At 39.2% G+C, this 115,343-nt stretch carries 113 protein-coding genes, 4 tRNA genes and 1 riboswitch (1 of these 118 cut by a window edge); of the genes, 63 read left to right on the forward strand and 54 right to left on the reverse strand.

Annotated features, from left to right (window positions below; translation table 11 throughout):
* The 19 genes from HS960_RS02590 to HS960_RS02680 form a co-directional block, all read left to right on the forward strand.
* On the forward strand, nt 1-235 hold the 3' portion of the coding sequence (locus HS960_RS02590) for a hydrogenase maturation nickel metallochaperone HypA/HybF (RefSeq protein ID WP_088162260.1). The gene continues 110 nt to the left of window position 1, outside the view; the window shows 235 of its 345 coding nt (coding positions 111-345); its start codon lies off the left edge, out of view; its stop codon occupies nt 233-235.
* Between the two features lie 12 nt (nt 236-247).
* A complete protein-coding gene (gene hypB, locus HS960_RS02595; protein WP_159727670.1) occupies nt 248-976 on the forward strand; it encodes a hydrogenase nickel incorporation protein HypB in 729 nt (242 codons plus the stop codon).
* Between the two features lie 130 nt (nt 977-1,106).
* A complete protein-coding gene (locus HS960_RS02600) occupies nt 1,107-1,664 on the forward strand; it encodes an urease accessory protein UreE (RefSeq protein ID WP_182331189.1) in 558 nt (185 codons plus the stop codon).
* Complete coding sequence (locus HS960_RS02605; RefSeq protein ID WP_182331190.1) at nt 1,665-2,666, forward strand: ABC transporter substrate-binding protein; 1,002 nt, start codon at nt 1,665-1,667, stop codon at nt 2,664-2,666.
* On the forward strand, nt 2,663-3,679 hold the full coding sequence (locus HS960_RS02610) for a FecCD family ABC transporter permease (protein ID WP_182331191.1): 1,017 nt from the start codon (nt 2,663-2,665) through the stop codon (nt 3,677-3,679). Before HS960_RS02605 ends, HS960_RS02610 begins: the two co-directional genes overlap by 4 nt.
* Nucleotides 3,676-4,518, forward strand: coding sequence for an ABC transporter ATP-binding protein (locus HS960_RS02615; RefSeq protein ID WP_182331192.1), 843 nt, complete (start codon nt 3,676-3,678; stop codon nt 4,516-4,518). The genes HS960_RS02610 and HS960_RS02615 overlap by 4 nt, the downstream gene beginning before the upstream one ends.
* Before the next feature lie 95 nt (nt 4,519-4,613).
* Nucleotides 4,614-5,207: a GNAT family N-acetyltransferase gene (locus HS960_RS02620; RefSeq protein WP_228280184.1), complete on the forward strand. Its 594-nt coding sequence runs from the start codon at nt 4,614-4,616 to the stop codon at nt 5,205-5,207.
* Between the two features lie 41 nt (nt 5,208-5,248).
* Entirely contained in the window at nt 5,249-7,687 is a 2,439-nt protein-coding gene (locus tag HS960_RS02625; protein ID WP_202883744.1) for a TonB-dependent receptor, read from the forward strand.
* Between the two features lie 186 nt (nt 7,688-7,873).
* Nucleotides 7,874-8,224 (forward strand): hypothetical protein, encoded by a 351-nt coding sequence (locus HS960_RS02630; RefSeq protein WP_159727663.1) that lies wholly within the window; start codon nt 7,874-7,876, stop codon nt 8,222-8,224.
* 175 nt (nt 8,225-8,399) lie between these two features.
* The gene (ureA, locus tag HS960_RS02635; protein WP_182331193.1) at nt 8,400-8,702 is read left to right on the forward strand and encodes an urease subunit gamma; all 303 of its coding nucleotides are present in this window, start codon (nt 8,400-8,402) and stop codon (nt 8,700-8,702) included.
* A 17-nt stretch (nt 8,703-8,719) separates the two neighbouring features.
* On the forward strand, nt 8,720-9,094 hold the full coding sequence (gene ureB, locus HS960_RS02640) for an urease subunit beta (protein WP_153845819.1): 375 nt from the start codon (nt 8,720-8,722) through the stop codon (nt 9,092-9,094).
* Nucleotides 9,091-10,812 (forward strand): urease subunit alpha, encoded by a 1,722-nt coding sequence (ureC, locus tag HS960_RS02645; protein ID WP_070567879.1) that lies wholly within the window; start codon nt 9,091-9,093, stop codon nt 10,810-10,812. The genes ureB and ureC overlap by 4 nt, the downstream gene beginning before the upstream one ends.
* 158 nt (nt 10,813-10,970) lie before the next feature.
* The gene (locus HS960_RS02650; protein WP_182331194.1) at nt 10,971-11,558 is read left to right on the forward strand and encodes a hypothetical protein; all 588 of its coding nucleotides are present in this window, start codon (nt 10,971-10,973) and stop codon (nt 11,556-11,558) included.
* A gap of 3 nt (nt 11,559-11,561) precedes the next feature.
* Nucleotides 11,562-12,104, forward strand: a complete 543-nt coding sequence (locus HS960_RS02655; RefSeq protein WP_182331195.1) for an urease accessory protein UreE — start codon at nt 11,562-11,564, stop codon at nt 12,102-12,104.
* A 169-nt stretch (nt 12,105-12,273) separates the two neighbouring features.
* Entirely contained in the window at nt 12,274-12,963 is a 690-nt protein-coding gene (locus HS960_RS02660) for an urease accessory protein UreF (protein WP_153845822.1), read from the forward strand.
* A 12-nt stretch (nt 12,964-12,975) separates the two neighbouring features.
* Nucleotides 12,976-13,614 (forward strand): urease accessory protein UreG, encoded by a 639-nt coding sequence (gene ureG / locus HS960_RS02665; RefSeq protein WP_112376090.1) that lies wholly within the window; start codon nt 12,976-12,978, stop codon nt 13,612-13,614.
* A gap of 2 nt (nt 13,615-13,616) precedes the next feature.
* Complete coding sequence (locus HS960_RS02670; protein ID WP_075993435.1) at nt 13,617-14,414, forward strand: urease accessory protein UreD; 798 nt, start codon at nt 13,617-13,619, stop codon at nt 14,412-14,414.
* 10 nt (nt 14,415-14,424) lie between these two features.
* A complete protein-coding gene (locus tag HS960_RS02675; RefSeq protein ID WP_153845823.1) occupies nt 14,425-15,315 on the forward strand; it encodes an urea transporter in 891 nt (296 codons plus the stop codon).
* Nucleotides 15,316-15,342: 27 nt separating this feature from the next.
* Nucleotides 15,343-16,149 (forward strand): DUF2490 domain-containing protein, encoded by an 807-nt coding sequence (locus HS960_RS02680; protein WP_159727659.1) that lies wholly within the window; start codon nt 15,343-15,345, stop codon nt 16,147-16,149.
* Here the strand turns inward: HS960_RS02680 and HS960_RS02685 are convergent.
* The 12 genes from HS960_RS02685 to HS960_RS02740 form a co-directional block, all read right to left on the reverse strand.
* Nucleotides 16,146-17,033, reverse strand: a complete 888-nt coding sequence (locus tag HS960_RS02685) for a helix-turn-helix domain-containing protein (RefSeq protein ID WP_182331197.1) — start codon at nt 17,031-17,033, stop codon at nt 16,146-16,148. The two genes, HS960_RS02680 and HS960_RS02685, sit on opposite strands and share 4 nt — an antisense overlap.
* A 149-nt stretch (nt 17,034-17,182) precedes the next feature.
* Nucleotides 17,183-17,761 (reverse strand): DUF1572 family protein, encoded by a 579-nt coding sequence (locus HS960_RS02690; protein WP_182331198.1) that lies wholly within the window; start codon nt 17,759-17,761, stop codon nt 17,183-17,185.
* A gap of 302 nt (nt 17,762-18,063) precedes the next feature.
* Nucleotides 18,064-18,807, reverse strand: a complete 744-nt coding sequence (locus HS960_RS02695) for a GIN domain-containing protein (protein WP_153845827.1) — start codon at nt 18,805-18,807, stop codon at nt 18,064-18,066.
* A 240-nt stretch (nt 18,808-19,047) separates the two neighbouring features.
* Nucleotides 19,048-19,704, reverse strand: a complete 657-nt coding sequence (gene tenA / locus HS960_RS02700; protein ID WP_182331199.1) for a thiaminase II — start codon at nt 19,702-19,704, stop codon at nt 19,048-19,050.
* Nucleotides 19,691-20,530, reverse strand: coding sequence for a bifunctional hydroxymethylpyrimidine kinase/phosphomethylpyrimidine kinase (gene thiD, locus HS960_RS02705; protein ID WP_153845829.1), 840 nt, complete (start codon nt 20,528-20,530; stop codon nt 19,691-19,693). The genes tenA and thiD overlap by 14 nt, the downstream gene beginning before the upstream one ends.
* Nucleotides 20,527-21,159 carry a thiamine phosphate synthase gene (gene thiE, locus HS960_RS02710; protein WP_153845830.1) on the reverse strand — a complete coding sequence of 211 codons (633 nt, stop codon included), beginning with the start codon at nt 21,157-21,159 and terminating at the stop codon, nt 20,527-20,529. Before thiE ends, thiD begins: the two co-directional genes overlap by 4 nt.
* Nucleotides 21,149-21,952 carry a hydroxyethylthiazole kinase gene (gene thiM / locus HS960_RS02715; protein ID WP_182331200.1) on the reverse strand — a complete coding sequence of 268 codons (804 nt, stop codon included), beginning with the start codon at nt 21,950-21,952 and terminating at the stop codon, nt 21,149-21,151. The genes thiE and thiM overlap by 11 nt, the downstream gene beginning before the upstream one ends.
* 82 nt (nt 21,953-22,034) lie before the next feature.
* Nucleotides 22,035-22,127: riboswitch (TPP riboswitch) on the reverse strand.
* A gap of 63 nt (nt 22,128-22,190) precedes the next feature.
* Nucleotides 22,191-23,033 carry a VanW family protein gene (locus HS960_RS02720; RefSeq protein WP_227550165.1) on the reverse strand — a complete coding sequence of 281 codons (843 nt, stop codon included), beginning with the start codon at nt 23,031-23,033 and terminating at the stop codon, nt 22,191-22,193.
* 125 nt (nt 23,034-23,158) lie between these two features.
* Complete coding sequence (locus HS960_RS02725) at nt 23,159-24,397, reverse strand: hypothetical protein (RefSeq protein ID WP_153845833.1); 1,239 nt, start codon at nt 24,395-24,397, stop codon at nt 23,159-23,161.
* Nucleotides 24,398-24,442: 45 nt separating this feature from the next.
* A complete protein-coding gene (locus HS960_RS02730) occupies nt 24,443-25,186 on the reverse strand; it encodes a dienelactone hydrolase family protein (protein WP_182331201.1) in 744 nt (247 codons plus the stop codon).
* 118 nt (nt 25,187-25,304) lie between these two features.
* Complete coding sequence (locus HS960_RS02735; protein WP_153845835.1) at nt 25,305-26,150, reverse strand: NAD(P)-dependent oxidoreductase; 846 nt, start codon at nt 26,148-26,150, stop codon at nt 25,305-25,307.
* 60 nt (nt 26,151-26,210) lie between these two features.
* Nucleotides 26,211-26,840 carry a Crp/Fnr family transcriptional regulator gene (locus tag HS960_RS02740; protein WP_075993423.1) on the reverse strand — a complete coding sequence of 210 codons (630 nt, stop codon included), beginning with the start codon at nt 26,838-26,840 and terminating at the stop codon, nt 26,211-26,213.
* A gap of 429 nt (nt 26,841-27,269) precedes the next feature.
* Between HS960_RS02740 and HS960_RS02745 the strand changes: the two genes are divergently transcribed.
* The 3 genes from HS960_RS02745 (at nt 27,270) to HS960_RS02755 (ending at nt 31,638) form a co-directional block, all read left to right on the forward strand.
* Entirely contained in the window at nt 27,270-29,882 is a 2,613-nt protein-coding gene (locus tag HS960_RS02745) for a TonB-dependent receptor (protein WP_153845836.1), read from the forward strand.
* 102 nt (nt 29,883-29,984) lie between these two features.
* Nucleotides 29,985-30,368 carry a hypothetical protein gene (locus HS960_RS02750; RefSeq protein WP_088162243.1) on the forward strand — a complete coding sequence of 128 codons (384 nt, stop codon included), beginning with the start codon at nt 29,985-29,987 and terminating at the stop codon, nt 30,366-30,368.
* Nucleotides 30,369-30,417: 49 nt separating this feature from the next.
* Entirely contained in the window at nt 30,418-31,638 is a 1,221-nt protein-coding gene (locus tag HS960_RS02755) for a tetratricopeptide repeat protein (RefSeq protein ID WP_182331202.1), read from the forward strand.
* A 55-nt stretch (nt 31,639-31,693) separates the two neighbouring features.
* On the opposite strand, the gene HS960_RS02760 is transcribed toward HS960_RS02755, so the two are convergent.
* Nucleotides 31,694-32,533 (reverse strand): prephenate dehydrogenase, encoded by an 840-nt coding sequence (locus tag HS960_RS02760; protein ID WP_075993419.1) that lies wholly within the window; start codon nt 32,531-32,533, stop codon nt 31,694-31,696.
* Between the two features lie 131 nt (nt 32,534-32,664).
* A complete protein-coding gene (locus tag HS960_RS02765) occupies nt 32,665-33,825 on the reverse strand; it encodes a pyridoxal phosphate-dependent aminotransferase (RefSeq protein ID WP_153845838.1) in 1,161 nt (386 codons plus the stop codon).
* A 265-nt stretch (nt 33,826-34,090) separates the two neighbouring features.
* On the opposite strand from HS960_RS02765, the gene HS960_RS02770 reads away from it, so the two are divergent.
* From HS960_RS02770 to HS960_RS02785, 4 genes are all read left to right on the forward strand, one after another.
* On the forward strand, nt 34,091-35,914 hold the full coding sequence (locus HS960_RS02770) for an ABC transporter ATP-binding protein (RefSeq protein WP_159727644.1): 1,824 nt from the start codon (nt 34,091-34,093) through the stop codon (nt 35,912-35,914).
* Nucleotides 35,915-36,017: 103 nt separating this feature from the next.
* Nucleotides 36,018-37,217, forward strand: a complete 1,200-nt coding sequence (gene mqnE / locus HS960_RS02775) for an aminofutalosine synthase MqnE (protein ID WP_153845840.1) — start codon at nt 36,018-36,020, stop codon at nt 37,215-37,217.
* Nucleotides 37,218-37,230: 13 nt separating this feature from the next.
* Nucleotides 37,231-37,857 (forward strand): histidine phosphatase family protein, encoded by a 627-nt coding sequence (locus HS960_RS02780; protein ID WP_153845841.1) that lies wholly within the window; start codon nt 37,231-37,233, stop codon nt 37,855-37,857.
* Nucleotides 37,850-38,578 (forward strand): menaquinone biosynthetic enzyme MqnA/MqnD family protein, encoded by a 729-nt coding sequence (locus tag HS960_RS02785; protein WP_182331203.1) that lies wholly within the window; start codon nt 37,850-37,852, stop codon nt 38,576-38,578. The genes HS960_RS02780 and HS960_RS02785 overlap by 8 nt, the downstream gene beginning before the upstream one ends.
* A gap of 508 nt (nt 38,579-39,086) precedes the next feature.
* Here the strand turns inward: HS960_RS02785 and HS960_RS02790 are convergent.
* The 6 genes from HS960_RS02790 to HS960_RS02815 all read right to left on the reverse strand — a co-directional run bounded on the left by HS960_RS02790 (nt 39,087) and on the right by HS960_RS02815 (nt 44,785).
* Nucleotides 39,087-40,340 (reverse strand): DEAD/DEAH box helicase, encoded by a 1,254-nt coding sequence (locus tag HS960_RS02790; protein ID WP_327196881.1) that lies wholly within the window; start codon nt 40,338-40,340, stop codon nt 39,087-39,089.
* A 237-nt stretch (nt 40,341-40,577) separates the two neighbouring features.
* Entirely contained in the window at nt 40,578-41,624 is a 1,047-nt protein-coding gene (gene asnA / locus HS960_RS02795) for an aspartate--ammonia ligase (RefSeq protein WP_227550166.1), read from the reverse strand.
* Between the two features lie 253 nt (nt 41,625-41,877).
* Nucleotides 41,878-42,204 carry a HesB/IscA family protein gene (locus HS960_RS02800; protein ID WP_153845844.1) on the reverse strand — a complete coding sequence of 109 codons (327 nt, stop codon included), beginning with the start codon at nt 42,202-42,204 and terminating at the stop codon, nt 41,878-41,880.
* 81 nt (nt 42,205-42,285) lie between these two features.
* Nucleotides 42,286-43,464, reverse strand: a complete 1,179-nt coding sequence (locus tag HS960_RS02805) for a cysteine desulfurase family protein (RefSeq protein ID WP_228280187.1) — start codon at nt 43,462-43,464, stop codon at nt 42,286-42,288.
* A gap of 26 nt (nt 43,465-43,490) precedes the next feature.
* Nucleotides 43,491-43,916, reverse strand: coding sequence for a DUF983 domain-containing protein (locus tag HS960_RS02810; RefSeq protein WP_046675442.1), 426 nt, complete (start codon nt 43,914-43,916; stop codon nt 43,491-43,493).
* A 2-nt stretch (nt 43,917-43,918) separates the two neighbouring features.
* On the reverse strand, nt 43,919-44,785 hold the full coding sequence (locus HS960_RS02815) for a helix-turn-helix domain-containing protein (protein WP_153845846.1): 867 nt from the start codon (nt 44,783-44,785) through the stop codon (nt 43,919-43,921).
* Nucleotides 44,786-44,928: 143 nt separating this feature from the next.
* Between HS960_RS02815 and HS960_RS02820 the strand changes: the two genes are divergently transcribed.
* Nucleotides 44,929-45,786: a mechanosensitive ion channel family protein gene (locus HS960_RS02820; RefSeq protein ID WP_153845847.1), complete on the forward strand. Its 858-nt coding sequence runs from the start codon at nt 44,929-44,931 to the stop codon at nt 45,784-45,786.
* Here the strand turns inward: HS960_RS02820 and HS960_RS02825 are convergent.
* The 6 genes from HS960_RS02825 to HS960_RS02850 all read right to left on the reverse strand — a co-directional run bounded on the left by HS960_RS02825 (nt 45,783) and on the right by HS960_RS02850 (nt 51,192).
* A complete protein-coding gene (locus HS960_RS02825) occupies nt 45,783-45,941 on the reverse strand; it encodes a hypothetical protein (protein WP_182331205.1) in 159 nt (52 codons plus the stop codon). The two genes, HS960_RS02820 and HS960_RS02825, sit on opposite strands and share 4 nt — an antisense overlap.
* On the reverse strand, nt 45,938-46,912 hold the full coding sequence (locus HS960_RS02830) for a 2-hydroxyacid dehydrogenase (RefSeq protein WP_153845848.1): 975 nt from the start codon (nt 46,910-46,912) through the stop codon (nt 45,938-45,940). The genes HS960_RS02825 and HS960_RS02830 overlap by 4 nt, the downstream gene beginning before the upstream one ends.
* Before the next feature lie 153 nt (nt 46,913-47,065).
* Nucleotides 47,066-48,496 carry a serine hydrolase domain-containing protein gene (locus HS960_RS02835; RefSeq protein ID WP_159727638.1) on the reverse strand — a complete coding sequence of 477 codons (1,431 nt, stop codon included), beginning with the start codon at nt 48,494-48,496 and terminating at the stop codon, nt 47,066-47,068.
* A 31-nt stretch (nt 48,497-48,527) separates the two neighbouring features.
* Nucleotides 48,528-49,268, reverse strand: a complete 741-nt coding sequence (locus tag HS960_RS02840) for a LytR/AlgR family response regulator transcription factor (protein WP_153845850.1) — start codon at nt 49,266-49,268, stop codon at nt 48,528-48,530.
* Nucleotides 49,261-50,307 (reverse strand): sensor histidine kinase, encoded by a 1,047-nt coding sequence (locus HS960_RS02845; RefSeq protein ID WP_153845851.1) that lies wholly within the window; start codon nt 50,305-50,307, stop codon nt 49,261-49,263. The genes HS960_RS02840 and HS960_RS02845 overlap by 8 nt, the downstream gene beginning before the upstream one ends.
* A gap of 3 nt (nt 50,308-50,310) precedes the next feature.
* Nucleotides 50,311-51,192 carry a LiaF transmembrane domain-containing protein gene (locus HS960_RS02850; protein ID WP_228280190.1) on the reverse strand — a complete coding sequence of 294 codons (882 nt, stop codon included), beginning with the start codon at nt 51,190-51,192 and terminating at the stop codon, nt 50,311-50,313.
* 266 nt (nt 51,193-51,458) lie between these two features.
* On the opposite strand from HS960_RS02850, the gene HS960_RS02855 reads away from it, so the two are divergent.
* Nucleotides 51,459-51,794 carry a DUF3276 family protein gene (locus HS960_RS02855; protein WP_075993406.1) on the forward strand — a complete coding sequence of 112 codons (336 nt, stop codon included), beginning with the start codon at nt 51,459-51,461 and terminating at the stop codon, nt 51,792-51,794.
* Nucleotides 51,795-51,898: 104 nt separating this feature from the next.
* On the opposite strand, the gene HS960_RS02860 is transcribed toward HS960_RS02855, so the two are convergent.
* A complete protein-coding gene (locus HS960_RS02860; RefSeq protein ID WP_088163631.1) occupies nt 51,899-52,732 on the reverse strand; it encodes an alpha/beta fold hydrolase in 834 nt (277 codons plus the stop codon).
* Between the two features lie 187 nt (nt 52,733-52,919).
* Here HS960_RS02860 and HS960_RS02865 point away from each other — a divergent pair.
* The 9 genes from HS960_RS02865 (at nt 52,920) to eno (ending at nt 58,700) form a co-directional block, all read left to right on the forward strand.
* A tRNA-Arg gene (locus tag HS960_RS02865) sits at nt 52,920-52,993 on the forward strand.
* Between the two features lie 29 nt (nt 52,994-53,022).
* Nucleotides 53,023-53,096, forward strand: a tRNA-Arg gene (locus HS960_RS02870).
* Between the two features lie 172 nt (nt 53,097-53,268).
* A tRNA-Arg gene (locus tag HS960_RS02875) sits at nt 53,269-53,342 on the forward strand.
* Nucleotides 53,343-53,416: 74 nt separating this feature from the next.
* Nucleotides 53,417-53,986 carry an adenylate kinase gene (locus HS960_RS02880; RefSeq protein WP_153845852.1) on the forward strand — a complete coding sequence of 190 codons (570 nt, stop codon included), beginning with the start codon at nt 53,417-53,419 and terminating at the stop codon, nt 53,984-53,986.
* Nucleotides 53,987-54,022: 36 nt separating this feature from the next.
* Nucleotides 54,023-55,021, forward strand: coding sequence for a GTPase ObgE (gene obgE, locus HS960_RS02885; protein WP_046675449.1), 999 nt, complete (start codon nt 54,023-54,025; stop codon nt 55,019-55,021).
* A gap of 177 nt (nt 55,022-55,198) precedes the next feature.
* A complete protein-coding gene (locus tag HS960_RS02890) occupies nt 55,199-55,555 on the forward strand; it encodes an NINE protein (RefSeq protein ID WP_088162229.1) in 357 nt (118 codons plus the stop codon).
* Nucleotides 55,555-55,866 (forward strand): DUF2752 domain-containing protein, encoded by a 312-nt coding sequence (locus HS960_RS02895; RefSeq protein ID WP_153845853.1) that lies wholly within the window; start codon nt 55,555-55,557, stop codon nt 55,864-55,866. Before HS960_RS02890 ends, HS960_RS02895 begins: the two co-directional genes overlap by 1 nt.
* Nucleotides 55,867-56,092: 226 nt before the next feature.
* Nucleotides 56,093-57,193: a glutamine-hydrolyzing carbamoyl-phosphate synthase small subunit gene (gene carA, locus HS960_RS02900; RefSeq protein ID WP_182331206.1), complete on the forward strand. Its 1,101-nt coding sequence runs from the start codon at nt 56,093-56,095 to the stop codon at nt 57,191-57,193.
* A 211-nt stretch (nt 57,194-57,404) separates the two neighbouring features.
* On the forward strand, nt 57,405-58,700 hold the full coding sequence (gene eno / locus HS960_RS02905; protein WP_046675452.1) for a phosphopyruvate hydratase: 1,296 nt from the start codon (nt 57,405-57,407) through the stop codon (nt 58,698-58,700).
* Nucleotides 58,701-58,810: 110 nt separating this feature from the next.
* Here the strand turns inward: eno and HS960_RS02910 are convergent, their stop codons facing one another.
* Genes HS960_RS02910 through HS960_RS02920 form a run of 3 tightly spaced genes read right to left on the reverse strand, consistent with a single transcriptional unit; the run spans nt 58,811 to nt 61,538 of the window.
* Nucleotides 58,811-59,698, reverse strand: a complete 888-nt coding sequence (locus HS960_RS02910) for a DUF72 domain-containing protein (protein WP_153845854.1) — start codon at nt 59,696-59,698, stop codon at nt 58,811-58,813.
* Nucleotide 59,699: 1 nt separating this feature from the next.
* Complete coding sequence (locus HS960_RS02915; protein WP_182331207.1) at nt 59,700-60,890, reverse strand: MFS transporter; 1,191 nt, start codon at nt 60,888-60,890, stop codon at nt 59,700-59,702.
* Nucleotides 60,891-60,896: 6 nt separating this feature from the next.
* The gene (locus HS960_RS02920) at nt 60,897-61,538 is read right to left on the reverse strand and encodes a YceH family protein (RefSeq protein ID WP_153845856.1); all 642 of its coding nucleotides are present in this window, start codon (nt 61,536-61,538) and stop codon (nt 60,897-60,899) included.
* 158 nt (nt 61,539-61,696) lie between these two features.
* Between HS960_RS02920 and HS960_RS02925 the strand changes: the two genes are divergently transcribed.
* Genes HS960_RS02925 through HS960_RS02935 form a run of 3 tightly spaced genes read left to right on the forward strand, consistent with a single transcriptional unit; the run spans nt 61,697 to nt 64,771 of the window.
* Nucleotides 61,697-62,602 carry a histone deacetylase family protein gene (locus HS960_RS02925; protein WP_182331208.1) on the forward strand — a complete coding sequence of 302 codons (906 nt, stop codon included), beginning with the start codon at nt 61,697-61,699 and terminating at the stop codon, nt 62,600-62,602.
* Between the two features lie 10 nt (nt 62,603-62,612).
* Nucleotides 62,613-63,671, forward strand: coding sequence for a nucleoid-associated protein (locus HS960_RS02930; protein ID WP_153848845.1), 1,059 nt, complete (start codon nt 62,613-62,615; stop codon nt 63,669-63,671).
* A 20-nt stretch (nt 63,672-63,691) separates the two neighbouring features.
* A complete protein-coding gene (locus tag HS960_RS02935) occupies nt 63,692-64,771 on the forward strand; it encodes a DUF3810 domain-containing protein (protein ID WP_182331209.1) in 1,080 nt (359 codons plus the stop codon).
* Nucleotides 64,772-64,835: 64 nt separating this feature from the next.
* Here the strand turns inward: HS960_RS02935 and HS960_RS02940 are convergent, their stop codons facing one another.
* Together HS960_RS02940 and lpxB are read right to left on the reverse strand one after the other, a co-directional pair.
* The gene (locus HS960_RS02940) at nt 64,836-65,471 is read right to left on the reverse strand and encodes a hypothetical protein (RefSeq protein WP_153848847.1); all 636 of its coding nucleotides are present in this window, start codon (nt 65,469-65,471) and stop codon (nt 64,836-64,838) included.
* Nucleotides 65,472-65,528: 57 nt separating this feature from the next.
* Nucleotides 65,529-66,644, reverse strand: a complete 1,116-nt coding sequence (gene lpxB, locus HS960_RS02945) for a lipid-A-disaccharide synthase (protein WP_182331210.1) — start codon at nt 66,642-66,644, stop codon at nt 65,529-65,531.
* Between the two features lie 231 nt (nt 66,645-66,875).
* Between lpxB and HS960_RS02950 the strand changes: the two genes are divergently transcribed.
* A complete protein-coding gene (locus HS960_RS02950; protein WP_075993394.1) occupies nt 66,876-67,181 on the forward strand; it encodes an FtsB family cell division protein in 306 nt (101 codons plus the stop codon).
* A gap of 86 nt (nt 67,182-67,267) precedes the next feature.
* Here the strand turns inward: HS960_RS02950 and HS960_RS02955 are convergent, their stop codons facing one another.
* Nucleotides 67,268-67,978 carry a DUF4397 domain-containing protein gene (locus tag HS960_RS02955; protein WP_182331211.1) on the reverse strand — a complete coding sequence of 237 codons (711 nt, stop codon included), beginning with the start codon at nt 67,976-67,978 and terminating at the stop codon, nt 67,268-67,270.
* A 328-nt stretch (nt 67,979-68,306) separates the two neighbouring features.
* Between HS960_RS02955 and HS960_RS02960 the strand changes: the two genes are divergently transcribed.
* Entirely contained in the window at nt 68,307-68,675 is a 369-nt protein-coding gene (locus HS960_RS02960) for a YkvA family protein (protein WP_182331212.1), read from the forward strand.
* A 52-nt stretch (nt 68,676-68,727) separates the two neighbouring features.
* Here HS960_RS02960 and purH read toward each other — a convergent pair whose 3' ends face one another.
* From purH to HS960_RS02990, 6 genes are all read right to left on the reverse strand, one after another.
* Nucleotides 68,728-70,254 carry a bifunctional phosphoribosylaminoimidazolecarboxamide formyltransferase/IMP cyclohydrolase gene (gene purH / locus HS960_RS02965; RefSeq protein ID WP_182331214.1) on the reverse strand — a complete coding sequence of 509 codons (1,527 nt, stop codon included), beginning with the start codon at nt 70,252-70,254 and terminating at the stop codon, nt 68,728-68,730.
* A 122-nt stretch (nt 70,255-70,376) separates the two neighbouring features.
* Entirely contained in the window at nt 70,377-71,015 is a 639-nt protein-coding gene (locus HS960_RS02970) for a uridine kinase family protein (protein WP_075993390.1), read from the reverse strand.
* A gap of 32 nt (nt 71,016-71,047) precedes the next feature.
* Complete coding sequence (locus tag HS960_RS02975; RefSeq protein ID WP_159727622.1) at nt 71,048-71,968, reverse strand: LysM peptidoglycan-binding domain-containing protein; 921 nt, start codon at nt 71,966-71,968, stop codon at nt 71,048-71,050.
* A gap of 11 nt (nt 71,969-71,979) precedes the next feature.
* Nucleotides 71,980-72,735 (reverse strand): hypothetical protein, encoded by a 756-nt coding sequence (locus HS960_RS02980; RefSeq protein WP_182331217.1) that lies wholly within the window; start codon nt 72,733-72,735, stop codon nt 71,980-71,982.
* A gap of 161 nt (nt 72,736-72,896) precedes the next feature.
* Nucleotides 72,897-74,489 carry a hypothetical protein gene (locus tag HS960_RS02985; protein WP_182331219.1) on the reverse strand — a complete coding sequence of 531 codons (1,593 nt, stop codon included), beginning with the start codon at nt 74,487-74,489 and terminating at the stop codon, nt 72,897-72,899.
* Nucleotides 74,490-74,561: 72 nt separating this feature from the next.
* Entirely contained in the window at nt 74,562-75,755 is a 1,194-nt protein-coding gene (locus tag HS960_RS02990; RefSeq protein WP_182331221.1) for a hypothetical protein, read from the reverse strand.
* Nucleotides 75,756-75,933: 178 nt separating this feature from the next.
* On the opposite strand from HS960_RS02990, the gene proS reads away from it, so the two are divergent.
* From proS to agaR, 3 genes are all read left to right on the forward strand, one after another.
* Nucleotides 75,934-77,406, forward strand: a complete 1,473-nt coding sequence (gene proS / locus HS960_RS02995) for a proline--tRNA ligase (protein ID WP_153848704.1) — start codon at nt 75,934-75,936, stop codon at nt 77,404-77,406.
* Between the two features lie 15 nt (nt 77,407-77,421).
* Nucleotides 77,422-78,210, forward strand: coding sequence for a Rossmann-fold NAD(P)-binding domain-containing protein (locus tag HS960_RS03000; protein WP_182331223.1), 789 nt, complete (start codon nt 77,422-77,424; stop codon nt 78,208-78,210).
* A 222-nt stretch (nt 78,211-78,432) separates the two neighbouring features.
* On the forward strand, nt 78,433-79,194 hold the full coding sequence (gene agaR / locus HS960_RS03005) for a transcriptional repressor AgaR (protein ID WP_153848702.1): 762 nt from the start codon (nt 78,433-78,435) through the stop codon (nt 79,192-79,194).
* A gap of 106 nt (nt 79,195-79,300) precedes the next feature.
* Here agaR and HS960_RS03010 read toward each other — a convergent pair whose 3' ends face one another.
* From HS960_RS03010 to rpoN, 3 genes are all read right to left on the reverse strand, one after another.
* A complete protein-coding gene (locus HS960_RS03010; protein WP_182331225.1) occupies nt 79,301-80,377 on the reverse strand; it encodes an agmatine deiminase family protein in 1,077 nt (358 codons plus the stop codon).
* Nucleotides 80,378-80,467: 90 nt separating this feature from the next.
* Complete coding sequence (locus HS960_RS03015; protein WP_075993381.1) at nt 80,468-81,343, reverse strand: carbon-nitrogen hydrolase; 876 nt, start codon at nt 81,341-81,343, stop codon at nt 80,468-80,470.
* Nucleotides 81,344-81,423: 80 nt separating this feature from the next.
* Complete coding sequence (rpoN, locus tag HS960_RS03020; protein WP_153848700.1) at nt 81,424-82,890, reverse strand: RNA polymerase factor sigma-54; 1,467 nt, start codon at nt 82,888-82,890, stop codon at nt 81,424-81,426.
* A gap of 521 nt (nt 82,891-83,411) precedes the next feature.
* On the opposite strand from rpoN, the gene HS960_RS03025 reads away from it, so the two are divergent.
* Nucleotides 83,412-85,673, forward strand: coding sequence for a penicillin-binding protein 1A (locus HS960_RS03025; RefSeq protein WP_310440835.1), 2,262 nt, complete (start codon nt 83,412-83,414; stop codon nt 85,671-85,673).
* Between the two features lie 72 nt (nt 85,674-85,745).
* On the opposite strand, the gene HS960_RS03030 is transcribed toward HS960_RS03025, so the two are convergent.
* Nucleotides 85,746-86,069, reverse strand: coding sequence for a GIY-YIG nuclease family protein (locus tag HS960_RS03030; protein ID WP_153848698.1), 324 nt, complete (start codon nt 86,067-86,069; stop codon nt 85,746-85,748).
* Between the two features lie 102 nt (nt 86,070-86,171).
* Here HS960_RS03030 and HS960_RS03035 point away from each other — a divergent pair, with 102 nt between their 5' ends.
* From HS960_RS03035 to infB, 4 genes are all read left to right on the forward strand, one after another.
* Nucleotides 86,172-86,948 carry an XRE family transcriptional regulator gene (locus tag HS960_RS03035; RefSeq protein ID WP_153848246.1) on the forward strand — a complete coding sequence of 259 codons (777 nt, stop codon included), beginning with the start codon at nt 86,172-86,174 and terminating at the stop codon, nt 86,946-86,948.
* A gap of 237 nt (nt 86,949-87,185) precedes the next feature.
* A complete protein-coding gene (rimP, locus tag HS960_RS03040) occupies nt 87,186-87,650 on the forward strand; it encodes a ribosome assembly cofactor RimP (protein ID WP_153848247.1) in 465 nt (154 codons plus the stop codon).
* Nucleotides 87,651-87,655: 5 nt separating this feature from the next.
* Nucleotides 87,656-88,897: a transcription termination factor NusA gene (gene nusA / locus HS960_RS03045; RefSeq protein ID WP_070567754.1), complete on the forward strand. Its 1,242-nt coding sequence runs from the start codon at nt 87,656-87,658 to the stop codon at nt 88,895-88,897.
* A 103-nt stretch (nt 88,898-89,000) separates the two neighbouring features.
* Nucleotides 89,001-92,150, forward strand: coding sequence for a translation initiation factor IF-2 (infB, locus tag HS960_RS03050; protein ID WP_182331227.1), 3,150 nt, complete (start codon nt 89,001-89,003; stop codon nt 92,148-92,150).
* Nucleotides 92,151-92,214: 64 nt separating this feature from the next.
* On the opposite strand, the gene gloA2 is transcribed toward infB, so the two are convergent.
* The 4 genes from gloA2 to HS960_RS03070 form a co-directional block, all read right to left on the reverse strand.
* Nucleotides 92,215-92,607: an SMU1112c/YaeR family gloxylase I-like metalloprotein gene (gene gloA2 / locus HS960_RS03055; RefSeq protein WP_120332627.1), complete on the reverse strand. Its 393-nt coding sequence runs from the start codon at nt 92,605-92,607 to the stop codon at nt 92,215-92,217.
* Between the two features lie 86 nt (nt 92,608-92,693).
* Nucleotides 92,694-93,755, reverse strand: coding sequence for an NADH:flavin oxidoreductase/NADH oxidase (locus HS960_RS03060; protein ID WP_153848249.1), 1,062 nt, complete (start codon nt 93,753-93,755; stop codon nt 92,694-92,696).
* A 119-nt stretch (nt 93,756-93,874) separates the two neighbouring features.
* A complete protein-coding gene (locus HS960_RS03065) occupies nt 93,875-94,591 on the reverse strand; it encodes a 3-ketoacyl-ACP reductase (RefSeq protein WP_153848250.1) in 717 nt (238 codons plus the stop codon).
* A gap of 58 nt (nt 94,592-94,649) precedes the next feature.
* On the reverse strand, nt 94,650-95,237 hold the full coding sequence (locus HS960_RS03070; RefSeq protein ID WP_227550340.1) for an NUDIX domain-containing protein: 588 nt from the start codon (nt 95,235-95,237) through the stop codon (nt 94,650-94,652).
* Nucleotides 95,238-95,259: 22 nt separating this feature from the next.
* On the opposite strand from HS960_RS03070, the gene pyrE reads away from it, so the two are divergent.
* Together pyrE and HS960_RS03080 are read left to right on the forward strand one after the other, a co-directional pair.
* Nucleotides 95,260-95,910, forward strand: coding sequence for an orotate phosphoribosyltransferase (pyrE, locus tag HS960_RS03075; protein ID WP_153848252.1), 651 nt, complete (start codon nt 95,260-95,262; stop codon nt 95,908-95,910).
* 20 nt (nt 95,911-95,930) lie between these two features.
* Nucleotides 95,931-96,329: an SRPBCC family protein gene (locus HS960_RS03080; protein ID WP_153848253.1), complete on the forward strand. Its 399-nt coding sequence runs from the start codon at nt 95,931-95,933 to the stop codon at nt 96,327-96,329.
* A 54-nt stretch (nt 96,330-96,383) separates the two neighbouring features.
* Here HS960_RS03080 and HS960_RS03085 read toward each other — a convergent pair whose 3' ends face one another.
* Nucleotides 96,384-97,100 carry a superoxide dismutase gene (locus tag HS960_RS03085; protein ID WP_153848254.1) on the reverse strand — a complete coding sequence of 239 codons (717 nt, stop codon included), beginning with the start codon at nt 97,098-97,100 and terminating at the stop codon, nt 96,384-96,386.
* Nucleotides 97,101-97,362: 262 nt separating this feature from the next.
* Here HS960_RS03085 and HS960_RS03090 point away from each other — a divergent pair, with 262 nt between their 5' ends.
* A complete protein-coding gene (locus tag HS960_RS03090) occupies nt 97,363-98,406 on the forward strand; it encodes a ferredoxin--NADP reductase (protein WP_182331229.1) in 1,044 nt (347 codons plus the stop codon).
* A 122-nt stretch (nt 98,407-98,528) separates the two neighbouring features.
* Nucleotides 98,529-100,457: an acetoacetate--CoA ligase gene (locus HS960_RS03095; RefSeq protein WP_182331231.1), complete on the forward strand. Its 1,929-nt coding sequence runs from the start codon at nt 98,529-98,531 to the stop codon at nt 100,455-100,457.
* A gap of 91 nt (nt 100,458-100,548) precedes the next feature.
* On the opposite strand, the gene HS960_RS03100 is transcribed toward HS960_RS03095, so the two are convergent.
* Nucleotides 100,549-102,156: an acyl-CoA carboxylase subunit beta gene (locus HS960_RS03100; RefSeq protein WP_153848257.1), complete on the reverse strand. Its 1,608-nt coding sequence runs from the start codon at nt 102,154-102,156 to the stop codon at nt 100,549-100,551.
* Between the two features lie 154 nt (nt 102,157-102,310).
* On the opposite strand from HS960_RS03100, the gene HS960_RS03105 reads away from it, so the two are divergent.
* Genes HS960_RS03105 through HS960_RS03115 form a run of 3 tightly spaced genes read left to right on the forward strand, consistent with a single transcriptional unit; the run spans nt 102,311 to nt 105,082 of the window.
* On the forward strand, nt 102,311-103,459 hold the full coding sequence (locus tag HS960_RS03105; protein WP_070567729.1) for an acyl-CoA dehydrogenase family protein: 1,149 nt from the start codon (nt 102,311-102,313) through the stop codon (nt 103,457-103,459).
* A gap of 6 nt (nt 103,460-103,465) precedes the next feature.
* On the forward strand, nt 103,466-104,305 hold the full coding sequence (locus HS960_RS03110) for a hydroxymethylglutaryl-CoA lyase (RefSeq protein ID WP_182331233.1): 840 nt from the start codon (nt 103,466-103,468) through the stop codon (nt 104,303-104,305).
* Nucleotides 104,306-105,082 (forward strand): enoyl-CoA hydratase/isomerase family protein, encoded by a 777-nt coding sequence (locus HS960_RS03115; protein ID WP_159731043.1) that lies wholly within the window; start codon nt 104,306-104,308, stop codon nt 105,080-105,082.
* Here HS960_RS03115 and HS960_RS03120 read toward each other — a convergent pair whose 3' ends face one another.
* Nucleotides 105,083-105,559 carry a hypothetical protein gene (locus HS960_RS03120; RefSeq protein ID WP_159731041.1) on the reverse strand — a complete coding sequence of 159 codons (477 nt, stop codon included), beginning with the start codon at nt 105,557-105,559 and terminating at the stop codon, nt 105,083-105,085.
* 739 nt (nt 105,560-106,298) lie between these two features.
* On the opposite strand from HS960_RS03120, the gene HS960_RS03125 reads away from it, so the two are divergent.
* From HS960_RS03125 to HS960_RS03140, 4 genes are read left to right on the forward strand one after another with little or no spacing between them, the layout of a single operon-like run.
* Nucleotides 106,299-107,150, forward strand: a complete 852-nt coding sequence (locus HS960_RS03125; protein ID WP_153848261.1) for an ABC transporter ATP-binding protein — start codon at nt 106,299-106,301, stop codon at nt 107,148-107,150.
* Entirely contained in the window at nt 107,134-107,943 is an 810-nt protein-coding gene (locus HS960_RS03130; protein WP_153848262.1) for a hypothetical protein, read from the forward strand. Before HS960_RS03125 ends, HS960_RS03130 begins: the two co-directional genes overlap by 17 nt.
* 1 nt (nt 107,944) lies before the next feature.
* Nucleotides 107,945-108,328: a GntR family transcriptional regulator gene (locus HS960_RS03135; RefSeq protein WP_070567719.1), complete on the forward strand. Its 384-nt coding sequence runs from the start codon at nt 107,945-107,947 to the stop codon at nt 108,326-108,328.
* Nucleotides 108,325-109,170 carry a hypothetical protein gene (locus tag HS960_RS03140; protein ID WP_153848263.1) on the forward strand — a complete coding sequence of 282 codons (846 nt, stop codon included), beginning with the start codon at nt 108,325-108,327 and terminating at the stop codon, nt 109,168-109,170. Before HS960_RS03135 ends, HS960_RS03140 begins: the two co-directional genes overlap by 4 nt.
* A gap of 95 nt (nt 109,171-109,265) precedes the next feature.
* Here the strand turns inward: HS960_RS03140 and HS960_RS03145 are convergent, their stop codons facing one another.
* The 3 genes from HS960_RS03145 to prmC all read right to left on the reverse strand — a co-directional run bounded on the left by HS960_RS03145 (nt 109,266) and on the right by prmC (nt 111,995).
* Nucleotides 109,266-110,303: a LacI family DNA-binding transcriptional regulator gene (locus HS960_RS03145; RefSeq protein ID WP_153848264.1), complete on the reverse strand. Its 1,038-nt coding sequence runs from the start codon at nt 110,301-110,303 to the stop codon at nt 109,266-109,268.
* Nucleotides 110,304-110,946: 643 nt separating this feature from the next.
* A tRNA-Lys gene (locus HS960_RS03150) sits at nt 110,947-111,019 on the reverse strand.
* 115 nt (nt 111,020-111,134) lie between these two features.
* A complete protein-coding gene (gene prmC, locus HS960_RS03155) occupies nt 111,135-111,995 on the reverse strand; it encodes a peptide chain release factor N(5)-glutamine methyltransferase (RefSeq protein WP_182331235.1) in 861 nt (286 codons plus the stop codon).
* Nucleotides 111,996-112,029: 34 nt separating this feature from the next.
* Between prmC and ribD the strand changes: the two genes are divergently transcribed.
* Both ribD and HS960_RS03165 read left to right on the forward strand, forming a co-directional pair.
* Nucleotides 112,030-113,076, forward strand: a complete 1,047-nt coding sequence (gene ribD / locus HS960_RS03160) for a bifunctional diaminohydroxyphosphoribosylaminopyrimidine deaminase/5-amino-6-(5-phosphoribosylamino)uracil reductase RibD (protein ID WP_153848266.1) — start codon at nt 112,030-112,032, stop codon at nt 113,074-113,076.
* Nucleotides 113,077-113,163: 87 nt separating this feature from the next.
* Nucleotides 113,164-114,426, forward strand: coding sequence for a DUF2851 family protein (locus tag HS960_RS03165; RefSeq protein WP_228280335.1), 1,263 nt, complete (start codon nt 113,164-113,166; stop codon nt 114,424-114,426).
* On the opposite strand, the gene HS960_RS03170 is transcribed toward HS960_RS03165, so the two are convergent.
* Complete coding sequence (locus tag HS960_RS03170) at nt 114,423-115,073, reverse strand: ankyrin repeat domain-containing protein (protein ID WP_075993358.1); 651 nt, start codon at nt 115,071-115,073, stop codon at nt 114,423-114,425. The two genes, HS960_RS03165 and HS960_RS03170, sit on opposite strands and share 4 nt — an antisense overlap.
* Between the last annotated feature and the right edge of the window lie 270 nt (nt 115,074-115,343).

Below are 115,343 nucleotides of genomic sequence, written 5' to 3' on the forward strand. Positions count from 1 at the left end.
CGTTCAGCCTGTATTGATCCAAAATGCATTTGATGCTTTTATTGCTGAAAATACGCAATACCAGGATATGGAAATGGAGGTCGTTGTAAACGATATCATTGCATACTGTGAACATTGCCAGAAAAATTTCCCTGTTCATTTTCATCGATTTGTCTGTGACTGCGGGCAACCCTCCAGTACAATTGTTCAGGGAAATGAACTCTATATATCAAAAGTAATTTTTAAACAAGACTAAAAATCGTTTATCATGTCAGACAATACTCCAAATCCTAAAAGTTTAGGTAACCGTGTAGGTTCGGTTCAATGTGAAAATACAACACTACATTTATTAAAAGCAAATGATTTTGTCGCAAAAGCCATCCGCGATAGACTGAAAGATGTCTGTGTGATCAATGTATGCTCTTCTCCGGGTTCAGGTAAAACAACCTTGATGCAAGAGACGGGAAAACGTTTGTCGGAAGATTTGAATATCGCTGTTTTGGTGGGTGATCCGGAAACTGAACGCGATGCGGTACGTATGCGCGATGTGGGCATCAATGCCTTGCAGATTGTCACTGGAGGAATGTGTCATATTGAGGCGCAAATGATCTTACAAGCCCTGGATCATATCGATATTGAAGGAATAGATCTGTTGTTTATCGAGAACGTTGGGAACTTATTGTGTCCATCGGCATTTGATTTGGGTGAAGATTACCGCGTAACCTTATTGGCGACAACAGAAGGGGATGATAAACCAAAAAAATACCCACGTATGTTTTTAACAAGCGAATTGATGTTGGTTTCCAAAGCGGATTTATTACCATATGTACCTTTCTCCGTGGATGCGGTAACGAAAGATGCGCGCGAGGTAAATCCCAACTTGGAAGTTATTACAATCAGTACATTAAATGGTGACGGCCTTGATACTTGGTGTGATTGGTTGAAAGAAAGAGTTCAGGCAAAAAAAGATCAATATAAAGCGCTTGAAGTAAAATAATGAATAACAGATAAAATGAATAGGATAATAATGATCCATGTTTTATTGTTATCCTGTTCAATGTTGATGCAATAGTGCTGTTTTTTGAGGAAATAAATAGCCCTGAAAACAAAGTCAAAAAGTGCTGTTAATGTGTGATGAAGATAAGTTTACAAAAATGAATAAGCTGCCCATACCAATAGATAAAATTGTCGCAAACAAGGAGTTTGCCCTTAGCGACGTCGATCAAGTGCATCTTGAGTGGTATGAAGTCCATAAAAGACGCCTGACGCGCAATACAATAAACGGAAAAGCAATTCTTATGCAATTGGACCAAGGAGCGGAATGGCACCATGGTGATGGTTTATTTCATCAGGAAACGCTGCAGGCGATCTTGGTTGTCAAGCCTTCGTTGACGATAAGATTTAATCCAACGGATTTGGTTCAGCTTGCAGATTTCGGTTATTTCATCGGAAACAGACACCTGCCAATATTCAAGGTGGCAGACAAAGAATCTCTTCGTCTCCCTTATGATGGAAGGCTTTACGAGCAGATTTTGGTAAAATATGGAACGTCGATTCAGTTGGAGGAAGCTTTACTGTTATCCGAAGATTTGATTCGTTTGCAGGCTAAAAATAAGAAGAATCCAGATTTAAAGAGAATAGACGGGCATATCAGTTTGGGTGAACAAGTTCGAAAAGATAATTAAATGAAAGTGAATCGAATTATAGTTGTATTGCTTTTGGTATGCTCTGGTATATTGAGTGCCTGCCAAAATCGGCAATCCGGCACGCTCAACAGTCAAGTGAAAGCAGTCGATAGTAGAGGGAAGGAAGTTGTGTTGGCGCATGTGGCAAAGCGTGTGGTTGTACTATTCCCTTCGCTTGTTGATGAAGTGTATATGTTGGGTGCTGAAAATAGTCTTGTCGGTATCCCTGAGCAGGTTTATCAGGTCGAAGATACCTATAGCTTTTTATCCAAATTGGATCAAAGAATTGCAAAAAAAGAACTGGCAACGCCTACCTTCGCAGGCCAGGCAAATAATGTGGAAAGCATAGTGGGCTTGAACCCTGATCTTGTTTTGACGTTCAATACCGATCAGGATAATATTTCTCAATTAGAAGATCTTGGAATTCCCGTGTTTACTTTTTCTTCGCAGGATGAAAAAAGTATTTTTAATGAACTGATAGGGATGGGAGCCTTGCTCGGAAAGAAAGCGCGAGCGGAAGAAATTGTTCAATTTGTTTCGGCGGAGATCAAAAAAATGACTGCTCCCAAAGATCAAATACAGAAGAAGGTTTATTATGCCTGGTCTAAAGGTAGAGTACTTTCGACATCCGGTAGAGGTAGTTTGATTGATATGGCGATCCGTCTTTCGGGCGCAGCGAATGCCTGCCCGTTGGAAATGGAAGCCCCAAATGTCGGCGCAGAAACGATTTATAAATGGAATCCGGACCTCATTATTCTTTGGAATTCTAAATTGGCAGACGTATATAATCTGAAGGAACTCGCGGCATTACCTGCAGTGAGAAATAAACAGGTATTTGTGATGTCACCGTCGTTCCCATTCGATCCACATACCGTCAAATTTATGCTTTTTGCCAAACAGATTAGACATTGGTGTTTTTCGGATTATACGAAACAACAGCTTGATCAGGATATGACCATAGCTTTTGAAAAACTATACGGTAAAGCAGGACTACTTCAATGATACATCAATTAAAAAAGCTGTTTCTGCTAGTTGTTTTACCGCTGTTGGTTTTATTGCTTTCCTTACTTGTAGGATCAAGTCAGAACATTGGTTTTGTCGAGCTCTGCCAACGCATTGGATCGGAAGTGGGAATTTATATCGGAGACTATAATGCGGTGTTGAAAGATAACATGGATACGATATTGTGGCAGGTACGTTTACCACGGATTCTGTTGACCTTTATGGTCGGAGCAGCATTAGCTTCTTCCGGTGGAATTTTGCAGGCTATTTTTAGGAATCCAATCGTTGATCCCTTTACATTGGGTATTTCTTCGGGATCTGCTTTTGGGGCTGCATTGGCCATGTTGTTCCCTTTATTGTCCGTCAATCTATCGGCATTTCTGTTCGGTGTATGTGCTGTAGGTTTGACCTATTTTGTTTCAAATGCCGGCTTGAAAACCTCGATTATTGGGATGGTGTTGGCTGGAATGGTTATTTCCGGTGTATTTACAGCGATGTTAACCCTGTTACAATACATTAGTGATCCCTATAAATTACAAGCTATTGTGCAATGGACAATGGGGAATCTGCATACGGCATCATGGTCGAAAGTACAGCATGCGTTCCTGCCGATCACAATAGGATTGGGGATCCTGATCCTTTTGCGCTGGAAGCTGAATCTTCTCGCCCTTGGCGATCAAGAAGCAATTGCTGTTGGCGTTAACCCGAAAATATTGAAATTGGTCTTCATTGCTGTGGCGACAATGATTACGGCATCAGCTGTGGCAGCTGTCGGGATGATTAGTCTGTTCGGATTAATTGTACCACATATCAGCCGCATGATCTTTGGACCCAATAACAATATTATTGTGTGGGCAAATATCAGTATTGGGGGTACTTTCCTATTACTTATCGATGATTTTTCTAGGGCTGTTATGCCATTTGAAATTCCGATCGGTGTTTTTACGATGATTATTGGTGCTCCCTTGTTTATCTACCTGATGCGCCGTAACGAAATCAACTGGAATTCATGAATAATTCAATTCATATCAAAAACCTTTCTTTTGCCTATGGTAAGGATATCATTTTAAATGATGTAAACATGTCATTTCCGGAAGGAAAGCTTTCTGTTATTCTTGGTCGAAATGGAAGTGGTAAATCGACTCTGTTTAATATTATTGCAGGGCTGGAAAAAAAATATAATGGATCAGTTCTTATCGGTGAAACAGACCGTCGCGATTGGAAGGTTGGTCGGGCCAATTCATTGAAGTTGGGTTTTCTGAACCAGTTCCATCAGACCACATTTCCTTTTAGCGTTGTTGATGTTATTCTGACGGGACGAGCCTCATTTTCTCGTTTTTCACCAAGTAAGGAAGACTTCGAGGCCGTTGAACAGATCTTGGATAGATTTAACCTCACACATTTAAAGGACAAACCCTATACCTCATTGTCTGGAGGAGAGCGACAATTGGTATTACTTTGTCGCGTGTTGGTACAACAACCTGATTTATTATTGCTTGATGAACCCACCAATCATTTGGATCTGAACTATCAGATTGCGGTTCTGCAGACAGCCAAGGAGCTGGTCAAAGAGGGGACAACCGTGTTATGTGTGATGCACGACCCCAACATGGCGTACTTTTTTGGTGATCAGTTTTATCTGATGAAGGACAATAGGCTTGTGGATCTGCACGGTCTGGAGCAAGAGCAAGTACGGGAATTATTGGAACAGACCTATCAACTTCCTTTGATCAGTTTGGAAAATCAAAAGAAATGGATGTTTGTTCCGATGCTGGGTGCGGATAGGGCATTTGACACCATTGCGGGTTCAGCGCATAACGCGGAGACCAAAATTGAAATGAATACGCCATGATGAAGCTGCCTGAGTAGGTGCATTTATGAAAGATCATGGTTTGCAAGTGAGATGCTCAGTTTACTGTGCAAATATTTTAAAATAGCTATAACGATATGAATACCATCAAAGACAGCGGCAATATATTGGTTGAAAATCAACAGATGAGCAAGCGATGTTTTCCTACGCAACCCCATTTGAAAAATATCAGCATATCTCGTGTTGAAAAAGAAGATATTGATGTCGTATTACCTTATGTCATAGAATTTCGGAAACAGTTGTTCCCGATGTTGGATGCACATAAACTTCCTAAAGATCTACTGGCTTTTTCAGCCGTGTATCTTGAGGCTGAAGCTGGTGCATTCTTGCAGGCAAAAGATCAGCAGGGTAAACTGATTGGCGTCGTTGGCATGCTGGCTTATGACTACCGTTTCCCGCATTTGGATATTGACAGAAGGAAAACAGTGGAAGTAGCCCGTCTTTTTGTCGACCCAAGCTATCGTAGGTCAGGTTTAGGAACTGCCTTATTTAAGGGCTTGACAGCGGTCGCTAAGGAGAAAGGTATCGAAAGGCTTTATTTACATACCCACCCATTCCTGACTGGAGCCTATGAGTTTTGGGGAAAACAGGGATTTCAGTTGAAAGACTTTTGTAATGAATCGAATTTTCCAACCATACACATGGAATTATTCGTTGATCGTATTGCTTAACCCTAAAAGTGGATAAGCCAAAAAATATATAATTTATTCGAATGAACAACGTAATGAAAGCGCTAGCTTTCGCTTTATTGACAAGTGCTTCCGTACCGGGAGCGGTGTATGCACAACAAGGTGTGGCACTATTTGGTAAGATCCAGGATGAAAACGGTAATCCAATCTCAGGGGTTACATTGACACTGGCAGATCGACAACAACAGACAAGTTCTAATGCTCAGGGCGAATTTAGTTTTACCGGAATAACTTCTTTTCCTGTACAGCTACGTGCAGCTGCAATTGGGTATAAGCCTGTATTGCTGGATTTGAACACGGCCAACTGGAATGCAAAAAAAGGAGTTCGATTGCTTATGGTAGCCGGTGATAATACATTGGATGAAGTATTGGTTACGGGTAGACGCAACAATTCATATCTGACAAATAATATGGAGCTGGGGGGTAAATTTGCAGGAAAATTAAAGGATCTACCGCAATCTGTCGCTGTACTCAGTAAGGAATTTATCGAAGATAAACAGGCTTTTACTACTGGAGCGCTGGTGCAGGACCTGGCTGGTGTGACAGAAGCATCTTCCTATGATGATGTTGTTATCCGCGGTTTCAAAAGCGGTTACGAAACGGGTGTCCGACTTGTCAATGGTTTACGCTCGGGGTATGGGTATGGTAACAGTTATTATAATTCGCCATTAACGATCAATCTTGAAAATATCGAGGTTTTGAAAGGGCCTGGGGCATCTTTGTTTGGGGATATTGTGCCGGGGGGGACAATTAACATGACTACAAAGAAGCCTTTGGAAGATTTTAAGGGGCATGTGAATTTTGCCGGCGGTAGTTTTGAAACGATGCGAACTACTGTAGATCTCGGTGGACCATTGGATAGTGCCAAGCGTATTTTATATCGTTTTAACGCGGGTTATGAAGATACCAGGACTTTCCGTGACGTAAATCGTCAGAAACGAATGATGATTGCTCCTTCCTTCACCTTCAAACCAGCTGAAGGCACGGTGGTTGATATTGACATGGTATATAATCAGTTCAACGGTTATCTTGATCGGGGAATGGGTATTAAGGAAAATAACTTTTATGCGTTGCCCAGATCATTTACGTTGAGCCAACCTTCTGATTTTTATAATTCCAAGACTTTTTCATTAAGCGCTCGTTTGTCTCAGCGTCTGGCAGAACATGTTAGTTTGAATCTGAGTTACATGAAATCCATCTATCAGGAAGATGTCAATGAACACCGGACAATGAATACGTTTGCTGATGCGCCACATAATACTATTATGAATATGCGCTTTTTTGATCGCCATGGGCGTGATTATACCGATAATGTTGTCGGTTACGTCAAGTGGGATCTTTTGGGCGATAGAGTTGATCATCATTTGGTTGCTGGGATTGATTTTGCCCAATATCGGGGCGACAAAGAAAACCAATTGCGGGAGGCTAGGCAGCAAACTATAGATGGTAAAGTTGTTCCTTTGACTTTTGATTTAAACAATCCTACCTATACGACTCATGATCTGACGAATTATGTATGGCGTACAGGAGTCGCTTATCCTTTTTTGAGCCCTTATAAAACAACGGGTAAATATATTCAGGATCAAATCAGCATTGACGACCGACTGAAACTTATTGTAGGTCTACGTCATGAACACTATTCTTCTGAAACACTTGATGGACAAAATTGGTTTCATGCGACACAAAATGCCTTATTACCTCGTTTTGGTGTAACCTATGGAATCAATAAGCAGATTAACTATTTTGCAAGTTATTCACAGGGGTTTGTGCCTGTAGGCGCCAATTTTATTCAGAACTATAAAGATTATGGTGCCGATAAACCCTTTGATGCCGAGCGGAGTTTCCAGGTGGAAACAGGGGTGAAGACGGGTTTCTTTAAGGAACAATTGCAAGTTGATCTATCCTTATTCCGAATTGAACGACGGAATATGCTCATTGCCACAGGGGCTATCAATGATTCAGGGCTGCCGGAGTATAGACAATCTGGCAAAGCGCTATCGCAGGGTGTTGAACTCGATGTGCGTGGGCAGTTGACACGGGAGTTCCAGGTTATGGCCAATTATACCTATAATGATACGGAGGTGAAATCATCCTCGGTTCCTTCTGAAATAGGACAGTCCCTGCCAGGAGCACCTAAAAATATGGCGAGTGCCTGGTTAAAATATGTGTTTTCAAATAGTACCTTAAAAGGCTTAGGTTTTGGTGCCGGTGTTTATTATGTAGACCGTAAGCGGATGGACAATAGCATCGGAAAGGATAGCGATGGAAATGCACTCTGGGGACAATGGCCATCTTATACAACTGTTAATGCAGCGGCCTATTACCACATTGGTGCTATGAAAATGGCCGTAAACCTGAACAATGTATTCGATAAATATTACTTTTTAGGTGGTTTTGACTATACGAGAGCCTTTGCTGGTGCACCGAGAAATATCATGGTATCAGTTGGTTACTCTTTTTAAATTCGAAAGATTGATCTAAAATCTCCAAAGCGGGCTTTTTCAACAAATTTGGACTATTTAATTCAAGATTTGTGCTAGTCAAGTAGCCCGCTTTGGTCGTAAATTTGAACAACAAATAATAGAATTGTGAACACAAGAATGAGGTATAGTTTAGTCTTTTTAGTTTTTCTTTTGAGCACCCTGCTCATGAAAGGAATAGCTATACCGACGCATTCTACTGTCCAAAGTTTACCCGTTTTCCGGATAAGCCTGGCGGCTTTCCATACTCATGTAGAAAAAGGTTCGGAAAATTCCGAGCGGGAGAATTTGGTCGCTGCGGTTAAAGATCGTGATGTCTATGATATCACCGAACAGATGGACCTCAAAGATGAATGGAGCAAGCTGCTTTATTGGGGAGTGCTTTCAATTTGTCTTTTTGTATTCTGTTATCCTGTACGTCTCAAAATTCAGAATAACAGAAGGCCATATATGGATCGATTGATCCTGCCGCCAAAATATATTCTTTTCCAAAGTTTAAAGATCCCGTTTCTGGGATAAAAATTTCCATTTCTTACAACGGTTGATAAGAGACAGACCTTGCGCTGCGTAGGGGTATAATCTGTCCTTTTAAGCACGATTTTGAACGATTTTTTTAAGTCGTATGGCCTTGTCGTGACCTGTACTCACCGTGACTTGTTTTAATTCGAATAACAACAATTTAAATAATATTTATATGCATTTATTACCTAGAGAGACAGAGAAGCTATTGCTTTATCTTGCCGGCGAACTAGCGAAAAAACGTAAAGCTAGAGGACTTAAATTAAACTATCCGGAGTCTATTGCATTGATCAGTAGTGAACTTTTGGAAGCTGCTCGTGACGGACGTACTGTTGCTGATTTAATGCAGTATGGTGCAACGTTGTTGACACGTGAAGATGTCATGGAAGGTGTGCCTGAAATGATTCATGATGTACAGATTGAAGCTACATTTCCAGATGGTACAAAACTGGTTACTGTTCATAACCCGATTCGCTAATTGTTAAAATATAATCTATGATCCCAGGAGAATTTTTTATTGCAGATGGCTATGTTATCTGTAATGAAGGTAGAGAAGTTACAACTATCACTGTGACAAATACAGGTGATAGACCAATTCAGGTAGGTTCACATTTTCATTTCTTTGAAGTGAACAAAATGATGGAGTTTGATCGTGAAAAGGCATTTGGCAAACGGTTGAATATTATCGCCAGTACAGCGGTTCGTTTTGAGCCAGGTGAATCAAAAGACGTCGAATTGGTTCCGTATGCGGGTGCAAGAAGGATCTATGGCCACAATGATTTGGCAAATGGAGATACCGAAACCGAAGTTGCGAAAGCAAATGCAATGAAAAAAGTAAAAGAACAAGGCTTTAAAAACAAAGTATCATGAGTTTAAAAGTTAGCAAATTAAATTATAGCGCCATCTTTGGCCCTACAAGTGGAGATAAAATCCGTTTAGGAGATACAGATATCATTATTGAAGTCGAAAAAGACTACGCTTACTACGGCGATGAAGCCAAATTTGGCGGTGGTAAGACTGTCCGTGACGGGATGTGCCAATCTTCAGTTCATACACGTGATGAAGGTACATTGGATATGGTGATCACTGATGCCATCGTCATTGACCACTGGGGTATCGTGAAAGGTGATATTGGTATTAAGGATGGTAAAATTGTTGGTGTTGGTCGTGCTGGAAATCCGGATACAATGGACAATATTACACCAAATATGATTATCGGTGCTTCTACGGAGGTACATGGTGGATCAGGATATATCTTAACTCCAGGTGGTATTGATACCCATATTCACTATATCAGCCCAACACAAGTTGAAACGGCCTTGTATAGTGGTGTTACAACAATGATTGGTGGTGGTACAGGTCCAGCGGATGGAACAAATGCAACTACAGTAACACCGGGTAAATGGAATTTACGCCGCATGTTGCAAGCTGTTGAAGACCTTCCAATGAACTTCGGTTTCTTTGGTAAAGGAAACGTAGGTACTGAACAACCTATTGTGGAGCAAATTGAAGCCGGCGCGTTAGGCGTTAAAATCCACGAAGATTGGGGTGCTACACCAGCAACAATCGACAGAGCTTTGACTGTCGCAGATCAATACGATGTGCAAGTTGCAATCCATACAGATACCTTGAATGAAGCGGGTTTCCTAGAAGATACTATTCAAGCTATCAATGGACGTGTCATCCATACATTCCATACAGAGGGTGCTGGTGGTGGTCACGCTCCAGATATCATCAAATCGGCGATGTATCCAAATGTTTTGCCAGCATCGACAAATCCGACACGTCCATTCACTAAAAATACGATTGACGAGCATTTGGATATGCTGATGGTTTGTCACCACTTGAGTAAAGAAATTCCGGAAGACGTAGCTTTTGCTGACTCTCGTATCCGTCCAGAAACGATTGCTGCTGAGGATGTACTGCAAGATCGTGGTGTATTCAGTATCATGAGCTCGGATTCGCAGGCAATGGGACGTGTAGGTGAAGTCATCACACGGACTTGGCAGACTGCAGACAAAATGAAGAAACAAGTAGGCCCATTACCTGAAGACGAAGGCAAGGACAACGATAATTTCCGTGCACGCCGCTATGTAGCGAAATACACGATCAATCCAGCAATTGCTCATGGTATTTCCAAATATGTTGGTTCAATCGAGCCCGGTAAAATTGCCGATATGGTGATCTGGCGTCCTGCTTTATTTGGAGCAAAACCAGAAATGATTATTAAGGGCGGGATGATTATCGCTTCAAAAATGGGTGATGCGAATGCTTCTATTCCTACACCACAGCCAATTATTTTAAGAACAATGTTCGGTGGTTTAGGTAAAGCTGTTCACCAAACTTGTTTTGACTTTGTCTCTAAAATTTCATTGGAAAAAGGAATTAAAGAAGAGTATAAATTGGAAAGAACCTTACTTGCTGTAGAAAATTGTCGGAATATCTCCAAAAAAGATATGATCCACAATGATGCTACACCTGAAATTATCGTCAACCCAGAGAATTATGAGGTAAGTCTTGACGGTGAGATTCTGCGATCAAAACCGGTTGATACAGTTTCGTTGGGACAACGATACTTCTTGTTTTAACCCTATACTACTTTTTTATGGCGTGATCCGATATCACGCCATAAACTATGAAAAACAATATGTTGATGAAATCATCATGGGCTTATCAAAAGCGCATAAAGAGAGGGAATAATGACTGCTCATGATGCTTCATTACTGCTAAAATACGATTTACGCTAATGAAAAATTTGAAGACATTTTTAGGCTGTTGTATAGCAATAGCATGCTTTACGATACAATCGGCCTATGCGCAAAAGGGGGGTATCATGGTTTATGGGTCACTGAATTACCACGAAACAACAGCGGGGCATCAATTTAGTGCCGCTCCGGTGGGTGCTGCCTATTTTTTCACCGACAACATGAATGCGGGGCTAAACTATGGATTCAATTCTGCTAAGGATAAAGCACTGGATTTTACAGATCATTCGCATGAAATAGGACCTTTCTATAGTAATACTTGGCCTCTGAGTGAGCACTTTATGTTAATTGGCCAGGTTGATGTGCATTATTTGTGGGGCGATCAACATGTCGTTACCGGTGGTACTATGGTCGATGGTAAATACAATGGCTATCTATTCAGGGTGTACCCGCTTGTGGGTATCGCCTTGGGAAAAGGTTGGGCATTAAAAGCTAAAGTGGCAGAATTGTCTTATAAAAAGAAAAATAGTAAAGATGCCGCTATTCCCAGTGATCACGAAGTTATTACGGGAATCAATGGGTCTACAGTAGGTTTAGGCTTATCTAAAAATCTATTTATTAAAAATTAGAAAATGATAATCACGGAAATCACAAGGAATATTCAGGGTGAGCAGATCAATAAGCGTCTTGATTCGCTCGCTATTGAATGGTATGAGTCGACCAAACGTATTCAACGTTTACGTACAGCGGAGGGAATGGATATTGCCGTCAAATTGTTGGGTAATACATCCAGTTTGCAGGATGGCGATATCTTGTACGAAGATGAAGAGAAAATTGTTGTGGTAACAATCAAACCTTGTGAAGTCATCCGTGTCATGGCAATTGATTTCTTTCGAACCGCTTTTGTAAGTAGTGAAATTGGAAATAAACATTTGCCTCTATTTGTGGAGGCAAATGAATTGCTTATGCCTTATGAAAGGTCAATGTACGAGTGGTTAGCGAAACAGGGGTTTGACCCGCAACGTTGCGAGCGCCAACTTTTACGTCAGCTCAATGCAAATGTCGACCCAAAACATCATCAGAAGATGAAGTTTTCGACGAAGAATATACCGCTCATAATCAACGATAAAGCCTTCATGAATTCGCAAGCGCCAGCAGCTATGAACGAAGATTGAAGATCCTTTCTGTCCAATAATCGAGCGTAGCGGGCTCATTGATGCCTTAATGGAAAAAATAAGAATCAAAGGAAAAACTTGGACAGCTTTAATACCCAATGATAGAGAAGATTACGCAAGGAGCTGATTGGTCCTTGAAGATATATACTTACAATAAAAAATAATGTCAATGAAAAATACATTTCTAGGCAAGTTACTTCATTTAGCAGATCCTACATTGCCAATTGGTGGGTTTACCCATTCAAATGGACTGGAAACCTATGTGCAACAGGGCTTAGTCTATGATAAGGCCACGGCGGACAAATACGTGCGTCATAACCTCTGGTATAATCTGAAGTACAATGATGCTGCTTTGATGAAACTGGCCTATGATGCAACTTCTTCGCAGGACATGGATGCGTTGATCGCCCTAGATCAAGAATGTACAGCATTAAAAAGTCCAAGAGAAATTCGCGATGCTAGTAAAAAACTGGGCGTGCGTATTTATAAAATATTCAGTCGGTATCAACAGCAGGATTTTATGCTGTCCTGGGGTGAATTAATCCAAAAGAAGGAAGTAGATAGTCATTACTGTTTGATGTATGGCATGTTGGCGTCACTTTTGGAAATTCCTTTGGAAGAAGCGTTACACGGCTTTTATTATAATGCCGCTATTACGATGGTGACCAATGCTGTTAAACTTGTGCCATTAGGGCAATTGGATGGCCAAGATATACTTTTTGGTTTACATGACGATATACTTGATCTCTGCAAGGAGACCTTAGCAGTTGAACGGAATTTAGTGGGCTTATGCAACATTGGATTTGACATCCGTTGCATGCAACACGAACGATTATATTCTAGAGTTTATATTTCTTAAAAAACAATTACAATGGAAAACAGAAAATATGTTAAAATAGGGGTTGGTGGTCCTGTAGGATCTGGTAAAACAGCATTATTGGAAAGATTGAGCAGGCGTTTGATGAATGAAATTGATCTTGCAGTAATTACGAATGATATCTATACCAAGGAAGATGCGGAATATATGGCCAAAAATAGTTTGCTGCCCCGTGAACGGATTATCGGTGTAGAAACGGGCGGTTGCCCACATACGGCGATACGGGAAGATGCGAGTATGAACTTGGAAGCTGTGGAGGAACTGGCAAGCCGCTTTCCGGATTTAGAGTTGATTTTGATTGAAAGTGGTGGTGATAACCTGACTTCTACCTATAGCCCGGATCTCGCCGATATCACCATTTTCGTAATTGATGTTGCCGAAGGTGAAAAAATGCCTCGTAAAGGTGGTCCGGCAATTACAAGATCAGATCTTCTATTGATCAATAAGAAAGATTTGGCACCCTATGTAGGCGCAAGCTTAGAAGTAATGGAGCATGATGCACGTAAAATGCGTAAAGGTTCTCCATTCTTGTTTTCAAATCTAAAAACTGGAGATGGTTTGGAAGAGATTGTAGGCTGGATTAAAAAATACGCACTCCTTCAAGATATTGAGGAACCTAATTTACTACGTTAACTATGATCTGTTCTTTAGATATTAAAATAGCACATCGCGAGGGAAAATCCTTTTTAAAAGATGCATATGCGACACAACCGTTTCGTATCGTTCCAGTTGGACAATATCAAAAAGACAACGCAGCGTACTTGATGATTATGAGTTCATCGCCTGGTTTGTTGGATGGAGATGACCATCGTATTCAAGTTGATATTGCTCCGGGGGCTAAGTTGCAGTTACAAACGCAAGCTTACCAGCGTTTGTTTCATATGAAAGGCCATTCTTCCCAAACTATGGAAGTGAATATTGGTGAAAATGCTGTTTTTTCTTATGTGCCCCATCCTGTAGTACCACAACATTCGTCTCATTTTTTGAGCCATAACATTGTACATCTTGCCTCTAATTGTCACTTATTGCTTAGTGAAATCGTGACTTGTGGTCGGAAAATGTCTGGTGAAGAGTTTATGTACAATCACTTTCAAAATCTGACAGAATGTTATGTCAATGGTAGGCTTGTTGTGAAAGATAATGTATTGCTGCAGCCAGATCGTATGCCTATACAAGGTTTGGGTATTTTGGAAGGCTATACGCACCAGGGGACTTTGATCTACCTTAATAGTGCCGGCTTGAATCCAAGTGACTGGATCGAGACTTTCCATGAACAATACGGAGAAACCAAAGACGTCGCGTTTGGTATTAGTGAATTGCAACATGACGGTTTTATGGTTCGCGTTTTAGGTTACGGTGCCGAACAGCTTTATCTTCTTTTTAAAGAAATGCAGAGCGCATTATGGGACAACATATTTTTGAATAACAACTAATTATATTCCAATGAAAAATAACATCCTAGCTTTTATAAAAGCTTTTTTTAAAGGATTTGGGCAAATTATGTTACAGGGTAACATTTGGACGGGTATTTTATTTATAGGCGCCATTATTTATGATTCGGCACTAATGGGCTTTGCGGGAATCCTCGCCAATATCGTTGGGGTATTGACTGCCAAGTTGATGAAATTTGATGAGGATCATATCAATGATGGACTCTTCGGATTTAATGCTACGCTTTATGGTATAGCTTTGGTTTTCTATTTTCAGACAAACGTCTGGGTATGGGGAGCTTTAATCGTAGGATCTGCGTTGACCACCATCTTGATGGGGTTTGCATTAAAGAAGAATCTGCCCGTATTTACATTTCCTTTTATTTTAATTACCTGGATCGCATTGTATGTGTTGAGTATTCCAGAATTGGCCTTAAGGACGGTACCCGAGCATTTTGTTGATATTCAGGAAATGGATGACTTCTTAATTGAAGGCCATGCCTTTGGTCAGGTTATTTTTCAGGGTAGTTTAATTGCTGGATTGATCTTTTTCATCGGGGTTTTCCTGAGCAATCCCATGGGAGCACTTTACGGTTTCGCTGCTGTTATCATCAGTGTTTATATTTCCCACCATGGCCATGAATCTGCAGACATGACCAATAATGGCATCTTTAGCTTCAATGCAGTTTTGGTTGGAATCGCCTTGAGCGGCCCACGTGTTCGTGATGGCGTATATGTATTAATTGCTGTAATTATCGCCACATATTTTGATCACTTTTTGATTCATCACGGCTGGACAACATTGACTTTCCCATTTGTTTTTGCGATGTGGGCGATGCAACCGGTCAAACTTATTGATAAATGGTTGGTGAATAAATTTTCATCAGCCGAAGGGACTTCCTAGTCCTTTTTGTGAACTAAAATTTTATCTATGTTTAAATTTCGTTTAATAAAACTATTCCCAATAATGCTATTATTGGGAATTCATGTAAATACTGCCTACGCGCAAGTCAGTCCGCCGGGATTAGGAAAAGCAAGGACCGCATCTTGGTCCGTTCTAGGCTTACGCCGCAAACTAGATAGTGCGGGAACCAAAGAGGCACTAACCTACATCGGTTTGGGAACTAAAAGTACGCCCGACGATTCAAATCCATTTCATAAGCAGGCCATTTGGGTGTTAAACCATGAGGTCTATCATAAATTTGCCAAGAATCAACAATATAGCTATGCATTGAGCTATCGTCGCCAAAACGTTTATGATGAGGCGGCACCCTACCATAATGAAGGTGTCGAGCAAGAATTTAGGTTATATGGACGATATGCGTATACATTTACCCTGAATGATCGTTTGAAATGGAAAAATACGTTAAGGCAAGAGTTTCGAAAGTTCTTTACAGCTGATTTTCAGAAAGCCGAAGAGAATTTTCAATTTAGGACCCGCTTGAAGTCGCAGCTAAATTTTAAAATTTCGGCTAAAAATAAGCAAGAATTGGCTTTGAGCGCAGAAGGGCTTTTTGCAATAAGTAAGCTCTACGAACCTGTTAGTACATGGTCTAGCTTTGCTTATAAAGAGACCCGTCTGGGTTTCTATTACATGACAGATATTCCAAAAACACCTTTGCGATTGGATCTGGGTTATATGAACGACTTAATTAAAGGCTATGACAAAGTAGATTTTGGGGTTCATTATTTAGCCGTAGATTTAATCTGGAATCTACCTTACAATAAAAAACATTAGTCCGCCATAAACTTATGTTTTCGATAGTCACTGGGTGAATACCCAGTGATTTTTTTGAATAGTCTAGTGAAATACGAGGGCGATTGAAATTTCAATTCGAAGGCTATACCGGCAATATCTCTCGTAGCATCCTGCAGCAGAATCTGGCTATGTAAAATACTTATTTCGCTAATCCATTGCTTCGGTGGTTTATTCGTCGCTTCTTTAACACATTTATTGAGGTAGTTTTCAGAGATATGCAATAAATTGGCATAGAATAATACGTTTTTATGATCGATATGGAATTTTTGTACATATTCGCGAAAACGGAAAGCAATATCTAGCTGTCGGCTCATCGGGGCCTTTGTTTCAATATCCGATTTTATCACCTTTAATAAGATACACTGTATCATTGCAATGCAGACTTCCATCACACGGCCCTCAGTAAAAAGTTCTTCTTCCAATAATATCAACATTTGCTGGATCCAATGCGCTACATGTACTTTTAGTGTGGTAAATGGATGGGAATTGAAAAATTTGATATCGTTTATACCGAGTTCAATATCAGTCACAATTTCATTTTCATAGACCACAAAAAAACCTTCTACATCATCAGAAATTGCCAGCGTGGCCGTGATATTGCCTTGTTTGATATTAATGACTTGATTTTCAGTTAATGTATAAGATGCGCTTTCGAGATGTTGGGTCAGGGATCCCTTCGTTACAAAAATGAGAAAATTAAACGTTGTACGATAGGGGATGACAGGCATCAGGATACTGCGTAGGTAATTTTCAATTCGATAGACTTGAATTTTATTCTCATTGAATAAATTGTGCTCAGAAACATCAGGTAGAAATAACTTTTTATACTCGTAATTGTTGATGATCTTAATCGAATTTTTCATAGTCTTAAAACAACGTACTTACCAATGAAATCAACTAAAAAAGAATAGTTGTATGTATGACAAATATACTTAAAATTTTGCGAAAAATAGGTTAAAATCCAATGCTTTCATTCAAGTAATTACTGTGCTAATGGAGTGTAAAAGCTTATTTAATACATATTCTCCTGATTCCCTTTTAGAAACTCGGAGGTGAAATGTTGTTGCTGTTTTTCGTGGCTGAATTTCTCCTTATTATAGGAAGCTGAATGACCTTTGGGTATCGATAAGGTGGACCATTTATCATCCAAACATATTTTTCCGATATAGAGAATCTGCCCGATGTGGTAAGGATAATGTGCGAGTTGCCGCAAGATCGCTTCCATGACAGTATGTCCTTGATTACGGATATAGATGATTTTAACGAGATCTTCTTCTCCGAGAGATTCAATTGCTTGAAATAGACAAGCCCATCCAGCATTCCAATAGGTAATAAGCTCATCGCGATCTGTCCAGCTGTTCTCAAATTCCTGATCCCGGTTCCTATTTTCTTTTTCACCATCTGTGCTGAGAAAATCCGTCCAACGGGAAAGCATATTTCCGCCTAAATGTTTTACAATTAATGCAATGCTATTGCTTGAATCATTTGGATGCCAAAAGAGTTGTTCAGTGCTTAGTTGTGTAAATGTTTTATCACCCAATGATTTATAATATTGAAATTGCTTTATACAAGTCGCTAAAAAATTATCCATTACGCCGAAAGTTTGTCATTTATATGAATATTAATATACAAAAAATGTCGTGAAACCGAGACCTAAAATAGTTTTTGTTGAGTAGAAATCTGGTGTTGCTATCGATCTCACTAATTTCCTGATACTGCTTTTTGAGGTGATTAATGTGTAAATTTAGAAGGAGAAGGAGAAGGAGAAGGAGAAGGAGAAGTGTGAGCAAAAAGGGGGATAAAAGCAAAGGTGATACTGGGGTATGTATCACCTTTAAGCTAACTAAACATTAAACATAAACAAACAGTCTTTATTAAAGACCATACTAAAAATTATAGTACTACTCTGCCGCTAGTTGATTTGTCAACTTGGACATTTTTTGGTTGATTTTTTAACGCAATTCTTGCAGATGTAGAAACCTTTCCCTGTAAGTTTTCTTTCACGCTGAGCGTTACATTTGCAGATGAATTCGCTTGTATTTGGGCATTTGTCGTTGAGAAACGGCTCATATCAACCGATGCCGATGAGTTGGTGTTCAAATTTAAATTTGAAGCACTTCCTGAAATGTCTTGGCTGGACGAACTACTTGCAGATACCTGCAAATTTTTACTGCTCACATCCGTTGTTAAACTACTCGAAGAACTGGTTGAAAGGCTTATATCATCCGCAATTAATTTTTTAAGAGATATGCTTGCTGAAGAAGATACGTCAACAGAAATTTTATCGGCCTTAATAGTTTCATCGGTATGAATTGAACTGCTAGAAGATGCTGAGAAACGTGTTGGTATCTTACTTGAATAAACAATTACACGATTGTTTCTCGCATTTCTAATTTGCGTATTTCTTTTATACTGTACGTACAGTGTACCGTTTTTTACGGTCGTTTCGATAAGAGATAAATGTTCAGGGTTGTTTGCTTCAACAACAACTTCATTTCGATTTGAATGAATGTAATCCACACGTAGTGAAGTTGCAGATGAAATGCCGTCTGGAGCAGTGATCTTGCGCGTTTCGCGTTCTTGTGCCTGAGCTACATATAAAAATGAAATAAAGGCAATGGTTAAGATTCTTTTCATTATTTTCTGTTATTAGTTTAAATTTATTGTTACTGAAAGTTTCATTTTAATTTCCCTTTTTATCGTTTCTTATGTGCTTATGCACAGGCTCTATTGTTAACTGCCACCTATAGTATAATAGTAGTGCCAAAACTTTAAATCCGTTTAAAATACTGATTAACACTAGTTTTGTTCCTGAGTGCTATTTTCGTTAATGCTCATTTTTGAACATCAACTGTTCGGTATCGGACAATAGTTTGTTTACCATACCCTTCGTTTGTAGGCTGCTAACCAGAATTGATACTCTAATTGGGAAGCTGTTATAAATACTTGTCGCATCTTCTCCCGTTTTGTTGCAGTAGTTTCTGCTGCAATTTTGTCAACGTAGTTTTTCGCCTTGATAACGCCCTGTGCAAAATCCTCACCGCTATAGGTTTCTATCCATTTGGAATAGGGATTTCCCTGTGTATTTGCTGTCGATACAATGTGATCTCCGACCTCCTTATAAATCCAAAAACAGGGGAGTGTTGCCGCCATAGCGACCTCAACGCACTCGAAAGCGGCTACGCTTTTAAGAAAATGGACATAATGATGGCAGGTTGGTTCGATTTTGTTGCTCTTGTCGGCAGGACTTAAACCAAATTCCCGAAAGTAATTTTCGTGTAGTGCCCGTTCAACAAGAAGCGCATTGCGACCAAATTCGAAATAGTCCAATGCTTGTTGGTTATCCGCGCTTTTTGCACCTATAAAGGCAAGCACACGGCCAAATTCTTCTAAATAGAAAGCATCCTGCTGCATATAAAATTGAAATTTATCCAGGGGAAGACTACCATCACTAAGCTGAACAATAAATGGCATAGTAAGTATATCAGAATAAATAGCTGTTATGGATTCCCAGGCATGATCAGTCCAGTTCATATTGAATAAGTTTAATCGGATTGTGGAAGTGATTTAATGGCCCATTTCCTTTGCCAATGACGAGATCTTTGCTACCAGCTATTGCTGCGTGTATATAGGTCAATGCGAAGTCTACCGCGCTATCGAGACCAACGCCTTGTGCCAAATGGCTCGCAATTGCTGAAGAAAGCGAACAACCGGAACCATGTGTATTTTTGCTGTTAATTTTTTGTGATTTGAATTCAATTGGTGGATTCTTGTGCTGGAACAACAGGGATGTTAACTCTTGGCTTTGGAGATGCCCGCCTTTAATCAAAACGGATTGACAACCTTTCGCCAGTAGGCTATTTCCCGCTTTTTTCATCCTCTCGACATTGTCAATAACTTCGCCTACTAAGACACTTACCTCATCTAGATTTGGTGTAATCAGCGTTGCTAAAGGAAAAAGAAGTTCTATGCAGGCCTGAATTGTATCATCGTGAATGAGCTTGTGCCCGCTGGTCGATACCATGACTGGATCAAAAACAATAGGTCCCTTATATTCTTTTAAATAGGCGCTAATAAGCTCCACAAGTTCAATATTGTGTACCATCCCTATTTTGATTGCATCGGGATAGATGTCGTCAAAAATAGCATCTAATTGGTCTCGGACAGCGTTCGTAGGAATTTCATAAATATTTCTTACACCTTGTGTATTCTGTACGGGTAGGGCAGTTAAGACATTCATGGCATAACATCCTAATGCAGATATCGTTTTGGTGTCTGCTTGTATACCTGCACCACCACTACCGTCGAAGCCTGCAATGCTGAGTACAGTGGGGACGCGGTATTTTTTATCTTTTGTCATTTTAATAGTTCTTTTAGTTGTGCACTGGCAGCTCTGGGATCTTGACTTTGGCATATGGCCGAAACGACTGCAATGGAGTCTGCACCTGCATTCCAGGTCTCTTCTGCAGTTTGTAAGTTCATCCTTCCGATTGCGATCAATGGTTTTTCCGTCCTACTCCGAAGTTGTTTTAAACCCGCAATTCCCCATTCAGTAACCGTATCCACCTTTGTTTTCGTTGAAAAAATGGGACTTACACCAAGGTGGTCAACGGCGTACATTTGTTGACTTTCCAGTTGTTGCATGTCTTCTATTGACCAGCCAATAGTTAATTTATCTCCATATTTTTCACGAATAGCGAGCGGCTGGAAATCATTTTGACCCACATGTACTCCCCATGCCTCGATTTGGGCAGCGATTGCTACGGCATCATTGATCACGAGCGGAATACCATAATGATCGGTCAGTTTTTTTAAACGGATGGCTTTATCCAAAAATGTGGCCGGATCGTCAGCTTTTTCGCGCAATTGTATAAGATCGACTCCACCAATAATGGCTTCTTCGGCAACATTGAGCCAATTTTGAGGATAACAGTCCCGCTCAGAAATTACCAAATATAAAGGGTAGGGAAAAAGCGGATTAATGCGCATAGCGTTTGATCTTGAGCTTCGATTTGAGACGTTCTGCATTGAGCTGATAGAGTTTATCGTAGAGATTCAATTGCAGGGTACCCGGGCCAGCTGCTGTTTGGGCAGCGAGTTCTCCCGCTAAGCTCAAAATGGATACACCGGCAACAGCTGCTTCAAAATATTGGTCTGTAACACCTAGAAATGCACCAATAAGCGCAGTAGCGCTACAGCCAAGTCCAGTTACCTGTGTCATTAAAGGGTTGCCATTAAAAACTTCAACCCGGTATTGCTGTGAAAGGATATAGTCTACTTCTCCAGAAATACAGATAATGGAGCCGGTTTGCTCTTGCAATAATTGGCCAAATCGGAGAGCATCTTTACTTGCTGTCGTGCTGTCGACTCCTTTTGTGTTCGGTTGGTTGAAGTTGTACAGCGTCATGATTTCTGATGCATTTCCACGAATAACCGTTGGTTTGAGATCCAGTAGATTGGATAATAAATCATTGCGGAATGCTGATATCCCAGCACCAACAGGATCAAGTACCCATGGCCGTCCAATGGTATTGGCATGTTCGGTAGCAACCAGCATAGCTTCGGCAGTATCTTCACTCAAGGTGCCGATATTAATGACAAGAGCTTGTGCAATATCGACAACCTCGCGTACTTCTAATGGACTGTGTACCATCACAGGGGACGCTCCTAAGGCCAAAAGTGCGTTGGCAGTATTGTTCATCACGACTAGGTTTGTGATGTTGTGTACAAGGGGTTTTTCAACCCTCAGCTGCTCTAATAAATTGATAATTGAATCTTCCATTCTTTTTACATATGCTAAGATGTACTGTGTGGCCTTGGAGGGAAGAAGAGCGATAGCCTGTGCAGTAAAGGAATATGCTGTACAGTGGATTTTTGCTTTTCCCTACGCCGGTATAAACCGAATCAGGTTCAAAGGGACTATCTCAATTCTATACAGAATACCCCCAAAGCCAGACCAAACTTAAACAAAAAAGAGGACTTTTCATATCCGTCATTTTTCGATCACTTAGCTTGTTGAATTAATCGGCCGTATTTTGATCGGCACTAATTTCAATATACGCAGTAGGAACATAGGTGACGCGGGCAAAATTTTTGGTCAAGAGCTCTGTCTCTAAAACTTTTCCACCCTGAAACTTTAAAAACTTCTCGCGCCAAATCTCATTTTTACGAAAGAACTGATTGTCTATTTTAAGAAATTGATGTTCTTTTTCAAAGACATGGTACGCAAAATCGAGTTCTTGATCAATTCTTAATTCGCCCTCTAAACATTTGTCTGTAAACCAGAGATTTATTTGAAAGGTGTAAGGCGTGTTGTTGGTGAATTGATAGTCGCGATAATTATAAAAGACGGTAGCTCCACTACCGAATGGCAAAACACGGCCATCGTCAGGAAAAGGGTCAAAAGAGTGGTGATAACGTTCATTGACGGTGAGTGGACTATGGATAACAAGCCAATGGATGAGGTTGGATATTTGACAGATTCCACCGCCAATACCCGCTCTTGCTTCACCAAAGGATAACTCCATGCCGGGCAGATATCCTTTTTTTACAGTGGGTAGTCCAACGAGTTTACAAAATGAAAAGGTTTCCTTCGGTCTGATCAGAATGTTATTAATCTGTGCTGCTGCAATTTTTAGGTTGGTAACTTTGTTAATCTGCAGTTGCATATTATTTTCGCCCAGTTTTTTTAATAAGACAGACTGATGCTTTTTAATACGAAAGGGAAGTTTTTCAGTTGATTTAGCTGTGCTGTATTTCTTATTATCAAATAGCCAAACGGCTTTGCGCTGCACTCTTCTCGCCCATACAGCAATAAAATAGAGTATGGGATGACGTTGACTGATCAGTTTTCTTTTTCTCAATTTGACGTTTATGTATCGCTATCAAAATTAGTGCAGAAATGTGTTTTTTGCCTAATTTCGTCGAATATTTTTTTATCAAAATCAAGAATCTTATTGTCTGAGCTTAGTGCAGTTTTTCAGTTCGTTTAGTTGGTTTTCTTTGCCTGTATGTATTTCGCTGTTAACTTTCCCTCCTTGTTATATATCAAGCTTTCGTAGGCACAGTTTCCGAGATCTTTTACAATAGATTTTTGTTGTAATACACCCTCATAATAAAACTCATCAATCGTTTCGTTGGCTCGGTACGATCGCTTGATTTCGGCTGTCAGTCGATCGCTTTGATCGAAGGTTTGGCGTAGTGAGTAGTCACTTGTTTCCGGACTATCATACTGATAGCGGACGCGACTTTCTCTTTGATCATTTCTACCCGAAATCTCTTCAGTAATTCGATTCTGTTGATCATAACTGTAAATGGTCCAGTCTCTCCGTTGATATACAAAATGAATGGATTCACTTTTTATAACCTGGAGTTTACTGTTCAAGTGATAAATCATCGCCGATTCAAATGTAGGATCGTAGGAAACAATGGCATTTGGGAGATACCGGTAAATTGTACTGCTGCTCCACTTACTATTGCGAAGGTACTGTATGGAGTCGATAAGTCCGAATTGATTATAGCATCTTTTGTTGTAATAATTATTTCCCCCGGAAAGATTGTTCGATGTGATCTCTTTGCCTTCTTCATATACAGTTGTCATAATTGCACCGGATTGCACCTCATTTTCGTCCGAAAACTGCTGCATTACATAAGTGCCGTCACATATATTCTTACGCTGACTGTAATAAAGAGTAAGAGCGGGATTTGCGATAATAGCCGCTGCATATTGCCCGGATGGAATAAATTTAACTTGTGCGATTGAGTCAAAGAAATGTGAGGTATTATATTGTGCCGAAGCTTTCTTTGACGCAATTTGTGTGCTGGTGTTTAATATCGGTTTGGCTGCTGCCAGATAGGTATTACTATCGTATATGATCTTGGGTTTGGCTAATCCATCAAACAAGATCATGGCATGACGTTGCTTCAATGACAATACGTCGATAGCCCATTGGTGATTTTTAACGATGAATGTGAGTTTTTTTGCATCGGTTTTTGTGACCAATAACTTTGTTGTGCTAAAAGGTACCTGTTTGAAAATCTCAGCAGCATTTTTTTCGTGTAGACGCATGATAAAATCGGTCGATTTATCGGACTCATTGGTGACAAACAATATTGCTTGCGAAGGGCTAGCTATTGTTAGCGATTTTACTGTTTGCGATGCTGCGCTCGGACTATATAACAGCAATATCAACAACTGAATGATAATCGGATAAATGTGCAGTTTCACGTTATAATTCATTTGGGTCGATATTGCTGTTGTTGACTTTGCTATTTAATTTAATACTTCTTTCAAAAATAATAAGGTGTGCTCCCAGGCACGTTTAGCCATTACGGGGTTATATTCGGGTGACTCGGGATTCGTAAATGTGTGTCCAGAATTTGCGTAAGTGATTATTTGCCAGTCTGCTTTTCCTTCATTTAATTCCTTGACCAACCCATCGTAATCTTCTTTTGATACACTTTTATCGGCTGCTGGGTGCTCAATGAGTACTTTTGTTTTGATTGAACTATTGGGTCTGTCGGCAGCTTTGGATAGGCCTCCATGGATACTGATCACTGCATTGACGGGGAAGCCGGCTCTCGCCGCTTCTAATGCTCCTGAACCTCCAAAACAATAGCCGATGATAGCAATTTTCGTCGGATCCGCACCCTCTTTTTTCAGTTGTTCCAATGCGAGCATTATGCGATGCTGATAAGCTTTATAGTCTGTCTTGTAGTGGCCGGCAATTTTCGAAGCTGCGGTGTTGTCCGAGGGAATATTTCCTTCACCGTAGATGTCAGCAATGAAAGCAATGTAACCTTCTTTTTCAAGAAGCAATGCAGCTTGTTTCGCTTCGTTGTCAATTCCCTTCCATGCCGGAAGAATTAAGACAGCAGGGCCTTTTTTTGCCCTATTGGCGGTTACCATGCCGTTGAGTTTTTGTTCACCATCCTGGTAAGAAACCTGTTTTAATTGTTGGGCCTGCGTAGTCATGGTGACCATAGTAAGCATCAATAGTGTCATAACTGTTTTCATCTGTAAAGAATTTGTTCCACTCATTATTTTGTGTGATCAGAAATGAACCTAATTTGGAGTCCATCTCAACTAAATATAATTTTCAATGTACATTTTTTTCACTGTCGCCAACCTGAAGCTACGACTTGATGGATTCAATGATACCAATAACATCGAGCTGTCCGAGACCTTGATCGTGTGCTTTCCCGTAGGTTTCGAGTAAGGTCTTGAGGAGGGGATATTCAGCACCGGCTTGTTGAGCCAGTCGAATATCTTTCAGCATAAGGTCTAGCGCGAATGCAGGACTGTAGTTTTCTTCCACCAATAATGGTGTTTTCACTTTTGTTGCCCCACTGCCACTGGCACTATCGTTGATGATTTCGAGCATATCGCTTCGTTGAATTCCCAGTTTATCTGAGAATAAGATCGTCTCCGCGAGACCTTGATAGATGGTGGAAAGGAAATAGTTGATCGCAAGTTTAGCGGCAATTCCCTGGCCATTTTCGCCGAGATGTTTGATCGATTTTCCCATCTGCTCGAGGTATGGTTGAGCGCGATGAAGGTCTTCGGGATCACCACCCACCATAATAATAAGCGTACCCTCAGTCGCTGGTTTGGTACTGCCGGCAACGGGAGCATCCATAAAAGCAGCGCCTTTTTCTTTTAGCTTAGTGGCTATTGAAATACAGCGTTCACGAGATATTGTACTCATATCGACAAACAATTTGCCCTTGATCTCCCTTTGGAGGATTTTTTCATATACTTCGCTGACTGCTTCATCATTGGTGAGCATGGAAAATATAATGTCGCTATGATCGACTAATTCACCTATATCTTCGCTGATAATTGATTGCTCTTCAAAGCCTGCTGCTTTAGCCTTGTTTCTATTGTAAACAGAAAGGGGGAATCCTGCTTTTTCTAGATTTTTAGCCATGGGGTATCCCATGTTTCCTAATCCTATAAATCCTATTTTTTCTATCTTCATCTAAAAATTACATTAATAGCTATCAAAATTTACGTATAGCTAAAGATACAAATGTTTTACTCATTCTACCAATACCCTAATCTCGTTGCGAAGCAGCACTATTTTATCTTCCTGTTCCAGTTTTTTTAAAATTCGGGAGACAACGACTCGGGATGTATTTAAATCGGAAGCGATATCCTGATGCGTAAGGGTGAGTATTCGGTCGTCATTCAGCTTCACTTTGGCTTTCAAATAGTTGATGATGCGTTCTTCCATATTGGAAAAAGCTAGACTATCAACAGCTTGTAACATTTCGTCCATACGGCTTGAATAGCTGGATATGATGAAATTTCGCCAGGAAGGGTATTTTCCCATCCAAAGGTTGACAAGCTCATTTGGAATCATGGCTACAGTCGTTGTTTTTTCTGCGAGCGCACGAATTTCACTTTTTTTATTCCCGAGGCAACAGGCTATTGACATTGTACAGGTTTGACCTTTTTCCAGATAGTAGAGCAACAATTCGCCTTTATCTTCATCCTCCCGGACAATTTTTATTGCCCCATCCAAGAGGAGAGGCATCGCCTTGATATATTGATTGGTATCAATGATGAGATCACCTTCACGGAAGGTTTTTATATGCGCGTTTTCCGCTATTTCAGCGATTAATTCCGGTTCAAGAATGCCTGTATAAGCTTGTTCTATGGATAACATATTTTTTAAATTAGTTAAAGTTAATTATTTATAGGCTTATTTCAGCTGTTGTGGGAAGAAAAGGAGGTAGGTAGAAACGACGGATTGAAAGAAATAATTTTTAGCACCTCATGAGGATAGGCTATAAAATCTTGTATGCAATTCATAAAAATCGTAAAATTGATAAATTTTGATTTATTCAAAACAGACAAAATATTATTCTGATTATTTTTGATGTTTTTTCATGAATAGGATGGATGTGTTGTATTTATTTTATGTATACTGTATTTTTATTGCCTCTTTTTGTTGAAATTTGCTGTTTTTCTGTGGAAGATTAAAATTTATTCTTTCTATATAGAGATACTGCATCATATTGGTATTGTTAAAATTAGTTAAAAAGACAATCAATTCCTAATTTTGCGGCACAAAAACAAAACAATCACATCTAACATGAAAAAGTCTTTACTTTTTTTTGCCCTTGTTTTTGCTAGTTATAGTGCCGTTCAAGGTCAAACAGCAAATACTGGTTCGGTTTCAGGAGTTGTCAAAGAAGCTACTGGACAAACGGTTAAAGGAGCAACCATTAAAATTACCCACATCCCAAGTGGACAAGTAGTAAGTGGCTCAGCCGATGCCCAAGGAAAATTTCAAATTTCAAATCTTCAAGAAGGAGGCCCCTACAAAGTAGAGGTAACTTACATTGGCGAAACGCCTGTTGTTTTCGAAAACATCATGCTGAAATCGGGGGAATCGTTGAATATCAATCCAATTTTTACGGCTGGATCTTCAACAAATTTGGATGAGGTTGTTGTTGTCGGTCATGGGGTTATCGATATTGCGGCAGGAAGAAAGACACCGATTGCCGTTTCGACGATCCGTAAGCAGGATTTAGAGGAAAGGGTAGGAGCACAGGATATTACTTCCGCATTGGCTAATACCCCTTCGGTTTATATCACTGGTCAGGCAAAAGGTTTTGGTGAGTCTTCTATGACAACACGTGGTTTTGATCAGTCCAATACAGCATTTTTGTTGAACGGTCAGCCTATCAATGGTATGGACAATGGAAGTGTATATTGGTCAAATTGGTCGGGACTTACAGATATTGCCTCTTTAGTGCAGATTCAACGTGGTTTGGGATCATCTAAATTAGCGATTTCATCTGTCGGCGGAACCGTAAATTACGTGACACAATCCACTGCAATGAAAGAGGGTGGTTTTGTTCGTACCACTGTTGGTAACGATATGTTTATGAAGGCAACGGTAGGTTACAATACCGGTCTTATGAAAAACGGCTTTGCTGTTTCGGCTATGTTTACACAGTGGTCAGGTAACGGTTATATGGACCATACAGAAGGTGCTGGACAAAGTTATTTCTTGTCTGTTGGATATAAAGCGAATGAAAAGCACAACCTGAACTTTATGTTAACGGGTGCTCCACAGTGGCACAACCAGGGGTATACCTCAAAATTGTCTAACTATCTCGCTAATGGCAGACGTTATAACGACAATTATAAGGATGCAAACGGCGTGATGATGAATGCACAAAAGAACTTTTATCATAAGCCAGTAGCCAACTTGAACTGGGACTGGACGATCGATGATAAATCATCTTTGTCAACTGTCGTTTACGCATCGTTAGCTGCTGGGGGTGGCCAATCCTTGCGAAGCGATAAATACAATACAGGCAAATATTTAGCTGCTGATGTGAACAATCACCAATGGTTTGGTATAGTTTCTAACTATAATCGTAAACTTTCAGAATCCTTGAATTTCAATGTCGGTTTTGATGTAAGGGATTATAAAGGTACACACTATCGTAAATTGACAGATCCACTTGGAAATACAAATGGTGTTGTATTAGGCGGTAATGTTAATTTCCCTAATAAGCCATTGGTTACCAATACGTACTCAACAAACCCTTGGAAAGCTTTCTCAAGTAAACCTGATTCGCGTGAAGATCGCTTAGCTTGGGATTACAATCAATACATCCGTTACGGAGGTCTGTTCGGTCAATTGGAATATGCGAAAAATGGCTTTACAGCGTTTTTCCAAGGATCGGTTTCCGAACAACAAAACAAACGTTCTGATTATTTTCAATACACACCAGGTAATGAGGATTCTAAAGACGTGAACAACTTTGGCTACAATACGAAGGGTGGTGTAAGTTATACATTGGGACATCATAGTGTTTTTGGTAATGCGGGGTACTATTCTCGTCAGCCTTATCAAAACAATATTTTCATGAATTTTGCAAATGATATTAATGAAAATGCTGAAAATGAAAAAATCCTTGGTTTAGAGGCTGGTTATAAATTTGCTTCTCGATTCTTGGATGTGAATGTGAATGTTTACCGCACAACTTGGGAAAACCGTGTTACGGGTAGTTCGAGTTTAGCGACGGCAGATGATGTGAAAAAATACAATCCAACAAATGATCCTGGTATTTTGGTCGAAGGTGCCTATTTATATACAACAAATTACGGTGTAAAACAGGTGCATAGAGGGGTAGAAGTTGATTTTGAGGCCCGCCCAATCGAAAAATTAAGCCTAACAGGGTTTTTATCGATAGGTGACTGGAAATACGATGGCGCAGTAAACTCTGTTATACGTAACGATAACCGCGTCGAATTGGGACGTTCTCAGGTTAATTTAACCGGTGAACATGTTGGTAACGCAGCGCAAACTTCTTATGGATTTGGTGCTAAATATAAAGTGTTTAAGGGTTTGTCTGTTGACGCAAACTACAGATATTATGAGCGTTTGTATGCATCGAATTATCGTAGAGAAGTAATAGATGGCCAAACTTATGGACGCTATATGAAATTACCGTCTTTTAATCTTTTGGATGCCGGTCTTTCTTACAATGTCAAAGTAAGTGACAAGAACAGTATGAGTTTCCGTGTCAACATGAACAATGTGTTGAATAAGTTCTATATTTCGGAAGCTACTTCGAGTAACTTGGTGACAGATGTGAACAATACTTGGAATGGTATTGACACTTCCAATTTTGTTTTGATCGGACAGGGTAGAACTTGGAATGCATCTGTGAAATTTACATTCTAATTAGATTTACGTCGAATACAAAAGGCCCACAATTATTTTGTGGGCCTTTTTTTGTTTTTTAATAAAAACTTAATAATTTTAGGTGATCTAATTGTCAACCTGATGTTGCATAAATTAATTTGTCTGGAAAATTTACAGATCGGTACTGTCCATTTTTCTGCTTTTGTTGTTAATTTGGATGGTGGAAATACGGGCTTTGCTTTATTTATTAACCAAGAAAATGACCCAATCTTTATTTTTCGAAAAGAAAAGAAAAATGAGGTATCTTTCCATGTAAATGAAGAGCAATTCTTTTGGATTGTAAAAAACAGCCAGTTTACACCAGGAGAACGTCAAGACTTTTTTGCTGAATTTGTTGAATTCCTGCGTTTGATGGAAGAGAAGGTTTCCAATTATGTTTTCAAAAAGGAAAAATTAATCAAATTTACAAATTCGAGGGATATTGTCCGCTATAAATACTTATACCTGACAGGTGAAATTAGTTGATAAGAATACCCGAATAGGGTACTTGATCTACCGTTAGATTTCTTTTGTAATGAAATTTAGCTTAGTTTTGGGTATGAAGCATATGTTTTCAAATCTAGCTGTCATTCTACAAAACAATACTTTTGTGGAATCAGATTTTACACTGCCGGTACCCGTACTTCTTGCTAAGTTTTCTTTTTTACCTATTTCATCATTTTTTCCGGAAGCGAGTTCATCTTTTTCCGCTAATTGGCTAGATACCGTCCAACAGAGCGCGATTAGATCTACATTGGAAGGATTTAATGTCGGAATCAGTGGCGATGGCAATCCTGTCGCTTTACTTGAGCAGGCGATTGCTTTGACTCATCATGCACTTGCCTATAGCTATTTAGGTCTTTATTATTTTAAAATAGCGGCATATGACCAAGCTATTGCAACGTTTACAAGCGCAATCGAACAGTATAAAGAGGAGCCATTTTTTTATGCGAGCCGTTGTTTAGTTTATCGACTCATCGATGAAGACGAAGGTGCTTTCTATGATTATCAGATTGCCAAGAGACTGGATTTTAATTACCATAGTGTATTGGAATGGGCGGAGAATCAAGCTGAACTCACTTACTTTGAGGCCGATAATTTGGTTATTCAAGAGCTGGAATCGAAGCCAAAGCAGCTGAGTACTGACGAAATAAATTCATTGGGACTTGAATATGTTCATTGCTATAGCTATCTAAAAGCAATCGGTCTTTATTCTGCTGCTATTGCGGAATCCGACAATAAGGATAGCAACCTCTTTGTTTTTAGAGGAAGTTTGTACCTGAAATTGACCTGTTTTGAATTGGCATTGTCTGATTTCAATCAGGCTATTGCTCTTGATGAGAATCGTTCTGCCGCCTATATATTTCGCGCTAAAGTGTTTGAATCCTATCGTAATTACCAAAGTGCCCTGGAAGACTATGCCAAAGCGGAGGACATAGATCGTGATTCATCGATCGTATACGAAGAAAGGGCATCTTTGTTTGAGCGATTGGGAAATTTTGAGGAAGCATTATTGGATTTTGACCGCCTTGTTACGCTCAATCCGGAAGATTTTTATGTGTATTCATTACGGGCCGATTTGAATGAAAAGTTGGAGGATTTACCAGGCGCACTGGCAGATTACTCGAAAGCGATCGATTTGAATCCATATTATTCTGATCTGTATTCTTACCGGGCAGCAATTCGCGAAAAATTGGGTGATCCTATAGGTGCAAAAGCCGACTTGGATAAATTCAATGAATTGGAAGATGAATAAAAAAAGTCCACCAAAAGGTGGACTTTTATACCTGCTGCTCTAACTAGAGCACCCTTTACTTAATGATCCTTTTTATCTTATTGGAACGGGTAATAAGTTTGTGCAATTTGTCATAATCCTCTGTGGCAATAGAATCGTGCAGGGATTGAAGCTGCTTGATATGTTCTTCGAGTACTTCGAGTACATTTTCGCGATTTTGCTTGAAAATAGGTGTCCACATATCGGGCGAACTTTTGGCCAGACGTACTGTAGATTCAAATCCCGAGCCCGCTAGCTCAAAGATACGTCCCTGAGATTTCTCTTTTTCCAATACCGTTAAGGCGAGGGCGAAAGAGGTCAGGTGAGAGATGTGTGATACATAAGCAGTGTGTACATCATGTTCGTCCGCATTCATAAAACAGCTGCGCATCTCCAATTGGTCGGTGATGGCATCCGCGATCTCGAAAGCATCCTCATCAGTTTTAAATGCTTCGACATACACCATCATCTTGCCTTTGAATAAGCCCGGTATTGCAGCCTCAGGCCCCGAATACTCGGTTCCGGCCATGGGATGGGCTGCAACGTAACGCCCCCGGTTAGGATGATCCTTGATTTTGTTGAGAATATTTGTTTTTGTCGATCCCATGTCAATGACGACCTGATCTGTAACCAGATCCAAGATTTGAGGAACAACATGTAAAATGGCATCGACAGGAATTGTGAGCACCAATACTTTACAGCTCTTAATCGCATCTTCTAAGCTTGCTGTTTCGTCAATGAAGCCGATATGCATCGCTTTATCTAAGTTCTTTTGACTCTTATCTACACCGATTATTTTGTCGCAGAATTTTGTTTCTTTTAGGCGAATGGCAACTGAGCCGCCGATCAAGCCTACGCCTACAATGGCAATGTTCATATGTAAACAATTATATTAAGCGTATTTTTGTTCAAATGTTATACACCGAACGCTTTATACACTGGTTGTTTTTCGATCAATTATTCTATCGATAATTTCAAAGCGATTAAGCTGTCGAGATATCGAATGTCTTAGAAATTATCTTTAATGCGCTGGATTGATTCTTTGAGTACCTCTACTGTGGCACAGAGACTGATGCGTATATATTGATCGCCTTTGTCTCCGAAAATTCCACCCGGTGTAATAAATACCCGTGATTTGTCCAAAACAGCATCGCTTAGCGCATAACCATCCTTATATTTTTCAGGGATGCGTGCCCATACAAACAGACCTACTTGGTCTTTTTGATAAGAACAGTCCAGCAAATCCATAATTTCATAAACCTGCTGACGTCTTTCAGCGTAAATTTTGTTTAGATCAGCATACCAGGAGGCATCAAGTTGTAAGGCTTTTGCCGCAGCCAGCTGAACAGGTAAAAACATACCTGAGTCCATGTTGCTTTTGAAACGGAGTACTTGGTTTATACGTTCTTCGGCACCCACGAGCACTCCAATTCGCCATCCCGCCATATTGGAAGACTTGCTCAGCGAATTCAACTCAATGGCCACATCTTTCGCGCCAGGGATACTCATAATGCTTCTTGGCGTATCTGTCAAAATAAAGCTATACGGATTATCGTGGCAAATCAAGATGTTATGCTCTTTGGCAAATTGAATCAGCTCTTGATAAAATGCATCGGGTGCCGAGGCACCTGTTGGCATATGAGGATAGTTTATCCACATTAGTTTAACCTTTGACAAGTCTTGTTTTTTGAGCTCATTTAGATCAATAAGCCAATTTTTCTCTTGTGTAAGATTATAGGTAATCGCTTCAGCACCACTCAATCTCACTGCAGCCGCATAAGCTGGGTAGCCGGGATTGGGTATAAGCGCTTGGTCTCCCTCCTGAAGATAGGTCATACAGATGTGCACAATACCCTCTTTTGACCCTATTAAGGGTAATATTTCTGTATTTGGATTAAAAGTTGCGTTATAATAACGTTGATACCAATCTGCAACGGCTTGTCGTAGGGCGGGGGCGCCTTTATAATTTTGATAGCCATGCACATTTGGAAGTTGGGCATTCGTATTTAATGTCTCGATCACCTCCGGGTGCGGAGGCAAGTCTGGACTTCCAATTCCTAGGTTGATTACACGCGCACCCTGTTTGTTTAACTCATCTATTTCCCTTAATTTTTTGGAGAAATAATATTCTTCAGTGTGCTGCAATCTTTTGGCAACGTCTATTTGCATTTTATTTTAATAAATTTGGTATTTGAATAAGGCTAAATTAGGGAATTATCTATTAAAAGGAGATTTTTTTATCGATTTTTCAAGCAAAACAAGCTGGATGCTTTAGTCTTGAGATGCAACAATTTTATAGTCCCTTACCAGGATATGTGCTTTTCTTGATTAATTTGTTATTTTTGTTCAATTTCCTCGTCAAAAATCTGAAAGGTAGAGGAGAGACCGACGAATGACTTTTCGTATAAAGGTAATTTGTCTTAGTTCAAAATAAATGAAAACATATTTTAGGCTCTTATCGTTTGCTAAACCCATTGAGAAATTTGCAATCCCCTATGTAATTTGCACGCTGATCACGGTTATATTTAGCACCTTGAATTTAGCATTGCTTGCTCCATTACTCCATACACTTTTTAACGCTGGTAAAGAGACCGCCGAGGCCGTAAAGCCAGAGGCTTATACAGACATTCTCGCGTGGTTTAATTACTATGCCAGTGTTGCTAATAGCCAGTTTGGAGCCTATGGTGCATTGAAATACGTCTGTATTGTTATTGTGATCTCTGTATTTATCAGTAATCTATTTCGTTATTTCTGTCAGCGTATTATGGAGAATTTTCGCATTCATACCCTGCTCAAATTGCGTAGAGCGGTGTTTGATAATGTGATGGATCTGCATGTTGGCTATTTTACGGGGCAACGAAAAGGAGATATTGTTTCTAAAGTCGCGTCAGATGTGCAGGTTGTTCAGTATTCTGTTACAGGGACATTGCAGGTGGTTTTTAAGGAACCTTTGCAATTGATCGCGTATATCGTGATGCTGTTTAATATTTCTCCAAAATTGACTTTTTTCTCCCTTTTGGTTATTCCTATATCTGGATTTTTTATTGCAAGAATCGTTAAGAATCTTAAAAGTCAGGCGCATGCCGCACAGGAGTCCTATGGAAATATGATTTCTTATTTGGACGAAGCATTATCTGGGATTAAAATTATCAAAGCTTTCAATGCGGTCTCCTTTATTAAGAACAGATTTCATAATGAGAACGAACGTTATGCGAATATCGGCCGTGCTATGGCTAAAAGACAACAGTTAAGCTCGCCTGTTTCTGAGCTACTGGGTGTCATTATGGTCGCAATTATTCTTTTATATGGCGGTCATTTGGTGCTTTCAGGTGACAAGGGGTTAACTGCACCGGAATTTATCGCCTATATCGCTATTTTTTCGCAGGTGATGCGTCCGGCAAAGGCGTTAACAGATTCTTTTAGCGGTATCCACAATGGTCTTGCTGCAGGTGAAAGGGTATTGGAGCTTATTGATGAAAAGACGGAAGTGAAAGATCGCGCCGACGCGAAACTTGTGAAAAGCTTTGAGAGGAATATCGTATTTAACCAGGTCAATTTTTCGTACAGCAAAGATAAAGAGATTCTCCAGAACATCGATTTGACTATAGAAAAAGGAAAAGTCGTTGCATTGGTAGGGCCTTCAGGTGGGGGAAAATCAACTTTGGTTGATTTGATTCCACGCTTTATGGACGTCACTGGAGGGCAAATTTTGTTTGATGGTACTGATTTACGGGATTTAAACCAGGATTCTTTACGGGACATGATCGGTGTCGTCAATCAGGAGTCCATTTTGTTTAATGATACGATTTTCAATAATATAGCATTTGCTAATCTTTCTGCCAGCCAGGAAGAGGTTGAAGCCGCTGCACGGATTGCCAATGCGCATGAATTTATTTTGAAAACAGAACATGGTTATCAGACCAACATTGGTGATCGGGGCGGTAAATTATCGGGTGGCCAACGCCAGCGGATCTGTATCGCACGGGCAGTCTTAAAGAATCCACCGATCATGCTTCTTGATGAGGCGACTTCTGCGCTAGATACCGAATCTGAAAAATTGGTACAGGACTCATTATATAAATTAATGGACAATAGAACAACGGTTGTCATTGCCCACCGCTTAAGTACCATTCAGAATGCGGATATAATAGTGGTTATTGAAGCCGGAAAGATTGTAGAAGTAGGTAGCCATAGTGAGCTGATACAACGTGAAGGATTATACCGCAAATTAATCGAGATGCAACAATTTACAGATTAGCTTTCTTTTCTAAGAGGTTTGTCAAATTAGTTGTTGTCACATTTTTTATTATAACTTTTGTTGCCTTTTCGGTACATTTGATTTAAGATAGGAGATACATTTAATGAACGCAATAGATAAATTGAATTTCTTGATAAACGACAAAAACTTAGCTGTCGAATGGAGAGATATAGCGGAGAAAGTTTTGCGAGAGGAGCGTATCACTTTTGAGGAAGGAGTGCTTTTATATGAAAAAGGTGAGCTAGGCTATCTTGGTGTGCTTGCTAACTATATTCGTGAGAAACGCCATGGAGATCATACTTTTTTCAATCGTAATTTTCACATTGAGCCGACGAATGTTTGTGTCTATGACTGTAAGTTCTGTTCGTATTCCAGGTTAATAAAAGAACGAGCAGAAGGTTGGGAGATGGAAGTTGACGGCATGATGGATATTGTCAAAAAATATGACAATGAGGCTGTTACTGAAGTTCATATCACTGGAGGGGTTGTTCCTAAACAAAACCTCGAATTTTATGCTGATTTCTTTCGCAAATGTAAGGCGCATCGCCCCGAGCTGCATATTAAAGGACTTACACCTGTAGAGTATTACTATATTTTTAAGAAGGCAAAATTAAGCCATTATGATGGCCTGAAGTATTTGCAATCTTGCGGCTTGGATTCCATGCCGGGTGGGGGAGCAGAAATTTTTCATCCAGAAGTCAGAGAACAGATTGCACATGATAAATGTACCGCCGAACAATGGTTGGATATTCATGAGCAAGCGCATAAGCTGGGAATGCATACCAATGCCACAATGCTGTATGGTCATATTGAGCAGTTTTGGCATCGTGTAGATCACATGGAGCGCCTAAGACAGCTGCAGGATAAGACTGGCGGTTTTCAGACCTTTATTCCTTTAAAATTTAGAAATAAGGAGAACCAAATGTCCCATATTCCCGAGGTATCCGTTATCGAAGACCTAAGGAATTATGCGATCGCTCGAATTTACATGGATAATTTTGATCATATTAAAGCTTATTGGGCAATGATATCGAGAGATACGGCCCAGTTGTCCTTGGCTTTTGGGGTCGATGATATCGATGGAACACTGGATGATACGACAAAAATATATAGCATGGCAGGAGCAGAAGAGCAAAAACCGGGGATGACCACACAAGAGGTTGTCGAGCTGATAAAAAATGTTGGACGCCATCCGATAGAAAGAGATACCCTCTACAATGTGGTGACCGATTATAATGATTTTGTTTTTGATCAAGGTGATCAAAAGAAAAGCTATTATGCATTACCTGTTGTCAATTCATAACTCATATCGCACGTTGAAAAAGACATTTTATTTTATACGACACGGACAGACTGATCTAAATTTAAAAGGTATTGTGCAGGGACGGGGTGTTAATTCCCCGCTCAATAAGATGGGCATAGCTCAAGCTCAGGCTTTCTTTGATCGCTATAAGACGGTGCCTTTTGATAAGATATATACCTCCACTTTATTGCGTACGCATCAAACTGTACAGGGATTTCTTGATTTGGATTTACCTTGGGAACAGCTTGTTGGTTTGGATGAAATAAGCTGGGGAGTTTATGAAGGAAAAGAACAGACACCAGAGTTGCTAACTGGTTTTGAAAAATTGGTCGCAGCATGGCGCAACGGAGAATTGGATGTCAGTATTGAAAACGGAGAGTCTCCTTATGAATTGATGGCTCGTCAACAAGTCGCCTTGGATCATATGCTCGCTCGGACAGATGAAAAAAACATATTAGTCTGTATGCACGGTCGTGCTTTACGGATTATGCTTTGTCTAATGACAGGTGTCGATGCCCGTTATATGGATGATTTCCCGCATACAAATACTGCTTTATATAAATTGCTGTATGATAATGGTCAATTTGAGATTGTGGACCATTACAATACCGCACACTTAGAAGCATTGATAAATGAATAAAATTAGAGTTTCTGCCGTATCGTATACCAATACTTATCCATTTTTGAATGGAATACGTAAATCGAAAGTGATGGAGCAAATCGACTTGAGCGTTGATTATCCAAGTGCCTGTGCACAGAAAGTAATCGATGATCAAGCTGATATCGGTATTATACCGACAGCTGCCTTATTAAGTCTGCCCGAGTATTATATTAATACCGATTTTTGTATCGGCACAGAAGGTGCTGTTGATTCTGTCTTTATTTTTGCCAATAAGCCTATTGATGAGGTCAAAACTTTACGTTTAGATAAGCAATCGCGCACGTCAAATGGTTTAGCACGTGTATTGATTAAAAATTATTGGAAAATGGATGTAGAATTGGTCACTGATGAATCTATAGAGCCAGATGCCTATGTTTTAATTGGGGATCGTACTTTCGGTAAGAAGAATGCAGTACCCTATGTTTATGATTTGGGGGAAGAGTGGTTTAACTTTACCGGATTACCTTTTGCTTTTGCCTTATGGGTAAGTAACAAAAAACTTCCCGACTCTTTTGTGGAGCAATTTAATGAAGCTTTAGCCTATGGTGTTGAACATGCAACCGATGTGATAGCCGGTCTCCCAGAATTTGAGGACTTTGATTATACAAAATATCTGACGCAGCATCTTAATTTCCATTTGACAGATAAGAAACGCGAAGCTGTGCAGTTGTATCTCCGGTATTTAAAAGAATTGGATTAACCTGGGGCGCTTGACCTGAACAGGACCCATGACATACCCTGAAAAATTTTAAATTAGCATCGGCAGGTAGGCCTTACACGGCATTGTGAAGGTTTACCTGGCGATTGATTCCCCGGGGGCACTACCCCCCTGATAAATTCCCTTTATTTCTTGCTTTTGTTTATAACGACTTCGGTAAGGCGTATAACTCCGATTATACCATGTTTGGAATTAAAAGGGTAACAGTACCCTTTTTACAGGGTATTAACAAGGGGTTAATAGGGGGATACCCCTGTTAACCCCCTGTTATACCCCTGCTAACCCCCTGTAATACCCCTGCTAGTATCAAACATGATATTAACCAAGAGTTAATCAGGTTCCTATAAAAAAAACCACTCATTGAGTGGTTTTTATATCAACTTATTTAAACGACAATGCAGGTCTCCTTATGCATTGGAATCACAGTTGGATAATGGATCTGACCTTCGCCAGCGAAATAGGTAAGGAGGATCTCTTGGAGCGCGAAGAACTAGGTACGTCCAATTTTTACTTTACGTCCTTTGATTTTTTGCCCACTAGCCTTATTGATAATAACGGAAGCAAGCTTTCTTTTAACGGCAACATACGCTACCTTATCTTTCACTTCTATTATACCGATGTCGTCTTTTTCAACACCTTCCAAATGCAGAAGAAAACCTACGATGTCAATTTTATTGACTTTATCTTTTCGTCCAGCACTGATATAAAGTGTGGCGAAAGGTGAATTTTCCGGAAGATCATAGTATTCGGGAAATTCCTCTTCAGGTATTTCTTCCGCTATATAGGGATAGGCTTCTTCAGGCTTTAAGATGACATAGACATCACCCTTTGCCTGCATGCGCGCAGTGCGTCCATTGCGATGAATAAAGCCATCTTCTTTATGCGGTAGCTGGTAATGAATAATGGCATCGACTTCGGGGATATCCAGCCCTCTTGCAGCCAAATCGGTCGTGATTAAAACATTATTGGAATGATTACGGAATTTGAGAAGCGCCAGTTCACGATCTTGCTGTTCAAGTCCGCCATGAAAAGTGTCGTGAATAATATTGCGATTGTCCAGCAGTTCGCTGATGTGATCTACTGCATCGCGATGATTACAGAAAATAATCATTTTTTTCGTTCCAATCTTGCAGATGAGTTTTAGTAATGCCTCCAATTTCTTTTGAACAGGCGCAACGACCTTTTTTATTGTAATGCGGGGTATGTTCTGTGAGTTATTCAGAAAATCAACAAGAATAGGCTCCTTTATCTGTGTAAATGGCGGGATCACATCCATCATCGTTGCAGAAGTCAATATCCGTGATCTGATGGCCGGTATATGTCGAATAATGAAATCCATTTGATGCTGAAATCCCAGTTCCAACGATTTATCAAATTCATCTAACACAAGGGTGTGGATACTGGTTGGATCAAAATTTCCTTCTTCTATATGTTGTTTTATACGTCCTGGAGTTCCTATAATAATTGCGGGAGCATCCTTGAATTCATTTTTTTCGATACGGGTACTATGACCGCCATAGGCACAGGTGACTTTGTGACCTGTGGCCACCTTGCGTAGCACTTGCTCTATCTGTAAGGCAAGTTCGCGGGTCGGCACTAAAATCAGTACTTGAACCTCCCGAACGATTTCCTTCAATTGCGCTAAAATGAGCAATGAAAAGGCCAAGGTTTTGCCAGATCCTGTGGGTGAAAGTAAGATGAAATCATGGTCTTTTTGGAACGATTCCACTACTTTTTCTTGCATCTCATTTAAGGATGAAATGCCTAATTTATTTAAAATAGCTTCTAGCTGCATTTGACAAAAATACAAAATACCGCTATCTTGAAAGGAACAAACTAGAATGAAAATTTTTTAGGCATTTTATACCTAAAAAAACAAGGTAATCGGTCTATAAAAGATGATTACCTTGCGCTGATTTGTATCGATATACTGGAAAACGCGGTATAGTTGCCGCGTTATTAATTCTTAATAAGTATTGTTTTATAAGATATCAATACCTTCTTGTCTTAGCGTTTCTTTTTTGTCCTCTTCCCAGATACTGACTTGGACTTCTCCAATATGTTGTTTCTTGAGCATAAACATACAGACACGTGATTGTCCGATCCCACCGCCCATAGATTCCGGTAATTGATCATTAAGAAGCATGCTATGGAAAGTCAGTTTGGATTTTTCAGTGCAATTTCTGATTTCCATTTGATGTGCCAAAGCGGTTTTATCGACGCGAATTCCCATGGAAGAAAGCTCAAATGCTGAATTTAAGATCGGGTTCCATACGAGAATATCGCCGTTCAATCCTTTGTGCCCAGCCTCATTGGCAGTGCTCCAGTCGTCGTAGTCCGCTGCGCGTCCATCGTGTGCAACACCATTGCTCAGTGCCCCTCCGATACCATATAAAAACACAGCTCCATATTCTTTTGTGATTGTATTTTCACGTTCCTTTGCACTTAGATTAGGATATTTTTGCAGTAGTTCTTCAGCCGAAATGAATGTAATGGTTTCTGGAAGAATCGCTTTTATCTGTGGATATTTGCTTTCAACCTGTTGTTCTGTAAATCGTAACGCATCGTAAATTTTTAATACGGTTTCTTTCAGTAAGGCCAAATTACGTTGATCTTTATCGATTACTTTTTCCCAATCCCATTGGTCTACATAGATCGAGTGAATAGGGGTGTAATCTTCATCAGGACGCAGTGCTTTCATGTCTGTCACAATGCCTTCCCCAGGTAACATTTCAAGCTCTTTTAAACGGACTCTTTTCCATTTTGCCAATGAATGTACCACGACAGCCCTTTTTTCATTCAATGATTTAATCGGAAATGATACGGGACGCTCAATTCCATTTAAGTCATCGTTTAATCCTGTGCCGTCTAAAACCACCAATGGTGATGAGATCGGAATTAAATTTAATGCTTTCTTTAGTTGTTGGACAAATGTATCTTTAACGAAGCTGATAGCAACTTCGGTACTTAAAAGTTTTCTTCCCTCCATATGAGTCAAATGAAATACCATACATGGATTGATATGCATGGTTTTATTTTTTTATTCAGTTATTTCATACAAAAGTATGAAAATATCATTGGTTAATCTGTTTGGTTGTGATTTTTAATATTTATCCATTAAAAAGTTGAAAAAATAAAAAAATTCCAACAAAATGAAGGTAGGTCAATATTTAATTATAAAACTAATAATTTGTTGGTGCAACCAAAAGTGTTTGATTACTTACCAAAAGAGCCCTGAAATATTTCAGGGCTCTTTTGTTTATGGTGGATCGATTGATTGATTAAACGGAGAAGCTTTCGCCACATGCACAGGTCCGGCTCGCATTCGGGTTGTGGAATTCAAAACCCTTTCCGTCCAAACCATCGGAATAATCCAATTCTGTGCCTGCTAGGTATAAAAATGATTTTATATCCAAACAGACCTTCACGCCTTTATCTTCGAAGAATTGATCACCTTTTTTTTCTTCGTTATCGAAGTTCAGCTTATAACTCAAGCCCGAACAACCGCCACTTTCCACAGCAACACGCACAAAGTAATTGCTGTCATATTGCTCATCCTTCATGATTTCCTCGATACGAGATTTGGCTTTGTCAGTAACTGTAATCATAGTAATATCCTTTGTATGACACAAAGATACATACAATCTTGTTATATTTCGTCTGTTATAAAGTTTTTAGAATGTCATAAATTAATCGATCAGGCCAGCTTTGAAAAGCTGCCAGATGGGGGATTGATCGCGGATTTTACGAACGGCTTCTGTGATCAATTGGGCACAACGTATAATATCCTCTTGAGTCGTAAATATGCTTAAGCTAAAGCGAATGGCCGATAATGCGTCTTCTTTGGAAATGCCCATAGCCATTAAAACATGGGAAGGTTCCCTGGATCCGGTCACACAGGCCGAGCCCGAGGAAAGCGCCAATGCAGGGCAGGTAGTCATTATTTCGCTGGCCAGTATATGTTTAAAACTAATGTAACTGGTATTTGGTAGGCGGGGTACATTTTTTCCATGAATGATGATTTCAGGAATGGCACTTAAAATTTCTTCCAATAGATTGCGGTTTCGTTCGACCGTATTATAAGATGTTGGCTTAATCAGAGACATGGCTTTTCCAAAGCCGACGATAGCTGGCACGTTGTAAGTGCCGCCTCTAAATCCGCCTTCCTGACCACCACCCACAATTAATGGGGTAATCTGAATCGGCTTTGATTTTCGACGAATGTATAAGGCGCCGATTCCCTTTGGGCCATGAAGTTTATGCGCACTCAGACATAAGAGGTCGATAGGGATTTTTTGTAGATCAATGTCGATTTTTCCAACAGCCTGCGTTGCATCACAGAAGAACAAGATATCTTTCTCTGTACAAATAGTAGCAATTTGTGCTAGCGATGTACATACCCCTGTCTCGTTATTAGCGGCCATAATGCAAACGAGTATGGTCTGGGCACTCATCGCATTTTTCAAGTCGTCTATATTGATCATTCCTTGTGCATCGACGGGGAGATAGGTGATCTGTGCTCCTTTTTTCGTCAATTGTTCACAGCAACTTAAGACAGCCTTGTGTTCTGTTGAAACGGTGATAATATGATTCCCCTTGGATTGATATTTGTCAAATATGCCACAGATTACGGTATTAATACTTTCTGTTGCACCTGAATTGAAAAATAGTTCTTTCGGTGAGCAATTCAGCACTTCAGCTATTTGTCCTCTGGCAAGTTGGATGGCAGCGTTGGCTTCACGCCCCATTTGGTGATAGACACTCGATGCGTTCGCATAGTTTTGGATGAAGTAGGGAGTCATGGTATCCCATACTTCATCCAAAATTCGAGTTGTTGCGTTGTTGTCCAAATAAATGATATCCTTCATCAGGATAAAGATAAGGATAATGAAGGTTATGCTGAAGCCTTCACATCAACTTCCTTTTTTTTGACATTCGGATCATATCTTAAGCCCGGAGTTAACCAATACATCAGTATGATACGGGAATAGCGGTAGTTGAATGGCGACATTAAAACAACGCTCATGATAGCAACTGTTGCATAAAGTATAAAAGAAGAATCATTGCCTGTTAGGATATAGGTTGCCATACAGGCAGTAACCATTTCGGCGATGGAGAACGCATAGGTAACATACATGGCACCATAAAAATAACCTGGCTCACGTTCGTAACGAAGTCCACAGTATTCGCAATGGCTATTCATTTTTTGTACTTTCAGACCGTATGCAGGCCCTTGGTACACATGGCCGATTCTGCATCTTGGACATTTTGCTTGCCATGCGGCTTTAAATTCAGATAATTCGTATTTAACCTCTTCCATAGTTATAGTTGTTTTCTGAACTCTTCTGGTGTGAGCCCAGCGGATTTTTTGAAAAATTTAGTAAAGTATGAGTTGTCCTTAAATTGCAGCTCATCTGCAATTTCGGTAATATTTAAATTTCTATTGACCAGCAGCCGCTTCGCTTCAAGGACAATGCGGTTCCGGATGATTTCTCCCGCAGATTGTCCAATATAGGATTTGCAGATTGCATTCAGATGATTGGGCGTAATAAATAACTGATCTGCGTACACACTGGGCAATTTGGTAGACTTGAATTGCTGTTCAACCAATTGCTGAAAACTATTGAATATTTTATGATTATATGGCGTACTGTGTTCTTGATGATCCTTTTCTGTAGCAATCGATATATATAATATAAACTGCAATAAAAGTGTACGGATATAGTCTTCTGGTAATCGTTCCGCTTTTGCAGATAAGATTTGATCGAGAATAGCCGTCGCCTGGGGTCGATATTGTTCAGCTAAAACAAATATCAGATGTTCAATTTTACCCTGTAAAAAGCTAAAGCGCTCCAGGTAATCGGTCCGTAAGAGAAAAGACTGAAAGTAATCAATGGAAAAATTGACAACATAACCATCTTCGTCACCTGTAAAGTTCCAGGTATGAACCTGGCCCGGTACCATAAAATAGATTTGATAAGGTTCAATGTTGTAATGATTGAAATCGATAATGTGTTCCCCTGAGCCTTTAGTGAATAGTACAAAATGAAAAAAATTATGTTTGTGAGGAAACACCATATCCTGATGCTTGATGATATATTCTTTTAGATCATCAATATGAATCGTTGTATTATTGTTGAGATCAATACTACAACTATCAATGATAGGAATGGTGTTTTTTCTATTCATACAGCAAAATTACACTAAATATTCTTTTAATAGTGGTGTTTATTTGTTCTTTTGTGGTATTTTTCAATGATTTTGATCTTTTGATAGTGCGTGGGCGATGTTGGAACAATCCTTGTGTCTAAAATTTTAAAATATATTTATAAATGGAAAGTAATTTGAATAGCCTAGAAACGAGATTTGGGCGTTTGACAGACATTGTGATTGAGTCTATTCCGGGGATTATAGGGGGGATTATCCTATTGATTCTTGGTAAATATGTGATTGGTTTTGTGGACCGATTATTACATAAACGTTTTGAAAGGAAAAATGTGGATCCTTCGATCCGGGCTTTTATCTCTAGCATCGTCAAGATTGTCATGTGGGTGATGTTGCTTCTTACTGTAGCCAGCCAGATTGGGATTCAGACAACCTCGTTTATCGCTGCATTGTCTGCTTTTGGATTGGCTGTTGGTATGGCACTTCAGGGCAGCTTGAGCAATTTTGCTGGCGGAGTGCTCATATTGATGTTTAGGCCTTTTGAAGTGGGAGATTCAATTTCGAGCGCAAATGGTACCGCAGGTACGGTAGAAAGGATTGATATCTTGTATTCTACTTTAATAGGGGATGATGGGGTACGTGTTTTTAGTCCTAATGGCCCCTTGGCTAATTCGGTTATCAAAAATTATACGAAAATTGTGCAACGGATGTTTGAATATACCATCAGTATCTCGTATGATAAAAACGTGAAAGAAGCGAAAGATATCATATTAAGGGTTCTCCGTTCGAATGAGAATGTGTTGACAACTCCGGAGCCAACTGTTTTCATCAAAGAATTGGGAGATAGTGCCATGGTATTGACCGTTCGTGCCTGGACGAAAAGAGAGCATTATGTCGCTGCTCGAAACTCGATGCAGGAAAAGATTATGTTGGAGCTGGAAAGGAACGATATTAGTTTATCTTCCAATCCGACGCAGATTAGCATTGTTTCAAATTCAAGTGACCAAGGAACTGCAAAAGCTTAGTCCTGGTTCGTTTCCAATGCATGTATAAGGACAAAGTACCTGTAGGCAATGATAGCCTGCTGGTACTTTTTTAATTTTAACGGATCCATCTTACCGTATTTTGGTAAGATGGCTTTATTTAAGCTGTTTAAAAGCTGAAAAAATCTTCGTTTCATTGATATACTTCTTTATTGATAATTTGTGGCATTTTTTCGCCTTTGATTGCTGCCAGTACATTGCTGGCGGCCATAAGTGCCATATTATCCCTTGTTTCTACGGTGGCAGAGCCGATGTGCGGCAGGATACAAACATTTTCCATCGTTAAGAGTGGGTTTTTTGGATCCATCGGCTCCGGGTCTGTTACATCAAGCCCGGCTCCCCATAATTGGCCAGTCTGCAGGGCTTCTGTTAGATCCAATTCATTGACCAATCCGCCCCTAGCAGTATTCACTAATATAGCGGAGTTTTTCATGCGCGTAAACGTATTTTTGTCAAACCGGTTTTTAGTCTCCGCAGTCAAAGCTGCATGGATTGAAAGTACATCGCTCCGCGTGAGCAGATCGTCGAAATTAACATATCGTGCGCCAAGAATTTGTTCAGCTTCCTCATTACGGCTCCGATTGTAATAGATAATTTCCATGTTATACGCTGCTTTGGCTTTTCTGGCGAATTCAAAGCCAATTCGTCCCAGTCCATAGATGCCCAGTGTTTTGTTATTGAGCTCGACGCCTAGGTTTGCAGTGGGATCAAAACCTTTCCATTCGCCCTGCAAAATTCTTTTGTGGTTGAAAAATGCTTTCCGCGATACCGATAGCATCAAGAGGAAAGCAACATCTGCTGTTGCTCCCGAAAGAATGCCTGGTGTATTGCTTACGGGTATTCCATGCTGTGTAGCGGCTGAGATATCCACATTGTCATAGCCGACGCTCATGAGAGATAGGGCTTTTAGGTTGGGGCAGTTTTGAAAAAAATTAGCATCAAACTTTTGCATCCCACCGTTAAGGACGTAGTCGGCCTGCTGGCTAGCTTTGATAAGCTCCGTTTCGGATAGGGGGGTACTTGAATCGTGTATAGAAATGTCGTGCCCTGCAGATTTTAATAGATCTATGCCTTTTTGTGGAATTTTTTTAGTGATAAATATCTTCATGTAAATAGATGCTGTTTAGCTTGTTGTCGGTTGATTCCTCTGAATCCATTTGTTTTATAGTATCTTCAAAATTAATGATCACTCATCGCTATTACAACAAAAAAAGCCATATTGTTGTTTCAATATGGCTCATTATTCCTTGTTTTTTGAACTTTACTTTTTACGGAGTAGGTAATCCAAGATAGCTTTACCCGTGTCATCGGTAGAGATGGCTGAATTGGACAAGATGACTACGCCACTTTTTTTGTCGGGCGATAAGGCTAGATAGGAGCTGCTTCCAGCAGTTCCGCCATTGTGCCAATAAACCGTTAGGTCGTCAATCAAATTCATATGCCATGCGAGTCCCAGATCTGTGTCTGGGGGTAGAAAAAATGTAAATAACCGGGTATTTGCCATCGCATTTTCCAAGGGAGTCTGTGGCATCTTGAATTGTGCATTCGCAAATTTAAGCAGATCCTCCAGAGTCGATTTTAATCCGCCAGCGGGACCGAAAGCGTCAAACGCCCAAGGAATTACTTCTTGGCCTTCTTTGTTGTATACTTTAAAAGTATCTTTTCTCTTAGGGTCTAATACTTGAAAGGTATTACTCATTTCAAGTGGTTTACAGATGATATCTTTTACAAGCTGATCATAACTTTTTTTATAGATACTGCATATAATGTCTCCTAATACGGCGTAACCAAGGTTGCTGTACTCATATTCTTCACCTGGATTTTTTTTATTTTTAAAGCTTGCGAGGTAATTATAAAGTGCTTTTTTGTCGTATGTTTTGTAGGGGTCGTTTTCGTTAAATCCTTTGACTTTGTCAAGATTGTCAGGAAGCCTAGGTAAGCCAGAGGTATGATTGGCCAGCATTTGAAACGTTATTTTCGAAAGCTCTTCATTTTTCTTGAGTGTATCAGGAAGAAATAGCGCTATAGGCTGATCTAACGTTATCGTTCCTTCTTCGACAAGATTTGACAAAAGTATAGCCGTAAAAACTTTGCTCAGTGAACCGATCTCATAAATAGACGTTTTTGTAGGCGGAGTTTGGTTGCCTTTGGCCGTCTCACCGTAGAAATAGGTTTTGGTTTGTCCATTTTTTAGAATGCCAATGGCAAGTGATTGCGTATTTTGTTGTTTCAAATAGGCATTTGCAACCGAATCGACAAAAAGGTCGTCGTTATCGACTGATTTCTGTGTGGCAGGTACCACAATAGTTTTTTCCACTTGAGGCTTTATTGCCAAAGGAGTGAATTTTAATGTATTGAATTTTAGACTTGTATCTGTTGCAAAAAGAACCTCATACGATTTGCTGTCGAAGTCCATCTGATAGGTTGCAAGCCCTTTTTCAAATTCTTTTATCGTTGAGCTTTTTACTCTTCCTAGGGGATAGAGCTCCTGTAGTACTTGGGTGAATTTGGCTAGGCTAAATTGTTGTTTGAAGGAATTACTGGCCAAATTATAGGCAGAGTCTGTCATCTGGGAATTGATAAAAAATTCCAGCCTATTATAAACTCCTCTGTTGACCTGTTCCTCAGGATTCGTTTGGGCAAAGGAGTAAGATGTGATGCCCAGCAATACTATTGTAATAAAATGTTTCATAACTATTGATGGGCACAAATCTACGGAATGTTTAAATTCCAATCAATTGTTTTAATCGTGCATAGCCTGATTTACTGATATTGAGCTTTTCGCCCGATGTCAGTGCAGCAATATAAGAATCCTTTTCATAAGGTTCCAATTTGGCCAACTGATCCACTTTAATGATAAAAGAACGGTGTATGCGGACAAATTGATTTGGATCCAAAGATTTTTCAAAAAATGCCATTGTTTTATTTTTCAGGTACATGCCATCTTTGGTATGAATTTTAACATAATCATCATAAGACTCCAGATATTTGACTGTATCAATCGGAATAATCTTGATCTGGGTGCCTGTTTTTACAACAATACGGTCGATTTTTGTTTCGTCTTGCGCCGTAAGTACTTCGTAGTTGGGTTGGACTTTTTTCTCAGGTGCGGAGTAGCTTGTTCTGAATTTTTCTAAAGCTTTTTTGAATCGTGTTGGTGATACCGGTTTTAATAGATAATCCAGGGCGTTCTTTTCGAAAGCTTTCAAGGCGTATTCGTCAAAAGCGGTCGTAAAGATGACTGCAGGAGGATCGTCAACGAGTTCAAGCATTTCAAATCCGGTCAATTTGGGCATTTGTACGTCCAAAAAAATTAAATCCGGTTCGTGCGCATGGATAGCCTTAACAGCTTCAAAGCCATCACCGCATTCTGCCATGATGGATATATCGTCTTCATTTTTTAGGTAACCCGCAATAATGGAGCGTGCAAGGGGTTCATCATCGATAATAACGACTTTAATCATATTGAGGTATTTTTAGGGTGCTAATAAATATGTTGTCCTGAATTTGAGTTTCCAGTAGATCATTTCTTCCATACAGGAGATATAATCTGCGCTGAATGCTCGATAGCCCAAATCCGGTGCCTTTTTTCGGTTTTGACTGTTCTTCGCTGTCGAAGGGGTTGGTAATCTGAATCAGCAGCTGACCATCATTCGAATGGCATTTTATTTTAATTTCTACTTGATCCGTTACATTGTATAAGCCGTGTTTAATCGCATTTTCTACCAGTGGCTGAATAATCATGGCTGGTAATCTATTGTTGAAAATTTCTTCTGAGGAAGAGATGGATGTATTTAGTCGATGACCGAAGCGTACTTTTTCAATATCGAGATAAAGTTGAAGGTGATCGAGCTCTTCTTCAAGCGTGATAATTTGATTGTTTTCTTTTCTTAATGTTCCTCTTAAAAAGTCCGATAGTTGGAATGTCATGTTTCGGGCTTCATCCGGATTGGCACCAATAAGTGCTATAATGGAGTTGAGGCTATTGAATAGGAAATGAGGCTGTAACTGTTGTCTTAAATTATACAGTTCGGCTTCCCGAAGTAAATTTTCGGATTCCTGCTTCCGCTTGATATTGTTGATGTTGTCTTCCTGAATATTCCAAACGATATTGATAATGGCAACAGAAGTCAAAATGAGGAAGTTAACGATACCCCGATAGGGTAATGTTAAATCCAGCAAAGGGGTAAAGGTCGATTGGATAAAGTAACTCATCAAGAATCGGCTTAATGCGATGCTTATTGCGCCCATGATTAAACCGATGATGAGTACTTTCCAAATCTCCCGGGGTTGTGGGGTATAGAAATTGAGTGCTGATGACATGCCATAACAGCAAAACATCATAACAATACTGTTTATGAATGAATCTTTGAATGCGAGTTGTTGGTCAAAACCAGAACGAAGCATCAATAGGTATTGTAATGCAAGATATCCAATAAATACGGATATGCAGATAATGCCAATTAATCGACTTTTAACACTGAGGAACAGCTTACTTTTCATCTATTAAGCATTTTTTATGGTTAAATTACCTAAAATACAGGTGCCTGTTATATAGATTTTTTTATCTGTATCGGGGTTATAAATCGTTTGGAACCGGCGGTCATCGACAGAACCCAAGATTGAGGCGACGTTGCTAAATACCGTCCAATGCGGAGGTATAATAATACGTGCGCTGCCAAACAATTGGAATGTATCGATCACAATAGGCTGCTGAATATCTGCTTTTGTTAAATCCAGCTCTACACTTCCAAATACATTGGTCAAATTGCCCCCTCTAAAATGTTTGGAATAGATTACTTTCTTTTGGCCTGCAAAGATGGTGTTCAGATTGAGGTTGTCCTCAAATGACTGGTGAAAGGAATCTTTATCTTTGTTGCCAAAAGCCTGCTGATTAGGCGAGGCTTGTTGGCTTGAACCGTATTGTTCGTTAAATGGTCTTGATTCCTGGTCAGCAAGACTGCTATCTGTAGCGCCCTCCGAAGGTACATTGACTCGCTTATCCCAGTCGTAAGAGCCTTGCGGCGGATTAGGGAAGGTTGGAGGAGCCATCGGAGGTTTCCTTTTGCTCATGATAAAGTAAATCCCGAGAGAAATGATGATGATTGGGACGGTTACGGAACCAAAGTCTGTGCGCATCATTCTTGAAATAAGGCTTGCTCCGCCTATGATCAGTAGGATAATTGCCGATTTTTTCTGAAATTGGGAATTTATACCGATGACCAATCCAATGATGATTAATATCGTTTGCCAGCCAAATAACCAATCCGGAAACCAGCTTCCTAAATTTAGGTTATTCAATAATAAGAATATACCTACGATGATCACAATCGCTCCTACAATATTGCGGCTATTATTGCTGTTTGGTATGATGGGTTCTTTTTCCATAATGTTTTTACTATTTATGACTCAAAGATAGAGGCACAAATATATTCTACATATTTGCTTTAGGTAATACAACTTATATTTTCGGTAAATGTAATGATTTCGTCGGTAAAAAATCTTGTTGTTTATTTTTTATCCCAGCTATAAATAGAAGTGAACTGCCATTTTTATGCGTAATTGTCTTTTTTTTTAATATTATTTGGTGTATTAAAATGAATTATTATATATTTATCAAAGATTAAGATTACTTTAAACTTAAATAACAACCAATGGGAGATTTTGAAAACAAAGAACGTGAAGAAGTTTTTTCAAAAAAGGTGAGAGCAGGTAAGCGTACTTATTTTTTTGATGTAAAAGCAACTCGATCGAACGATTACTACATTACTATCACAGAAAGCAAGAAGCGCTTTGAGGATGGCCAGTTTATTAAGCATAAGATTTTCTTATATAAAGAAGATTTTGAGAAATTCGCTGATGGTTTGACGGATGTGGTTAATTACATCAAGTCTAATCAGGAAGTAATCGAGAAACGTTATGAGCCTAACTTTGATGATGCATACGCTGAGGAAGCGGATGTTCGGTCAAAAGATGATTTTTCGTTCTAGTATCCGTAGAACGAAATCTTAATGAAAAAAAGAAATAAAAGCCACTGTTGTGGCTTTTTTTATGGTTTTATATTCGATGCCGCACTTGACGACCAAGGTGATGGTTATAATGGTATATTTCGCAGGAAATCATTGAGCACCGCATTGAATTTTTCGGGTTCCTCGAGATTTGGCAGGTGCCCGGATTCTTCAAACTCCATATAGCGGACGTCGGGTATATTTTCGATAAGGATATTTGTTTGCTCTTCGCTCATCAACTTGTCGTGTTTACCTTTTATGATCAGTGTTGGAATAATAATTGTCTTCAACGAATGGGTTGTATCTGTTCGTGAAGCAAGAGCGAGTTGTGTCGCGCAAATACTGGCGACTTCATTTCTGCGAATACAGCTTTTGATGAGTTCAACAGCTTCGGGGTTTTCACGGATTGTTTTATCGTGAAACACGTTTGCGATAAAGCCAATGGCAAATGGTCTTCTGCCATATTTTAATAAAGCCTGAATGGAATCAAAACGCTTTTGTTTGCCTTTATTGTCGTCGGAAAGGGAATTCGTGTCACAGAGGATAAGTCCTTTGAGCTGTTGTCCGATCAGTTCATAGGTCCTGAGGGCGATGTAGCCACCCATAGAGATTCCACAAAGGATGACATGATTGAGGTCGAGTTTACGAATAAACTCCACAAGATCTTTGGCAAAAACATCGACGGAGAAAAAACCATGCCCATTGGTACTTAGGCCATGTCCTCGAACATCAATGGCGATGCCTGTATAATCTTCGTCGAGTTGTAGGAGTTGTTGTTTCCAGGTGTTTTTGTTAAAGGGGAAACCATGGATGAAAATGACTGTTTTCGGAGAGGGGTATAATTTGCTTGGGCGAATATAGTAAGAGATACTGATATCTCCGATGCGGATTTTACTGAGTTTTAATTCTCTTTTGCTCATGAATGCTAATATTTGTCCGTGTCTGAAAAAAAAAGTTGATATTTTAAATATAATATTATCAACGAGATAAAAGAAATGTTGTTGTATAAAGTTTAAAAAAGAGAAAAAATGTTTGTTAAATCGATAAATATAACGATATTTGCATCACCAAAACGGAAAAGGATAACGGATTTGTTTTGGTTGCCTAGCGCTCCTAGCTCAATTGGATAGAGCATCTGACTACGAATCAGAAGGTTAGGGGTTCGACTCCCTTGGTGCGCACAAATACAGTTTTTGTATTGTTTAAAGAGGCATTCCTAGCTCAATTGGATAGAGCGTCTGACTACGGATCAGAAGGTTAGGGGTTCGACTCCCTTGGAGTGCACAAATAAAAGCCAGTCAATTTGATTGGCTTTTTGTTTTTAGAAGCATTATTGCAGGGCAGTCGATGGAAGGAGGGAACTTCTTTTTGAAAAAAAATTTGTAAAAAAACGAATTCTGACTATATTTGCGTCACCAAAACACATGGGACAGAGTTCTAAACGTAATGGTTTATTGCGCTCCTAGCTCAATTGGATAGAGCATCTGACTACGGATCAGAAGGTTAGGGGTTCGACTCCCTTGGAGCGCACAACTGAAAAGCCTAGTCATCATCTGTGATTAGGCTTTTATTTTTTAACTCGTTTTAATTTCTTAAATAAAACTATGCTAAACCTTGTAATATTTGGCCCTCCGGGTGCAGGTAAGGGAACCCAATCTGCAAAGCTTATTGAAAAATATCAATTGGTTCATGTTTCCACTGGTGATATTTTTAGAGCACATATTAAAGGTCAAACGCCACTTGGTCAACAAGTGAGCCAGATTATTGCTGAGGGAAATTTAGTGCCAGATTCGATTACGATAGCAATGCTGGAAGAGGAAGTAAAGAAAAATCCGGATGCAAAAGGATTTATTTTTGATGGATTTCCTCGTACTGTTGCTCAAGCTGAGTCATTGGATGCTTTTTTAGAAGGTATCAATACCTCAATCTCGGTAGTAATCGCACTGGATGTGAATGAGGATGAATTGAAAGCACGCATCGCTAAACGTAAGGAAATTTCTGGTCGTGCGGATGATGATGCTGATAAATTGGTGAAGCGTATTGATGAATATTTCACGAAGACGATTCATGTGTTGCCGTATTATGAGGCACAAGGTAAACTTTCTAAAGTGAATGGTATCGGTGATATCGATTCTATCTTTAAAAGTTTAACAGATATCATCGATAATTATTAATTAAAATAAGTACTTTTTAGACTGTAATAAATTGTAATGGCGCAAGGTTCGAATTTTGTTGATTATGTGAAAGTGTGTTGTCGTTCTGGACATGGTGGGGCAGGTTCGGCTCATTTGCACCGTGACAAGCACACAGCTACCGGTGGACCCGATGGTGGTGACGGCGGTCGTGGAGGGCATATTATACTGAAAGGAACGACTAATCTCTGGACGTTACTCCATTTAAAATATCGTAAGCATATTATTGCGTCAAACGGTGAGTCTGGCGGCAGTTCTTTGCGTACGGGGGCAACTGGACGTGATGAGATCTTGGAAGTGCCATTGGGTACGATTGCGAAGGATGCAGAGACGGGAGAGGTGTTGTTCGATATCACAGAAGACGGTGAAACCAGAATATTGGTTCCGGGAGGAAAAGGCGGGCTGGGCAACTGGCATTTTAAGTCGCCTACGCAGCAGACACCACGGTTTTCTCAACCTGGTCTTCCTGGTAAAGAACAGTGGATGATTCTCGAATTGAAGGTTCTTGCTGATGTTGGGTTGGTTGGATTCCCAAATGCTGGTAAATCAACGTTGTTGTCAGTCGTCTCTGCTGCGAAACCAGAAATCGCGAATTACCCCTTTACAACACTGGTGCCTAATTTGGGTATGGTGAGCTACCGGGATAACCGTTCCTTTGTTATGGCCGATATTCCGGGTATTATCGAAGGGGCTTCAGAAGGAAAGGGATTAGGGTATCGTTTCTTGCGGCATATCGAGCGAAATTCTGTTTTGCTGTTTATGGTGCCGGCCGATACCGATCGGACGATCCGTGAGGAGTACGCAATCTTATTGAATGAACTGACTGCATATAATCCGGAATTGGCAGATAAACCCAAATTGCTGGCTATTACCAAGTCTGATATGCTCGATGAGGAGCTGGAGAAGGAAATGGAGCAGGAGCTACCGGAAGATGTACCCTATATTTTCATTTCTTCGGTGACAGGTAAAAATATATTACCATTGAAAGATATGATCTGGAAAGCAATCAACTCCTAAAGGTTGAATATATAAACAGAAAAGGCGCTCCATACCGTGAAGCGCCTTTTCTGTTTATATTAAATGCTATATGTTGCTAAAAAAAGAACATTTTATAAGTTTTTTTGTTAATTTCATGCTATTATTTTATTCCGGATGGAAGGCTGGTTTTTAGCCCCATTACCAAATTAAATCTAAATGAAAACAGAAGACGAAAAGTATTGCGTAGAATGCGGCAAGTTGATCAATATCAAGGCCGAGGTTTGTCCCTATTGTGGCGTAAGACAGCCTATATTTTATGCCAATCAACCCTTTCAGCAACAAAATAACACGTTTCAGGATGACAGATGGTTGCCGGCATTGTTATTTTGCTTTTTTCTAGGCCCTTTTGGAGCACATCGGTTCTATTTGGGGCAAATTGGTACCGCCGTTATTCAGCTGCTTACCTTGGGCGGATGTGGTATCTGGTATTTAATCGATTTGATTATGATTCTTGTCGGTAAATATAAGGATGCAGATGGCAATTACATTAAGAGTCCTATAAACAATAATTAATGATTTATATGCTGCTGAAATACCTTAAATATCATTGGATTTATTCGTTGGTATTGGGGTATTTCGGGATTGCTATAAGCTTATATCTTTTCACGGATATCCATATTCTTGTTCCTTGCCTTTGGAAGGCTGCGAGTGGCTATGATTGTCCGGGATGTGGTCTTACTACCGCGCTGATTGCCTTGTTGCGCTTGGAGTTTCGAGAAGCGTGGCTAGAGAATCCGTTGATTTATATGCTTGTTCCGCTATTGACAGGTCTGATTTTGAGAGACTTTGCAACGTTTTGGAGGAGAGAATTAGTTGAAGAATAAAAAAACAAAAAATGTTTTCACTTTTAAGTGATATGTCGTAACTTTGTCTCCCGTGAAAATTAGAGTAGAGTCTTTATTGGTAGGTGCCTTAGGAAACGGTTTGTCAATCGTGATGATGCATTGTTAATTGATATTTAGCCCATTTGAGGGCTTTTTTTATATCCAATCAAGAACGCTTTAAAATTCATAAAAGTAAGGATACACATTTTATAATATTACATCGATAATGACCAACTACAGCAAATTGCCTGCAATTTTAGTTTTAGAAGATGGTACAGTTTATCACGGTAAAGCCGCTGGTAAAATTGGTACGACTACTGGGGAAATCTGTTTCAATACAGGAACAACTGGTTATCAAGAGATTTTCACAGATCCATCTTATTTTGGACAAATCATGGTAACCACCAATGCTCATATTGGTAACTATGGTATTGATGAGGATGATACCGAATCAAATCAAATTCAGATTGCGGGACTAGTTTGTAAGAACTACAACATCAACTATAGCCGTAAAATGGCTGATGAATCTATCCAAAGCTACTTTGAAGAGGGTAATTTAGTTGGTATTTCTGATGTGGATACCCGTTCATTGGTGCGACATATCCGTGATAAAGGTGCGATGAATGCGATTATTTCTTCAGAAACATTGGATGTTGAAGAATTAAAATGTCAATTGGCTGAAGTTCCTTCAATGGATGGACTTGAGCTGTCTTCAAAAGTAACAACAGCCGAGCCTTATTTCTTCGGTAATGAAAATGCTTCGTTACGTGTGGCAGTTTTGGACTTGGGAATCAAGAAAAATATCTTGCGCAATTTTGAGGCTCGTGATGTATATACGAAGGTTTTTCCAGCGAAAACAACATTTGAGGAAATGGAGAAATGGAATCCGGACGGTTATTTCATTTCCAATGGCCCTGGCGATCCAGCACCAATGGATTATGCAATCGATACGGTAAAAGCTATTTTGAATGCAAATAAACCGATGTTTGGTATTTGTTTAGGTCACCAGATCTTAGCATTGGCAAATGGTATCCGCACAAGCAAATTGCATAACGGACACCGTGGTATCAATCACCCGGTGAAGAATATTATCGCTAATCGTTGTGAAATAACTTCGCAGAACCACGGTTTTGGGGTTGTGGCTGAAGATATCCAAAATTCTGAGAACGTCGAAATTACACACGTTAATTTGAACGATCAGTCTATCGAAGGTATCCGTATCAAAGGACAGAAAGCATTTTCGGTGCAATATCACCCAGAATCATCACCGGGTCCACATGACTCGCGCTACTTGTTTGATGATTTTGTAGCGATGATCAAAAACTAAGTTGTACAATATTATATAAAAAACCCTTCAGATCTTGAAGGGTTTTTTATTGTATTTATTTGAACAGTTATGCCGATGGGGCATATTTTATTCATAATAAATAGGGGAATAAATACATTTTTTATTATATTTGATTGTGAAAAATGTCTGTAGACAAGAGTGTGTCTTATCTACACTAAGTAATGAAAATAAATTATAGTCTAATAAAGAGATGAGTTTAATTATCGATGTTCATGCGCGTCAAATTTTGGATTCGCGCGGTAACCCTACAATTGAGGTAGATGTTACTACACAAAATGGTTTTGTTGGTCGTGCAGCTGTTCCTTCAGGTGCTTCAACTGGTATTCACGAAGCAGTAGAATTGCGTGATGGTGACAAGTCAAAATATCTAGGAAAAGGTGTTTTGAAAGCGGTTGAGAATGTAAATACTAAAATTGCAAAAGCACTAGAAGGTGTAGATGTTTTCGAGCAAAATGCCATCGATAAAATCATGATTGATTTAGACGGTAGCGAAAATAAAGGAAACTTGGGTGCAAATGCTATTTTAGGAGTTTCTTTAGCTGTAGCGAAAGCTGCTGCTCAAGAGTCACGTCAACCATTATACCGTTATATCGGTGGTGTAAATGCGAACACGTTGCCTATCCCTATGATGAATATCATCAATGGTGGTTCACACTCTGATGCACCTATCGCATTTCAGGAATTTATGATCATGCCTGTGGGTGCGCCTTCATTCTCTGAGGCTTTGCGTTGGGGTACTGAGGTTTTCCATACCTTGAAAAAAATCTTACATGACAGAGGTCTTTCAACTGCAGTAGGTGATGAAGGTGGTTTTGCGCCAACTTTTGAAGGTACTGAGGATGCTATCGAAACAGTTTTGAAAGCGATTGAAATCGCTGGTTACAAACCAGGTCAAGATGTTTGTTTAGCGTTGGATTGTGCTTCTTCTGAGTTCTACAAAGACGGTAAATACGATTATACGAAGTTTGAAGGTGATAAAGGTGCTGTACGTTCTAGTGAAGAACAAGCAAGCTATTTGGCTGAATTAACAGCTAAATACCCTATTATTTCTATCGAAGATGGTATGGCTGAAGATGATTGGGCTGGATGGAAAACATTGACTGATAAAATCGGTGACCATGTTCAATTAGTAGGTGATGATCTTTTTGTTACAAATACAAAACGTCTTCAACAAGGAATTGATACCCATACAGCGAATTCAATTTTAGTGAAAGTAAATCAAATCGGTTCATTGACTGAAACGATCAATGCGGTTACTTTAGCTCAAAATTCTGGTTATACTTCGGTGATGTCACACCGTTCTGGCGAGACTGAAGATGCGACTATCGCTGACTTAGCTGTAGCATTGAACTGTGGACAGATCAAAACTGGTTCTGCTTCACGTTCTGACCGTATGGCTAAATACAATCAATTGTTGCGTATCGAAGAAGAATTGGGTGGTAATGCCCGTTTCATCGGTAAAAACTTTAAATACGCTAAAAAATAAGCTAAAGCTTGATTTTTAATATAAAAAGCCGAAGTATTCTCTACTTCGGCTTTTTTTGTGGGCAATTTTTTTTCTATTGGTGCATCGGGGACCGGATCTGATAACCTGTCTTAGAATAAGGTATTTCCTGTGTTTTTGTTGGGATAGGTTAGATCCAAGTCGAATGTTGTATTCAGTTTTTTGATAAAATGTGTCGCCAGTAACGGTGATTCCACCTCAATATTCTGGTGGATAAAGAAATACAATTTTTGCAATCCATTTTCCCGCCATAGTTTCAGAACATCGATCCATTGATCCAGTCGATCATAGTCTGTTGCATGATTTGCACCTACATACCGTACGAAAGCAATCGGCGTGGTCAGGCGCATATGGAGCATGTCTCTACGGCCTGCAGTATCGACCAGTACATTGGTCACATTGGTTTCCTCCAACAGTGCATAGAGTTCTTTTGTTACTTCGGGTTTGGAAAACCAATCTTTATTTCGGACTTCCAACGCTAGCGGGACTTCTTTTGGCCAGTCATGAAGAAATAGTTTTAAACGGGCCATGTCCTTTGGATTATAATTGTCGTGCATCTGAAGAAAAGCCATACCCAGTTTTTCATCGAAATGAACAATGGAGTCCGTAAATAATTTTACTTTATCACCCGTATTTAATAGTCTGCTGAAATGGCTGATGGATTGTGGTATTTTTGGGAAGAACTTGAAGTTCGCAGGTGTTTTCTTTTTCCAGGTCTCTACCTGGTCTATGCCAGGTGAATTGTAGAATGTAGCATTGAGTTCAATGCTGTTAAACTGTGTGGAGTAATAGGCAAGTTCGTCTTTTGTGCCTCTGGGATAAAAGCCCTTTAAATCTTGTTTATTCCATTTTGCACAACCTACAGATACCTCAAAAGGTTTGTCTATTTTGAAGTGCTGTAATAAGGTTAAGGTTTCTGGTGTAGTAGGAGGAAGGGTAAAATCGATTTCCTCGGGATGTTCTACTTGGCCGAATTTCATATCAGTTTTTTCTTAATTTATAATCAAATAATAGATGAGCCAACAATGCCAACAGCGTATAACATGTGCCTACGAAAATAACACCGGGCCATTGGAAGTGTTGCCATGCTTGTGCAGCAAAAAAAGTGCCTGTTGATCCACCAATAAAATAGCTGACCATATATACGGTATTTAGTCGGTTGTTGGCACCGAGGTTTAGCGCATAGAAATCGCTTTGATTTAGGATATGCATCGACTGTAGGCCAAGATCGATAAGAATAACACCGAGGATCAGGCCCCAATAGTAATTGCCGAAGAGGGCGAATAATAACCAGCTGATTAACATCAATAGGATCGCGTACAAGATGATTTTTGCTTTGCCTATATAAATGGTTAGTTTATTGCCAAAAGCAGCGGCAAGCGCCCCACAGGCACCTACAAGGCCAAAGGCTCCTGCGGTTGCGGGGCCATCAAAGAAAGGTGGGGCTGCAAGATGGAAAACAAGCGTTGTAAAAAATGCAGAAAAAGCCCCAAATCCCATGGCTCCACGAAATGCAGCCAGCTGTAATACAGGTTGTTTTCTGGCAAAGTTCCAGACTGATCGCATCAATTCCTTATAAGAACCTTTAAAATTAGGCAGTACCTCTGGTAGCTTGAATGCGATGGTGATGGCTGTAATGACCATAATTGCTGACGCTATCCAATACATTTCGCGCCAGCCAAAGTAGGAGCCAACAAACCCGCTTACAACCCTAGAGAGTAATATACCGATCAGCAGACCCGACATTACCATACCAATCGCTGAAGCCTGCTTTTCTTTGCTCGCAAGTTCGGCAGCCATGGGTACAAAAACCTGTGGAATAACAGATGTGAAACCTATCAGAAAGCTGAATAGCAAGATAGATAGGATAGAAGTGGACATGGCCATACCTACCAAAGAAAAAATGATGAAAAAGAAATCGATCAAGATCATTTTCTTTCTCTTAAACATATCCCCTAAGGGAACGATCAGTAACAGGCCAAAGGCATATCCGATCTGCGTTAACATGGCCGAATTACTGACCATAGCCTCGTCAATATGTAGGTCTTTGGCAATCAAGCCCAATAGTGGTTGATTGTAATAATTATTGGCGACAACTAAGCCTGTGGCGATGGTCATCAACCACAAGGTTGCTTTGGATATTTCGTTTTTTGAATCTATTGTTTGCGACATGAGCAATTAATGTAATTCATCCCAGAGATCCTGAAATTGCTGTTTCAATGTTGCAACTTCCTGTTCCAATTGTGCAATTCGATCGAGCAAGATCTGGTCGTTCGAGGAGCTGCTCACCGGACCATTATTTTCATAGGCCTCCAGATTGATTTCTCCTAATAAATGGATGTAGCGGACTTCTTTATGTCCCATTTGTTTAGGTAGGGACTTAAGATAGCCTTCTTGTCCCAATTTTTCCAATTGTTCATTGATTTCACCCAACGATTCAAATTCATAAAGTCTTCCGGAGTTTGAATTAATTTCGCCGGCGGTCAGTGGTCCTCTGAGTAGCAATAAACAGACAATGGTTAATTCAGAGGGAACCAGTGGAAATTGTATGGCAAAATTGTGTTTGTACTTTGTTACACGAGATCCACCGCCAACAACTGTCGAGATTAAGCCCTTTTTCTTTAATATATCCAATGTCGCAATAATATCTTCTTCTGTATATTGTACAACCGGTTTGCGGGAAGTCTTTTGGTTACAAGCAGCTTGTAAGCTGTTGATTGTCATTGGGTAATATTCTGGAGTTACTTTTGATTTTTCGATTAGTGAGCCTAGTACACGTTGTTCCATGGCAGACAATTGGGGCAAATTAGTTGTTTCCATTTATTTTGAAGAATATAAATTTATGATCGAATACAAGTATGCTGTTATGGCAACATAACATTGGCTTGCTGTTTGTTTCTTCTCAAAGATGCCCTTTTTCTCATATAACTCCAAAAGATCTTTTTCTTATCTTCGCATGAGTAATAGAAGATTTTAAGGTGCTTAAGATAGCTTTTCGTCAAGAATTTGTCCATTCCGTCAAAGAGGGGCATCGATTTCCGATGCTGAAGTACGAGTTGATTCCTTTACAGTTAAAACATGAAGGTCTGGCAGACGAGTCAAGTTTTTTCAGTCCTGAGCTCGCGAGTTTTGAAACATGCTGTTTGGTCCATGATCCAGTGTATGTAAAGCAGTTGTTTGAGCTTACTTTGGATTCCAAGATGGTTCGTAGAATAGGTTTTCCATTAAGTCAAAGCCTTGTTGATCGGGAGCGATATATCCTTGATGGGACGATCCGAAGTGCTAAATATGCACTTGAATATGGTGTTGCTTTTACCATTGCAGGGGGGACACATCATGCAGGTTATGATTTTGGCGAAGGCTTCTGTTTGATGAATGATCAAGCGACTGCCGCCGGCTACTTGTTGAAGTATAAATATGCTAGCCGTATCCTCATCATTGACCTGGATGTGCACCAAGGAAATGGTACCGCCCATATTTTTGAGGGGCATAATCAGGTGTTTACCTTTTCAATGCATGGTGAGAAAAACTATCCCTTTGTCAAACAGCGTTCCCATTTGGATATTGGCTTAGCAGATCATATTACGGATATGGAATACCTCACTTTATTGGAAGAAAGTTTGGTTGATGTATTTCGGGAATTTGAGCCTGATTTCGTTTTCTACCAGGCTGGGGTAGATATTTTGGAAACAGATAAGTTGGGTAAATTGAACTTAAGCAGCAGTACCTGTCATCGAAGAGATGAATTGGTCTTTAAAATGTGCCATAAACACAATATCCCTGTTCAAGTAAGTATGGGAGGAGGTTATTCTCCTGAAATTAAAGATATTGTCAATGCACATTGTCAGACTTTTAGAATAGCAATAGATATATATAATTTATAAGATAAGAAATATGTTTTTTCACCAAGATGCAACTTTTGAAGCGTTATCTATTCATCGTGTAGGCAATAAAGCGCAAGATGAATTTTATATTTTGTCGGATGCCCCGGTATCTCTTGAAGGAGATGAAGTGTTACCTGGACTCCTGATGCAGTATTTTATGAGTCCTTTTGCAAAGGTGAATGAGGTATATCGCTTATATCATCCCAATGGAGAGTTGGAGCTGAATGAGATTTTCTATTTTGCAAGACAGTATTTTAAGGAGCAGCTTCCATTTCATGATTTTTCCCAACAAATTTCAAAACACCTTTATGAGGTATCCAACCATCCTAAAATTAAGGCTGGAGAGGTGTATGTAGTTGCCTTAAAGAATGTACAGATCGAGGGGGAAGAACATGATGCGATTGGTATCTTCAAATCTGAGAATAAAGAGACTTATCTGAAAGTATATCCGGAGCAAGGTGCTTTTATGTTGGAATATGAGCAGGAGGCGATCAATATCAATAAACTGGACAAGGGCTGTATTATTGTTAATGTAGAAGAAGAAGAAGGTTATAAGGTGCTGGTGCTCGATCAGACAAACCGTCAACAGGAGGCTGTGTATTGGAAAGATGAGTTTCTGCAGCTTCGCGTGCGTAACGATAATTTCAATCAAACGGGGAATTACCTGAAAGTGTACAAGAACTTTGTTCAGGAAAAATTAGACGAAACATTTGAATTGGAGAAAGCGGACAAGATTGATCTGATGAACAAATCCATGAATTACTTTAAGGAAAAGGAAACTTTTGTCCAGGAAGAGTTTGAGGAGGAAGTATTGGGCAACCCGCAGGCGATTGCTTTATTTCAGGACTTTAAAGCTGGTTTTGAAGATGAATTTGACTCTCCATTTCAGGCAAGTTTTGAAATAGCAGATAAAGCGGTGAAAAAAATGGAATCTTCTTATAAGTCTGTTTTAAAGCTAGATAAGAATTTTCATATCTATGTTCATGGTAAACGTGAATATCTTGAGAAGGGTTACGATGAGGATAAAGGCATGAATTATTACAAGGTCTATTTTGAGAACGAAAGTTAATCGTTTTATATCTTATTTGAATGGAAAAGCGCGATAAAATAGCTGTTTTCACGCTGCTGTTACTTCTGATTGGAATTTTTATTTTCTCCCTGATTGAGAAACATAGCCAATGGATTGAGGACTTTTATGCACGCGGCTTTTACCGCTCCTATAGCCATGTACCAAGATTTATTTTTGGTTATGTTCCTTTTAGTTTAGGTGATCTATTTTATACTATAGTAGTTGGATTGCTACTTTATTCAATTGCTAAATTCATCGGAAATTTATGGAAAGGAAGATGGAAAAATTCCTTTCGTCCGGTTCTATTTATCATAAACTTGTTATTGGGTCTCTATTTTTTCTTTTACCTATCTTGGGGCCTGAATTATTATCGTGAACCAATCAGTACCAATGCCAATTTGCAAGTTGATAGCTTAAAGTTAGCCGATTATCTCGTGGTTTTGAATGGGTTTCTGGACAGTACAAATAATTTAAGGGAACAAGTGGATCCATCCCAATGGGAAGAGCATAAAGAAACTATTCAAACGGATTTGAGTACATGGGTACAACTGGATACGGCTTTTGCTGATTTCTTGTCAAGGGGTCAAATTAGGGCAAAATCACCAATAAATAGCAGGATAGTCTCTTTTTTTGGTGTCTCGGGCTATTTTAATCCATTTACTCATGAAGCACAGGTTAATAAAGCAATGCCAGTAACCTTTTTACCTTTTACAACAGTGCATGAACTTGCGCATCAACAGGGAATTGGTTTTGAAGACGAGGCGAATTTTATAGCTTTTGTTCGCTTACAGCAACATCCACAGTCCTTTTACCGATACTCGGCTTATCTACAGACCACGCTTTATATGTTACGTGAACTGCAGGGTATGTATCCTGATTTAGGAAAGGATTACAAGGGAAGATTAAGCGCGAAAGTATTGAAAGACGTGGAAAAAGAAAGGTATTTTTGGAGTCAATACACGGGTTGGGTCGACGATGTGATGGGATTGTTTTATAATCAATACCTGAAACATAACAATCAACAGGAAGGAATAGCACGGTACGACCGTATGACGCGGTTGGTATTGGCCTATGAGCTTAAAAGAAAAGGGTGTAGATAATAATGAACCCATAAAAAAGGCGTATTATTCTCTAATACGCCTTTTTTATGGGTTAAGGATTTCGTTATTGTGTTGAAATTAGTTCAAATGTACCCTCAGTGCCGGCACTGCCAGAATAAATTTGTCCTTGAGGCAACCCTCTCAATCCGGTGGGAGCAGTTTTAATCCGATCATAGATGTTTCTCAAGTCTGTGTTTGCATTGACAGCCCGCCCACCTGCAGCTACGTCTCCATAGATATAGTTCGCAGCCTTTTTGTTTGTTGTTTGCGGTTTGAGACTGCCATCTGTTAAAGTGACTTTAATTTTTCCTCCGTTCCCATTGGGAAAAGTTTTAGTGCCATTAAAAGCATCATCTCCCTTTGCAATGATATAAAGGGAGCCTAATTTTTGAAAATTAGCATTGATGTCAAAATTTGCACCGTTATTCTTCCCATCGGTTCCATAGATGGTTGCTTTATTTCCAATTTCAGCATAACCAATCGTTAGCTTAACATTTTTCTTGCCATAGAACGAAAGGGTAGCATTGTCTTTCATGATTAAAGTATCGATGTGCATGACGACAGTTGAGTCTCTATTATCGATATTTTTTTTTGCCTTTTTGCCAATTTCCAGTTTAGAAATATGTTGTGTTTCTTGTGCTTTCCCAGTGAAGGACATTGCAAAGCAAAGAAAAAAGCCTAGAATAAATTTAAATTTCATAAAACTTTTAATTAATTGTAACTAAATAGTAGTTTGACAAATAAAAGGTAAAAGAGTTTAAATTTTAGCGAGATATTTTACAATTAATTTGGCAGTTTTCTCTGATGCGCCAGGAGAACCTAGTTTTTCGGCCAAAATATCGTAGTTTTCCATCACACTTGCGCGATGAGCTTTGTTATTGATAAGTTCACCTACTTCATATGAAATATCGTATGCCGTGCAGTCGTCTTGAATCAATTCCCTTACTGATAAGAAATTATTAATTAGATTCACTAGAGAGATAAATTTAACCTTGATGACTAATTTGGCTATCCATACAGATATTGGGTTAGCTTTATAAACGACAACTTGAGGTACTTTCAGAATACCTGTTTCAAGAGTAGCCGTCCCACTTGTAACGACTGCGGCTTCTGCGTTATGGAGAATATCGTAGGTTTGATCGAAGATCACGGGAATATCAATACCTTTAAAAAACTGCTTGTAGTAGGCTTCATCAAAATTAGGAGCACCGGCAATGACAAATTGATGAACAGGAAAGAAAAAGGGAAGTTCGGCCATGATAGGAAGAAGCTTGGAAATTTCCATTTCCCGGCTTCCTGGTAAAAGGGCGATCAGGGGTTTTTCTGAAAGTCCATTTTGTGCTCTAAATTGGGGATTGAAATTATAGGTTGAAATCGCATCTAACAGCGGGTTTCCAACGTAATCAACGGGCATGCGCCACTTCTTATAAAAATCTACCTCAAAAGGCAAAATACAAAACATATGATCAACAATCCGTTTGATTTTCTTTACGCGATCTTGATTCCAGGCCCACACTTTAGGGGAAATATAGTAGCATGTTTTGATTCCATGTTTTTTTGCAAAATCAGCAATTTTCAAATTGAAGCCCGGGAAATCTATTAGAATGACGGTGTCCGGTTTTTCTTTTAATAGATCATTTTTAACAAGTTTGAGATTTCTAGATATCTTTGGCAGATTTTTTAAAACTTCTATAAAGCCCATAAAAGCCATTTCTGAGGTATGTATCAACGCTTTTTTTTTGGCCTCTGCTTGCATTAGATTCCCCCCGACTATTTGGAAAGTCGCATTGGGGTCTTCAATTTTTAATGCTTTAATAAGATTGGCACCATGTAAGTCCCCTGAAGTTTCACCTGCAATAAGATAGTATTTCATATGTCAACGATTTATTCTTTAATGATCACATGGAATATCTTTTTATCGTTAAAACTGCGTTTAGTCTTAACGATGGATATTTCATTGAAATGATCGTTTTTGAACTGTTAAAGATAAGATTATTCTAGGTATATGATGACTTTGAATATATTATTCCATATCTTTAATTAAAGATGTTCAACTTTTGAAGAAAATATCCTAAGTATAAAAGCTAAATAGTATTTTTGTCTTATGCAACGATTGTGGTCTTTAATAAGAAATAAGTATTTGTTAGCCGCTTTGGCTTTTCTCGTGTGGATGTTGTTTTTTGATCGAAATGACTTTGCTACGCAGTATAGTTATCAAAAACAGAAAGCAAATTTGGAAAGTGAACGCTCCTTCTACCTGAAGGAAAATGCCGCCATCATTAAAACAATTAACGATATTCGATCAAATCCGCAGGAAGTACAACGTATTGCTCGTGAGAAGTATAAGATGAAAAAAGATAATGAGGATATTTATGTGATTACTAAAGTAGCAGCTAAAGAGAATCATTAAGATCTACAGTATAATATAAAATGAAAAACAACGGCCATCATGTTTACATGACGGCCGTTGTTATAAAGTATATAGATATGGGTATTTTAATTTGCGGCTTGTGCTACTAAACCAATATATAATGGTTTCTTTTCATCATTAGCCTTGCCTATGAGTATTAATGAATAATAATAGCCTTCAACCAATTTAATGTCGCTGCGTGTTGCGATTGTTTTTCCGGCTTTATCACGAGCTGTGACGGTGAATGTGCCGCTCTTTTGAGCGATAAATCCCTGATGGGCACTTGCCGAATTCTGTGTTTCTTGTGCTCTATTTATCCATTCTGAAGGCGAAGCCTGATCGCCTATTTTTAAGCTAACTAAATCTGTACCTTCAGCAAGATTAAAGAAGCGTAAACCAGACTCTGTATTTTTGATGTCTTTATTGATTCGATCTGTGGTGATCACCTGTACGGGTTTGGATTTAGTTCCAAATAAAAAGGATGTATATATGGTGCTGTCTTTGATTGTTACAGTTGTATCCGTTAATTTAGTGTTATATTCAGCGGAAACTGTAATTCTACGTGCTCCTGTAAATAAGCCAATTTGAGCATAACTTTTGAATCCCAATGGATAATTGGGGTTTTGAAGCGAGCCTCCGTCTGCGAAATATATAACTGCATTCGCATCCGTGTATCCATTGACCATGGTAAGCAACGCAGCAGGAATTGGCTGGTCATCGTTATCTTTTAGACAGCTTGTTAGAAAGAGGGCCGCTAAAGCAATAGCAATAAAATTAAATAATCTATAGTTTTTCATATCCGTGTAATATTAAAATCTGTTTTTGTGACTCACATTGCGCTTGTGTTGTCTATTATACGGAGATGACTGACACTTTGCTACAGCGATTTGTAAAAATAATAAAAATCCATATTCAGACCTCGTTTTTTATTCAGATGGCCTTTGTAAATCAGTTTTTAAAGATGGTGGCTTTGGGATCGGTAACAGATGAATATGGTTTCTAGGTAAAATTTAGTCAGTTTGAAGGGAAGGATTTCGTTATGTTCGAAAGGTAATCCGATTTTGATTCGAGTTTGGTTTAGGGCGAGGATTTGGATTGTTAAACTAGTAATCCTAATTTTGAGGTATGAACAATAGAATCAAAAGAATTGCGAAAGGAATGTTTGAGCAGTTTAGGCATCGTCAAATTACGGAATCTGAATTTGTACAGGCGGAGGCAAAAGCGAGGAATCTAGGGGGCTATATGGACGACTTCAACGTATTAATTGCGATGTGTAAGGACACAATTACGGGGAAGTATAAAATGGATAAATGGAATTTATCGATTATTATTGGAACGATACTTTATGTGGTTTCGCCGATTGATGCGATTCCTGATTTTATTCTCGTGGGCGGGTGGATAGATGATGTGGCCATTGTTGGTTATGCGATTCGCAAACTCAGCGTTGAGATGGAACAGTATAAGCGTTCGAAGTTTCCTGTAGAAGCGAGATAAATAAAAAAGCTACTTTTCTAAAGTAGCTTTTTTATTTATTATTGAAGTTCAACTAGTGCTTAAAGTGTCTAACACCTGTTGTTACCATGGAGATTCCTTTTTCATTGGCCATGTCAATTGATAATTGGTCTTTGATTGAACCACCAGGTTGCAATACCGCTGCGATACCAGCTTCTGAAGCAATTTCCACACAATCAGGGAAAGGGAAGAAGGCATCCGATGCCATTGCACAGCCTTTAAGGTCAAAACCGAAAGAAATTGCCTTCTCAATAGCTTGTTTCAATGCATCTACACGAGAAGTTTGGCCTACGCCTGAAGCTAACAAAGTACCATTTTTAGCAAATACGATTGTATTTGACTTGGTGTGTTTTACAATTTTGTTCGCAAAATAAAGATCCTCCAGTTGTTCTGCAGTAGGCTGTACTTGTGTTACCGTAACCATTTGTTCAGGTCCTTCAATCGTATTGTCTTTATCTTGAAGAATGACGCCGTTCAATAAAGTTTTGAACTGTTGTTCTGGCAATGTAACCTCTTTACGAACCAAAATAATTCTGTTTTTCTTTGCGGTAAGTATAGCGATCGCTTCTTCAGAATAAGAAGGTGCAATCAACACCTCGAAGAATAATTTATTGATCTCTTCAGCTGTTGCAGCATCAACTTGACCATTCGTTATTAAGACTCCACCGAAAGCTGAAACAGGATCACATGCTAAAGCATCTAACCAAGCTTGTTTGATTGTTGAACGGGAGGCAACTCCACAAGCATTTGTGTGTTTTAAGATCGCGAATGTAGGTTCTGTGAACTCATCAATCAAAGCAACGGCAGCATCAACGTCAACCAAATTGTTGTAAGATAACTCTTTACCGTTTAATTTATCAAACATCTTATCTAAATCGCCGAAGAAAATGCCTTTTTGGTGTGGGTTTTCACCATAGCGCAACACCTGTGCTTTTTGCTCAGATTGTTTAAAAACCTGAAGCGGATTTTCTTGATTGAAATAGTTGAAGATTGCAGTATCGTAATGCGAGGATGTATTGAATGCACGTTTAGCAAATTCTTTACGTTGTTCCAGTGAAGTATTACCTTCTTGGTTTGCTAGTATTTCTTCTAATTCTTTGTAATCATTTTTGGAAGAGATAATAACGACATCGTTAAAGTTTTTAGCGGCAGCGCGTATCAGTGAAATTCCACCGATATCTATTTTCTCGATAATATCTTGTTCGGATGCACCGGAAGCAACAGTTTCTTCAAAAGGGTACAAATCCACAATAACCAAATCGATCTCAGGTATTTCATACTGAGCAAGCTGTTGTTGATCCGACTCAAGCGGGCGGCGTGCCAAAATACCGCCAAATACTTTTGGATGCAATGTTTTTACACGGCCTCCTAAAATAGAAGGGTAGCTGGTGAGGTCTTCAACTGGAACAACATCTATACCTAAATCTTTGATAAATGTTTCTGTTCCACCAGTGGAATAGAAGGTAACACCGTATTTGTTTAATAATTCAACTAAAGGAGCAAGGCCGTCTTTATAATAGACTGAAACCAATGCATTTTTAATCTTTACAGGATGGTTCATTATGATGGATTTGTTTCGTGGCGCAAAGATAGGTATTTAAAATCTTGATACCAATAAATCAAGTACTTTAAATAGAAAGGAGAATCTGTTTACGAGATTCTCCTTTCTACATTGTTTTAATTTTATACCAAATTGAGCTTTAATTTTAGCTCTTCAGAAATTTGGTTGGTGATATCCCAGATTGGTTCTGGTTCATCGGTATTGTTAAATATGACCTGATCGCAAGTATCCTGATAAGGAAGTAAGTACTCGTTGTAGGATGGTAGTACATGGTTTATCCATTTGTACATGACATCATCTTCAAAGTAGCCCCGTTCAACCAGATCGCGGTGTAGACGTCTTCTTAATGCGATATCCTGATCAGCGCTTAAAAATATCTTATGATTGATTAAATTATTAATTTCCGTATAATAGAAAATGAATAGGCCCTCAATAATTAAAATTGGTGCCGGTTTAATCTCTAGTATTTTGGGTGTTAATGAAGGGTTGTTAAATGTATACTCTTCTTTATATATTGTCTCACCGTTAAAGAGTGCCTTGATATCTTTATAAAAAGCATCTCTGTCGATTGATGTCGGAATATCGAAGTTATAGAGCCTATTTTCCTCCTGGGTTTTAGTATTGGCAGGGATGTAATAATCATCTTGGGAAATTAAGGTCACCTCATTAGGCTTAAAATGTTTTAAAAAACTATTTAAAAAAAAAGTCTTTCCAGAGCCACTACTTCCGGCAATTCCTATGACATACGGTTTGTTATTCATTCTTACTATGCTATAAAAGCTATTTTATTCTGTTAATTTTCTAGAGGTAATCCATACGCAATTTCAACTTGGAAGCGTTTATCAAGTGCGCCTATGCTTGCGGCGGCAGACTTTGACAACACGACAATTGCATTTTGGTTTTCGGCATTATCATTAAATTTACCGACTACTTTTGCGTAAGTAACACTTTTGGTCATAGGGTTGGTGATTTTTAGAATAGTACCTACTGGAGCGCTCTTATGAAGAGCAAGGTTGCTGGTCCCTTGAGATGAAAGTCCATCAATCCACACGCCAATACCACGTTCGGACTTCTCGCGTATTCCGTAGCGGTTTGTTGAAATTTGATTTTCTTCTTTATCGTCATCGTCTGTAGAATCAGGCGTTACAATTTCGATTCCTTTAGGTTCAACTAATTTTGGCCGTTCAGGAGGTAGGGGCTGATTGGGGATCATGAGCTTCATTCCTCCGCCAATAACGTTATTTTTTAAATTGTTCGCTTTTTTAATATCTTCAACAGAAATACTGAATCTTTTAGATATGGCATAAAGGGTCTCTTTCTCACCAACGATATATTCCGTAAAACCTTCTTGTTGTGGATTACGCGGGTTTTGCACTGCCGTATTTCCACGGTCGTTGCTTACTGTTGATTTCGCTTTCCGACCGGTTGGAATCTTAACAATTTGGCCAAGGTTTAATGTTCCATTACCATTTATTTGGGTCAACTGGCCTACCGTTGTTTTATACTTTTTACTTAACTGGTAATAATTGTCTCCTTTTTCAATTTTGAACAGAACGTATTCTTCACCATTGATAGCTTCAGTTCCTACTGAATCAGGGATAAAATCAGTACGTAAAGAAGTTGAATTCTTTGCTTCAACTTGTTGAATAGCTAATATCGCGATGGATAGAATAGCTATCTTTTTATATGTTTTTAATTCGAATAAAACTTTCATATATTTTGCAATTATACTAAATACGAAACAAACTCCCGTTTATTATCTGTCAAAAGGAATATTTGTTCGTGAATAAGAAAATAAATGTTGAAGAGCTTTAGTTCCAGCTCGGAAACTGCAATAATAGACTCTGTCAATGTTTCTCTAGTGGATTGCACTAGCCTGATTTGATAACGATTGTTTCTGTCTTTTTCATAGAAAGCCCAAATAAAGTAGTCATTCACCGTATTTATCCAGATTTCACCATCAATTGGGAAGTCCTTCAAAAAAATGGGGATGTCACCATTGTAGATAATAGGATAGACGAGCTCGCTGGTATAAGGTTTAAAGGGAGTTTCATTTTTACTTTCAATCGACATCGATTGGAGGTTCAAAAATAATTGGAAGCCTTCTGCTATTACTTTTGGTCTAATAAGCACACCTTGGTCAACCATACCGATGAATATGTAGTTGAACCAGGTTTCCTGTATTTTTGTGTTGTAACAATCGACTACCTGTATGCCTGCGTCGATAGGTGTGTTATTGGCAATCTTCTTAAGTATTAATTTTTTGCATTGAATTCCAGCTAGGACCCACTCTTTGGCTATTGCTTTGAAGTCTTTTAATACGTAAGTTCCTTCAAAAGTGATTACATTAAAATAGGGCAGGGTATCGTCTGGGTTTCTGGTCTCCACAGCGATCAATTTATTCTCCGCATCGATTTCTATCCGCCAAATGGGGTATGTAAAAATGAAATTGAATGCTTTTGAAATTGTGTGATTTGCCATGTAATTTTCAATCCAAGGGGACAAACTTAGATAAAGTTACCTTTATATACAAGTATAATCACGCTTAAACTAATTTTATCGTGTTTTATGTTTGTTCTCTGCTGTTTTTTCTCAAAAAAAAAGTCCAGACATAGCTGGACTTTTTTTGAAAAAAATATAGTTTAAAATTTTGAACCAATAGTTAGTACAACATTAGTCCGTTGATTTTTTATATCTGCTACTGGACTAGCATTATTCCAGTAGTTCTCATTAATCAAATATGGGCTTTCTTTGTAGTTGACTGCATTATACGCACCAGTCAAATCAACATACATGCCACGGCCAAGTTTAGCGCCGATACCTAAAGATGCCGTATAATTCGTATAGTCTGCATTTTTATAGGGGTTGCCACTGTAGTTGAAACCAGCTCTTCCGCTAAATACATTATCAAACATCACTTCACCACCAATTCGCGCATTAAATGCACCTTGGTAAGTATCTTTGATGTTTTGATTCATGTTCTTTTCTAAAGTTTTACTGTAATTTCCCACATCTTTAAAACGCATAGCGGCATAGTCTACCCATTCGACATCAGCGGTTATTAATCCTCTTGAAAATAATTGGCTCGCCCCAAGAGATAATTTATAGGGTGTATTCATGTTATATTCCAAGTAACTGTGCCCTGCGTCATCACTGGTTCTATACTCTTTAAATGATTTGTCTTCATTTGGTCTGAAGTAACGGAACTCAGAATTACTATATGATTCATCCCGGATGCTCATAAATGTAGGCGACTTAGCGGTGAATCCCATGCTAAACGTTGGCGTAAATTTATAGATTACCCCAAGTTTAAAGTCGACACCGGTACCATCAGTGGCTTGCGCATAATCATCATATAATTCATAATCTTTATCCAACATGGCATACTTTTGGGCATTGGTTGGTTTTAAAAATTCTGAATCTTTGTTAATGGCTTTTAATTGGTCGGCCGTCATTGTTTGACCATATTCTGTAAACCAGCTGGAATTGTCGTAGCTAAATGCGGTGAAACCCAAAGAGGCTCCTAAATAAAGTTTATTGCTATAATTGGCTCCAAATGACAAGACAGATTCGGATTTGCTTCCTTTTTCTAAGATGGAATTCACTTGATTAAAACCATTTTTTCCATCGAAAGTTCCGCCAACTGTAATGGGGATATATGCACCCGCGTTTTTGGGGTCTACATCGAATAATAAAGAGTTGTTATAAACTTCCTGGCCCCAACCTTGTGTTCCTCCGACATCTGAAAGGCGGTCGGAATAAGCATCTGATATCGAACTCGTATTATTTACTCCTCGATACTCTAGCAGGTTGTTATAGACATAATTGCGGTTGTAAGCAATACCGACATTGAAATTTAACCAACCTCTATCGAGGTTACCTCCATTGCGGTAAGTTGGGAGGTGAAAAACAATTCCAGCGTTGTCTAAGTTGAAATTATTCTTGCTGCTGTTTGAATTTTGACCAAAATAGTCTGTTTTATTTTTGTTGTTAAGGTATCTGGCTGTTAATGATACGTCAGATTGATTGAAGTAGCCCAAACCCGCGGGGTTACCCGTAATCGAACTTATATCTCCACCTAATGCGGTAGATGCATTTCCCATGGCTTTAAAACGAGCTGTTCCGCCATTGTCCCCTTGGGAGAATAAAAGTACATCTTTCGTATATTGCGCTTGAGTAGTCCCTGCTGCACCTAAAACGAATGCAGTTCCAAAAAGTAATTTTTTGATTGTCATATGCTAAAATGTCGTCAATAATAAATTAGTAGCATACAAGAAATTGTATGCTACTATTCAAAATGCTTTTAACTATCGAGTACGTCCTCCACTTGATCTTGAGCTTCCGCCTCCGGAGAAACCTCCTCCCGAAGATCTAGAACTACCTCCTCCAGAAAAACCTCCACTAGAAGAGCGGGATGATGAACCACTATCATAGCTTCTTGTTGGCGGAGTATACGATGGTCTTGACGTTGAGCTTGGGTTGCTGGAGCGTGTTTCCATCGAACGGCTCATCGGACGAGATACCTCACCTGAACTATTTCGTGTTCTCGAATCATTATTATAATATCCGCTAGAGGTGCTACGTGTGTTGTTTGGATAGGAACCATTGACTCTATCTGAGGTTCTTGAACGAGTACCATCTGAGTAAGCTCTATTCGATACACCATCAGATGTTCTTGTTCTACCGTTTGACCTGTCATAAGAAGAACCACGTGTCACGGAACCGTCAGAAGTTCTTGACCTATTTGAAACAGATGTAATACGTCCTCTAGAATCGCGTGCTACGCCAGTACGATCGTATCCTCCAGAATTTCGAGCAACGCTATTGCGGTCATATCCACCTGAAGTTCGGGTTCTTGATGATGAACTGCGCGTGTTATAGTTATCTCTGTATACAGATCTACTTGATGCATACCGTGGTCTTGAGTTACCCCAGGAACCACCACCCCAGTAACCGTTTCCGTACCAACCAGATCCCCAGTAGCCGCCGCCATACCAGCCACCCCAAGGTCTGTAACCGCCATACCAAGGAGATCCCCAGCCCCAGCTAGATCCCCAACCCCATCCGAGGCCGATAGACCAAGATGAACCCCATCCAGAGTTCCATCCCCATCCCATTCCGAACGATGGGCCGTATCCGTACCAACCGCCGAAACCATAACCATACCATGGATCAAAAAATGGGTCGAAATACGTCATGCCCGGACTAGCGTAATAGAAACGGTTGATACGATTGGCATATTCAAGATCTTCATAGGAATCATTGTTGTAATCCTGATCAGAATATTCGTCATCATAGTAACCGCCTTGCGCTTGCCCGTTTGGTTGGGCCTGATCTGCATCTGTGTAATAGTAATCTGGGCTTTGATAAACCTTTTGTCTAGCTTGCCCATTGTTGCCATAGACATCGTCGCCATAGATTTGCCTACTTGTGCCGCAGGAACCAAGCATGAACGCTCCTGTTATGGCAAGTGCTCCGATAAATAATCTATTTTTTTTCATAATATCCTAAATCCTTATTTTCGATTATACAGCCTTATTTACTATCTTAGACGCAAATTTCTCAAGGGGGTTTAATCGAAGTAATCAAAAATACAAATATTTTTTATTGAACGCTTTTCGTATTAGAATTACAGACGAGATTTAACGTAATAATGTTACAATAATTTATCAATTTCATATGAGTAAAGGAATAACAAGTCGTGCTGAAGATTATTCACAATGGTATAACGAGCTTGTGATTAAAGCTGATCTAGCTGAAAATTCAGCTGTACGAGGCTGTATGGTGATCAAACCATACGGATACGCTATCTGGGAAAGGATGCAAGCGATCTTAGATAAAAGATTTAAAGAAACAGGTCATAGCAACGCTTATTTCCCTTTATTCATTCCCAAATCGTTTTTTTCTAAAGAGGCGGCACATGTGGAAGGTTTTGCTACGGAGTGTGCAGTGGTAACACATTATAGATTAAAAAATGATGGTACAGGTAAGATCGTCGTGGATGAAGACGCGAAATTGGAGGAAGAGTTGATCGTGCGCCCGACTTCAGAAACGATTATATGGAATACTTATCGTGGATGGATTGAATCTTATCGTGACCTCCCAATTTTGGTCAATCAATGGGCGAACGTTGTAAGATGGGAAATGCGTACACGTCTTTTCTTGCGCACAGCAGAGTTTTTGTGGCAAGAGGGGCACACGGCCCATGCGACAAGAGAAGAGGCTATTGAAGAAACAGAACGTATGCTTGATGTGTATGCTGAATTTGCTGAAAATATTTTAGCTGTGCCTGTTGTACGTGGTAGAAAAACAGAAAACGAGCGTTTTGCGGGTGCCTTGGATACGTATTGTATTGAAGCATTGATGCAGGATGGAAAAGCATTACAAGCAGGAACCTCTCATTTTCTTGGCCAAAACTTTGCAAAGGCGTTTGATGTGAAATTTACTTCTAAAGAAGGTAAATTGGAGCATGTTTGGGCTACTTCTTGGGGTGTTTCTACACGTTTGATGGGCGCATTGATTATGGCTCACTCAGATGATCAAGGATTGGTATTGCCTCCAAAATTAGCACCAATTCAAGTTGTCATCGTTCCGATTTTTAAGACTGAAGAAGAAAAGGCGCAAATCGATGCATTTGTGAATCAGTTAACAAATGAATTGCGGGTGAACGATATATCTGTAAAATACGACGATCGGGACACACAACGTCCAGGCTTTAAATTTGCAGAATGGGAGTTAAAGGGTGTTCCTGTACGTGTAGCTGTTGGAGCGAGAGATATGCAAAATGGTACGGTAGAATTAGCGCGTCGTGATACTCAAACGAAAGAAACGGTTGCTCAGGAAGGCTTGGCTGGTAATATTGTACAATTGCTAGATACAATACAAGAAAATATATACCAAAAAGCATTAAATTTCAGGACATCTCATTTTACTGAGGTGAATTCTTATGATGAGTTTAAAGAAGTACTGGAAGGTAAGGGTGGTTTTATCTCTTGTCATTGGGATGGAACAACAGAAACGGAAAAACGTGTAAAAGAAGAAACTAAGGCAACAATTCGTTGTATTCCTTTGGATGCGAAGGAAGAGGAAGGTATCTGTATCTTTACAGGGAAACCTTCAAGTCGGCGTGTACTGTTTGCAAAAGCTTATTAATAGTGTTGTCGTAATATGAGGATACTCATTTTGGGATGCGGTTGGCTCGCAGAATCTTTTGCGATACATATGAAGCATCAAGGCCATGAGGTTTGGGCCAGTACGACAACATCTGAAAAATACCATCGGCTTAAAGCCGATGGTATTTTTTCGTTTATTTTAGACTTTGATTGTGAAAATTTTCCAGCACAGGTAGTTTTACCTACTCAATTTGACTTCGTGTTAAACAGTATACCGGCAAGTCAGAAAAATAGTGTAGCGATCCTTGAAAACAGATTTTCGAATATCAAATCATTTTATGCGCATATGACATGGAAGAAACAAGTCTTCCTGAGCTCTATTGGAATTTATCCGGAAAAAGATGGCGTATTTGATGAATCCTATGCAGATATAACCGAACTTTCATCAAAACTCTTGCTTGCTGAAGCAAGTATGTTGGGATTGGCTGATACTATAATTTATCGATTAGGAGGTTTGTTTGGTAAAAATCGTGTTTTTGCCAAATATTTTGCCGAACGTATCTGTACGACGGGTGAACAGCCCGCCAATTTTGTTCATATCGATGATGTGATCAGACTGTTAGAGGTAGCATCTTGCAATGCGCTTAAGTATACTGTATACAATGTTGTTGCTCCCTTACATCCTAAGAAAAAGGATGTTATTCTAGCTTCGGCAAAAAAATATGGTTATGCTTTGCCTCTTGCGTTCGAAGCTGCGGATGCGACTCAAAAAATAGTTAGCGGAAGATTACTTTTAGAGGAACTTGATTATCAATTTGTCCTGCCTGATCCTTTGCAATTTTAATTCATTTTTCTTTTTAAAATAAAAATGAATTTATGATTGTCAGCGTGAAAAAATTAAATAATTTCATTATTTTAACATCAATTCTACTACGGGAAATTTAAGTAGAAAGTCATATTTGTTGAAATTTATTGATATCGATGGATTTTTTCAAGATATCGACATATTCCTTTAAACAAACCGATAATAGATTTAGTATTTTAACAGCTTATTATAAATAGAGCCATGACAAATGTAGAAAGACATCAATATATCTTAAAACAATTAAAGGAGGTCGGCGTAGTTCAGGTAATTGATCTATGTGAGGAATTGGGCGTTTCCTCTGTAACCATTCGGAAAGATTTGACCTTGTTGGAAGATAGTGGATTGTTGTTTAGAACGCATGGCGGGGCAACACAATATAATCCTTATACGACTGACCGTACAGTATTTGAAAAAGAGAAGCTTCGTTCGGATGATAAAAGCCGGATCGGAAAAAAAGCGGCTGAAATGATTGAGGAAAATGATTCAATCATTATAGCTTCAGGAACGACCATGCAGTCGCTAGCGAAGCAGATCATTCCTAAAGGAAATATCACTGTAGTAACTTCGGCATTGAATGTTGCGATGGAATTGATCAAATATCCTTCGGTTGAAATCATGCAGATGGGGGGGACGCTTCGTAAGACCTCGACATCCGTAACGGGAAAGTATGCAGAAAATTTATTGCATGATTTTTACTGTAGTAAATTGTTTTTGGGAGTCGATGGCATTGATCTGGAATACGGTGTATCAACTTCGAGTGCCCAGGAGGCACAATTAAATCGCATTATGATCGATACGGCTCAAAAGGTTGTCGTATTAGCAGATTCGTCTAAATTCGGACGGCGAAGCTTCGGGCGGATTTGTGGTTTTGATAAAATTGATATATTAATTACCGACGACAAAGTAAATACAAGCTTTGTGGAATCGTTAGAAAAAGCCGGGGTAAATGTTATTGTTGTTTAACACGGCTTAACTAAAACTCAAAGCTGAGCTGCTTATTTTTATCATAAAAAATGTCCCCAAAAGAGTGTTTAACTATTTGGGGACATTTTTTTATGGATAGCTTTTTTTAGCTCAGCGCCGGCTCTTGCTGGCTTAAACAGTGGAAACTTCCCAGCCCCCAAATAATGTCGACGGAATTTATTCCTATGACTTTACGTGTAGGGAAACAGCCTTGGATGATATCCAGTGCTCTTTGGTCATTTTTATCGTTGAAGATCGGTACAACAACAACATCGTTTGCAATGTAGAAATTAGCATAAGAAGCAGGTAATCTTGTTTCGTCATAGATGACCGGTGCTGGCATTGGGAGCTCAATGATATGCAGTGGCTCTCCATTTAAAAGTCTAAATGAACGAAGTGTTGCTAGATTTTCTTGAAGTATCTCATAGTTCTCATCTGTTGGATCTTCCTCTACAACCGTTAAAACGGTGTTTTCGTTAATGAAACGTGTAATATCATCAATGTGTCCATCTGTATCGTCTCCAACGATACCGTCTCCAAGCCATAAAACCTGTTCCTGACCGTAAAATTCTTTCAAATAGGTTTCTATTTGTTCTTTTGTCAGGTGTGGATTTCGGTTTTTATTCAATAGACAAGCGGTTGTTGTCATGATTGTTCCTGCGCCATTAAACTCGACTGAACCGCCCTCCATGACGATATCAGGGGTAAATAAAGGAAGGTTAAATTCTTTGGCAATACGCGTCGGAACGACGTCATCCAAGTCGAAAGGAGGGTATTTTCCACCCCAGGCGTTATAACCCCAGTCGACAACTGCTTTTTGATTTGTTGCCTGGTTAATAATAAAAGCGGGACCGTGGTCTCTACACCAAGCATCGTTAGTCGGATTAAAATAGAATTCGATATTGCTAAAATCTGTTGTCACTTCTTTGAGCGCGGTAATAGCAAAATTTTGCATTTCCTCATTAGCGACGTTAATCCTTACTTTTTGCCCTGCTGCTACGACTTTAATAAATTCGCAATAGGGTTTGTATATTGTTTCAATCTTCCCAGGCCAGGATTCCTCTTTATGTGGCCAGCTCAACCATAAGGCTTCTTGCTTTGCCCATTCTGCGGGAAATGAGAAGCCCTGTTGTTTTGGGGAATTGTCAAAATAGTCCTGTGTGAATGTCTTTTTTTGTTCCATACTTATTTTAATGGGATTAAAAAAAGCCATTTCAGTTCGTTTCAGCACAGTTGTGTGCGTTCGAAACTGAAATGGCTAGAATATCCAATATTAGTCTTCGTCAATAAAACGTTTGGTGATCGGTGCGTATGTTTCGATTCTTCGGTCTCTCAAAAATGGCCAATGTTTTCTGAAATAGTCCGATTCATTTAAGTCCAATTCGACGACCTCAATTTCTTCTTTGTCATGTGAGGCAAGGTAAAGCAATTTGCCCTGTCCGTTCGTTACGAAGCTTCCACCCCAGAATTTCATTGCACCATTTTGTTCAAATCCTACACGGTTAACGGATACAACAGGAACGCCATTTGCAACGGCATGGGAGCGTTGTATTGTTTGCCACGCATTGTATTGATCTTTGTTGGTTTCTTCATCTTGATCTGTTGCCCATCCGATAGCTGTAGGGTAGAATAAGATTTCGGCACCCATCAATGCGGTAATTCGAGATGCTTCAGGGTACCATTGATCCCAGCAAATTAAAATGCCTATTCTTCCAAATTTTGTTTTGAATACTTTGTAGCCTAAATCTCCTGGTGTAAAATAGAATTTTTCATAAAATGCAGGGTCATCTGGAATATGCATTTTACGATATTTCCCTAAATAGGAACCATCTGCATCTAATACAGCGGTCGTATTATGGTACAATCCTTCTGCTCTTTTTTCAAATAATGAAGCGATAATTACGACACCTGCTTCTTTAGCAACAGCCGATAGCGCGTCCGTCGATGGGCCGGGAATGGATTCAGCCAGTGCGAAATTGTCATAATCTTCTACATCGCAGAAATATAAAGAGGTAAATAGTTCTTGCAGACACACAATTTGCGCACCTTTTGCAGCGGCTTCTTTTACTTTAGCGATAGCTTTTTCGAGATTCTCTTGTTTGCTTGCGGTACAGCTCATCTGTACAACTCCAACTTTTACTTTGCTCATTCTTTAATGCTTATTTTAATACAGCACAAAGATACTATTCTTAACTTGGATTTGGTCTGTGGGAAAAACAAAAAGAGCTCTTAGAGCTCTTTTCGTAATCTTGCTACAGGAATATTCAATGCTTCCCGATATTTTGCCACCGTTCGCCGCGCAATATTGTAGCCTTTTTCTTTTAGGATCTCAGTTAATTTCTCGTCAGCCAAGGGTTTCCGTTTATTTTCTTTTGCGATGCACTCCTCCAATATTTTCTTAACCTCTTTATTGGATACTTCTTCACCGGAATCCGTTTGGATAGCCTCAGAGAAAAATGATTTTAAGAGAAATGTTCCAAATTCTGTCTGTACGTATTTCGAATTTGCTACCCGCGACACAGTTGATATATCCATATCGATTTTGTCGGCGATGTCTTTCAATATCATTGGTTTTAACTTACGATCATCACCAGTAAGGAAATAATCATATTGGTATTCCATGATTGCATTCATTGTTTTTAATAAGGTTTGTTGACGCTGTTTTATTGCATCAATAAACCATTTGGCGGAGTCAAGTTTTTGTTTGACGAATTGCACAGCCTCTTTCATTTTTTTATCCTTTTGATCCGATTTCTCGTAATGCTCAAACATGTGTTGGTAATCACGACTTATGCGGAGCTCAGGGGCATTTCGGCCATTTAAAGTTAAATGTAGTATGCCATCATTATTGCTGATATGAAAATCCGGGATAATATGAAGTTGTTTGCCTGCAACCGCGCCGGAGTCTCCTGGTTTTGGGTTAAGTTTTAGAATCTCATTGACTACATTTTTTAGATCCTCAGATGAAACGCCTAAAGATTTTTCTAATTTATCATAATGCTTTTTGGTGAACTCCTCAAGGTAATTCGATACGACTTTAATCGCAAGTTTGATGGTTGGATTTTGTGTATCTTTTTTTTGTAACTGGATCAACAAGCACTCTTGCAAATCACGGGCTCCAATTCCCGCAGGCTCAAAATCTTGAATTACTTTTAGCATGTCTAGAACTTCCTGCTCATCAGTCATTACATTTTGACCAAAAGCTAGGTCGTCTACAAGATTGATAATTGGACGGCGTAAATAGCCGTCGTCATCTAGACTACCAATGATTTGTTGGCCAACTAAAAAGTGCTTGTCATCTAATGCCAAGAGGTCCAACTGTTGTTGCAGCTGCTCATAAAAGGAGTGTTGAATAGCAACAGGCATTTCTTTGCGGTCGTCATCGTCGTCTCCATAATCATAGCCGTTGCCGTAATCTTTGAAATCATCTTCCTGGATATAGTCTTCTAAACTAAAGTCTTCTGAATCGAACCCATCTTCATTATCAAAATTATCGTCTGGATCTTTATCGGGGTATTCTTCTATAGGGTCGGTCATATTAGTCAAGCTACCATCTTCTAACGCAGGGTTTTCTTCTAATTCTTCCTTGATTCGAGCATCTAATGAAACCGTCGGAACCTGCAACAATTTTATAAATTGTATTTGTTGCGGAGACAATTTCTGCAATAGCTTTTGTTGTAATGTTTGTTTTAACATGCTAATAGTTGACTTTTTTACATCTAAATTTAAACAAATATCATTATTATTTTAAAATAAAATCGATAATAAATAAAAAATGGGTATAATATTTGTGGAACGGGGTGCCAAAAATTATAAACAAAGATGAGATTGGGTCTGTTTTCTCCGGACGGCTATTTTACTATTGAATTGTTGTTGTTATTTCCAAAATCGACCCTTTGGAATTCTGTTGCATTTTATAGTTGTTTGACGGGTGGTTTTTATTGTTAAAAAATGTAAATAGTTGATTACAGCGATTTATTTAGTTGTATATTTAGCCCCTGAAAATAGATAAAAAGGCATATTGGGCGGGCGTAAAACCTTTTGCTGGTCGGATGTGTTGAATATAAGATAAATTTCCATTTATGTTTAAACGTATTAAGAATAGGATTCTTCGTTATCTCCTTATAGCAATATATTTTATCATTATATTGATTTGTGCTATACAATTAAATTTTTTATGGCTCTTTGGTTATTCCCCGACAAAAAAGGATATTGTTATGCCTAGCGTTAATATTTCTACGGAATTATATACGGCAGACAGTGTTTTAATTGGGCGATATTTCGACGAGGATAGAAATCCAATTCCATTTGATAGCATTCCTAAATCGGTTACAAGTGCGTTGATAGCAACTGAGGATGTACGTTTTTATAGTCATAATGGTGTTGATTTTTTTGGTTTAGGGTCAGGTATTATCTCTACTTTAAAAGGGGATAAGCGTGGCGCGAGTACAATTACGCAACAGTTAGCTAAAAATCTTTATCGTACGCGTTATAATAAGGCGGGTGGTTTGTTGACACGTCTTCCTGTTGCAGGCCTGGTGGTAACGAAGTTTAAGGAGTGGATGACGGCTTATAAATTGGAGCAACGCTATTCTAAAAATCAGATATTGGAAATGTATTTAAATACAGTATCCTTCAGTAATAATGCTTATGGGATTGAGACTGCTGCAAAACGCTATTTTTCCAAAGGAGCCAATCAATTGAATCAAAATGAGGCTGCTGTTTTGATCGGCATGTTAAAAGGTACTACTTTATATAATCCCATTCGCAATCCTGAAAATGCATTTGTCAGAAAAAACACCGTTTTAAGTCAAATGTATAAAGGTGGTTTTTTGAAAAAAGAGGAATATGATAACCTTGTAAAAGAGAAGATTGTTTTGAATACGAATAGTCAAGACCTTAATGCTGGCGGGGATTCTTATTTACGTGCTGCGGTAGCTAAGTGGTTGGAAAAGTGGGCTGAAGATAATAATTATGATATCTATACAGATGGCTTGAAAATTTATACCACTATAAATTCTAAACTTCAAAAGCATGCTGAAGAAGCTGTAGCAAAACAAATGTTGGAATTACAGCAACGTTTAAATAATACCTGGGAAGGACAAGAGCCTTGGCGCGATCTGTCAGGTAAAGTTATTCCTAATTTTTTGGATAATCTAGCTAAGAAAACTCCTTATTATGCTTTTTTGAGTAAGAAATATGCAAATACTCCTGATAGCATCAGTTACTTCTTGAATAAAAAGAAGAAGATCGAAGTCTATAATTGGAAGGATGGCAGTAGGATCGAAAAGGATATGTCTACAATGGATTCTTTGAAATATTATGCCATGATGCTAAATGCGGGGATGATGTCCATGGATCCATATTCGGGTGAAATTAAAGCTTGGGTGGGTGGAATAAACCATCAATATTTTAAGTATGATCACGTGATGCAAGCGAAGCGACAAGCGGGATCCACATTTAAGCCTTTTGTATACTTGGCTGCATTGGAGTCAGGGATGTCTCCATGTGATAAGATTACCGACAAGCCTGTTACGATCAAGATTGATAAAGGGGATTCCGTGGAGATATGGGAACCCAAAAATGCAGACTGGAATTTTTCTTATCGAGAAATGTCTCTGCGTCATGCAATGGCGCGTTCTATTAATTCCGTTACAGTACAATTGACTGATATGGTTACGCCTGCGAAAGTTGTTGATGCAGCCCATCGTTGTGGTATCACGAGTAAATTAAATCCGGTTGCCTCTGTAGGGTTAGGACCTAATGATGTTTCTGTTTTTGAAATGGTGAATGGGTACTCAACGATGATGAATCACGGTGAGCGTGTCACTCCTTTATTGGTGTCTAAGATCGAAGATCATGATGGTAATGTTATTGCTACTTTTCAGGCGGAGCGTAAACAAGTGGTGGATAAGCAAGATGCCTGGTTGATGACGTATATGTTGCGTGGTGGTATGGAAGAACCTGGAGGTACATCTCAGGGATTGTGGGAATGGGATTTATTTGATAAGGAAAATGAAATCGGCGGAAAGACAGGTACTTCTTCCGAATATGTAGATGGTTGGTATATGGGGGTAACTAAAGATTTGGTTACAGGTGTTTGGGTTGGCTGCGACGAACGGAGTATTCACTTTAAAAATTCCCATTCTGGAGAAGGTTCTCGTACAGCATTGCCAATATTTGGTGTGTATATGGAGTCTGTTTATAAAGATAAACAGTTGGGGTATACCCAAGGTAAGTTTCCTAGTCCTACTGTTGAAATTACGAAATCTTACAAATGCGAAACTCCGCGTTATAGTGATCCAGAGCCAGATCAGAGTGATTCTACACAAGTGGAAGAGCCCGTTGATGAAGGATTTATTGGACCAGAGGAAGAGGGAGCGGAGCATCCTGTTGAGCGTAATCATACTGAAGGTGCTGATAGTGGAACGAGTAGCGAAGGGTCATCCTCGTTGGAGGAGGTCGGTAGTCAAAACTGATACTACTTAAAGAGGATTCTATCTAAAAAATAAAGATGGCCGCCTAGTTTAACTAAGGTGGCTTTTTTTATGTTAGGCTGCGTGGTTGGAATCTCTCTTGTTGAACGCTTGGTGTTGCTGTGGAAAAAGATTATTCCAGTTAGGGTTGTATTTACGAATGAGCCGTTCGACTTGCATGGTCGTAAAATGTTGCAGTTCGCTTATTCTCTTATTGGCCGTCTCCGGATTTGTGAAAGATTCTGTGTAGATTATTCGATTTAAACTAGGTCCTTGGTTGAAAATAAAACTATTGGATTGCTGTAATTCCATTACTGTACTAAAGATATTGGAACTGAGGCCGATTTTAAAGTGTTTACGATTGTTGTCAGTTGATATATATACAATAAAATTGTTCATAATGCTAAATTATTTGGACGTTTAAAATATATTTACTAATTTTATTGGCACAATATTACTAATAAAATTAGTTTTTGCAAAATATTTTTTTGAAAAAATAATATGTCAAATATTTCGTCCAATCTGAAGTTCCTTCGAAAAGGAAAGAAAATCACACAGCAACAATTTGCTGATCTTATGGAAATTAAGCGTGCGTCTGTCGGCGCGTACGAGGAAGATCGAGCAGAGCCCAAATATGAGTTATTAAAGAAGATTGCCGAATTCTATGGTTTGACTATGGATGAGTTGGCAAACGATGTTATTGATGATAAATGGAAGCCGGTTCCCAAAAGCAATGCCTCAAATTTAAGGGTGCTTAGTGTGACTGTGGATGCAGATGATCGTGAAAATATCGAACTTGTTCCGGTTAAGGCTAGCGCCGGCTATTTAAATGGGTATGGTGATCCAGAATATGTTGCTGAGTTGCCTAAGTTTTCGCTGCCTATGTTTGGTCAGGGTACATTTCGCGCTTTTGAAATAAAGGGGGATTCGATGTTGCCTTTGCCTTCTGGTTCTATTATTGTGGCCGAATACGTGGAAAATTGGCATGATATTAAACCTGGGAGTACCTATGTTGTGTTGTCTAAGGAAGATGGCGTGGTGTATAAACGTATTGCTTTTAAATTTAAAGAAGATAAAGGTTTGAAACTTGTTTCTGATAATAAGACATATGAGCCTTATTGGGTGGAGACTGCCGATATTCTTGAGGTGTGGAAGGCGAAGGCTTTTATCAGTACACAACTGCCAGAGCCTACGCCAGAGCCAACAATGGAAACATTGACGAGCATGATGGCGCAGATGCAGAAAACAATTAATGCGGTGGTAGATAGTTCGAAATAGCGGGGAATTATCTGCGTATTTTTATGATATAGTTGCGCTGTGAAGAGAATTTCTATGACCGAGGAGCGATCGATAGCTTGTTTTTATAGGGAATGTAGGGGTATTGAATATAAAAACAATCTATCTAATTTTGTTTTTTATTTTATAAAATGCTATATTTGCATATCTGAAAGGAAGGGGGCTCGTATTGCCCCCTTTTTTTAATTCAATTAATTTAGCATTTCTAGAAACAGAACAATGCAGCATATAGAAAAGAGAGTTATTGAACTCATCGCGGAAAAAATTGCAGATCGCGAGGATTTGTTTATCGTCAGTGTGAAGATGCGCCCAAATAAAATTCTTGAGATTCTTTTGGACGGAGATAATGGTGTAAATATTGATGATTGTGCACAGGTGAGCCGTCATGTCGGTTTCCACCTGGAGGAGGAAAATGTAATTGATGACGCTTACCGTTTAGAGGTTTCATCTCCAGGTATTGATGCTAATTTTGTTAATATTCGACAATATCAAAAGAATTTAGGTCGTACAGTTCAGGTGAAGTTGAACGATAATACAAAAGTTGAAGGTACATTATTGGCCGTAGACGAGATGAAGATCAATGTTCTTCAGAAGATAAAAGAAAAAGGTAAAAAAGCGCAAGAGGTAGAAAAAGAACTTCCTTTTGATCAAATAAAAGCAACAAAAGTGGTAATTTCATTTTAATAATAATGAGTAACAGCAACATCAATCTGATAGACTCTTTTCAAGAGTTTAAGGAGTTTAAGAATATCGATAGACCTACTGTTATTACAGTATTGGAAGAGGTTTTTCGTAGTATGATCCGTCGTCGTTTTGGTACGGATGAAAATGTGGATGTTATCGTGAATCCAGATAACGGAGATTTGGAGATTTGGAGGACGCGTGTCGTTGTTGAAGATGAGTTTTCAGAGGATGATGATCTTGAAATCGAATTGGCAGAAGCTAGAAAGCATGATGAAGATTTGGAAGTAGGCGATGATTTTATTGAACAGATCACATTGGAAAGCTTTGGCCGTCGTGCAATTTTAGCTGCACGTCAGACGCTTGTATCTAAGGTTTTGGAATTGGAAAAAGACGAAGTCTTTAAGAAATATAAAGATAGAGAAGGAGAGTTGGTCATTGGTGAGGTTTATCAGATTTGGAAAAAGGAAATCTTGGTATTGGATGAGGACGGTAATGAATTAATTCTTCCTAAATCAGAACAAATTCCGGCTGACTATTTCAAAAAGGGAGATGGCATTCGCGCAGTTGTGCATAAAGTGGATATGATGAATAATAATCCAAAGATTATCATTTCACGTACGGCACCTGCGTTCTTACAACGTTTATTTGAACTTGAGGTTCCTGAAATTTTTGATGGTTTGATTACGATCAAGAAAATCGTTCGTGAACCAGGAGAAAGAGCGAAGGTTGCTGTTGAGTCTTATGATGATCGTATTGATCCTGTAGGAGCTTGTGTTGGTATGAAGGGATCCCGTATTCATGGTATCGTTCGTGAACTGCGTAATGAGAATATTGACGTAATTAATTTTACAACAAATCATTCATTGTATATCGCTCGTGCTTTGAGTCCAGCAAGGATTAGCTCAATCAAAATCGATGAAGAAAATAAGACTGCGGCTGTATATTTAAAATCGGATCAAGTTTCTTTAGCAATTGGTCGTGGAGGACACAATATCAAATTGGCTGGTAAATTGACTGGTTATGAAATTGATGTTTATCGCGAAAATGACGAGTTTGATGAAGACGTTGATATCGAAGAATTCAGCGATGAGATTGAAAGCTGGGTTATTGATGAATTGAAACGTGTTGGTTTGGATTCAGCGAAGTCGGTGTTGTCTCTTAGCGAAGAAGAGCTGGTTAGACGTACCGATTTGGAAGAAGATACTGTTCGTGAGATTGTACGTATTTTACAAGCTGAATTTGAATAAAATTCAGCTCGTTAATTTTTTTCTATCTAACATTCGGAATAAATTGTTTATGGATGGAAAAAAACATATTTTTGTAATTATATTAAAATAGTTTATATTATAGATGACTGAAGGAAAAGGAACAAACTTGCTTAAAGCAGCAAAGGAACTCAACATCGGGATACATACCGCCGTGGAATGTTTAGTGAAAAAAGGATATGATGTAGAAGCAAAGCCTAACACTAAATTGAGCGGAGAGATGTATGGTGTGCTGTTAAAAGAGTTTCAGGGAGACAAATCACTGAAAGATGAAGCTAAACAAATTGTGATTGGCAAAATTCGTCGTGAGGAGTCGCCGTCCACTTCTCCTAAGGAATCATCTAAGAATGAGGATTTCGAAGATCATGACGAATCCAAGGAAATCTTGGTCAAGAATACGGTAGAAATCCCTTCTGTTAAGGAAACTACTCCTACAAAAGTAGAGGAGCCTGTTCATCAAGGTGGTATGAAGGTGGTTGGTAAGATTGATCTGGACGCATTGAATAGAGGCGGAAGTAAGGTCAAGAAGGAAGAACCTTTTAAGGAGGAACCAAAAACCGTCAAAGAAACACCTGTAGAGGTTAAAGCTGAAGCTAAGGTGGAAGAAAAGAAAGAAGCCGAAGTCAAAGCGCCTATTGTTGAAGCGAAAAAAGAAGAACCAAAGGTTATTGAGAAGAAGCCGGAAGTTGTCGTGCCAAAAGCTGAAATAGAAAAACCCGAAGTAAATAAAACTGAAGTAAAAGCAACTCCGGTTGTAGAGACAAAAACTGAACCTGTGAAGGTAGAAGACAAGAAAAAAGAAGAAACAGCGCCGAAAGCTGTACCAGTAACTCCAATAGTGGAGCCTGTGAAAAAACAAGGAGATGAAATTATTTCTGCTCGCGCAGAAAGATTGACAGGTCCTAAAGTCATTGGTAAGATTGAATTACCATCTGCTAGACCTTCCCACAAACCAGTGGCTTCATCTTCAAATGCTGGAAATAATAATGAGAAACGTAAGCGTAAGCGTACGAATCCAAATGGTCCAGTAAACCCAAATGCGGGGCAAGGTCAAGGTCATAATAACCAACACCGTGGGCCGCGTGATGGCAACAACCCCAACAACCGGGACCAACAAGGAGGTAACCGAGGTGGGAATCATGGTCCTAACAACAACCCGAACAATCGTCCAGGGCAAAACAACAACCAACAGCATGGTAGACCGGGACAAGGAGGTAACAACCAACACCCAGGTAGACCAGGACAAGGTACGAGACCACAACACGGTAATCGTTTTGACAATAGAGGTAAGGGAAGACCTGTTGAGAATAAGGAAGAGCCTACTGAAAAGGAAATCCAAGATCAAATCAAGGCAACACTTGCTCGTTTGAGTGGTGCAGGTAAATCTGGTAAATTTGCGCAACGTGCCAAATTGAGACGTCAGAAACGTGATGATGTTGCTCAACATGCAGAAGAAGCTGCAATGGAGCAAGAAATGATGGCGAAAATATTGCGTGTTACAGAATTCGTAACAGCAAACGAATTAGCTAATTTGATGGACGTTCAGGTAACCCAAATTATTGCAACTTGTATGAGTTTGGGTATGTTCGTGTCAATTAATCAACGTTTAGATGCGGAAACTTTAACAATTGTAGCGGATGAATTTGGTTATCAGGTAGAGTTTATCAAACCTGAGGATGAGGAGACTGCTGAACTTGAGGAACCGGATAACGAAGCGAATTTGGTTTCAAGAGCCCCTATTGTAACGGTCATGGGACACGTTGACCATGGTAAAACATCTTTATTGGATTATATCCGTAAGGCGAACGTTACTTCTGGTGAGGCTGGTGGTATCACCCAACATATCGGTGCATACGCGGTGAAATTGGAGGATGACCGTAAAATTACATTCTTGGATACTCCTGGTCACGAAGCTTTTACGGCTATGCGTGCCCGCGGTGCTAAAGTGACGGATATTGTTATTATCGTTATTGCAGCGGATGACGCAGTCATGCCGCAAACAAAAGAAGCAATCAACCACGCGCAAGCAGCGGGAGTGCCAATCGTATTTGCATTTACTAAAGTAGATAAACCGGGAGCAAATCCTGATAGAATCCGTGAGCAGCTTTCTGCGATGAATATCTTAGTTGAAGACTGGGGTGGTAAGTTCCAAGCGCAAGAGATTTCAGCAAAAACGGGAGAAAATGTTGACCTATTATTAGAGAAAGTTCTATTGGAAGCTGAGATGTTAGATCTAAAAGCTGATCCGAAAAAACGTGCTGTTGGTTCAGTAATTGAAGCAGCTTTGGATAAAGGTCGTGGTATCGTGACAACGGTATTGATACAAAGTGGTACATTACGTGTTGGAGACCCTATTTTAGCGGGATCACATTCAGGTAAGGTGAAGGCTTTGACTAATGAAAGAGGCGAACGTGTTAAAGAGGCTGGACCGTCTGTTCCAGTACAAATCTTGGGTATGGCCGGCGCGCCAACAGCAGGGGATAAGCTTTATGTTCTTGAAAGCGAGTCTGAAGCTAGAACTGTAGCCAACAAACGTCTTCAGTTACAACGCGAGCAGGGTATGCGTGCAACTAAACATATTACCTTGGATGAAATCGGTCGTCGTTTGGCCATCGGTAACTTTAAAGAACTTAATATTATCGTTAAAGGTGACGTGGACGGTTCTATTGAAGCATTATCAGATTCATTATTGAAATTGTCTACTGACGAGATCCAAGTTAATATTATTCATAAATCAGTGGGTGCGATCTCTGAATCAGATGTATTGTTAGCTTCTGCTTCCGATGCGATCATCATAGGTTTCCAAGTACGTCCAACACAAAACGCACGTAAGTTGGCAGAGAACGAGCAAATTGATGTACGTTTATATTCGATCATCTATGATGCGATTGATGAAATCAAGTCTGCGATGGAGGGTATGTTGGCTCCGAAATTTGAGGAGAAAATTGTTGCTGAGGTTGAAATCAGAGAAACTTTCAAAATTTCTAAAGTTGGTACGATTGCCGGATGTATGGTTAAAGAAGGTAAGATCAATAGAAATAATGATATCCGCATAATCAGAGATGGTGTCGTAATTCATACCGGTAAACTGGCATCTTTGAAACGCTTCAAAGACGATGTGAAAGAAGTTTCAATGGGTTATGAATGTGGTTTAAATATTGACCGTTTCAATGATATTCAAGTAGGAGACATTGTCGAAGCTTACGAACAAGTTGAAGTGAAACGTAAATTGTAATCACTTAGTGATACACTAATAAAACAGAAAGCGGCATTGATTTTAATCAATGCCGCTTTCTGTTTTAACGTTCGTATAGTTCTATTGGAACCTGATCAGGATCAAAGAAGAATGTAAAGCGTTTATTTGTTAACTCGTCTATTCTGATCCCTTCGTGTGATACACCTGCTTTTTCGAGCTTATTTAATTCTAGGTCGAGATTATCGACTTCGAATGCAAGATGTCTTAAACCGGCGGCTTCTGGAAAGCTGAGCCGATTAGGCGGTGATGGGAACGAAAAAAGTTCTATAATGTAATGATCATTGAGTTTGAGATCCAGTTTGTAGGAATCACGTTCCACACGATAGTATTCTCTAGCAATCTCTAGGCCCAGTATGTCAGTATAGAATTTCTTTGAACGCTCATAATCACTACAGATAATAGCGATATGATGTATCTTGTTGAGGTTTAATTTCATTATTAAATTTTATCTCATTGCGTTTGTTATACAAGGTTGTTCCTTAAGGATATGGGTCATATACAGACTATTTACAATGTTTCATCTTATTTTGCTCTTTCATATTGTTTAGGCCAGGGGATGTCAGCGTTTAATTCTTTGGCAAAATGTAATGGAAGATGTGGATCATCAAGAAATCCCCGCGCGATTAAGATTAAATCAGCTTGCTTTTGAGCGATGATCTCGGACGCTTGGATAGCCGTTTTGATTAAACCTACTGTGGCAACGTTATTCTTGGTATGTTCCTTAATCGCGATGGCGAAAGGGAGCTGATATGCTGGCCCGACATCTATTTTTTGATAGGAGACCAAGCCTCCACTCGACACATCAATTAAATCTACCCCCAATGTATACAGTAGTTGTGATAAGGCTATAGACTGCTGTAAATCCCAGCCTGCTTCGGCCCAATCTGTTGCTGAAATACGTACCCATAAACTTTGGCTTGTTATTTCTTGTTTTACTCTTTTCACAATTTCAATAAGAAAACGTATCCTATTTTCAAAGATCCCGCCGAAAGAGTCTGTCCGTAAGTTGCTCAGTGGTGAAAGAAATTGATGGATCAGATATCCATGTGCGGCATGGAGTTCAATAATTTCATAGCCTGCCTGTATGGCTCTTTTCGTTGCTGTTCCGAATTGTTCAATCAGATTTTCAATGGCGTCTACATCAAGTTCCTGTGGTTCATAATCTCCAGAATGGAAAGGGATCGGAGATGGGGCGACTGTTTGCCAACCCTTTGGATCCGCTGGTGAAAATTGATTCCGTCCGACCCAGGGTTTATTACTGCTTGCTTTGCGGCCCGCATGAGCAAGTTGTATGCCCGGTATGGAATCATTTTCTTTAATGAACTCGGTTATTTCTTTTAATTTTTCGATATGCTGGTCGTCCCATAAACCAAGGTCTCCATCACTGATTCGACCGTCAGGGCTAACTGCTGTTGCTTCCTGTATTACTGCTGCAGCTCCGCCGATTGCAAATTGGCCCAAATGAACCAAATGCCAGTTATTTGCAAAACCATCTTTTGCGGAGTATTGGCACATTGGAGATACGACCAAACGATTTTTCAATTGCAGGTTTCCAATATTTACTGATGAAAATAATTGACTCATAATTGCGTGTTTATAGAAGGCAGGAGCAAGGAAAGCTCCTGCCTCGATCAATTCTTTGTTTTGTAAAGAGAGGCTCTCAGAAGCCTTTATTTAAATCCTTGCGAACCGTGGTTCAACTGTTAAGGATTTGTAGACCATAAAGATGCTGATTTTAGCATTGCTCTTCTTGGCAGTTTTAAATTGGCAACTACCAACTCTGCGAAATCTTCAGGCTGGAGAACTTTTTCTGGATCGCCATCGGTAAGTCCAAGTTCTTTGGACATATCGGAAGCAATCGTACTAGGCATAAGTGTACATACCCGAATATTGTTTTTCCGTACTTCCCGCATTAAAGAATCGGCGAAGCCGATGACGCCAAACTTTGATGCGCTATAAGCGGAAGTGGTGGCCGCGCCATTTAATCCGGCAGTCGAAGATACCATAATGATATCGCCTTGATTTTTTTCAATCAGTTGTGGAAGGATAGCTTTTGTAACAAAGTATGTACCCAAGAGATTGGTATGAATGATCGATGTCCAATCGGCAACGTCCATGTCGAGCACAGCGGAAAATGATGCTACTCCCGCATTGTTAATTAAGATATCAAAGCTACCGAAAGTGTTTTTCAGTCGCTCGATCTCCTGTTGTACAGCACTATAATTTGATACGTCAAAGACGGCATAAGTGACCTCAGTGCCTAGCCCGGCAAGTTCCGCAGCCGTATCCTTCAAAGCAGCTTCATTTCTTCCGGTAATCGCGATATGTACACCTTCTTTGGCCAATGCGAAAGCAATTGCTTTTCCTAATCCCCGCGCACCACCTGTAATTAAGGCTCTTTTTCCTGTTATATTTTCCATAACATAAAAATAGGTATGATCTTTTTTATTCGTGTCAGAAGAACCTCAAAAAGGCAACTTATTTTGCCTTTTTTATGATATTTTCAATAATGGGGTAGGTGTTGGCCCTGATGTCTTCAAATTGGTCCACATGACGCCATTCCGCTTTTGTAATATCTTCTGCGGTTTGCGGAATTAATTTAGGGACTTTATTCACTCCCATTTCGTACCAGTTTGTTGCTTTCAGGACGAATTCTCCATTTCGCAAAAAATAGGTATGGTAGGATGTGGTAATTTTCTTTCCCAAATAGTTGATTTTGATACCACATTCCTCTTCGACTTCACGTACTGCTGCTTCCCGCATTTTTTCATTGTCTTCCACTTTGCCCTTAGGAAGGTCCCATTTTCCCAGTCGGTAGATAAAAAGATAATCCCCATCACCGTTTTTAACCAATCCACCGGCTGCTTTGATGAGCTTAATTTTGTTTTTCAAGTTTTGAAATACAGTTTCAAAATCCTTATTGATGTAAAGATACGTTTTTGGAACTTTATCAATTTCAGATTGTTTGAAAAGTTTTTGGAGCTCAATCTCTTGAAAACTAATAGTTTGTGGGTTTTTGATTTTTGATGGAACGAAATCTGCTAAAATTAGCACGGTTTCGTTCATATAAATTTTATAAATTTGCGCCATGAATAATTTAAATGAGGTTGAACAAAAAGTTGCTGAATCCTTATTGCAAATTAAAGCAATAAAATTGCAACCTAAAAGTCCTTTTACATGGGCGTCGGGTTGGAAGTCTCCAATTTACTGTGATAACCGTATCACTTTGTCTCATCCATCGATCCGTACATACATTCGTCAAAAGCTTTCTAAGCTTATTCAGGAAGAGTTTGGATCAGTGGATATGATTTCTGGAGTTGCTACGGCAGGTATTCCACAAGGCGTTTTGGTAGCACAGGATTTGGGACTACCATTTTCTTATGTTAGAAGCTCAGCTAAGGACCATGGTCGTCAGAATTTAATTGAAGGAGAAGTGGTTAGCGGTCAACGTGTAGTTGTAATTGAGGATCTAATTTCGACAGGTAAGAGTAGTTTAGTGGCTGTAAAGGCATTACGTGAGGCTGGCTGCAATGTTGTTGGATTGGTATCTATTTTTACTTATGGATTGCAACAAGCTACCGATAATTTTTCTGATGCAAAATGCCCTTATTTCAGTTTATGTAATTATGATGCTTTGATTCAGGTCGCTGCTGAAAATAGTTATGTATTGGAGGAGGATATTGAGATCTTGAAAAAGTGGCGATTGAATCCTGCTACTTGGGGAGAAAATTTTCAATAAAGGAAGATTAATTTATCGTTATGACTACTATTCAGAACAAAACAGAAATCAACAAAAATGTCAGCGAGGTGTATACATTTTTGTCGGATCTCAACAATCATGAACAGTTGATGCCGGAAAATATTTACAATTGGTCTTCGACTACGGACGAAGCTCGATTTACAATACAGAATATGGCAAAGCTAGCACTTAAGGTAGAAGATCGTGTCGAAAATCAAATCATTAAGTTGGTTCCTTTGGAGAAAGCGCCTTTTGAGGTTACTCTTCGTTGGGAATTGCAAGCGATTAGTGATACTGTAACAGAGGCGACTTTTATTATCGATGCTGATCTTAACATGATGATGAAAATGATCGCTGCTGGACCACTTCAAAAATTAGTTGATTTTCAGGTCAACAAATTAAAAGAAGTGTTGGGGTAGGTTGTTTATAACGGATATAAAAAAAAGCTCGATTAGTAATAATCGAGCTTTTTTTTATGCCAATCTTTCATTGACTTTTTTCCAGTTCACAACATTCCACCAATTTTTAATATAATCGGCTCTCTTGTTTTGATAGTGCAGATAATACGCATGCTCCCATACATCAAGACCTAGAATGGGGATACCTTTTACCTCTGCAATATCCATTAAAGGGTTGTCCTGGTTTGGAGTAGAGGTAATTTTTAAGTTGCCTGAGTCATCCAAAATCAACCATGCCCATCCTGAACCGAATCGTGAGGTTGCTGCTGCAGCAAATTGTTCTTTGAATTTGTCTAAAGAACCAAATGTCTTATTGATCATCGTCAATAATTTTTCGGAGGGCTGGCTCGGCTTATCGGACAGGCTTTCCCAAAAAAAGTTATGGTTCCAAGCTCCACCAGCGTTATTCCTTGCTTTGGGAGAGTACTTAGATATGTTTGCTAGAAGTTGCTCCTCTGAGGCTTCTTTGATATTTTCAGCAAGAATGGCTTCGTTAACGGCGTTAATATAGGCCATATGGTGCTTTGTATAATGGATTTCCATTGTCAACGCATCAATATTAGGCTCCAAAGCGGCATAACTGAAAGGTAATTTTACTTGGGAAAACTTTAAAGTAGCGGCATTTAATTCAGTAGCTTTCGCGGAAGCAATATCTTGTAATATTGATCCAGATACAGCGATGCCTAGTGTAGCTTTTGCTGCATTTTGAAGGAAGTTTCTGCGTGTTTGCATATAATCTTATTGTGATTAGTTTTGATATAAATATAACGTGAAATTTTACAAATATTGTGCGAGAATTGTCTGTTAATTGTAATACAACAAAATTGTTATAAATTCATCTTTTAAGTCGGCATATATTGTTTTGAATTTTGGTTTACGGTATTTACGTAACATATAATTTGCATTCTTTTAAGAACGCTTCAAGGCAGCCTTAGGGCAGGGTAGCTAGAGAATTATAATTGTTTATAAAGTCAAATTTAGCTAAGTTTGATTTATGTATACATTAAGGATTTCAAAAATTATCCCCCAACCTAATAATAACATTACTTTTCAGCTTGAATCTATAGCAGGAGACTATCCTTCCTATAAAGCTGGGCAGTTTATTACACTTTCTTTTGTGTTTGGTGATCGTGAGGTACGTCGTTCTTATTCTTTTAATAGTTCGCCTGATAATAATGAGCCCTTAAGTATCACTGTTAAGCGTGTCGAAAATGGGGAAATATCCCGACTGCTCCACCATACTATTGTGGAGGGGGATATCGTCAATGCAATGGAACCTCAGGGTTTATTTGTATATGATCCTGAACCGGAAAAGGTTCGGACCTTATTTTTGTTTGCTGCAGGAATTGGCATTACACCCTTGTATGCTATTCTGAAAACAGCGCTTCTTGCTGAAAGTAAGTCCAAAATAGTGTTAATTTACAGTAATAGTACGCTGGAGTTAACACCGTTCCGATCGGAATTGCAGCACTGGGCAGATCGATTTCCTGATCGCTTAACTATTGTGTGGATTTACTCCAATAGTAAATACTTAATGAAAGCCAGGCTAAATAGAGATTATATACATGCTATTGTTAACGATCATTTGTTTGGAAATAAGGAAGATGCCTTGTTTTATACTTGCGGCCCTGTGATTTATATGGACCTATGTCGTTTTACACTTTTGGGGATGGGATTTGATTCCAATCAGATAAAACGAGAGACATTTCTATTGCCCGAAAATGAAGAGGATGATGATGAGACTGAAAAGGAAGTCGATACAACAACCTATGCCATCGAACTATCTTTTCAAGGTAAAACTTATAATCTAGAGGTTCCCTACAATAAATCTATTTTAGATATAGGGCTAGAGCATAAAATTAAGTTGCCATATTCCTGTAAATCCGGTATGTGTAGTACGTGTATTTCGCAGTGTACAAGGGGGAAAGTAAGAATGGACTATAATGAGGTGTTAACAGATCGCGAAGTTGAACAAGGAAGAATACTTTTGTGCACGGCGCATCCAGTAGAAATGAATACCGCTATTGAAGTACTATAATTGAGCATTGGTATTTAATCCAAAAATATGCTGTGCAGTTATGGGGCGCCAGAAATATTTAAAATTGCATATACAAGTAAATTTATCTAAGTTTGGATATAACCGTTTTATATCTAACTATTATGGGGAAATTACTCTGGAGACCAACAGAAGAGCAAAAATCTCAATCTGAGATCAATAAGTTTAAACAATATGTTGAGAAGGAGCATGGCTTATTCTTTCCATCCTATCAGGAGCTTTGGGCATGGTCTACGACGGAACTGGCTAGTTTTTGGAAGAGTATAGCCACCTATTTTAATATAAAGTTTCATTCAGACTTTACAACTATTGTTGAGTCGCCAGCAGATCCTACAAGCTTTATCGGAACAAAGTGGTTTGCTGGGGCTACCTTGAATTATGCTGAACACGTATTTCGAAACACAACGGAAAAGCGTCCCGCATTAATTTTTCAATCTGAACAGCAAGCTAAAAGAGAGGTGTCATGGACTGAGTTGGAATCCATGGTTCTCAAACTTCAGGTCTACTTGAAAGAATTAGGTGTACAAAATGGAGATCGCGTAGCTGGCGTATTGATTAATGGCATTGAAGCTGTTGCGTTATTTTTGGCTGCCAATTCCATCGGTGCTATTTGGTCCTGTTGTTCGCCCGACTTTGGGGAGGCGAGTATTCAGGATCGTTTTGAGCAGATTGAACCCAAAGTGCTCTTCGCAAATTCCAGTTATTACTATAATGGCCGTCTTTTTGAAAAGGCGGAGAGTATTAAACAACTTTCTCTGCGGCTACCATCTTTACTGGCTTGTGTTTTGATTGATGACAATATTTGGGAAGAGATTCTGAAAAAGGATCTTACACAAGCTGAGCTCCAATTTACAGCAATGCCTTTTGATGCTCCAATATGGATTTTGTATTCTTCGGGAACTACTGGCAAGCCCAAAGCCATTACACATGGAGTTGGTGGTATGCTGCTAGAACATATGAAAGCACTTGGACTGCATCAAAATGTGCAAGAGGGGGATCGATTCATGTGGTATTCCACTACCGGATGGATGATGTGGAATTACGCGCTTTCGGCCCTTTTAATGGGAAATACATTGTGTATATATGATGGGGCTACGAATTATCCCGATAAATTGAGTTTATGGAACTTTGCTCGGGAAAGCAAGGTGGATCATTTTGGCGTTGGCGCTGCTTATCTCATCTCCTGTCAGGATCAAGATTTAAAATCCATGGCTTATCAGCCGAAAACAATAGGATCGACAGGTTCACCACTTCCACCAGATGTGTTTGAATGGCTAAATGTACAGTTTCCAAAGAGTCAAATTGTCTCGCTAAGTGGTGGTACAGACGTTTGTAGTGCCTTTCTTTCGGGGTGTGCATTGCTTGATGTTTATGCAGGAGAGATTCAATGTCGCACCCTAGGAGCTAAGATAGAAGCCTTTGATGAGAACGGTCATCATCTTTATGGAGAGGTGGGGGAACTTGTTATTTTAGCTCCCATGCCCTGTATGCCCATCTATTTTTGGAATGATTTAGCGAATAAAAAATACTTTGATAGTTATTTTGATAAATATAGTGGTGTTTGGAGTCATGGTGATTGGATCAAGATTACTGCACATGATGGAATAATTATGTACGGTCGTTCAGATGCAACCCTGAACCGGGGTGGCGTACGTATCGGTACTGCAGAGATCTATAATGTTTTAAATAGAACCGAAGGGGTCTTGGATAGTTTGGTTATCTGTGTAGATCATGAAAATGGATCATCTGATATGTTGCTTTTTGTTCAATTGGACAATGGTTTATTGAATGATGCGTTAAAAGGGGAAATTAAACGGGAGCTTCGGCAGCAATATAGTCCGCGACATGTGCCTGACGATATTTTTCAAGTAGCGGCTATTCCTTACACGTTAAGCGGTAAAAAACTGGAGCTGCCTATTAAGAAGATTTTTTCTGGGATGCCCGTAGAAAAAGCGGTGTCATTAGATATTATGCGGAACAGAGAATCCTTGTTAGACTTTGAAGCGATTAGTAAAATCTGGAGAAGATCTTAAGTATAGTATGCTATAAAAATAGCTAATTAGTAAACCCCTCGGATGCCGAAGTTAATCGTTTGAGGGGTTTTCTAATTTAATTTTACTCCACTCAGACCTGTATAACACCTACATTATACCGTTCTAGAATAGGCTTTTCGTTGGCAGCTTCAATTCCCATGCTGATGACTTTTCGTGTTTCTTCAGGTGCTATAATTCCATCAACCCATAATCTTGCAGCAGCGTAATACGGACTCAGTTGCTCGTTGTACCGATCTTCGATTGATTTAAGGAGACTGTTTTTTTCTTCTTCATTGATTTCTTGACCCTTGGCTTTTAAAGCAGATTCTTGGATTTGAAACAGTGTCTTGCCCGCAGCGGCACCACTCATGACAGCCATTTGGGCAGTAGGCCAAGCGTAGATTAGTCGTGGGTCATACGCTTTTCCACACATCGCATAGTTTCCTGCGCCATAACTATTTCCAACAATAAAAGTGAACTTTGGGACTACGGAATTGGCCATTGCATTTACCATTTTTGCTCCGTCTTTGATAATCCCCCCTTGTTCTGATCGGCTTCCTACCATAAATCCAGTGACGTCCTGAAAAAACACAAGCGGAATGTTCTGCTGGTTGCAATTCATGATGAAGCGCGCTGCCTTATCTGCTGAATCACTATAGATGACCCCGCCCATCTGCATTTCCATTGCGTTGCCGGGTTTCTTGGCTTTGATAATTTCACGTTGATTGGCAACAATCCCGACAGCCCAGCCGTCTACGCGTGCGAGGGCGCATACAATGGTTTTTCCATAATCGGGTTTGTATTCTTCTAAAGTCTCTGTGTCTACAATTGCATTCAAGATATCCTGCATACGATAAGGTTTTGTCCTGTCTTCGGGAAGAATCTCTACTATTTTACTCGGATCTGTTTTTGGAGGAAGGCTTTTCTTTCTGTTGAAATTAGCTTTTGGATTTCCACCGATTTTATCGATAACATTTTTTATAGCCTCTAAACAACTTTGGTCGTCGGGAAATTTATTGTCTGTCACGCCGGATATCTCCGAATGGGTAGAAGCTCCGCCGAGTGTTTCAGCATCTACGGTTTCACCTATCGCAGATTTGACCAAGTATGGGCCTGCTAAAAAAACAGAGCCTGTTCCTTCGACGATAAAGGCGTAGTCGGACATAATAGGGAGATAAGCGCCACCTGCCACGCAACTTCCCATGATTGCTGCAATTTGAGGTATTCCCATGGAAGACATTCGGGCATTGTTACGGAATATGCGGCCAAAGTGTTCTTTATCGGGAAATATTTCATCCTGCATCGGTAAAAATACGCCTGCAGAATCTACCAAATAAATAATTGGAAGATTGTTTTCCATGGCAATTTCCTGTGCGCGTAGATTTTTCTTGGCAGAAATAGGGAACCAGGCTCCTGCTTTTACGGTTGCATCGTTAGAGACGATGACACATAGTTTGGATTTTACATAGCCCAGTACCGCTGCACAACCTGCATTTATGCATCCACCATGTTCTTTATACATTCCTTCGCCGGCAAACATGCCTATTTCCAGATATTCTCGGTCTGGGTCCAGTAGATATTCTATTCGTTCCCAGGCTGACATTTTGCCCTTTTCTTTCAGTTTTTTTATTTTATCGATGCCACCACCTAGTTTTAAATTTTCTCTTTTTTGGCGAAGTAATGCGAGTAGCTCCTTCATAATTTATAATCTTGGTTTTAAAAAGCTGTTGAATTAAGAATTTCTTATTTTTAGATAAATTTAAAATAAAATTTTAAAATATTTGCAATTTTATTCCTAAATATTTTGATATATTTGAATTGAATTACCGATTGTAAATTTAATATTCATGCTTATGTTTATTGAAAATAAACAACAAATGGATATGATCAGACAAAGTGCACGAGATTTTGCACAGTATCATATCAAACCTTATGTGATGGAATGGGACGAAGCCCAAATATTTCCAATAGAAGTTTTTAAAAAGTTAGGCGAACACGGTTTCATGGGTGTGATCGTTCCAGAAGAATATGGTGGATCGGGACTCGGATACCAGGAGTATATTACTGTTTTGGATGAGATTTCCAAGGTGTGTGGCTCAATTGGACTTTCCGTAGCAGCGCATAATTCGTTATGTACAAATCATATATTAAGCTTTGCTAGTGAAGAACAGAAGAAACGTTATCTTCCAAAGTTGGCGACAGCTGAATGGATCGGTGCCTGGGGACTTACAGAGACAGGTTCTGGTTCGGACGCTGGTGGAATGACGACATTTGCTGAGAGAGATGGTGATCACTACGTGTTAAATGGTTCTAAAAATTTTATCACGCATGCCATCAGTTCTAGTGTTGCTGTCGTTATTGCGCGGACGGGGGCTAAGGGAGATAAAAAAGGGATGTCAGCTTTTATTGTTGAGAAAGGTACACCTGGATTTACCGCAGGAAAGAAAGAAAATAAATTGGGGATGCGCGCCTCAGAAACTGCCTGTCTGTTTTTTGATAATTGTCGGATTCATCGGGATCAACTCATCGGTGAAGAAGGGCAGGGGTTTGTGCAGGCCTTAAAATTATTGGATGGCGGACGTATTTCTATTGCGGCACTTTCTTTGGGTATTGCACGCGGAGCTTACGAGTGCGCGTTGAAATATGCGCACGAGCGTGAGCAGTTTGGGAAAAAGATTTACGAATTTCAGGCGGTTTCTTTTGCACTTGCAGATATGGCTACACAGGTGGAAGCCAGTGAACTGTTGACGAGGCAGGCAGGCTATTTAAAGGATCATGGAGATCGTGTTTCTAAAATTGGTGCGATGGCTAAACTTTATGCGTCAGAGGCTGCCGTTAGTGTCTCGAATGAATCTGTACAAATCTTTGGCGGTTATGGATTTACAAAGGACTATCCTGCCGAGAAGTTTTTTAGAGATGCCAAGTTATGTACAATAGGTGAAGGGACTTCAAGCATTCAGAAAATGGTGATCGCTAGAGAGATTGAGAAAGATATTTTATAGCATATTATGAGGGAGCAAGTTGTATTGGTTGATTGCCCAAGAGACGCTGTTCAAGGGCTTCATAACTTTATTGAGACAGATAAGAAAATTAAACATATCAATACGTTAATCGAAAGTGGGCTGTTTGATGTTATTGATTTTGGATCTTTCGTTTCGCCGAAAGCAGTTCCGCAGTTGGCGGATACAAAAGCAGTATTGGAAGGAATCAGAACGAATGAGAAAGTGAAGTTATTGGCGATTGTTGCCAATCTTCGGGGTGCGCAGGAGGCAGTTCTAGAGGAAAAAATCGACTTTTTAGGGTATCCATTTTCAATATCGGAAACATTTCAACTTCGAAATACCAATATGGGCTTGGCGGCTTCTTATCAGCAGGTAAAAGAAATGAAAGCTTTGGTCGACTCACAGCATAAATCTCTGGTCGTATATATTAGCATGGCTTTTGGAAACCCATATAGTGACCCTTGGTCCCCACTTTTGGTAGAAGAGTGGATTGGAAAATTATGCGATCTTGGCATTCGGGAATTTTCTTTGGCAGACACAACTTCAGAAGCCGATGCAAATCAGATTTCAGAATTATTTAGTTTTGTTAAAACTCGTTTTCCAACACTGGAAGTAGGTGCACATTTTCATGCAAGGCGAGAGGAAAGTCTTGCAAAGGTTGAAGCAGCTTACCTCGCAGGTTGCCGTAAATTTGAAGGCGCATTGCTCGGTTATGGCGGCTGTCCATTTGCAAAAGATGATTTGGTCGGTAATATACCTTCAGAGCTGTTGTTGCATTATTTTGGACGAGGAACTGATGCTGAAATAATCGGATTGGAGCATAGCTTCAGACAAATGATTTTGTAGATGGAAAAACTGAATTTTATTAAAGTGCACGTTGAGGGGCATGTGTTCAACTTGACCTTAGCCCGTTCGGATAAAAGAAATGCTTTTAGTCCGACAATGGTGAGCGAAATAGCCTATGCATTGAATTTGGCGAATAGCAATCCTGATGTTCGTTTAGTACAAATAGAGGCTGAGGGTCCCGTGTTCTGTGCTGGTATGGATCTTAAAGCTTTTGAGGACCCTACATTAGATATTGGAAATTCGGCAATTCCCAAGGTTGAAAAGTCACTGGCAGAAATATTTGCCTGTTTAGATAAGCCTTCAATCTGTGTTGTTCGGGGAGATGTTATTGCAGGTGGTTTTTTGATAGCATTATCCTGTACGTATTTGTTTGCTCTCCCACATGTACGTTTTTCTTTGCCTGAAGTGAAAATTGGACTTTTTCCATTTCAGGTGTTGGCGTTGCTTACAGAATATATGCCTGAACGAAAAGCGATGGATCTCTGTATCAGCGGTCGGTCTTTTTCTGCTGAGGAGGCTTTGGAAAAAGAAATCTTGTATGGCATGCTGGATGCTGAAGAAACAGTATTAATTGAATTGAAAAGGACGATTCTGGAAAATGCTCCCTTGGCTATATCACGGGGTTTTGTAGCACTGCGAAAATTAAAAGAGCAAGATTATGATGATAAGTATAACTTTCTATTGGAGAGCTTGGCAGATTTACGTAAAACCAATGATTTCAAAGAGGGAATGGATGCAATGCGAAATAAAAGAAAAGCCAACTGGCAAAATAGCTAATTAAAATGATCGAAAACTAGGTCTGCTTGTCAGCGGCGAGAATTCCCAGGGAATGGAGCTAAGAGCGATCAGGAGAGCTAGTCCAAACCAGATTAATAATATTTTAAAACGTCGATCGTTTGTATCGGCGTTTTTGCTTTTAAGGGCACCTAATGTTAAGCAGATTGCGGCAATAATCATCATGCTACTGTGCTCCATGCCGAAGAAGCGAATTTGCCTGAGGTGAACTGCTTCGTCAAAATGTTGCAGGAAGTATTGTGTGATGGGGCTCAGTACATAGAGGCTAAAACCTAAAACTAGCTGAATATAAAAAGAAATAACCGTAGTTTTTACAAGAAATTGATCGGTAGGGGAGAATGGAAGTTCCTTTTTTCTTTTGTAAAAAAAATTCACGAGACTAATCGTTAGTACAATCAGTACCTCCCATCTCCATAAAGAATGCATCGCTAGAATGAAAGGATAAATGTAATTCATCATACAGACAAAGATGGTAATAAAATAGATTTAATGCTATTTTAAGCAATATCATCTTTAAGCAATATCATCGCATAAAATAGACGGCGGTTTTTCATCAGTTGACTAATCTGTTGTTCAAGGTATGTCATATTTATGTGTATTTATTGTTTATATAAATTTTTTATTATTTTGATTATTAGATTGTTTTGTATATTGTTTAACTCTTGGTTAATACTACTGCTGCGTGTAATTTGTTGTTTATCGTTCAGGTGCAGAATAACAATTAACTGGTTCAAATAGACAGCTCAAATGATTGCAAGAACAAAGGTGTTTCCTATTGAACAATCAATACTGCTCTTGTGTGTTTTATTTTTGGCTGTTTTTAGCCACTCTGAGGTGCTGTTTGTCATTCTCAAGGGGTTTGTATGGTTTTAATTTATTTCGGCTTAGAATGCGGTTATTTTACTTTTGGCGGATAGTTTTAATTTGTTCAGTTTTTTAACACCGATAATACGTATCGCCAAAGTTACGTTTTGTTTATTGCGAATTTCATAATGTATCTTAATAACAATTTATTTGTCAAGTTATTATGTTTGTTACATGAATTAAGTATTTATGTTGACCTATGTCCGATTTGCGCTGTTAAATTAAGGCAATGCCTGAGCGTAAGCAAAGCTCTGCCTGTGTTTTTTTTAAAATATTTTTGGAATTATATAAAATTCGTTTCTATATTAGTGTATTAATTAAATAATACAGTAGTATGGTTACTATCCAAAATCTAAATTTCAGCTATAGTAAATCAAGGCCACTCTTTCTTCATATGGATCTTGAATTGAAGCAGGGGCATATCTATGGCTTGTTGGGGAAGAATGGTGCTGGCAAATCAACTTTGCTTAAGAATATTGCCGGTTTGGTATATCCTGTTTCGGGACGAGTTGATGTGCTGGGGCATAACCCTAATCGAAGGGAACCCTCCTTGTTAAGGGAGATTAGTTTTATTCCGGAAGAGTTTTATCTCCCTGCCGTAAAATCAGAACAGTTTCTGAAAGCTAATGCAGGGTTCTACCCCAACTTCGATCAGGTATATTTTGATCAGCTTATCCGTGAGTTCGATATTCCCATTGAGCAAAAATTAGCAAACATGAGTTATGGACAGAAAAAGAAATATATTATTTCTTTCGGTTTAGCGTCTAAAACAAAAGTGATCATCATGGATGAGCCAACGAATGGTTTGGATATTCCTTCTAAGGTTCAGTTTCGAAAGATCATGGCTTCTGCCATTACTGACGATCGATGTGTGATTATCTCCACACATCAGGTGCGTGATCTGGATAATCTTATTGATGCTGTTATTTTACTTGATGATCATAAGGTCGCACTCAACGCTCCGATGTATGTGATTACTGATCGTTTATGCTTTAAAAAAGTAAGAGAGTTGCCTTTGGATACACTCTATTCCGAAGAAGGAGTGGGCGGTTTTAATGTTATTCTCCCAAACTCGGCGGTAGAAGATTCGAAACTGGATTTGGAGTTGCTATTTAATGCAGTGTTACAGTGCAAGGAAAAAATTACGGACCTTATTAAACATGATGAATATGTCAAATCTATTTAATGCTACGCGTTTTTTTGCACTGATTCGAAGACAATGGATTGGTTTTGGGCGAATTTATCTGATGTCAATAGGGATTATTGCTGGGGTAATTTTTGGTTTTTATGCAGTTAATTTGGGATCAAATTATGATGATATCAAAAAGAATACTGTTTATTCGTTGCTAAATTTCAGAGCACCGTTGTTTTGTATCTTGGGACTCTTTTTTGTAACGGTTGTCTCGAGCAGTTATTTTGCTGATTTAGGGAAGAAGACTCGGGCGATTTTTGAGCTGATGATTCCAGCTTCACAATTGGAAAAGTTTCTGGTCAGCTTATTCTATACGGTTGTCGTGAGTATTGGTTCATACTTATTGGTCTTTTATTTGATCGATTTGGCATTTGTTTCTTATTTGAGGAGCGTTGGTTCTGTGGTTGTAAATGAAGTACAGCCATCAGGAGAGGCGGTCAGTGTGGATCTATGGCAGTACTTTTTCAAGGTTCAATACCCCGAACCGGCTTATTATTTTTGTTTTGTACCAATTCTTCTGAATGCAATTTTCTTACTTGGTGGGATCGTCTACCAAAACTATCAATATGTAAAGACGGCTATTTTTCTTGTGCTTTACTGTGTTGTTTGGATGTGTCTTTTTGTTTACTTAATGAAAACCCAGACTCAGGATACCGTAGGTACAATGGATAATAACTATTGGTCTGATTCAAATCATATTTTTGCATTGATCGGCGCTGTAGGAGTGTTGCTTACCATAATGATTTGGGCGGTTGCTTTTTTAAGGTTAAAAGAAAAGGAGATTTAATATGGAGTTCAATGCAAATAAAGCCATTTACCTTCAGATTGCTGAGTACGTATGTGATCATATTTTACTAGCGACCTGGAAAGTGGATGAAAAACTCCCCTCAGTAAGGGAATTGGCAGTTCAGATGGAGGTTAATCCCAATACTGTAATGCGGACCTACGATATGTTGCAGCAGAAAGAAATTATAGCCAATAAGCGCGGGATTGGTTTTTTTCTGACACAAGAATCGGTGAAGAATGTGAAGTTATATAGAAAGGCAATTTTTCTAGAAGAAGATCTTCCCTTGTTTTTTCGTAATATTTATTTATTGGAAATCGGTTTGGATGAGTTAGAACAACGTTATAGACGGTTTGTAAGTCAGAATTTTAATCAAAATGAGTCATGAAATTAAGTACAAAAATAATAATGGGATTAGCAATAGGCTTATTCGCGGTTCCGATGCTTGTCGCATCCTACCTTGTTCGTATAAATCGGGTTGATGCGAAAGAATATAATGCTGATGTTGAGCAGGAGGTATCTAAGCCAGATGCAAAGGATGTTTATTACCGGTCGTTTCCCTTGGCAGCTTTCGATAAGCTTTATATTGTAGGTACCAATGCAAGTGGTATAGGGTTGTATTGGGTGAAAAGTGATAAGTTTATGGTTAAAGTTAATAAAAGTCAAGCCGACTTTGTGAAAACGAATGTCGATCAATCTGGCAATCTTACCTTAGATCTTTTATCAGGAGGAGAGGGGTTTTATAAGTCAATTTATATTTTTTCACCTGATCTTAAGGTTTTAAAATTAAAAAATACGGGTATTAACGAGTTATCTGCCAAGTTGAACGAGTTGACTGTTGTGGGTGATAGCGTTGAGGTATTTTCCCTTGCGGAGAAATCCGTTATAAATACGTTGAACCTGAACCTGACAAACTCCACTATTGACGATCTTGGCGGGACGGACAGTAAGGGGAATTCTCTTGTCGGTCGTTTATTTGTTAACACAACGAATAGTGTTTTGGGGCTTCCGCGTACGAATTATCAAAGTGCAGATATTGTGGCAAACAATTCAGAAGTATATTTCAATAGGAAAGGACCTGAAGCCAAAGTTGGTCTTCTGAATATCAAAACTGAAGGCAAATCATCTGTCCGTTTAGATAGTTTGCAATGGGGAACATTGAACGGAAATCTATCCAATGACACTAAAATAGATTTGCCTGTCCATGCATTACGATCATTGATTAAGTAGGGTTTAATTGGTGGATGTTGCGGTCGATCGTTAATAATAGAGATCGGTATTTTCTGAAAAGGTCAAAATTCCATAGCGGAATTTTGACCTTTTCTTTAAAGGGATGATGTAGATTTTCGGTGTTCGATACTGCAGTCCAAAAAATACGTCTCGAATTCGAAATAATTCTTTTTGTTTTTTTTCTTTAACATCTGCAAGAGGAGCTCCACTGATTTTTCTGCCATTAGCTGTGTTGGTTGGGTGATTGTTGTTAGAGATGGATTGAGACTGTTGGCAAAAGGGGTGTTGCTAAAGCCAATTAAGTTCATGTCATCAGGAATTTTCACCTTCAATTTATTTAATATGTGTAAAACTTTTAGTGATAAGGTGTCTGTCGTTGAGAGGAGTGCATTTGGAGCAAAGGGCCTATTTAATAGCGTACTTATTTTGCTTTCCAGTTCGTCATCGATATTGTCCTTGGGGCTGGAATAGGATATTTCTATAATATTTTCTTCTTTGAAGGGTACGCCGGCGTTGAAGAGTGCATCTTTATATCCTTTTATACGGCTTACATTTCCGCCAATATCTTTACATAGTAAAAGAATGATATTTTCTCTTCTGTTTTTGATCATTTCTTCTGTTGCCTGGTAGATGACCTTGTTGTTTTGGATTCCGATTTTGAATGTATCGAGCTGATGGTTTATTCGGTCGAAAATAATAACAGGACAAACCTGTTCCATCATATAAAACAAAAGCGATAAGCTTGAATCATTTTTTACAGGGGAAATGATTACTCCTTCGATATTACTCTGTACACAAAGTTCTAGCGCTTCTTTTTCTTTTTTCTCGTCGTTAAAAGTCTGCAATAGGATCAGTTTATAATTCGTCTGCGATAGAATGTGCGAGATATCTTCGTAGAAATCAAAGAAAAATGAGCTTGAGATAAATGGAACAATGATTGCTAAGGTGTTTGAGCGCCCCGTTTTTAAGCTTTTTGCGGAGAAATTTGGTATATAATTGATTTTCTGCGTAAAATCTAAAATTAGCTTTTTTGTTTCTGCGCTTATTTCATGACTATCGTTTAGTGCTTTGGAAATGGTTCCTGGAGATAGGTTTAACTGTTGGCCAATCTCTTTTAATGTAAATCTCTTCATATGCTCGATCCTCTTTCATTGATTACAAATGTTCTAGCGTTAATACGATGGTAAGATAGCACTAGAGTTATTCTTGAATTATCGGTTACTATTTTTAATATATTGAGCCCGTAAATTCTTGAAATTATAAAGATAAGATAAAAAACATGTTTTCAAATGGAGATCAAGAAAAGCGTTGTTAATGAGAATTGATGAGATGTTGTTTGTATTCGGGCGAAAAGTGTCGAAAAGTTTGTTAAAAGAGGAGGTTGTTATTTGGGGCCGCCGAAAAGTTTACTGATGAGCCAAAGGACAAGGGCGACTATAACAACCACGATGAGGATGGCTGTCCAAACACCAGCCTTAAATATCCCTTCTATTACGGAGCAGCTTGTAATAAGGAAAAAAGAGGATGACATTATTATGTATGTTAATTGCCTTTTCATTATTTAAATTTTTGTCTGTATAAATAGAGACAACTGATAATGAAAATAGTTTTGTGAGAACAGCGCAATATAAGATCCTCGGTAACTATAGGCTGAATAGGATTGCACATAGGTTTTGTCGTAGCTTTTCGGTTTTGCCGGTAATTTTTGCAGAACAAAAAGGAGTTTCTGCGAGTGTTAAACAAGAAAAGCTAATCTTGCGATTAGCTTTTCTTTAGTGATCCCGCTGGGATTCGAACCCAGGACCCATACATTAAAAGTGTATTGCTCTACCAGCTGAGCTACGGAATCCTTTCTGTTTTTGAAAGTGATGCAAAGGTAGAATTTCTTTTGATATATGCCAAATTATTGCGTGCAAATTTTGACGAAAAGGCCTTAACTGCTTAATAAATAAACGGATTATTTTTTATCGCGCTTTTTTTGCATGGATTATTCGGTCTGCTCCATTGATATCTTTTATGAGTTTGACCTGCTCAAATCCTTTTTTGACCATAAGTTCTTTCATTTCTGCACCGAGATATTGATTGATTTCAAAATATAGATCTCCATCTGGGGTTAAATGTTTAAGTGCAAAGGATGAAATAACATCATAAAAAATCAGCGGAGCGCTTTCTTCAATGAATAATGCGAGCTCAGGTTCATAAGCCAATACGTTTTGGTTCATATGCTGCTTTTCTCCCGCGGTTATATAGGGCGGATTGGATACAATGATATTGTATTGTTGGTCGGAGAAAATGTATTCCCATTCAAATATATCCGCATTGATAAATTGAACCTGAGTTTTTAAATTCTTAGCATTTTCTTGTGCTGTTTTTATCGCTTCTTTTGAGATGTCTATCGTTGTTACCAGGGCATTATTGAGATGCTTTGATAAGGTGATAGGGATGCAGCCAGAGCCAGTTCCGATATCTATAATTTTTAGGTTTTGAGAAGATTTGTGGTTTTTGATGATCAGATCGACAAGTTCTTCAGTTTCCTGGCGTGGAATGAGGACCGATTCATTGACCTGGAAAATTTCGCCATAAAAATCTGCTTTATTGAGTATGTACTGTATAGGTCTGTGCTTTTTTAAATCCTGAAGGATGCTAAGTACTTCAGCCTTATCCGCCTCGTTGACGATATCTGTTTTTCTCAATTGATAATTGGTTCTATTTAACCCAAACTTTTCGGCAACAACCACTAAGAATATAGCTTTTATTTCATCCTCATCATATAACTCCTGAAGCTCATGTTGAAATAATAATTCGAAATCTTGAAGTATTTTCATGTGTCAAAGGTACGATTTTCATAGATTTGTATCTATGGATATGCACAAGCAATATATGCATCGTTGTTTGGAACTGGCCCAAATGGGTGCAGGTTCAGTAAGTCCCAATCCAATGGTTGGGGCTGTCATTGTTTTGGATGGTAAAATTGTCGGCGAAGGGTATACTTCTCCGTATGGTGGACCACATGCTGAGGTCAATGCTGTACAACAGGTTATGCAAAAGTATGGGGAAAAGGCAAAGCGGCTTATCGCGGAAAGTACTTTTTATGTCAGCCTTGAACCTTGCGCGCATTATGGAAAGACGCCACCCTGTGCTAATATGATTGCGGAGCTGAAACCTTTGAAAGTTTTTATAGCCTGTTTGGATCCTTTCGCAAAGGTCAATGGCAAAGGAGTGGAAATACTACGGGAAGCGGGTATTGAGGTTGAAATTGGTTTACTGGAAAAAGAGGCCGTATGGCTCAATCGTCGGTTTTTTACACGTATCGGTCAATTCCGCCCCTATGTTATTTTAAAATGGGCACAAACTAAGGATGGTTTTATAGGACAAGAGGGGAAGCAGGTTTGGATAAGTAATGCCGCAAGCCAACAGTTGGTTCACCGTTGGAGAGCGGAGGAAGATGCTATTTTGGTTGGTACAAATACTGCAGTCGTAGATAATCCCAGTCTGACCGTAAGAGAATGGCAGGGTAGCAACCCATTGCGTATTCTTTTAGATAGAGATCTTGCTATTCCACTAGATGCCAATATTCTCAATGATCAAGCTGATACAATTGTGTTCAATGCTAAAAAGACAGAATGGACAGCAAATGTGAAGTATATTGAGCTTGAAAATTATGGGTTGTATCTGCCGCAGAATATTCTTTATCAACTTTATTTAATGGATGTTCAGTCAATAATCATAGAAGGAGGGCGTGCTACTCTGCAAATGTTTATAGATGCGGATCTCTGGGATGAGGCAAGGGTATTTGAGTCTGCAACAACATTATTGAACGGGATTGAGGCTCCTCAATTTAAGGGACAATTGCTAGAAAGCAAATTGGTTTCCAATGATCTTTTAAAGATCTATAAGAAACAGTAATTATTAAATTGTATATTTAAGGAATTATAAGCCATAGCCGGTTGATTTAATTCTAAAATTACAATTATGTTAGTTACAGAAAACTTAATGCAGTTTATCTGGAAACTTCGGCTATTCCGTGCAAATGGGTTGAATTCTACTGATGGAGAACCCTTGGTCGTTGTTCATGTGGGGCAATATAATACAGATTCCGGCCCCGATTTTCTCATGTCACATATTAGGTGTAAAGGTAATGATTGGTTTGGTCATGTCGAGATGCATATCCAATCTTCGGATTGGGATCGACATTGTCATCAGGAAGATGTCGTTTATAATAACGTTATCTTACATGTGGTTTGGAAAAATGATAAAGTTATCTACCGAAATGATGGGACATCGATACCGACATTGGTGCTTTCGGAATATGTGGAACAGCATCTGTTGGAACGGTATTCAGCGATGATGAATACAAAAAGTTCGATACCTTGTGAATTTCAGCTTGGTTCTATTGATCTTTTTAAAAAATCCATGTGGCTGAGTGCTTTAGCTATCGAACGGCTAGAAATGAAAGCTCAACAAATGTTGGTGATTTTAAAACAATTTAATACGGATTGGGAAAAAACTTTATGGGTATGGATCTGCAGATGTATGGGATTAAAAGTTAATGCAGATACATTTCAGGAGCTTGGGGAAAAATTACCTTGGAACATTTTACAAAAATATCGTTCAAACCTGTTTAAAATAGAGGCTCTTTTCTTTGGGATAAGCAGGCTGTTAATTCAAGGACAAGAAAGCGAGTATATGAAGCGGCTAGCTGGTGAATTTGAGTATCAAAAACATATTCATGGTATAGAGGCTATTTATGGGGTTTGGAAAAGGATGAGAATGAGACCTTATAATTTTCCTGAACGGCGAATCACGCAATTAGCTGTTTTGTTTAGTAAGAACGAGTTGGGTGTTGCAAAGATTTTGGCTGTGGATGATTTGGAGGCTGCTCGAAAATTATTTAAGATAGAGTCGCCGGCTGATTGTTTTGCGGGATATTTTTCTTTTGGTACAAAAACGAAGGTAAAAACATCGGTTCGGCTGGGTAAAGAAACTATTGACACGCTTGTTATTAATGTGATTATCGTATTTCTTTTTTCATACGGTAAATATTTTAGTATTCAGTCATATATTGATAAAGCGCTAGATCTTTTGGAGCAGCTTCCTGCAGAGAAAAATGTTGTTGTGAGACAATTCGCTCAATATGATTGGCATGTTCAAAGCGCATTGCAAAGTCAAGGAATTTTGCAGTTAAAGAGATTTTATTGTGATAGGAAGCGCTGCCTTCATTGCAGCATTGGGTCCGAAATTTTAAAAAGAAATTAGTTCTTTAAAATCTCTGCAATCTCCTTATGGCCTTTTTCATATGCCATATCCATTGGAGCTAATCCTGAAATATTGATGACTCTGGTGTCGGCTCCATTTTCGAGTAAGGCAACAATAAAGTCGATATTACCAAATTGAGCAGCGAAATGAAGTGGAGTTTCGCCAGTAGCTTGAATGGCATTGACATTTGCATTAGCATCGATAAGCAACTTGCCGATCTCTTCATTGTTGTTTGCCGCAGCAATATGTAGTGCAGTGGTGAGTTGTTCATTTTTGGTTACAACATTCGGATTGACTTTTTTGGATAGTAAAAGACGGACAATGTCTGCTTTGTTGAAATATGTTGCTAAGGTCAATGGCGTAAAACCCTGTGATGACCATTCGTTGACAACAGATGGAGCTTGCAAAATAATAGCCTCCAGGTATGAGGTTAATCCAGCCGCACAGGCCTCATGGATAGTCATGGATTTGGTGTGTTGTAAAAGTGTCCGAATGATCTGGGGTTTGTTATAATAGCAAGCCAATAGGAGGGGAGAAATTCCATGACTCGTTGTTTCTTGTAAAAGTTCGGGATTTCCAATCAATAATAAGTCGATATCATGGCTTCTGCCTTCTTCAATATATTGTTCTAAAACGGAAAGGTTCATGTCTTAACAAATTGTCTAACGTTGTCACTAAAATAGACTTTATTGATGAGAATAAATGTTTGATTTGCGAAAATATTTGTATTTAATTTTGCTTGAGATTGAACTGAAATTTAGAAGAAGGGTGTTTTTACGGGGTGAATTGGATCTTAAAATCCGGAAAAAAGTTGTTTTTGGGGTATTTTATATACACAAATGTGTAGTAATGCGCATAATGTTTTTGTAAATTAAAAAGTAGATGTACTTTTGTTAAGCCCCTCCCAAGGGCATGTT

The organism is Sphingobacterium paramultivorum (genome assembly GCF_014109745.1).
Taxonomy (GTDB): Bacteria; Bacteroidota; Bacteroidia; order Sphingobacteriales; family Sphingobacteriaceae; genus Sphingobacterium; species Sphingobacterium paramultivorum.

Excerpts from the sequence above, each read along its gene's own strand:
- hypB (WP_159727670.1), top strand. The coding sequence starts at position 248 with ATGTCAGACAATACTCCAAATCCTAAAAGTTTAGGTAACCGTGTAGGT.
- HS960_RS02600 (WP_182331189.1), top strand. The coding sequence starts at position 1,107 with ATGTGTGATGAAGATAAGTTTACAAAAATGAATAAGCTGCCCATACCA.
- HS960_RS02605 (WP_182331190.1), top strand. The coding sequence starts at position 1,665 with ATGAAAGTGAATCGAATTATAGTTGTATTGCTTTTGGTATGCTCTGGT.
- HS960_RS02610 (WP_182331191.1), top strand. The coding sequence starts at position 2,663 with ATGATACATCAATTAAAAAAGCTGTTTCTGCTAGTTGTTTTACCGCTG.
- HS960_RS02615 (WP_182331192.1), top strand. The coding sequence starts at position 3,676 with ATGAATAATTCAATTCATATCAAAAACCTTTCTTTTGCCTATGGTAAG.
- HS960_RS02620 (WP_228280184.1), top strand. The coding sequence starts at position 4,614 with ATGAATACCATCAAAGACAGCGGCAATATATTGGTTGAAAATCAACAG.
- HS960_RS02625 (WP_202883744.1), top strand. The coding sequence starts at position 5,249 with ATGAACAACGTAATGAAAGCGCTAGCTTTCGCTTTATTGACAAGTGCT.
- HS960_RS02630 (WP_159727663.1), top strand. The coding sequence starts at position 7,874 with ATGAAAGGAATAGCTATACCGACGCATTCTACTGTCCAAAGTTTACCC.
- ureA (WP_182331193.1), top strand. The coding sequence starts at position 8,400 with ATGCATTTATTACCTAGAGAGACAGAGAAGCTATTGCTTTATCTTGCC.
- ureB (WP_153845819.1), top strand. The coding sequence starts at position 8,720 with ATGATCCCAGGAGAATTTTTTATTGCAGATGGCTATGTTATCTGTAAT.
- ureC (WP_070567879.1), top strand. The coding sequence starts at position 9,091 with ATGAGTTTAAAAGTTAGCAAATTAAATTATAGCGCCATCTTTGGCCCT.
- HS960_RS02650 (WP_182331194.1), top strand. The coding sequence starts at position 10,971 with ATGAAAAATTTGAAGACATTTTTAGGCTGTTGTATAGCAATAGCATGC.
- HS960_RS02655 (WP_182331195.1), top strand. The coding sequence starts at position 11,562 with ATGATAATCACGGAAATCACAAGGAATATTCAGGGTGAGCAGATCAAT.
- HS960_RS02660 (WP_153845822.1), top strand. The coding sequence starts at position 12,274 with ATGAAAAATACATTTCTAGGCAAGTTACTTCATTTAGCAGATCCTACA.
- ureG (WP_112376090.1), top strand. The coding sequence starts at position 12,976 with ATGGAAAACAGAAAATATGTTAAAATAGGGGTTGGTGGTCCTGTAGGA.
- HS960_RS02670 (WP_075993435.1), top strand. The coding sequence starts at position 13,617 with ATGATCTGTTCTTTAGATATTAAAATAGCACATCGCGAGGGAAAATCC.
- HS960_RS02675 (WP_153845823.1), top strand. The coding sequence starts at position 14,425 with ATGAAAAATAACATCCTAGCTTTTATAAAAGCTTTTTTTAAAGGATTT.
- HS960_RS02680 (WP_159727659.1), top strand. The coding sequence starts at position 15,343 with ATGTTTAAATTTCGTTTAATAAAACTATTCCCAATAATGCTATTATTG.
- HS960_RS02685 (WP_182331197.1), bottom strand. The coding sequence starts at position 17,033 with ATGAAAAATTCGATTAAGATCATCAACAATTACGAGTATAAAAAGTTA.
- HS960_RS02690 (WP_182331198.1), bottom strand. The coding sequence starts at position 17,761 with ATGGATAATTTTTTAGCGACTTGTATAAAGCAATTTCAATATTATAAA.
- HS960_RS02695 (WP_153845827.1), bottom strand. The coding sequence starts at position 18,807 with ATGAAAAGAATCTTAACCATTGCCTTTATTTCATTTTTATATGTAGCT.
- tenA (WP_182331199.1), bottom strand. The coding sequence starts at position 19,704 with ATGAACTGGACTGATCATGCCTGGGAATCCATAACAGCTATTTATTCT.
- thiD (WP_153845829.1), bottom strand. The coding sequence starts at position 20,530 with ATGACAAAAGATAAAAAATACCGCGTCCCCACTGTACTCAGCATTGCA.
- thiE (WP_153845830.1), bottom strand. The coding sequence starts at position 21,159 with ATGCGCATTAATCCGCTTTTTCCCTACCCTTTATATTTGGTAATTTCT.
- thiM (WP_182331200.1), bottom strand. The coding sequence starts at position 21,952 with ATGGAAGATTCAATTATCAATTTATTAGAGCAGCTGAGGGTTGAAAAA.
- HS960_RS02730 (WP_182331201.1), bottom strand. The coding sequence starts at position 25,186 with ATGAAAACAGTTATGACACTATTGATGCTTACTATGGTCACCATGACT.
- HS960_RS02735 (WP_153845835.1), bottom strand. The coding sequence starts at position 26,150 with ATGAAGATAGAAAAAATAGGATTTATAGGATTAGGAAACATGGGATAC.
- HS960_RS02740 (WP_075993423.1), bottom strand. The coding sequence starts at position 26,840 with ATGTTATCCATAGAACAAGCTTATACAGGCATTCTTGAACCGGAATTA.
- HS960_RS02745 (WP_153845836.1), top strand. The coding sequence starts at position 27,270 with ATGAAAAAGTCTTTACTTTTTTTTGCCCTTGTTTTTGCTAGTTATAGT.
- HS960_RS02750 (WP_088162243.1), top strand. The coding sequence starts at position 29,985 with ATGTTGCATAAATTAATTTGTCTGGAAAATTTACAGATCGGTACTGTC.
- HS960_RS02755 (WP_182331202.1), top strand. The coding sequence starts at position 30,418 with ATGAAATTTAGCTTAGTTTTGGGTATGAAGCATATGTTTTCAAATCTA.
- HS960_RS02760 (WP_075993419.1), bottom strand. The coding sequence starts at position 32,533 with ATGAACATTGCCATTGTAGGCGTAGGCTTGATCGGCGGCTCAGTTGCC.
- HS960_RS02765 (WP_153845838.1), bottom strand. The coding sequence starts at position 33,825 with ATGCAAATAGACGTTGCCAAAAGATTGCAGCACACTGAAGAATATTAT.
- HS960_RS02770 (WP_159727644.1), top strand. The coding sequence starts at position 34,091 with ATGAAAACATATTTTAGGCTCTTATCGTTTGCTAAACCCATTGAGAAA.
- mqnE (WP_153845840.1), top strand. The coding sequence starts at position 36,018 with ATGAACGCAATAGATAAATTGAATTTCTTGATAAACGACAAAAACTTA.
- HS960_RS02785 (WP_182331203.1), top strand. The coding sequence starts at position 37,850 with ATGAATAAAATTAGAGTTTCTGCCGTATCGTATACCAATACTTATCCA.
- HS960_RS02790 (WP_327196881.1), bottom strand. The coding sequence starts at position 40,340 with ATGCAAGAAAAAGTAGTGGAATCGTTCCAAAAAGACCATGATTTCATC.
- asnA (WP_227550166.1), bottom strand. The coding sequence starts at position 41,624 with ATGCATATCAATCCATGTATGGTATTTCATTTGACTCATATGGAGGGA.
- HS960_RS02800 (WP_153845844.1), bottom strand. The coding sequence starts at position 42,204 with ATGATTACAGTTACTGACAAAGCCAAATCTCGTATCGAGGAAATCATG.
- HS960_RS02805 (WP_228280187.1), bottom strand. The coding sequence starts at position 43,464 with ATGAAGGATATCATTTATTTGGACAACAACGCAACAACTCGAATTTTG.
- HS960_RS02810 (WP_046675442.1), bottom strand. The coding sequence starts at position 43,916 with ATGGAAGAGGTTAAATACGAATTATCTGAATTTAAAGCCGCATGGCAA.
- HS960_RS02815 (WP_153845846.1), bottom strand. The coding sequence starts at position 44,785 with ATGAATAGAAAAAACACCATTCCTATCATTGATAGTTGTAGTATTGAT.
- HS960_RS02820 (WP_153845847.1), top strand. The coding sequence starts at position 44,929 with ATGGAAAGTAATTTGAATAGCCTAGAAACGAGATTTGGGCGTTTGACA.
- HS960_RS02825 (WP_182331205.1), bottom strand. The coding sequence starts at position 45,941 with ATGAAACGAAGATTTTTTCAGCTTTTAAACAGCTTAAATAAAGCCATC.
- HS960_RS02830 (WP_153845848.1), bottom strand. The coding sequence starts at position 46,912 with ATGAAGATATTTATCACTAAAAAAATTCCACAAAAAGGCATAGATCTA.
- HS960_RS02835 (WP_159727638.1), bottom strand. The coding sequence starts at position 48,496 with ATGAAACATTTTATTACAATAGTATTGCTGGGCATCACATCTTACTCC.
- HS960_RS02840 (WP_153845850.1), bottom strand. The coding sequence starts at position 49,268 with ATGATTAAAGTCGTTATTATCGATGATGAACCCCTTGCACGCTCCATT.
- HS960_RS02845 (WP_153845851.1), bottom strand. The coding sequence starts at position 50,307 with ATGAAAAGTAAGCTGTTCCTCAGTGTTAAAAGTCGATTAATTGGCATT.
- HS960_RS02850 (WP_228280190.1), bottom strand. The coding sequence starts at position 51,192 with ATGGAAAAAGAACCCATCATACCAAACAGCAATAATAGCCGCAATATT.
- HS960_RS02855 (WP_075993406.1), top strand. The coding sequence starts at position 51,459 with ATGGGAGATTTTGAAAACAAAGAACGTGAAGAAGTTTTTTCAAAAAAG.
- HS960_RS02860 (WP_088163631.1), bottom strand. The coding sequence starts at position 52,732 with ATGAGCAAAAGAGAATTAAAACTCAGTAAAATCCGCATCGGAGATATC.
- HS960_RS02880 (WP_153845852.1), top strand. The coding sequence starts at position 53,417 with ATGCTAAACCTTGTAATATTTGGCCCTCCGGGTGCAGGTAAGGGAACC.
- obgE (WP_046675449.1), top strand. The coding sequence starts at position 54,023 with ATGGCGCAAGGTTCGAATTTTGTTGATTATGTGAAAGTGTGTTGTCGT.
- HS960_RS02890 (WP_088162229.1), top strand. The coding sequence starts at position 55,199 with ATGAAAACAGAAGACGAAAAGTATTGCGTAGAATGCGGCAAGTTGATC.
- HS960_RS02895 (WP_153845853.1), top strand. The coding sequence starts at position 55,555 with ATGATTTATATGCTGCTGAAATACCTTAAATATCATTGGATTTATTCG.
- carA (WP_182331206.1), top strand. The coding sequence starts at position 56,093 with ATGACCAACTACAGCAAATTGCCTGCAATTTTAGTTTTAGAAGATGGT.
- eno (WP_046675452.1), top strand. The coding sequence starts at position 57,405 with ATGAGTTTAATTATCGATGTTCATGCGCGTCAAATTTTGGATTCGCGC.
- HS960_RS02910 (WP_153845854.1), bottom strand. The coding sequence starts at position 59,698 with ATGAAATTCGGCCAAGTAGAACATCCCGAGGAAATCGATTTTACCCTT.
- HS960_RS02915 (WP_182331207.1), bottom strand. The coding sequence starts at position 60,890 with ATGTCGCAAACAATAGATTCAAAAAACGAAATATCCAAAGCAACCTTG.
- HS960_RS02920 (WP_153845856.1), bottom strand. The coding sequence starts at position 61,538 with ATGGAAACAACTAATTTGCCCCAATTGTCTGCCATGGAACAACGTGTA.
- HS960_RS02930 (WP_153848845.1), top strand. The coding sequence starts at position 62,613 with ATGTTTTTTCACCAAGATGCAACTTTTGAAGCGTTATCTATTCATCGT.
- HS960_RS02935 (WP_182331209.1), top strand. The coding sequence starts at position 63,692 with ATGGAAAAGCGCGATAAAATAGCTGTTTTCACGCTGCTGTTACTTCTG.
- HS960_RS02940 (WP_153848847.1), bottom strand. The coding sequence starts at position 65,471 with ATGAAATTTAAATTTATTCTAGGCTTTTTTCTTTGCTTTGCAATGTCC.
- lpxB (WP_182331210.1), bottom strand. The coding sequence starts at position 66,644 with ATGAAATACTATCTTATTGCAGGTGAAACTTCAGGGGACTTACATGGT.
- HS960_RS02950 (WP_075993394.1), top strand. The coding sequence starts at position 66,876 with ATGCAACGATTGTGGTCTTTAATAAGAAATAAGTATTTGTTAGCCGCT.
- HS960_RS02955 (WP_182331211.1), bottom strand. The coding sequence starts at position 67,978 with ATGAAAAACTATAGATTATTTAATTTTATTGCTATTGCTTTAGCGGCC.
- HS960_RS02960 (WP_182331212.1), top strand. The coding sequence starts at position 68,307 with ATGAACAATAGAATCAAAAGAATTGCGAAAGGAATGTTTGAGCAGTTT.
- purH (WP_182331214.1), bottom strand. The coding sequence starts at position 70,254 with ATGAACCATCCTGTAAAGATTAAAAATGCATTGGTTTCAGTCTATTAT.
- HS960_RS02970 (WP_075993390.1), bottom strand. The coding sequence starts at position 71,015 with ATGAATAACAAACCGTATGTCATAGGAATTGCCGGAAGTAGTGGCTCT.
- HS960_RS02975 (WP_159727622.1), bottom strand. The coding sequence starts at position 71,968 with ATGAAAGTTTTATTCGAATTAAAAACATATAAAAAGATAGCTATTCTA.
- HS960_RS02980 (WP_182331217.1), bottom strand. The coding sequence starts at position 72,735 with ATGGCAAATCACACAATTTCAAAAGCATTCAATTTCATTTTTACATAC.
- HS960_RS02985 (WP_182331219.1), bottom strand. The coding sequence starts at position 74,489 with ATGACAATCAAAAAATTACTTTTTGGAACTGCATTCGTTTTAGGTGCA.
- HS960_RS02990 (WP_182331221.1), bottom strand. The coding sequence starts at position 75,755 with ATGAAAAAAAATAGATTATTTATCGGAGCACTTGCCATAACAGGAGCG.
- proS (WP_153848704.1), top strand. The coding sequence starts at position 75,934 with ATGAGTAAAGGAATAACAAGTCGTGCTGAAGATTATTCACAATGGTAT.
- HS960_RS03000 (WP_182331223.1), top strand. The coding sequence starts at position 77,422 with ATGAGGATACTCATTTTGGGATGCGGTTGGCTCGCAGAATCTTTTGCG.
- agaR (WP_153848702.1), top strand. The coding sequence starts at position 78,433 with ATGACAAATGTAGAAAGACATCAATATATCTTAAAACAATTAAAGGAG.
- HS960_RS03010 (WP_182331225.1), bottom strand. The coding sequence starts at position 80,377 with ATGGAACAAAAAAAGACATTCACACAGGACTATTTTGACAATTCCCCA.
- HS960_RS03015 (WP_075993381.1), bottom strand. The coding sequence starts at position 81,343 with ATGAGCAAAGTAAAAGTTGGAGTTGTACAGATGAGCTGTACCGCAAGC.
- rpoN (WP_153848700.1), bottom strand. The coding sequence starts at position 82,890 with ATGTTAAAACAAACATTACAACAAAAGCTATTGCAGAAATTGTCTCCG.
- HS960_RS03025 (WP_310440835.1), top strand. The coding sequence starts at position 83,412 with ATGCCTAGCGTTAATATTTCTACGGAATTATATACGGCAGACAGTGTT.
- HS960_RS03030 (WP_153848698.1), bottom strand. The coding sequence starts at position 86,069 with ATGAACAATTTTATTGTATATATATCAACTGACAACAATCGTAAACAC.
- HS960_RS03035 (WP_153848246.1), top strand. The coding sequence starts at position 86,172 with ATGTCAAATATTTCGTCCAATCTGAAGTTCCTTCGAAAAGGAAAGAAA.
- rimP (WP_153848247.1), top strand. The coding sequence starts at position 87,186 with ATGCAGCATATAGAAAAGAGAGTTATTGAACTCATCGCGGAAAAAATT.
- nusA (WP_070567754.1), top strand. The coding sequence starts at position 87,656 with ATGAGTAACAGCAACATCAATCTGATAGACTCTTTTCAAGAGTTTAAG.
- infB (WP_182331227.1), top strand. The coding sequence starts at position 89,001 with ATGACTGAAGGAAAAGGAACAAACTTGCTTAAAGCAGCAAAGGAACTC.
- gloA2 (WP_120332627.1), bottom strand. The coding sequence starts at position 92,607 with ATGAAATTAAACCTCAACAAGATACATCATATCGCTATTATCTGTAGT.
- HS960_RS03060 (WP_153848249.1), bottom strand. The coding sequence starts at position 93,755 with ATGAGTCAATTATTTTCATCAGTAAATATTGGAAACCTGCAATTGAAA.
- HS960_RS03065 (WP_153848250.1), bottom strand. The coding sequence starts at position 94,591 with ATGGAAAATATAACAGGAAAAAGAGCCTTAATTACAGGTGGTGCGCGG.
- HS960_RS03070 (WP_227550340.1), bottom strand. The coding sequence starts at position 95,237 with ATGAACGAAACCGTGCTAATTTTAGCAGATTTCGTTCCATCAAAAATC.
- pyrE (WP_153848252.1), top strand. The coding sequence starts at position 95,260 with ATGAATAATTTAAATGAGGTTGAACAAAAAGTTGCTGAATCCTTATTG.
- HS960_RS03080 (WP_153848253.1), top strand. The coding sequence starts at position 95,931 with ATGACTACTATTCAGAACAAAACAGAAATCAACAAAAATGTCAGCGAG.
- HS960_RS03085 (WP_153848254.1), bottom strand. The coding sequence starts at position 97,100 with ATGCAAACACGCAGAAACTTCCTTCAAAATGCAGCAAAAGCTACACTA.
- HS960_RS03090 (WP_182331229.1), top strand. The coding sequence starts at position 97,363 with ATGTATACATTAAGGATTTCAAAAATTATCCCCCAACCTAATAATAAC.
- HS960_RS03095 (WP_182331231.1), top strand. The coding sequence starts at position 98,529 with ATGGGGAAATTACTCTGGAGACCAACAGAAGAGCAAAAATCTCAATCT.
- HS960_RS03100 (WP_153848257.1), bottom strand. The coding sequence starts at position 102,156 with ATGAAGGAGCTACTCGCATTACTTCGCCAAAAAAGAGAAAATTTAAAA.
- HS960_RS03105 (WP_070567729.1), top strand. The coding sequence starts at position 102,311 with ATGTTTATTGAAAATAAACAACAAATGGATATGATCAGACAAAGTGCA.
- HS960_RS03110 (WP_182331233.1), top strand. The coding sequence starts at position 103,466 with ATGAGGGAGCAAGTTGTATTGGTTGATTGCCCAAGAGACGCTGTTCAA.
- HS960_RS03115 (WP_159731043.1), top strand. The coding sequence starts at position 104,306 with ATGGAAAAACTGAATTTTATTAAAGTGCACGTTGAGGGGCATGTGTTC.
- HS960_RS03120 (WP_159731041.1), bottom strand. The coding sequence starts at position 105,559 with ATGATGAATTACATTTATCCTTTCATTCTAGCGATGCATTCTTTATGG.
- HS960_RS03125 (WP_153848261.1), top strand. The coding sequence starts at position 106,299 with ATGGTTACTATCCAAAATCTAAATTTCAGCTATAGTAAATCAAGGCCA.
- HS960_RS03130 (WP_153848262.1), top strand. The coding sequence starts at position 107,134 with ATGTCAAATCTATTTAATGCTACGCGTTTTTTTGCACTGATTCGAAGA.
- HS960_RS03135 (WP_070567719.1), top strand. The coding sequence starts at position 107,945 with ATGGAGTTCAATGCAAATAAAGCCATTTACCTTCAGATTGCTGAGTAC.
- HS960_RS03140 (WP_153848263.1), top strand. The coding sequence starts at position 108,325 with ATGAAATTAAGTACAAAAATAATAATGGGATTAGCAATAGGCTTATTC.
- HS960_RS03145 (WP_153848264.1), bottom strand. The coding sequence starts at position 110,303 with ATGAAGAGATTTACATTAAAAGAGATTGGCCAACAGTTAAACCTATCT.
- prmC (WP_182331235.1), bottom strand. The coding sequence starts at position 111,995 with ATGAAAATACTTCAAGATTTCGAATTATTATTTCAACATGAGCTTCAG.
- ribD (WP_153848266.1), top strand. The coding sequence starts at position 112,030 with ATGGATATGCACAAGCAATATATGCATCGTTGTTTGGAACTGGCCCAA.
- HS960_RS03165 (WP_228280335.1), top strand. The coding sequence starts at position 113,164 with ATGCAGTTTATCTGGAAACTTCGGCTATTCCGTGCAAATGGGTTGAAT.
- HS960_RS03170 (WP_075993358.1), bottom strand. The coding sequence starts at position 115,073 with ATGAACCTTTCCGTTTTAGAACAATATATTGAAGAAGGCAGAAGCCAT.